General features: G+C 58.4%; 136 protein-coding genes, 2 tRNA genes and 1 pseudogene (2 of these 139 only partly in view). 55 read left to right on the forward strand and 84 right to left on the reverse strand.

Going from position 1 to position 107,187, the window contains the following annotated elements; genetic code table 11:
- The 4 genes from ACSMXM_RS05205 to ACSMXM_RS05220 form a co-directional block, all read right to left on the reverse strand.
- Positions 1–2,025: the 5' portion of a TonB-dependent siderophore receptor gene (locus ACSMXM_RS05205; RefSeq protein WP_460314567.1), read on the reverse strand. The gene continues 123 nt to the left of window position 1, outside the view; the window shows 2,025 of its 2,148 coding nt (coding positions 1–2,025); its start codon is at positions 2,023–2,025; its stop codon lies off the left edge, out of view.
- Between the two features lie 736 nt (positions 2,026–2,761).
- Positions 2,762–3,598: a Dph6-related ATP pyrophosphatase gene (locus ACSMXM_RS05210; protein ID WP_460314569.1), complete on the reverse strand. Its 837-nt coding sequence runs from the start codon at positions 3,596–3,598 to the stop codon at positions 2,762–2,764.
- Complete coding sequence (locus ACSMXM_RS05215) at positions 3,591–4,409, reverse strand: ABC transporter substrate-binding protein (protein WP_460314571.1); 819 nt, start codon at positions 4,407–4,409, stop codon at positions 3,591–3,593. Before ACSMXM_RS05215 ends, ACSMXM_RS05210 begins: the two co-directional genes overlap by 8 nt.
- Positions 4,375–4,716: a DUF6580 family putative transport protein gene (locus ACSMXM_RS05220; protein ID WP_460314573.1), complete on the reverse strand. Its 342-nt coding sequence runs from the start codon at positions 4,714–4,716 to the stop codon at positions 4,375–4,377. Before ACSMXM_RS05220 ends, ACSMXM_RS05215 begins: the two co-directional genes overlap by 35 nt.
- On the opposite strand from ACSMXM_RS05220, the gene ACSMXM_RS05225 reads away from it, so the two are divergent.
- The 3 genes and pseudogenes from ACSMXM_RS05225 (at position 4,702) to ACSMXM_RS05235 (ending at position 6,937) form a co-directional block, all read left to right on the forward strand.
- Positions 4,702–5,106: a hypothetical protein gene (locus ACSMXM_RS05225; protein WP_460314575.1), complete on the forward strand. Its 405-nt coding sequence runs from the start codon at positions 4,702–4,704 to the stop codon at positions 5,104–5,106. The genes ACSMXM_RS05220 and ACSMXM_RS05225 overlap by 15 nt on opposite strands.
- A 3-nt stretch (positions 5,107–5,109) precedes the next feature.
- Positions 5,110–5,739, forward strand: a complete 630-nt coding sequence (locus ACSMXM_RS05230) for a hypothetical protein (protein ID WP_460314577.1) — start codon at positions 5,110–5,112, stop codon at positions 5,737–5,739.
- Positions 5,740–6,114: 375 nt separating this feature from the next.
- Positions 6,115–6,937 (forward strand): annotated as a pseudogene (locus ACSMXM_RS05235) (IS5 family transposase).
- 182 nt (positions 6,938–7,119) lie between these two features.
- Here the strand turns inward: ACSMXM_RS05235 and ACSMXM_RS05240 are convergent.
- From ACSMXM_RS05240 to ACSMXM_RS05250, 3 genes are all read right to left on the reverse strand, one after another.
- Positions 7,120–7,995, reverse strand: coding sequence for a hypothetical protein (locus ACSMXM_RS05240; RefSeq protein ID WP_460314579.1), 876 nt, complete (start codon positions 7,993–7,995; stop codon positions 7,120–7,122).
- 375 nt (positions 7,996–8,370) lie between these two features.
- Positions 8,371–8,757: a RidA family protein gene (locus tag ACSMXM_RS05245; protein ID WP_460314581.1), complete on the reverse strand. Its 387-nt coding sequence runs from the start codon at positions 8,755–8,757 to the stop codon at positions 8,371–8,373.
- Positions 8,758–8,773: 16 nt separating this feature from the next.
- Positions 8,774–10,036 (reverse strand): D-amino acid dehydrogenase, encoded by a 1,263-nt coding sequence (locus ACSMXM_RS05250; protein WP_460314583.1) that lies wholly within the window; start codon positions 10,034–10,036, stop codon positions 8,774–8,776.
- Positions 10,037–11,396: 1,360 nt separating this feature from the next.
- Here ACSMXM_RS05250 and ACSMXM_RS05255 point away from each other — a divergent pair.
- The 3 genes from ACSMXM_RS05255 (at position 11,397) to ACSMXM_RS05265 (ending at position 14,005) form a co-directional block, all read left to right on the forward strand.
- Positions 11,397–12,995, forward strand: coding sequence for an FMN-binding glutamate synthase family protein (locus ACSMXM_RS05255; RefSeq protein WP_460314585.1), 1,599 nt, complete (start codon positions 11,397–11,399; stop codon positions 12,993–12,995).
- Positions 12,996–13,157: 162 nt separating this feature from the next.
- Positions 13,158–13,370: a hypervirulence associated TUDOR domain-containing protein gene (locus ACSMXM_RS05260; protein WP_460314586.1), complete on the forward strand. Its 213-nt coding sequence runs from the start codon at positions 13,158–13,160 to the stop codon at positions 13,368–13,370.
- Positions 13,370–14,005: a DUF488 domain-containing protein gene (locus ACSMXM_RS05265; protein ID WP_460314588.1), complete on the forward strand. Its 636-nt coding sequence runs from the start codon at positions 13,370–13,372 to the stop codon at positions 14,003–14,005. The genes ACSMXM_RS05260 and ACSMXM_RS05265 overlap by 1 nt, the downstream gene beginning before the upstream one ends.
- Positions 14,006–14,301: 296 nt before the next feature.
- Here ACSMXM_RS05265 and ACSMXM_RS05270 read toward each other — a convergent pair whose 3' ends face one another.
- The 4 genes from ACSMXM_RS05270 to ACSMXM_RS05285 all read right to left on the reverse strand — a co-directional run bounded on the left by ACSMXM_RS05270 (position 14,302) and on the right by ACSMXM_RS05285 (position 17,529).
- Positions 14,302–14,526 carry a hypothetical protein gene (locus ACSMXM_RS05270; RefSeq protein WP_460314590.1) on the reverse strand — a complete coding sequence of 75 codons (225 nt, stop codon included), beginning with the start codon at positions 14,524–14,526 and terminating at the stop codon, positions 14,302–14,304.
- 152 nt (positions 14,527–14,678) lie between these two features.
- On the reverse strand, positions 14,679–15,401 hold the full coding sequence (locus tag ACSMXM_RS05275) for a uroporphyrinogen-III synthase (protein WP_460314592.1): 723 nt from the start codon (positions 15,399–15,401) through the stop codon (positions 14,679–14,681).
- A complete protein-coding gene (locus tag ACSMXM_RS05280; RefSeq protein WP_460314594.1) occupies positions 15,398–16,363 on the reverse strand; it encodes a DMT family transporter in 966 nt (321 codons plus the stop codon). Before ACSMXM_RS05280 ends, ACSMXM_RS05275 begins: the two co-directional genes overlap by 4 nt.
- 47 nt (positions 16,364–16,410) lie before the next feature.
- The gene (locus tag ACSMXM_RS05285) at positions 16,411–17,529 is read right to left on the reverse strand and encodes a rod shape-determining protein (protein ID WP_460314595.1); all 1,119 of its coding nucleotides are present in this window, start codon (positions 17,527–17,529) and stop codon (positions 16,411–16,413) included.
- Positions 17,530–17,692: 163 nt separating this feature from the next.
- Here ACSMXM_RS05285 and rnk point away from each other — a divergent pair, with 163 nt between their 5' ends.
- The 3 genes from rnk to ACSMXM_RS05300 all read left to right on the forward strand — a co-directional run bounded on the left by rnk (position 17,693) and on the right by ACSMXM_RS05300 (position 20,144).
- The gene (rnk, locus tag ACSMXM_RS05290; protein ID WP_460314597.1) at positions 17,693–18,115 is read left to right on the forward strand and encodes a nucleoside diphosphate kinase regulator; all 423 of its coding nucleotides are present in this window, start codon (positions 17,693–17,695) and stop codon (positions 18,113–18,115) included.
- A 327-nt stretch (positions 18,116–18,442) separates the two neighbouring features.
- Positions 18,443–19,357 (forward strand): IS1595 family transposase, encoded by a 915-nt coding sequence (locus tag ACSMXM_RS05295; RefSeq protein ID WP_460314599.1) that lies wholly within the window; start codon positions 18,443–18,445, stop codon positions 19,355–19,357.
- Positions 19,358–19,547: 190 nt separating this feature from the next.
- Positions 19,548–20,144, forward strand: a complete 597-nt coding sequence (locus ACSMXM_RS05300) for a hypothetical protein (RefSeq protein WP_460314601.1) — start codon at positions 19,548–19,550, stop codon at positions 20,142–20,144.
- A 280-nt stretch (positions 20,145–20,424) separates the two neighbouring features.
- On the opposite strand, the gene ACSMXM_RS05305 is transcribed toward ACSMXM_RS05300, so the two are convergent.
- Positions 20,425–20,886: an Rrf2 family transcriptional regulator gene (locus ACSMXM_RS05305; protein ID WP_460314602.1), complete on the reverse strand. Its 462-nt coding sequence runs from the start codon at positions 20,884–20,886 to the stop codon at positions 20,425–20,427.
- A gap of 103 nt (positions 20,887–20,989) precedes the next feature.
- Here ACSMXM_RS05305 and hmpA point away from each other — a divergent pair, with 103 nt between their 5' ends.
- Genes hmpA through ACSMXM_RS05330 form a run of 5 tightly spaced genes read left to right on the forward strand, consistent with a single transcriptional unit; the run spans position 20,990 to position 23,923 of the window.
- Complete coding sequence (hmpA, locus tag ACSMXM_RS05310; RefSeq protein WP_460314604.1) at positions 20,990–22,198, forward strand: NO-inducible flavohemoprotein; 1,209 nt, start codon at positions 20,990–20,992, stop codon at positions 22,196–22,198.
- Positions 22,199–22,213: 15 nt separating this feature from the next.
- Entirely contained in the window at positions 22,214–22,615 is a 402-nt protein-coding gene (locus tag ACSMXM_RS05315; protein WP_460314606.1) for a group III truncated hemoglobin, read from the forward strand.
- 21 nt (positions 22,616–22,636) lie between these two features.
- Positions 22,637–23,350, forward strand: a complete 714-nt coding sequence (locus ACSMXM_RS05320; RefSeq protein WP_460316359.1) for an alternative oxidase — start codon at positions 22,637–22,639, stop codon at positions 23,348–23,350.
- Positions 23,343–23,642 (forward strand): DUF1971 domain-containing protein, encoded by a 300-nt coding sequence (locus tag ACSMXM_RS05325; RefSeq protein WP_460314608.1) that lies wholly within the window; start codon positions 23,343–23,345, stop codon positions 23,640–23,642. The genes ACSMXM_RS05320 and ACSMXM_RS05325 overlap by 8 nt, the downstream gene beginning before the upstream one ends.
- A complete protein-coding gene (locus ACSMXM_RS05330) occupies positions 23,639–23,923 on the forward strand; it encodes a hypothetical protein (protein ID WP_460314610.1) in 285 nt (94 codons plus the stop codon). Before ACSMXM_RS05325 ends, ACSMXM_RS05330 begins: the two co-directional genes overlap by 4 nt.
- Here the strand turns inward: ACSMXM_RS05330 and ACSMXM_RS05335 are convergent.
- Positions 23,920–24,048 (reverse strand): hypothetical protein, encoded by a 129-nt coding sequence (locus tag ACSMXM_RS05335; protein WP_460314612.1) that lies wholly within the window; start codon positions 24,046–24,048, stop codon positions 23,920–23,922. The two genes, ACSMXM_RS05330 and ACSMXM_RS05335, sit on opposite strands and share 4 nt — an antisense overlap.
- Positions 24,049–24,552: 504 nt before the next feature.
- Here ACSMXM_RS05335 and ACSMXM_RS05340 point away from each other — a divergent pair.
- The 3 genes from ACSMXM_RS05340 to ACSMXM_RS05350 all read left to right on the forward strand — a co-directional run bounded on the left by ACSMXM_RS05340 (position 24,553) and on the right by ACSMXM_RS05350 (position 25,923).
- Positions 24,553–25,041: a GIY-YIG nuclease family protein gene (locus ACSMXM_RS05340; RefSeq protein ID WP_460314614.1), complete on the forward strand. Its 489-nt coding sequence runs from the start codon at positions 24,553–24,555 to the stop codon at positions 25,039–25,041.
- Between the two features lie 477 nt (positions 25,042–25,518).
- A complete protein-coding gene (locus ACSMXM_RS05345) occupies positions 25,519–25,755 on the forward strand; it encodes a hypothetical protein (RefSeq protein ID WP_460314615.1) in 237 nt (78 codons plus the stop codon).
- A gap of 12 nt (positions 25,756–25,767) precedes the next feature.
- Positions 25,768–25,923: a hypothetical protein gene (locus ACSMXM_RS05350; RefSeq protein WP_460314616.1), complete on the forward strand. Its 156-nt coding sequence runs from the start codon at positions 25,768–25,770 to the stop codon at positions 25,921–25,923.
- A 592-nt stretch (positions 25,924–26,515) separates the two neighbouring features.
- On the opposite strand, the gene ACSMXM_RS05355 is transcribed toward ACSMXM_RS05350, so the two are convergent.
- From ACSMXM_RS05355 to ACSMXM_RS05615, 53 genes are all read right to left on the reverse strand, one after another.
- Positions 26,516–28,129 (reverse strand): hypothetical protein, encoded by a 1,614-nt coding sequence (locus ACSMXM_RS05355; protein WP_460314618.1) that lies wholly within the window; start codon positions 28,127–28,129, stop codon positions 26,516–26,518.
- Between the two features lie 10 nt (positions 28,130–28,139).
- On the reverse strand, positions 28,140–28,286 hold the full coding sequence (locus tag ACSMXM_RS05360) for a hypothetical protein (RefSeq protein WP_460314620.1): 147 nt from the start codon (positions 28,284–28,286) through the stop codon (positions 28,140–28,142).
- A 153-nt stretch (positions 28,287–28,439) separates the two neighbouring features.
- Entirely contained in the window at positions 28,440–28,796 is a 357-nt protein-coding gene (locus tag ACSMXM_RS05365) for a hypothetical protein (protein ID WP_460314622.1), read from the reverse strand.
- Positions 28,797–28,878: 82 nt separating this feature from the next.
- On the reverse strand, positions 28,879–29,136 hold the full coding sequence (locus ACSMXM_RS05370; RefSeq protein WP_460314623.1) for a hypothetical protein: 258 nt from the start codon (positions 29,134–29,136) through the stop codon (positions 28,879–28,881).
- Positions 29,133–29,825 carry a hypothetical protein gene (locus ACSMXM_RS05375; RefSeq protein ID WP_460314625.1) on the reverse strand — a complete coding sequence of 231 codons (693 nt, stop codon included), beginning with the start codon at positions 29,823–29,825 and terminating at the stop codon, positions 29,133–29,135. Before ACSMXM_RS05375 ends, ACSMXM_RS05370 begins: the two co-directional genes overlap by 4 nt.
- Before the next feature lie 85 nt (positions 29,826–29,910).
- Positions 29,911–30,333, reverse strand: coding sequence for a hypothetical protein (locus tag ACSMXM_RS05380; protein WP_460314627.1), 423 nt, complete (start codon positions 30,331–30,333; stop codon positions 29,911–29,913).
- A gap of 48 nt (positions 30,334–30,381) precedes the next feature.
- Positions 30,382–31,044, reverse strand: a complete 663-nt coding sequence (locus ACSMXM_RS05385) for a hypothetical protein (protein WP_460314629.1) — start codon at positions 31,042–31,044, stop codon at positions 30,382–30,384.
- Between the two features lie 8 nt (positions 31,045–31,052).
- Complete coding sequence (locus ACSMXM_RS05390; RefSeq protein ID WP_460314631.1) at positions 31,053–34,403, reverse strand: hypothetical protein; 3,351 nt, start codon at positions 34,401–34,403, stop codon at positions 31,053–31,055.
- The gene (locus tag ACSMXM_RS05395) at positions 34,400–35,167 is read right to left on the reverse strand and encodes a hypothetical protein (protein WP_460314633.1); all 768 of its coding nucleotides are present in this window, start codon (positions 35,165–35,167) and stop codon (positions 34,400–34,402) included. Before ACSMXM_RS05395 ends, ACSMXM_RS05390 begins: the two co-directional genes overlap by 4 nt.
- Positions 35,164–35,526: a hypothetical protein gene (locus ACSMXM_RS05400; protein ID WP_460314635.1), complete on the reverse strand. Its 363-nt coding sequence runs from the start codon at positions 35,524–35,526 to the stop codon at positions 35,164–35,166. Before ACSMXM_RS05400 ends, ACSMXM_RS05395 begins: the two co-directional genes overlap by 4 nt.
- Positions 35,516–38,554: a phage tail length tape measure family protein gene (locus ACSMXM_RS05405; RefSeq protein WP_460314637.1), complete on the reverse strand. Its 3,039-nt coding sequence runs from the start codon at positions 38,552–38,554 to the stop codon at positions 35,516–35,518. The genes ACSMXM_RS05400 and ACSMXM_RS05405 overlap by 11 nt, the downstream gene beginning before the upstream one ends.
- A gap of 133 nt (positions 38,555–38,687) precedes the next feature.
- Positions 38,688–39,026, reverse strand: a complete 339-nt coding sequence (locus tag ACSMXM_RS05410; protein ID WP_460314638.1) for a hypothetical protein — start codon at positions 39,024–39,026, stop codon at positions 38,688–38,690.
- A 71-nt stretch (positions 39,027–39,097) separates the two neighbouring features.
- Positions 39,098–39,238: a hypothetical protein gene (locus ACSMXM_RS05415; RefSeq protein WP_460314641.1), complete on the reverse strand. Its 141-nt coding sequence runs from the start codon at positions 39,236–39,238 to the stop codon at positions 39,098–39,100.
- The gene (locus ACSMXM_RS05420; RefSeq protein WP_460314643.1) at positions 39,235–39,660 is read right to left on the reverse strand and encodes a hypothetical protein; all 426 of its coding nucleotides are present in this window, start codon (positions 39,658–39,660) and stop codon (positions 39,235–39,237) included. Before ACSMXM_RS05420 ends, ACSMXM_RS05415 begins: the two co-directional genes overlap by 4 nt.
- A complete protein-coding gene (locus ACSMXM_RS05425) occupies positions 39,657–40,181 on the reverse strand; it encodes a hypothetical protein (RefSeq protein ID WP_460314645.1) in 525 nt (174 codons plus the stop codon). The genes ACSMXM_RS05420 and ACSMXM_RS05425 overlap by 4 nt, the downstream gene beginning before the upstream one ends.
- Positions 40,182–40,492: 311 nt before the next feature.
- Complete coding sequence (locus tag ACSMXM_RS05430) at positions 40,493–40,957, reverse strand: hypothetical protein (RefSeq protein WP_460314646.1); 465 nt, start codon at positions 40,955–40,957, stop codon at positions 40,493–40,495.
- 393 nt (positions 40,958–41,350) lie between these two features.
- Positions 41,351–41,656 (reverse strand): hypothetical protein, encoded by a 306-nt coding sequence (locus ACSMXM_RS05435; protein WP_460314648.1) that lies wholly within the window; start codon positions 41,654–41,656, stop codon positions 41,351–41,353.
- Positions 41,657–41,687: 31 nt separating this feature from the next.
- Positions 41,688–41,840, reverse strand: a complete 153-nt coding sequence (locus ACSMXM_RS05440; RefSeq protein ID WP_460314650.1) for a hypothetical protein — start codon at positions 41,838–41,840, stop codon at positions 41,688–41,690.
- A 107-nt stretch (positions 41,841–41,947) separates the two neighbouring features.
- Positions 41,948–42,427, reverse strand: coding sequence for a hypothetical protein (locus ACSMXM_RS05445; protein ID WP_460314651.1), 480 nt, complete (start codon positions 42,425–42,427; stop codon positions 41,948–41,950).
- Positions 42,428–42,437: 10 nt separating this feature from the next.
- On the reverse strand, positions 42,438–43,346 hold the full coding sequence (locus tag ACSMXM_RS05450) for a phage tail tube protein (RefSeq protein ID WP_460314652.1): 909 nt from the start codon (positions 43,344–43,346) through the stop codon (positions 42,438–42,440).
- 11 nt (positions 43,347–43,357) lie between these two features.
- Positions 43,358–43,750 (reverse strand): phage tail terminator-like protein, encoded by a 393-nt coding sequence (locus ACSMXM_RS05455; protein ID WP_460314654.1) that lies wholly within the window; start codon positions 43,748–43,750, stop codon positions 43,358–43,360.
- A complete protein-coding gene (locus tag ACSMXM_RS05460; protein WP_460314656.1) occupies positions 43,747–44,136 on the reverse strand; it encodes a hypothetical protein in 390 nt (129 codons plus the stop codon). Before ACSMXM_RS05460 ends, ACSMXM_RS05455 begins: the two co-directional genes overlap by 4 nt.
- The gene (locus ACSMXM_RS05465) at positions 44,136–44,498 is read right to left on the reverse strand and encodes a hypothetical protein (protein WP_460314658.1); all 363 of its coding nucleotides are present in this window, start codon (positions 44,496–44,498) and stop codon (positions 44,136–44,138) included. The genes ACSMXM_RS05460 and ACSMXM_RS05465 overlap by 1 nt, the downstream gene beginning before the upstream one ends.
- The gene (locus tag ACSMXM_RS05470) at positions 44,495–44,929 is read right to left on the reverse strand and encodes a DnaT-like ssDNA-binding protein (RefSeq protein ID WP_460314659.1); all 435 of its coding nucleotides are present in this window, start codon (positions 44,927–44,929) and stop codon (positions 44,495–44,497) included. The genes ACSMXM_RS05465 and ACSMXM_RS05470 overlap by 4 nt, the downstream gene beginning before the upstream one ends.
- A gap of 2 nt (positions 44,930–44,931) precedes the next feature.
- Entirely contained in the window at positions 44,932–45,159 is a 228-nt protein-coding gene (locus tag ACSMXM_RS05475; RefSeq protein WP_460314661.1) for a hypothetical protein, read from the reverse strand.
- 11 nt (positions 45,160–45,170) lie between these two features.
- Positions 45,171–45,533: a hypothetical protein gene (locus tag ACSMXM_RS05480; RefSeq protein WP_460314663.1), complete on the reverse strand. Its 363-nt coding sequence runs from the start codon at positions 45,531–45,533 to the stop codon at positions 45,171–45,173.
- A complete protein-coding gene (locus tag ACSMXM_RS05485) occupies positions 45,520–48,756 on the reverse strand; it encodes a BNR-4 repeat-containing protein (protein ID WP_460314664.1) in 3,237 nt (1,078 codons plus the stop codon). Before ACSMXM_RS05485 ends, ACSMXM_RS05480 begins: the two co-directional genes overlap by 14 nt.
- A 43-nt stretch (positions 48,757–48,799) precedes the next feature.
- Positions 48,800–49,162 (reverse strand): hypothetical protein, encoded by a 363-nt coding sequence (locus ACSMXM_RS05490; RefSeq protein ID WP_460314666.1) that lies wholly within the window; start codon positions 49,160–49,162, stop codon positions 48,800–48,802.
- Positions 49,143–49,337 (reverse strand): hypothetical protein, encoded by a 195-nt coding sequence (locus tag ACSMXM_RS05495; RefSeq protein ID WP_460314668.1) that lies wholly within the window; start codon positions 49,335–49,337, stop codon positions 49,143–49,145. Before ACSMXM_RS05495 ends, ACSMXM_RS05490 begins: the two co-directional genes overlap by 20 nt.
- On the reverse strand, positions 49,330–49,596 hold the full coding sequence (locus ACSMXM_RS05500) for a hypothetical protein (RefSeq protein WP_460314670.1): 267 nt from the start codon (positions 49,594–49,596) through the stop codon (positions 49,330–49,332). Before ACSMXM_RS05500 ends, ACSMXM_RS05495 begins: the two co-directional genes overlap by 8 nt.
- Before the next feature lie 50 nt (positions 49,597–49,646).
- Positions 49,647–50,789 carry a P22 phage major capsid protein family protein gene (locus ACSMXM_RS05505; RefSeq protein WP_460314672.1) on the reverse strand — a complete coding sequence of 381 codons (1,143 nt, stop codon included), beginning with the start codon at positions 50,787–50,789 and terminating at the stop codon, positions 49,647–49,649.
- Between the two features lie 114 nt (positions 50,790–50,903).
- Positions 50,904–51,704: a hypothetical protein gene (locus ACSMXM_RS05510; RefSeq protein ID WP_460314674.1), complete on the reverse strand. Its 801-nt coding sequence runs from the start codon at positions 51,702–51,704 to the stop codon at positions 50,904–50,906.
- A 460-nt stretch (positions 51,705–52,164) separates the two neighbouring features.
- Positions 52,165–52,404 (reverse strand): hypothetical protein, encoded by a 240-nt coding sequence (locus ACSMXM_RS05515; protein ID WP_460314676.1) that lies wholly within the window; start codon positions 52,402–52,404, stop codon positions 52,165–52,167.
- Positions 52,401–53,492 carry a phage minor head protein gene (locus tag ACSMXM_RS05520; protein ID WP_460314678.1) on the reverse strand — a complete coding sequence of 364 codons (1,092 nt, stop codon included), beginning with the start codon at positions 53,490–53,492 and terminating at the stop codon, positions 52,401–52,403. Before ACSMXM_RS05520 ends, ACSMXM_RS05515 begins: the two co-directional genes overlap by 4 nt.
- On the reverse strand, positions 53,492–53,692 hold the full coding sequence (locus tag ACSMXM_RS05525; RefSeq protein WP_460314680.1) for a hypothetical protein: 201 nt from the start codon (positions 53,690–53,692) through the stop codon (positions 53,492–53,494). Before ACSMXM_RS05525 ends, ACSMXM_RS05520 begins: the two co-directional genes overlap by 1 nt.
- Entirely contained in the window at positions 53,685–55,007 is a 1,323-nt protein-coding gene (locus tag ACSMXM_RS05530) for a DUF4055 domain-containing protein (protein WP_460314682.1), read from the reverse strand. Before ACSMXM_RS05530 ends, ACSMXM_RS05525 begins: the two co-directional genes overlap by 8 nt.
- A gap of 38 nt (positions 55,008–55,045) precedes the next feature.
- Positions 55,046–56,206: a DNA-packaging protein gene (locus ACSMXM_RS05535; RefSeq protein WP_460314684.1), complete on the reverse strand. Its 1,161-nt coding sequence runs from the start codon at positions 56,204–56,206 to the stop codon at positions 55,046–55,048.
- Positions 56,207–56,303: 97 nt separating this feature from the next.
- A complete protein-coding gene (locus ACSMXM_RS05540; RefSeq protein WP_460314685.1) occupies positions 56,304–56,636 on the reverse strand; it encodes a hypothetical protein in 333 nt (110 codons plus the stop codon).
- Between the two features lie 21 nt (positions 56,637–56,657).
- The gene (locus ACSMXM_RS05545) at positions 56,658–56,846 is read right to left on the reverse strand and encodes a hypothetical protein (RefSeq protein WP_460314687.1); all 189 of its coding nucleotides are present in this window, start codon (positions 56,844–56,846) and stop codon (positions 56,658–56,660) included.
- Positions 56,847–57,146: 300 nt separating this feature from the next.
- Positions 57,147–57,764: a hypothetical protein gene (locus ACSMXM_RS05550; RefSeq protein ID WP_460314689.1), complete on the reverse strand. Its 618-nt coding sequence runs from the start codon at positions 57,762–57,764 to the stop codon at positions 57,147–57,149.
- A gap of 20 nt (positions 57,765–57,784) precedes the next feature.
- On the reverse strand, positions 57,785–59,242 hold the full coding sequence (locus ACSMXM_RS05555) for an AAA family ATPase (RefSeq protein WP_460314691.1): 1,458 nt from the start codon (positions 59,240–59,242) through the stop codon (positions 57,785–57,787).
- Between the two features lie 153 nt (positions 59,243–59,395).
- A complete protein-coding gene (locus tag ACSMXM_RS05560; RefSeq protein WP_460314693.1) occupies positions 59,396–60,061 on the reverse strand; it encodes a hypothetical protein in 666 nt (221 codons plus the stop codon).
- Entirely contained in the window at positions 60,058–60,231 is a 174-nt protein-coding gene (locus ACSMXM_RS05565) for a hypothetical protein (RefSeq protein ID WP_460314695.1), read from the reverse strand. Before ACSMXM_RS05565 ends, ACSMXM_RS05560 begins: the two co-directional genes overlap by 4 nt.
- The gene (locus ACSMXM_RS05570) at positions 60,228–60,581 is read right to left on the reverse strand and encodes a RusA family crossover junction endodeoxyribonuclease (RefSeq protein ID WP_460314697.1); all 354 of its coding nucleotides are present in this window, start codon (positions 60,579–60,581) and stop codon (positions 60,228–60,230) included. Before ACSMXM_RS05570 ends, ACSMXM_RS05565 begins: the two co-directional genes overlap by 4 nt.
- Positions 60,578–60,754, reverse strand: a complete 177-nt coding sequence (locus ACSMXM_RS05575; protein WP_460314699.1) for a winged helix-turn-helix domain-containing protein — start codon at positions 60,752–60,754, stop codon at positions 60,578–60,580. Before ACSMXM_RS05575 ends, ACSMXM_RS05570 begins: the two co-directional genes overlap by 4 nt.
- A gap of 307 nt (positions 60,755–61,061) precedes the next feature.
- Positions 61,062–61,196, reverse strand: a complete 135-nt coding sequence (locus ACSMXM_RS05580; protein WP_460314701.1) for a hypothetical protein — start codon at positions 61,194–61,196, stop codon at positions 61,062–61,064.
- Positions 61,193–61,588 carry a hypothetical protein gene (locus ACSMXM_RS05585; protein WP_460314702.1) on the reverse strand — a complete coding sequence of 132 codons (396 nt, stop codon included), beginning with the start codon at positions 61,586–61,588 and terminating at the stop codon, positions 61,193–61,195. Before ACSMXM_RS05585 ends, ACSMXM_RS05580 begins: the two co-directional genes overlap by 4 nt.
- The gene (locus ACSMXM_RS05590) at positions 61,585–62,070 is read right to left on the reverse strand and encodes a hypothetical protein (RefSeq protein ID WP_460314704.1); all 486 of its coding nucleotides are present in this window, start codon (positions 62,068–62,070) and stop codon (positions 61,585–61,587) included. Before ACSMXM_RS05590 ends, ACSMXM_RS05585 begins: the two co-directional genes overlap by 4 nt.
- Positions 62,060–62,338 (reverse strand): hypothetical protein, encoded by a 279-nt coding sequence (locus ACSMXM_RS05595; protein WP_460314705.1) that lies wholly within the window; start codon positions 62,336–62,338, stop codon positions 62,060–62,062. Before ACSMXM_RS05595 ends, ACSMXM_RS05590 begins: the two co-directional genes overlap by 11 nt.
- Entirely contained in the window at positions 62,335–62,553 is a 219-nt protein-coding gene (locus tag ACSMXM_RS05600) for a hypothetical protein (RefSeq protein WP_460314707.1), read from the reverse strand. The genes ACSMXM_RS05595 and ACSMXM_RS05600 overlap by 4 nt, the downstream gene beginning before the upstream one ends.
- 32 nt (positions 62,554–62,585) lie before the next feature.
- Positions 62,586–62,798 carry a hypothetical protein gene (locus ACSMXM_RS05605; protein ID WP_460314709.1) on the reverse strand — a complete coding sequence of 71 codons (213 nt, stop codon included), beginning with the start codon at positions 62,796–62,798 and terminating at the stop codon, positions 62,586–62,588.
- On the reverse strand, positions 62,795–62,917 hold the full coding sequence (locus tag ACSMXM_RS05610; protein ID WP_460314711.1) for a hypothetical protein: 123 nt from the start codon (positions 62,915–62,917) through the stop codon (positions 62,795–62,797). Before ACSMXM_RS05610 ends, ACSMXM_RS05605 begins: the two co-directional genes overlap by 4 nt.
- Positions 62,914–63,141: a hypothetical protein gene (locus ACSMXM_RS05615; RefSeq protein WP_460314713.1), complete on the reverse strand. Its 228-nt coding sequence runs from the start codon at positions 63,139–63,141 to the stop codon at positions 62,914–62,916. Before ACSMXM_RS05615 ends, ACSMXM_RS05610 begins: the two co-directional genes overlap by 4 nt.
- 98 nt (positions 63,142–63,239) lie before the next feature.
- Between ACSMXM_RS05615 and ACSMXM_RS05620 the strand changes: the two genes are divergently transcribed.
- The 27 genes from ACSMXM_RS05620 (at position 63,240) to ACSMXM_RS05750 (ending at position 75,176) form a co-directional block, all read left to right on the forward strand.
- Positions 63,240–63,926: a S24 family peptidase gene (locus tag ACSMXM_RS05620; RefSeq protein ID WP_460314715.1), complete on the forward strand. Its 687-nt coding sequence runs from the start codon at positions 63,240–63,242 to the stop codon at positions 63,924–63,926.
- Between the two features lie 305 nt (positions 63,927–64,231).
- Positions 64,232–64,756 (forward strand): hypothetical protein, encoded by a 525-nt coding sequence (locus ACSMXM_RS05625; protein ID WP_460314716.1) that lies wholly within the window; start codon positions 64,232–64,234, stop codon positions 64,754–64,756.
- A 1-nt stretch (position 64,757) separates the two neighbouring features.
- Positions 64,758–65,156 (forward strand): HIRAN domain-containing protein, encoded by a 399-nt coding sequence (locus tag ACSMXM_RS05630; RefSeq protein WP_460314718.1) that lies wholly within the window; start codon positions 64,758–64,760, stop codon positions 65,154–65,156.
- 99 nt (positions 65,157–65,255) lie between these two features.
- A complete protein-coding gene (locus ACSMXM_RS05635) occupies positions 65,256–65,552 on the forward strand; it encodes a hypothetical protein (RefSeq protein ID WP_460314720.1) in 297 nt (98 codons plus the stop codon).
- Positions 65,549–65,788, forward strand: a complete 240-nt coding sequence (locus ACSMXM_RS05640; protein ID WP_460314722.1) for a hypothetical protein — start codon at positions 65,549–65,551, stop codon at positions 65,786–65,788. Before ACSMXM_RS05635 ends, ACSMXM_RS05640 begins: the two co-directional genes overlap by 4 nt.
- 8 nt (positions 65,789–65,796) lie before the next feature.
- The gene (locus ACSMXM_RS05645) at positions 65,797–66,198 is read left to right on the forward strand and encodes a hypothetical protein (RefSeq protein WP_460314724.1); all 402 of its coding nucleotides are present in this window, start codon (positions 65,797–65,799) and stop codon (positions 66,196–66,198) included.
- A complete protein-coding gene (locus ACSMXM_RS05650; protein ID WP_460314726.1) occupies positions 66,195–66,428 on the forward strand; it encodes a hypothetical protein in 234 nt (77 codons plus the stop codon). The genes ACSMXM_RS05645 and ACSMXM_RS05650 overlap by 4 nt, the downstream gene beginning before the upstream one ends.
- Complete coding sequence (locus ACSMXM_RS05655; protein ID WP_460314728.1) at positions 66,425–66,847, forward strand: hypothetical protein; 423 nt, start codon at positions 66,425–66,427, stop codon at positions 66,845–66,847. Before ACSMXM_RS05650 ends, ACSMXM_RS05655 begins: the two co-directional genes overlap by 4 nt.
- Before the next feature lie 112 nt (positions 66,848–66,959).
- The gene (locus ACSMXM_RS05660; RefSeq protein ID WP_460314729.1) at positions 66,960–67,085 is read left to right on the forward strand and encodes a hypothetical protein; all 126 of its coding nucleotides are present in this window, start codon (positions 66,960–66,962) and stop codon (positions 67,083–67,085) included.
- Positions 67,082–67,282 carry a hypothetical protein gene (locus ACSMXM_RS05665; RefSeq protein WP_460314731.1) on the forward strand — a complete coding sequence of 67 codons (201 nt, stop codon included), beginning with the start codon at positions 67,082–67,084 and terminating at the stop codon, positions 67,280–67,282. Before ACSMXM_RS05660 ends, ACSMXM_RS05665 begins: the two co-directional genes overlap by 4 nt.
- The gene (locus tag ACSMXM_RS05670; RefSeq protein WP_460314733.1) at positions 67,279–67,587 is read left to right on the forward strand and encodes a hypothetical protein; all 309 of its coding nucleotides are present in this window, start codon (positions 67,279–67,281) and stop codon (positions 67,585–67,587) included. The genes ACSMXM_RS05665 and ACSMXM_RS05670 overlap by 4 nt, the downstream gene beginning before the upstream one ends.
- Positions 67,584–68,321: a hypothetical protein gene (locus ACSMXM_RS05675; protein ID WP_460314735.1), complete on the forward strand. Its 738-nt coding sequence runs from the start codon at positions 67,584–67,586 to the stop codon at positions 68,319–68,321. Before ACSMXM_RS05670 ends, ACSMXM_RS05675 begins: the two co-directional genes overlap by 4 nt.
- Entirely contained in the window at positions 68,318–68,989 is a 672-nt protein-coding gene (locus tag ACSMXM_RS05680; RefSeq protein WP_460314737.1) for a hypothetical protein, read from the forward strand. The genes ACSMXM_RS05675 and ACSMXM_RS05680 overlap by 4 nt, the downstream gene beginning before the upstream one ends.
- A gap of 2 nt (positions 68,990–68,991) precedes the next feature.
- On the forward strand, positions 68,992–69,375 hold the full coding sequence (locus ACSMXM_RS05685) for a single-stranded DNA-binding protein (protein ID WP_460314739.1): 384 nt from the start codon (positions 68,992–68,994) through the stop codon (positions 69,373–69,375).
- Positions 69,376–69,416: 41 nt separating this feature from the next.
- On the forward strand, positions 69,417–69,710 hold the full coding sequence (locus ACSMXM_RS05690) for a DUF968 domain-containing protein (protein ID WP_460314740.1): 294 nt from the start codon (positions 69,417–69,419) through the stop codon (positions 69,708–69,710).
- The gene (locus tag ACSMXM_RS05695) at positions 69,710–70,129 is read left to right on the forward strand and encodes a hypothetical protein (RefSeq protein ID WP_460314742.1); all 420 of its coding nucleotides are present in this window, start codon (positions 69,710–69,712) and stop codon (positions 70,127–70,129) included. Before ACSMXM_RS05690 ends, ACSMXM_RS05695 begins: the two co-directional genes overlap by 1 nt.
- A gap of 156 nt (positions 70,130–70,285) precedes the next feature.
- Positions 70,286–70,498: a hypothetical protein gene (locus ACSMXM_RS05700; RefSeq protein ID WP_460314744.1), complete on the forward strand. Its 213-nt coding sequence runs from the start codon at positions 70,286–70,288 to the stop codon at positions 70,496–70,498.
- Positions 70,495–70,632: a hypothetical protein gene (locus ACSMXM_RS05705; protein WP_460314746.1), complete on the forward strand. Its 138-nt coding sequence runs from the start codon at positions 70,495–70,497 to the stop codon at positions 70,630–70,632. The genes ACSMXM_RS05700 and ACSMXM_RS05705 overlap by 4 nt, the downstream gene beginning before the upstream one ends.
- The gene (locus ACSMXM_RS05710; protein WP_460314748.1) at positions 70,626–71,042 is read left to right on the forward strand and encodes a hypothetical protein; all 417 of its coding nucleotides are present in this window, start codon (positions 70,626–70,628) and stop codon (positions 71,040–71,042) included. The genes ACSMXM_RS05705 and ACSMXM_RS05710 overlap by 7 nt, the downstream gene beginning before the upstream one ends.
- A gap of 154 nt (positions 71,043–71,196) precedes the next feature.
- Complete coding sequence (locus ACSMXM_RS05715; protein WP_460314750.1) at positions 71,197–71,700, forward strand: hypothetical protein; 504 nt, start codon at positions 71,197–71,199, stop codon at positions 71,698–71,700.
- Positions 71,690–72,001 (forward strand): hypothetical protein, encoded by a 312-nt coding sequence (locus ACSMXM_RS05720; protein ID WP_460314752.1) that lies wholly within the window; start codon positions 71,690–71,692, stop codon positions 71,999–72,001. Before ACSMXM_RS05715 ends, ACSMXM_RS05720 begins: the two co-directional genes overlap by 11 nt.
- Entirely contained in the window at positions 71,991–72,296 is a 306-nt protein-coding gene (locus ACSMXM_RS05725) for a hypothetical protein (protein WP_460314753.1), read from the forward strand. Before ACSMXM_RS05720 ends, ACSMXM_RS05725 begins: the two co-directional genes overlap by 11 nt.
- Before the next feature lie 106 nt (positions 72,297–72,402).
- Positions 72,403–72,801, forward strand: a complete 399-nt coding sequence (locus ACSMXM_RS05730; protein ID WP_460314754.1) for a hypothetical protein — start codon at positions 72,403–72,405, stop codon at positions 72,799–72,801.
- 116 nt (positions 72,802–72,917) lie between these two features.
- Positions 72,918–73,109: a hypothetical protein gene (locus ACSMXM_RS05735; RefSeq protein WP_460314756.1), complete on the forward strand. Its 192-nt coding sequence runs from the start codon at positions 72,918–72,920 to the stop codon at positions 73,107–73,109.
- Complete coding sequence (locus ACSMXM_RS05740; RefSeq protein WP_460314758.1) at positions 73,106–73,576, forward strand: hypothetical protein; 471 nt, start codon at positions 73,106–73,108, stop codon at positions 73,574–73,576. The genes ACSMXM_RS05735 and ACSMXM_RS05740 overlap by 4 nt, the downstream gene beginning before the upstream one ends.
- Before the next feature lie 215 nt (positions 73,577–73,791).
- Complete coding sequence (locus ACSMXM_RS05745) at positions 73,792–74,022, forward strand: hypothetical protein (protein WP_460314760.1); 231 nt, start codon at positions 73,792–73,794, stop codon at positions 74,020–74,022.
- A 191-nt stretch (positions 74,023–74,213) separates the two neighbouring features.
- Positions 74,214–75,176 carry a hypothetical protein gene (locus tag ACSMXM_RS05750; RefSeq protein WP_460314762.1) on the forward strand — a complete coding sequence of 321 codons (963 nt, stop codon included), beginning with the start codon at positions 74,214–74,216 and terminating at the stop codon, positions 75,174–75,176.
- 63 nt (positions 75,177–75,239) lie between these two features.
- Here ACSMXM_RS05750 and ACSMXM_RS05755 read toward each other — a convergent pair.
- Positions 75,240–75,315, reverse strand: a tRNA-Lys gene (locus ACSMXM_RS05755).
- A 62-nt stretch (positions 75,316–75,377) separates the two neighbouring features.
- Positions 75,378–75,851 carry a 2-amino-4-hydroxy-6-hydroxymethyldihydropteridine diphosphokinase gene (gene folK, locus ACSMXM_RS05760; RefSeq protein ID WP_460314764.1) on the reverse strand — a complete coding sequence of 158 codons (474 nt, stop codon included), beginning with the start codon at positions 75,849–75,851 and terminating at the stop codon, positions 75,378–75,380.
- 98 nt (positions 75,852–75,949) lie between these two features.
- On the opposite strand from folK, the gene ACSMXM_RS05765 reads away from it, so the two are divergent.
- The gene (locus ACSMXM_RS05765; RefSeq protein WP_460314766.1) at positions 75,950–76,603 is read left to right on the forward strand and encodes a uracil-DNA glycosylase; all 654 of its coding nucleotides are present in this window, start codon (positions 75,950–75,952) and stop codon (positions 76,601–76,603) included.
- Positions 76,604–76,621: 18 nt separating this feature from the next.
- On the opposite strand, the gene aguB is transcribed toward ACSMXM_RS05765, so the two are convergent.
- Genes aguB through ACSMXM_RS05785 form a run of 4 tightly spaced genes read right to left on the reverse strand, consistent with a single transcriptional unit; the run spans position 76,622 to position 80,198 of the window.
- Positions 76,622–77,479, reverse strand: a complete 858-nt coding sequence (aguB, locus tag ACSMXM_RS05770) for an N-carbamoylputrescine amidase (RefSeq protein ID WP_460314768.1) — start codon at positions 77,477–77,479, stop codon at positions 76,622–76,624.
- A gap of 7 nt (positions 77,480–77,486) precedes the next feature.
- The gene (locus ACSMXM_RS05775; protein WP_460314769.1) at positions 77,487–78,431 is read right to left on the reverse strand and encodes an agmatine deiminase family protein; all 945 of its coding nucleotides are present in this window, start codon (positions 78,429–78,431) and stop codon (positions 77,487–77,489) included.
- On the reverse strand, positions 78,428–79,126 hold the full coding sequence (locus ACSMXM_RS05780; protein WP_460314771.1) for an RlmE family RNA methyltransferase: 699 nt from the start codon (positions 79,124–79,126) through the stop codon (positions 78,428–78,430). Before ACSMXM_RS05780 ends, ACSMXM_RS05775 begins: the two co-directional genes overlap by 4 nt.
- Before the next feature lies 1 nt (position 79,127).
- On the reverse strand, positions 79,128–80,198 hold the full coding sequence (locus ACSMXM_RS05785) for a Ppx/GppA phosphatase family protein (protein ID WP_460314773.1): 1,071 nt from the start codon (positions 80,196–80,198) through the stop codon (positions 79,128–79,130).
- 165 nt (positions 80,199–80,363) lie between these two features.
- On the opposite strand from ACSMXM_RS05785, the gene ACSMXM_RS05790 reads away from it, so the two are divergent.
- The 3 genes from ACSMXM_RS05790 to ACSMXM_RS05800 all read left to right on the forward strand — a co-directional run bounded on the left by ACSMXM_RS05790 (position 80,364) and on the right by ACSMXM_RS05800 (position 85,335).
- A tRNA-Gln gene (locus tag ACSMXM_RS05790) sits at positions 80,364–80,437 on the forward strand.
- Between the two features lie 314 nt (positions 80,438–80,751).
- Positions 80,752–82,830: a S9 family peptidase gene (locus ACSMXM_RS05795; protein ID WP_460314775.1), complete on the forward strand. Its 2,079-nt coding sequence runs from the start codon at positions 80,752–80,754 to the stop codon at positions 82,828–82,830.
- Between the two features lie 339 nt (positions 82,831–83,169).
- Positions 83,170–85,335: an EAL domain-containing protein gene (locus ACSMXM_RS05800; protein ID WP_460314777.1), complete on the forward strand. Its 2,166-nt coding sequence runs from the start codon at positions 83,170–83,172 to the stop codon at positions 85,333–85,335.
- A gap of 30 nt (positions 85,336–85,365) precedes the next feature.
- On the opposite strand, the gene ACSMXM_RS05805 is transcribed toward ACSMXM_RS05800, so the two are convergent.
- The 3 genes from ACSMXM_RS05805 to ACSMXM_RS05815 are packed head-to-tail and all read right to left on the reverse strand — an operon-like array spanning position 85,366 to position 87,828.
- Positions 85,366–86,751 (reverse strand): ATP-binding protein, encoded by a 1,386-nt coding sequence (locus ACSMXM_RS05805; RefSeq protein ID WP_460314779.1) that lies wholly within the window; start codon positions 86,749–86,751, stop codon positions 85,366–85,368.
- A 45-nt stretch (positions 86,752–86,796) separates the two neighbouring features.
- A complete protein-coding gene (locus tag ACSMXM_RS05810; protein ID WP_460314781.1) occupies positions 86,797–87,471 on the reverse strand; it encodes a response regulator transcription factor in 675 nt (224 codons plus the stop codon).
- Between the two features lie 21 nt (positions 87,472–87,492).
- Complete coding sequence (locus ACSMXM_RS05815; RefSeq protein WP_460314783.1) at positions 87,493–87,828, reverse strand: PepSY domain-containing protein; 336 nt, start codon at positions 87,826–87,828, stop codon at positions 87,493–87,495.
- 44 nt (positions 87,829–87,872) lie between these two features.
- On the opposite strand from ACSMXM_RS05815, the gene ACSMXM_RS05820 reads away from it, so the two are divergent.
- On the forward strand, positions 87,873–89,645 hold the full coding sequence (locus tag ACSMXM_RS05820; RefSeq protein WP_460314785.1) for an ABC-F family ATP-binding cassette domain-containing protein: 1,773 nt from the start codon (positions 87,873–87,875) through the stop codon (positions 89,643–89,645).
- A 31-nt stretch (positions 89,646–89,676) separates the two neighbouring features.
- On the opposite strand, the gene ACSMXM_RS05825 is transcribed toward ACSMXM_RS05820, so the two are convergent.
- Complete coding sequence (locus tag ACSMXM_RS05825; RefSeq protein WP_460314787.1) at positions 89,677–90,921, reverse strand: cytochrome P450; 1,245 nt, start codon at positions 90,919–90,921, stop codon at positions 89,677–89,679.
- Positions 90,922–90,995: 74 nt separating this feature from the next.
- Here ACSMXM_RS05825 and ACSMXM_RS05830 point away from each other — a divergent pair, with 74 nt between their 5' ends.
- A complete protein-coding gene (locus tag ACSMXM_RS05830; protein ID WP_460314789.1) occupies positions 90,996–92,012 on the forward strand; it encodes a zinc transporter ZntB in 1,017 nt (338 codons plus the stop codon).
- A gap of 56 nt (positions 92,013–92,068) precedes the next feature.
- On the opposite strand, the gene ndk is transcribed toward ACSMXM_RS05830, so the two are convergent.
- The 3 genes from ndk to ACSMXM_RS05845 all read right to left on the reverse strand — a co-directional run bounded on the left by ndk (position 92,069) and on the right by ACSMXM_RS05845 (position 94,533).
- The gene (gene ndk, locus ACSMXM_RS05835) at positions 92,069–92,491 is read right to left on the reverse strand and encodes a nucleoside-diphosphate kinase (RefSeq protein ID WP_460314791.1); all 423 of its coding nucleotides are present in this window, start codon (positions 92,489–92,491) and stop codon (positions 92,069–92,071) included.
- A 93-nt stretch (positions 92,492–92,584) separates the two neighbouring features.
- Positions 92,585–93,031, reverse strand: a complete 447-nt coding sequence (locus ACSMXM_RS05840; RefSeq protein ID WP_460314793.1) for a DNA polymerase III subunit chi — start codon at positions 93,029–93,031, stop codon at positions 92,585–92,587.
- An 8-nt stretch (positions 93,032–93,039) separates the two neighbouring features.
- Positions 93,040–94,533, reverse strand: a complete 1,494-nt coding sequence (locus tag ACSMXM_RS05845) for a leucyl aminopeptidase (protein WP_460314794.1) — start codon at positions 94,531–94,533, stop codon at positions 93,040–93,042.
- Between the two features lie 159 nt (positions 94,534–94,692).
- On the opposite strand from ACSMXM_RS05845, the gene ACSMXM_RS05850 reads away from it, so the two are divergent.
- The 4 genes from ACSMXM_RS05850 to rsmA all read left to right on the forward strand — a co-directional run bounded on the left by ACSMXM_RS05850 (position 94,693) and on the right by rsmA (position 100,233).
- Entirely contained in the window at positions 94,693–96,888 is a 2,196-nt protein-coding gene (locus ACSMXM_RS05850) for an LPS-assembly protein LptD (RefSeq protein WP_460314796.1), read from the forward strand.
- Positions 96,889–97,012: 124 nt separating this feature from the next.
- Positions 97,013–98,386 (forward strand): peptidylprolyl isomerase, encoded by a 1,374-nt coding sequence (locus ACSMXM_RS05855; protein WP_460314798.1) that lies wholly within the window; start codon positions 97,013–97,015, stop codon positions 98,384–98,386.
- Between the two features lie 21 nt (positions 98,387–98,407).
- Entirely contained in the window at positions 98,408–99,412 is a 1,005-nt protein-coding gene (gene pdxA / locus ACSMXM_RS05860) for a 4-hydroxythreonine-4-phosphate dehydrogenase PdxA (RefSeq protein WP_460314799.1), read from the forward strand.
- Positions 99,403–100,233, forward strand: coding sequence for a 16S rRNA (adenine(1518)-N(6)/adenine(1519)-N(6))-dimethyltransferase RsmA (gene rsmA, locus ACSMXM_RS05865; protein WP_460314801.1), 831 nt, complete (start codon positions 99,403–99,405; stop codon positions 100,231–100,233). Before pdxA ends, rsmA begins: the two co-directional genes overlap by 10 nt.
- Before the next feature lie 48 nt (positions 100,234–100,281).
- Here the strand turns inward: rsmA and ACSMXM_RS05870 are convergent, their stop codons facing one another.
- The 5 genes from ACSMXM_RS05870 to clpX form a co-directional block, all read right to left on the reverse strand.
- Positions 100,282–100,791: a tetratricopeptide repeat protein gene (locus ACSMXM_RS05870; RefSeq protein WP_460314803.1), complete on the reverse strand. Its 510-nt coding sequence runs from the start codon at positions 100,789–100,791 to the stop codon at positions 100,282–100,284.
- Positions 100,792–100,819: 28 nt separating this feature from the next.
- Positions 100,820–101,923: an RsmB/NOP family class I SAM-dependent RNA methyltransferase gene (locus ACSMXM_RS05875; protein WP_460314805.1), complete on the reverse strand. Its 1,104-nt coding sequence runs from the start codon at positions 101,921–101,923 to the stop codon at positions 100,820–100,822.
- Positions 101,924–101,993: 70 nt separating this feature from the next.
- Entirely contained in the window at positions 101,994–103,469 is a 1,476-nt protein-coding gene (gene guaB, locus ACSMXM_RS05880; RefSeq protein WP_460314807.1) for an IMP dehydrogenase, read from the reverse strand.
- A gap of 64 nt (positions 103,470–103,533) precedes the next feature.
- On the reverse strand, positions 103,534–104,553 hold the full coding sequence (locus tag ACSMXM_RS05885; protein ID WP_460314808.1) for a M28 family peptidase: 1,020 nt from the start codon (positions 104,551–104,553) through the stop codon (positions 103,534–103,536).
- Between the two features lie 42 nt (positions 104,554–104,595).
- A complete protein-coding gene (gene clpX, locus ACSMXM_RS05890; protein WP_460314810.1) occupies positions 104,596–105,897 on the reverse strand; it encodes an ATP-dependent Clp protease ATP-binding subunit ClpX in 1,302 nt (433 codons plus the stop codon).
- 302 nt (positions 105,898–106,199) lie between these two features.
- On the opposite strand from clpX, the gene ACSMXM_RS05895 reads away from it, so the two are divergent.
- A protein-coding gene (locus ACSMXM_RS05895) for an SLC13 family permease (protein ID WP_460314812.1) crosses the window boundary here: on the forward strand, positions 106,200–107,187 show its 5' portion. The gene runs 770 nt beyond the window's last position; the window shows 988 of its 1,758 coding nt (coding positions 1–988); the start codon lies at positions 106,200–106,202; its stop codon lies beyond the right edge, outside the window.

The following is a 107,187-nucleotide window of genomic DNA, read 5'->3' on the forward strand; positions in this document are numbered from 1 at the left end:
GTCGACATTGGGGCTCAGCACATAACCCAACTGCCCATGCACCAGCACATAGTCGGATTGCCTGAAAACAACAGCTCCGACTTCGTTTGTGAAGGCGCTTGAATAGCGCGCGCCGCCACCGAGGCTAAGCCCGTTCTCGAATGTGTAGCGGGTCCAGAGATTAGCCGTGTGTTTCGGCCTGGTCGAACGGAACGGTCGATCGTCCTGTCCGGGCAGCGACGCACGTACGACCGCATCGGTATAGCTGTACCCGGCCGTCAGGTTCCAGCCATCCGCAACAAGCCCAGAAATTTCCGTTTCGAAGCCTGTGCTACGGGCTTCGCCAGCTGCGATGGAGAAGTTCGGATTGTCAGGATCAGAAATAGCACGGTTGCGATCCTCGATGCGGAAGCCCGCTGCGTGAGCGGTTAGCCGACCGTCGGCCAGCGAAAGGCGGACACCCCCTTCGAATTGCCGTCCCACACGCGGGTCCAGCAGGTTGCCCTGGAAATTCGATTGGGTCTGCGGCTGGAAGATGTCGGCATAGGATCCGTACAGGGACAGGGCGTTGGTAAGGTCAAATACGATCCCGCCATAGGGCGTCAGTTGACCCCGTTTTTCGCTGCCCGACAACAACGCTCCGCCTTCGGCAAACGCGAACTCGGTTTCGAACCAGCTTACCCGGCCTCCGCCGATCAGCGTTAGCCTGTCGACGGGCCTGATCGTCGCGCGCCCATAGACTCCGTATTGCTCCTGCGTGGAGACGAAGCCCCTCGCGATCGGGGCCTCTTGCCGCGGGAAATCATACTGCGGATCAAAAACGTTCTGGACTACCGGGGCACCGTTGCCGACGTTTTGTTCGAATGTGAAATCGCGGTAATTGGCTCCGACCAGAATGTCGTGCTCCAGGGAACCGATGGTTAAGGGTATTGTCGCGTAACCATCGACGCTTTCGTCAGTCTGTTCGTAATCCAGGCGGACCACATTGAGGTTCACGTTCCCCGTAGCCGGATCGATCGCGCCGACCGGCGTTGCGTAAAGAGCGTCCGTCGAGCGGTCGACCTTCCGCCCCGTGAGTTTGAAGCGCAGGCCGCTCTCACGATGGTGGTCGATCTCGGCAAACATATCGGTCGTATCCGTGATCCAGCTATTCCATGAGGCGCCGATGAAGCGAGAACGCGGCACGTCGGCTTGGTTACCGTCAGCAAAGGCGGGTAGGCCCGCGAACGGCACATAGTCGATGCTTTGATGGCTTGCGCCAACAGAAACGGTCGTATCCTCGATCGGATCGAACTCCACCGTCCCATAAACCATCGGGCGGCGGGACTGAACGAAGTCAAGAAACGATTCGCGATATTGGTAGCTGCCGAGAAGGCGGGCTCGCAATTTTCCATTGAGGGCCAAGCCGCTTGTCACATCTGCTTCGATCCTTGCATTTTGATAGGATCCCGCATTGATACCGAAGATCGTCTGCGGATCAGCGAGAGCACGCTTGCGGGCTAAGTTAACCGCCGCGGTCGGTTCGCCAGCGCCTTGAAACAGGCCAGCAGGCCCCCTTACGACCTCTACCCGATCATAGGCGAAGAGATCGGGCGCCGCTGCGAAATTACTCGAAAACGAAATCGGCACCCCGTCGAGTTGGATGTTGTCGAGATTGAAGCCACGAAAGAAGAGGTTGGAGCGGGCAGCGTCGATCTGCAGAATATTTGCTCCGGTGGTCTGCTCTATCGCATCCTCTAGTGTGTCGAGATTTCTGTCGTCGAGAAGCTGGCGCGTAATAACCGTGACCGATTGCGGAGTTTCGTCAAGCACCAGCCCACGCATTACACTGGCCTCTTCAGTCCCATAAATCCCGGTGTTTTCCGTCGTCGCGGGATCGCCTTCTCCGTTCGCGGCTCGCACGCGCACGGTGCCGAGATCAACCGATTCAATTGCTCTTTCCTTCCCGTCTTTACCCGGCGGTTCCTTCGGAACCTGAGCCACAGCCACGTGGCAGACGAAAGAAGCAGTGGAAAGAAGGGCGAGGAGCGAAGCAAGGTTTCTCATATTGAGAGTCGCTAATGCGAATTAAATGCATTTGCAACCTGCGTGGAATGCTTCAGTTCCGCTAATGGCGTGGGCGGCAGCGGGAGAGATCAGAACGAAGTCTCTACCTTTGATAATCACGCGGAATGTCCGCTTCTTGGGTCGCTTTCAAAGCGAGGGAGCGCTCGCCATCACGGTGCTCAGCGGCTCGATGGCGGCCGACTTACCTCTGTGCGGCTCCTACATAATAGTCAGGACAGCTGATATTCGCCGAACCCACTAGTTCGTCTGTTGTCGCCGACATTGCTGCCGTTCACGGGCCCAGGTGGGATCGTTAGTACCTGCCCGCTCGTTCATGAAGAATTCCGGCCCCCGTAATGCGCGAGGAGTGTGAATGAGTCGTACACCTATCTAAATGCGCGCGAAAACGGAGTTCGGGAAATCCGCCGCCCGGAGCACATGGGCAGCGTCGCGATCGACTGGCGTGCGCCGGCCGATGCGGGCGGGGGTGACACTGGTGGCGCGCTATGATGGCGAGACGGGCGACAATGCCTTTACCGATCCATCCTTTCTCCCCATACTCGTGCGGTTGGATGACTAAGTGCTCGTGAATCTGAATGCCGACGTGAGGCTGAACGATCAGGTCAATCTGTTTGGTCGGCTCGAAAATCTGGCAAATGGGGTTACGAGGACGTTTTCAGCTTCAAAACGCCCGGCCGTTCCGTCTTCATCGGTGCCCGCGCGCGGTTCTGACGGATTAGAGGCAGTCCGGTTTCGGCGGGGATGGCAACCACGTTATGCGTGTGTGGAATTCGCCATTCTCCCCGAACGGATCGACGCGAGCGGGCAACCGTGCCTGCAGCTTTGCATCGAACACGTCTCCAACAGCGATCTGCGACAGATCGGGGGCGACCGCGCTGACGATGCTGGTGGCGCCCGATGCATGCAGATCTGCCAGCAGCCTGTCGTAATCCGCATTCCATAGCGGGAAGACCAAATCTAAATCCGCCGTGCGCGAATGACCGGCGAATGCCTGTTCGCGCCATTCGCGAATATGCGCCAAATGAAGATCGCCGAAGCAAAGGCGTTGGCAATCGGGCACCAGATCGAGCGCGGCGATGATCTGCTCCACATAATCTGCACCCGGATGAAGCGGTACGCCGATCAGCGGCACATCGAGATGCGCGGCTTGTTCGACCGCCACGCAAATCGCAAATTCCTGATGCGCGATGGTTCGGCTGAGCGCATCGAAGGTGGTCAGCAGGACGATATCGGCATGGCCGGCCCTTTGCAGCGCGCGATAGGCAAGATAGCTGTCTTTCCCACCGCTCCAGAAAAGCAGAGTTACCGGAGCATCCGTGCGTTCCGGAGCATCCGTCAGCCATGCTGCTTGTTGTATCTTTCGGGCACGCGCCGCGAGTTTCACACCATCATGATCGAACGGGCAATGGCGGCAACCGGCACCGCAGCACCGTTCGCGCTGTAACAGGCCAAGGCGGGTAAACACCACGTAGCCGGTATCGGGATCAGTATAGGTGAAATCCCCGCGCGCGCAGGCGGCTTCATGCAAATTCCAATAGCTCGGCTCAGGCAAGTTCCGGGATCTCCGTCACCGCGTTTGACAGCATGGCCATGCTGGGCAGCAAGGCCGGACTGGGGCGGCTGAAATGCATATGCCCGTCGAGAAACAGAGCCGGGCAATCGAACGGGACTGTATCTGCTTTTGCCCGGCCTTCGTCCATGCCGCAGCATGCGATGATGACGATATCCGGCGCGGCCTTCACGATCCGATCCAATTCGACCCTGAAGGATGGTTCGCCGCTTTTGCCCAGAAGGCAGGTTATGCCCAAAGCCTCGATCATGTCCGGCACCCAGTGACCGGCGACGAACGGCGGATCGAGCCAGTCGAGAAACACCACGCGAAGTCTGCTCCCCGCGTGGCGGCCCCGATATTCGGCCAGCGTTGCATCCCATTTCTCGCGAAGTTGGGCAGAAGCGTGCTCGCGGCCAATGGCATTGCCAACCTGGTCGAAACACAGCGGCACATCGGCCAGCGTGTGGGGCGACAGATCGACCAGACGCGGACTGCTCGACAACGACAGCACAGCCTCCTGCACATCGCCAGCGGGTACTGCACATACGTCGCAAAGCGACTGGCTTACGACGACATCGGGCGCCAACCGTTCCAGCGTGGCGATATCCAGCTCGTACAAGGGCCGTGTCGCGGTGCAGACTTGGCGGTCGATCTCTGCCGCCGATGCCTTGGTATCGATCCAAGTACTGGTCAGCTTGGACAGATGATCCAATTCACCCGAGCAGCTATGACTTACCCCGACAAGATTGTCTGCCGCGCCGAACGCGACGACGATGTCAGTGGCACTGGGCAGTAGAGAAACGATCCGCATCGAATGCTCCCGTCAACGCAATCACGCCGAATGGGGCGCCACCATATACGGCATTGGCGAGTATGCCCTTCAGCAGAAACGGCAGGCCCGCCAAATAGCAGGCCATCCAGCCTTCCAAGGTGTTCGGAAAGAACCCCATGGCCATCGGCGTGAGGTTGGAGATCGGGAGAAAACGACGGCAACTCTCGTGAGGGCGCTCGAAGCGCGCTCGCCCAAAACCCTGTTCTCTTTCGCGGCTTTTCGGATCGCCAAATGGTTGGAGCGCGCCGTGTTCAGACCGATGGACGTTCTGGTGGACGGTCTCCATCTCATTGATCGATTGCCGTTCCTGATTGACCCGGCGAAGATCGACGTCGCAGATCCCGTCAGCTGGCACAGGGCCGCTTCGGACCCTACCGAGTTCCTCCGGTGGGACATTTTGGCCAAGTACCGCAACGAAAAGGTCTCGACTTATCTCGGTCGAACCGTCTTCGATTGGTATCGGCTCGCCGGGGATGACCAGATCGACGAACTTCAGGACGCTTACATCGTGGCGGACGCGGTCCGCTTCTTCCTCGCCGAAGACACATCTCGATTCGTCGCACGTGAAGCGGTTACCCGCTTTCGAGCCGACTTTCACAACTTTGGCGACCGGCGTGCCGTGGAGAAGCTCGGCGACATAACCTACGGTCCGATGCGTCGCGTGACGTTCGGCTGACGCATGTACGAAGAGCGCGAAGCGGTGCGGCTGATCCTCGACAGTCTCCAAACCGCAGGCTTAAGCTGGTATCGACATGCCAAGACGACCGAAGTGGCTATGTTCGAGCGCCGGATATCGGGAAATTTCGCCATCTTCGACGGCGGAGAGCATCACAACTTACCTCGGAAGCCCGTAGGCAGTCTGCCCACAAGGAAGATTCTCGTCATGCCACCGTCGGGAAGTGAAGAGGAAGAGATCCTCGGCCTGTGGCTCCGCTGGAATTTCGACGACACTCCATTCGCGTTCCGTCTATTCATAGGGCAGTGGGCTAAGGTGGAGGGCACCAAAACCTTCCTCGCCTTCCGCTACGAGGCTCCCGAAAAAGGGGACAAGAACGACTTCTATCACTGTCAGCCGTGTCGCAACTTTGGAGACAAGGAGCATGTCCCCAACGCAGCACTGGTGTCTGAGCACTTCCCAACGATTCCGATCAAAGCCTTCAATATTGTTGAGCTGACCGTATGCGCCTTGATGGCGTGCATGGGTCATAGTCACCTGAAGGACTTCAGCCGGAAGCTGATGAGAAATCCGGCCGCAGACAACGCGCGGCTTAAAGCTGCGTTTGCCAAAGTTCTGCCTCTACCCAGCTAGCAATAAATCTTTCTCGAACGTCCGCTTTTAGGTGCGCGCATCAATCCACCGAATGACGGGAATTAGGGCACGTTGCAGACCGACCGGTCTATGGGACAGCCGCCGGTCGGCAATTGGGCCGACTGCGGACTGTCTGCTTCCGGCGCCTGATCGCGATAAGCGGACCCCCAACTTGGCTAATCTGCCAAGTGCCGCTGCGAGCATGGCACAGGTATCCTTCCAACGCTCGAAGGGGATGACAGGCCAGTCGGCTTCGGTCATCGCGTGTCTCCATCGTCTGGAGTACAGGCCTCAGAGCCTGACCGAAAAAGAAGTTGGGTGATATCAGCATGATGTGATTCAAGCCGGTGTTGCAACACCTCGACGGAGGATCCCATGTGGACCGATACCACCCGCAAGCAGTTTGCCCGAAGCGAGCAGCGCTTGCCAAGCGATTTGACGGATGCGGAATGGGCGGTTCTGGAGCCGCTTCTGCCACCGCGCGCTCCTCGAGGCCGTCTACCGCGCTGGAGTTACCGGCAGATCATCGAAGCTCTTTTATATCTGCTTCGCGGCGGCCTTCCCTGGCGGATGCTGCCGCCCGTCCTATTCCCACCGATGACGACGGTGCAGCATTACTTCTATCGTTGCGTGACGCAGGACTGTGGTGGTCGATCAACCAAGCGCTGCTGATGCTGGCGCGAGAGCAGATGAACAAGGAGGCCAGCCCAAGCGCCGGTGTCATCGACAGCCAGAGCGTCAAGACCACCGAGAGCGGCGGTCCGAACGGTTATGACGCTGGCAAGAAGGTGAAGGGCAGAAACGACACATCATCACCGATACGCAGGGGCTGCTGGTCGGAGCTATCGTGCATCCTGCTGACGTCCAGGACCGCGATGGTGCACCTGATGTTCTGGCCGCTATCCGCCACAGCTTCCCATGGCTGCGGCATGTGTTCGCGGACGGCGGTTATGCCGGTGACAAGCTGAAGGCTGCACTCTCCAGCGCAGGAAAATGGACGATCCAGATCATCCGCAGGTCAGATCGTGTAAAAGGCTTTGAAGTGCTGCCGCGCCGCTGGGTCGTGGAGCGGACCTTCGCATGGCTGGGTCGCAACCGACGCCTCGCCAAAGACTTCGAACGGTCCATACAAAGCTCAACAGCCTGGCTCCTTCTCGCCTCCGTCCAGATGATCACTAGAAGAATCGCAAGCTGCTGACATCGTACCAAATAATTATGAGTCAGACTCTCAGGAACACAGCAATCAGCGGCTCGGCGAACTCATGCCATGGAACTACGCCCCCGCCGTGAGCTGAACACACCGCCCATTCGTGAACATTCTCAGACCGACTCTAAGAAACGCGTCGATGCGTTCGCCGAACATTCCGTCTGTAAGCCGCTCTAGTAACTCAGCGATATACCAATAGTCGCAAGGGGAACCACGGCAGCATTCTCTGCATCCCTCTTACCCAAGCTTCTCACGGTCTTGTCTCGAAAAAGCGCAAGCAACTCGGCGCGTATTTTTCCATTGGTGGATCCCAGAGCGAAAGGACGAGCGAAGGCGAGGCCCGCGCTGCCATAGACCGCGGTCCCGGTTCTGCTACCGTAGAAATCATCCCACCCGATACCAAACCGTACCGGTACGCTTAGAGTCGGTGAGGAATCACGTTCTGCAAGTTTGAAGTTAGGATCGATCGAGAACAGACTATATACGCCTTTACCTCCTCGAGTGTGGACGCTCAACACGACACTCGGCGCAAGCGAGCCGATGCCGTTCTTTGTTGCGTAGCCCACCGAGGCGGCTAGTTCGTGACTAGTCGGCGAAATACCGTTCGGGCTGGTCTTTATGAGGTAGGACAAAGCAGCATTTGTCGTGTTGTTTGGCTTGTAGAGAACTGCGAGGAGATTATTGCTTTCATACCATGCACGCGGCGAGGTTCGCTCTATCGCGACCGGCGAATGAAAGCCGTTGGCCGAGCTCGCTTCAATCCACAGATCGGGATTGCTGGCGGCATCCCGGTGCAGGGTCCACGCGAGCGTCGCGGAGCCATGCATTGGGAGTTGACCGACACTGGCGGCGTCGTCGTCAAAAGCGCCGCGGCTGAAGTCACCATTTGCCACGCTGACGTCGACGACCATGTGCAGATCGCCGTCACCCGTCGCAGCCTTACTGAGATGACCGTCGGAGTCGATCGTCGGAAAGTCCTTCGCGTTAAGTGGAGAGACCTCGGATATCGTCACCGAGAGGACGATTATAGCCATTTTCCATTTCACCATTTCCGCTTCCTAACATTTTCCTTCTTCGCTGGTCGTAAGCTGCCTCTCTCGATCAGTCGGGGTCCTTATGGCAGAGTGTTGCGCGTAGCTTGAGTTTGCCGCAAAGATCGGACACCTGATCGATGGTCACGGGATCAGCGCGGTTGCCACAGCCATTGGGAAGGCATGTTGAGGCATCGGCAATCTGTGGACCGCTCCACGGACTCGAAGTCCAAAACCGCTCTAAGCGCCCCGCTTACGAACAAAGCTCGACTTAGCTGATTCGATGACCCGAAAACCTGCACCAGCCAAGCTCAAGAAATGGGCTGCATTAAGATGTATCGTTCTAACTCGGCTGATTACTTGCGAACATGTTGATCAATGGCTGACGTTAGCTCATCGGGTCGCCACGTCAGCACTGGGTCGCCTAGGCTTTTCAGGAAGGGCCGCCGTAACAATTATTTCAACCTTATGTTGTGGGGTAGCAAGCCCAACCTCACCGGTGGCGCGGATCGGTGCGTTTACCCCCTCGATCCATTCCTCCCATACCGCGTTCATAGCCGCAAAGTCCGTCATGTCTGCGAGCCAAATAAATGCTTGGAGAAGGCGAGTGCGGTCCGTGCCCGCCTCACCGAGCAGACGATCGATTGACTTGAGGACCGCACGTGTTTGGGTAGCCGCGTCCTCGCCCGTTGCGTCAATTTGACCAGCCAAGTACACGATACCGGCATGGACGACGGCTTGGCTCATCCTTGCTCCACTTTCGATTCTTTTGATCATCATTTTATCTCCTGAACTGTCAATTTTGTCCGTAACGGTCTAAACTTAGACCAGCGGCGTCGATCGGTGAGCGTTCACCAGAGATGATGGCGGCTGTCACCGCTGCCGCCCCGCAAGCCATGGTCCATCCGAGAGTCCCGTGCCCCGTATTGAGAAAGAGATTGGACAACCGGGTTCGTCCGATGATGGGAGGTCCATCCGGGGTCATTGCCCGTAGACCGCTCCAGAAATTCGTGTCCTCTCCTTTGCGCACCGCTGCCGGAAAAAGATCATTCAGGCAGTGCAGAAGAGTCGCTTCACGACGCTTGGGCAGTGACCTGTCATACCCACAAATTTCCGCCATACCTCCAACCCTGATCCGCGCGCCCAAACGTGTAATGGCGATTTTGTACGTTTCGTCGAGCAGTGTTGAAATGGGTGCCCACTCGGAGGCAGCAATCGGGACTGTAATAGAGTAGCCTTTCACCGGGTACATTGGCAGACGTATCCCCAAAGACTTGGCCAGCACAGCCGAGTGACTTCCGAGAGCCATTAAATAGGCGTCGCCTCTGATGACGCCTTGGTCTGTTTGCGCTCCTGTGATCGCGCCGCCGCAGGTCTCCAATTGCCGAACCGAGGTAGAGAAGCGAAACTCAACGCCCCTGCTGGCAAGATGTTCGGTGAGACGCGTGGTGAATAGGTGACAGTCGCCTGTTTCGTCGTTCGGCAGGCGCAGCCCTCCTACAAAGCGTTCGCTTGAGGCGGCGAGTCCAGGTTCCGCCCTAGTACAACCTTCTTTATCAAGCAGTTCGAACGGCACATCATATGCGCGAAGAACGTCCATATCTTTGGCGCTCCAGTCCATTTGTTTTTGCGTACGGAAAAGCTGAAGTGTTCCCTGCAAGCGCTGATCATACTCGATGCTCAATTCTTTCCGGAGTAACATGAGTTCATCCCGGCTAAACATCGCTAGCCTCACCATGCGACTTTTGTTGATTGCGTATCGCGCCGTCGTGCAGTTCCTCAGCATGGATGCCAGCCAGCGGAGCATGAGCATGTCCACTGTCGGACGCAGGATCAGCGGCGGGTGCCGCATCAGCAGCCATCGGATTGCTTTTGTTGGCACGCCAGGGCCCGCCCAAGGCGATGAATAACCTGGAGAAATCTCTCCAGCGTTAGCGAAGCTCGTCTCGAGCGCCGCACCTGGCTGACGGTCCACTACGGTTACATCGTGACCTTTGCGACGCAAGTAATACGCAGTAGTGATTCCGACGACACCAGCGCCCAAGATGATTATCTTCATTGTGGCTCTCCGAGGATCTTGACCTCGGGTGCGCAGCCGCCAGCGTTGGAGCGCGCATGTCCCACAAAATGACTGATCAGCGGCTGACCGGAGGAATTGCTCTTACTCCAGAATAGCCATAAACAGAGCGGCACTCGCAGTACATATATGCCATTGACTCTTACTATTAAGCACTGTTGGGTTTCAGTTAAGAAAACGTCGAAACGTAATACGCTATCCGACATAAAAACTAGACGCGGGCGAAGTCGTTTTACAATTATGTAGCTAAACTCTTCTTCGAGATCGGCGTTTGAAGGTTTGAAGGGGCCCGCGCGGAACAGGACAATGCTATCTGCAGAACAGACCCAAATTCTGATGTCGAAGTCGCTGCGTCGGAGTCCAAGACTGTTTCGCCGGCGCTGGGTCGACGACCCAAGCTTCATGAGGTGAGATGACATTGCTAAACTCGAAGATAACCGGCGATACGATCCGGCACCTACCGCCGATCCGCCTGCATACGATCAAACTTTGAAGTGACCGCGCCTCCTAACCGAGCGCGTGATCGAGAACGCGCCCGGCTTAAAGGCCGAATTTAAGGGGATGATCCCTGTTCGAGATTATGTCCTCTGTCATCAGGAACAGCATAGCCCCGGTTCAGCAAGATGCAAGATTAGTCAAATCTCGCTTCGAATTCAGAAACATTCATCCATTCCGCTCTGTCGCGGTCATGAAAAATAGTGACGAAACCAACGTTCATTGGGAGATACAAAATTCAGGGACGAGAGATCGCTGTGCTGCATTTAGCAGAACTCTCACTCGCCGGTCGCGTAACCGATAGTGAAGATACAGCCCCGTCGATCTTCCTGCTCGTCGGACCGAAATAGACGGTCAAATATCTTATGAGCACGTGTATTTGACAACCCTCAGCCATATTCGCGCTGGGAATTGATGGGGCAGCCACCGAGATTTGTTTAGCCCAAGCACAGGCTCGGCAGAGCGCCACCGAGGCGCTGCTGCACGGGCATTTTCAAAGGACAACAATTCCTCATTTTTGCCGCTGGATCATCGAAACTGCTGAGTAACCGTTCTTCTGCAAACTCGGTGACGATACTGTAAAAACCAAACGATCGTACAGAAGGGCTTGAAATAAACATTCCGAACTCACATTGAAGGTTCGTGTTCGAGATGGTCACATTCCTTACAGTTTCGGTTCCGGCTGGAAGCAGTACCGCACGCCTGCGCCCCTAGATCGTTAACTCGATCTAGGTTTCTCGCCCTCGTTCGCGTCTTCTACTACCGAAAATTTCAGACAGAGAATCAAGCGAACGCTCCACTAAGTCAGAGGTAGCAGGAAGCTTGACACTGTTTCGGAGCCATTCCCATGTTGTTAAGTAGGTTCACCGCGCTCGGCGTTTCCTTAGCGAGCGCCTTCGTCGCGGCGTTTAATTTGCCTGATCCTTGGGCCATTTTGCTCTTTGCTGTATCTGCGTCCCTACTGCTGGTCGGTGTCGTCGACGTGCTTCAACGCCGGCATTCAGTCCGCCGCAACTATCCGATGATTGGACGGCTGCGATGGTCGTTCGAGAAGATCCGTCCCGAGATCCGGCAGTATCTGATCGAAGGCGACGACGATCAAACGCCGTTCTCTCGAGTTCAGCGTTCTCTCGTCTATGCCCGATCCAAGAACCAGATCAGCGACCGCGCCTTCGGAACGCTCACCGACGTGTATCGCAACGGCTACGAGTTCATCTCGCATTCGACAAAACCGAAAAAACTGGCCGCTCTCGGCAGCTTCCGCGTTTCGATTGGGGGAAATGATGCAAAATCACCTTACATGGCGTCGATCTTCAATATCTCGGCGCTGAGTTTCGGTTCGCTCAGCGCCAACGCCATTCGGGCCCTGAACAAAGGCGCCAAGTTGGGTGGGTTCGCGCACGATACCGGCGAAGGCGGGATAAGCCCCTATCACCGGGAGCATCTTGGCGATCTTATCTGGGAAATCGGGAGCGGGTATTTCGGTTGCCGCACATCAGACGGATATTTCGATTCGGTACGGTTCGCCGATCAGGCCGCAAGCCCGCAGGTTAAGATGATTGAGATCAAGCTGAGTCAAGGTGCAAAGCCTGGCCACGGCGGTATCCTGCCGGGTAACAAGGTCAGTGCGGAAATTGCAACAACCCGCGGAATCCCCGTTGGGGTTAATTGCATCTCGCCCGCTGAGCACAGCGCCTTTTCGACCCCGATCGAACTCATGGACTATATCGCGCAGCTTCGAGGATTGTCCAAAGGAAAGCCCATCGGTTTCAAGTTATGTGTGGGACACCCATGGGAATTCATGGGCATGGTCAAAGCAATGCGTGAAACCGGTATCTTCCCCGATTTCATCGTGGTTGACGGTGCCGAAGGCGGAACCGGGGCGGCCCCGGTCGAGTTCGCCGATAATCTCGGAATGCCGATGCGGGAAAGCCTACTGTTCGTGCACAATACCTTAGTCGGTGCCGGCGTGCGCGACCGAATCAAGATCGGTGCAGCCGGCAAGATCGTGAGCGCGTTCGACATCGCGGCCGTCCTGGCGCTCGGAGCCGACTGGACCAATGCGGGGCGAGGCTTTATGTTTGCACTGGGTTGCATCCAATCCTTGTCGTGCCACACCAATCGATGTCCCGTCGGTGTCGCCACACAGGATTCTTTACGCCAACGAGCCCTCGTCGTTCGGGACAAGGCCGAAAGAGTTCGGCGTTTCCATCACAACACACTTCACGCCTTGGCCGAAATGACAGCAGCCGCAGGACTTTCGCATCCATCGGAACTCGGTCCGAACCATTTGGTACGCCGTGTCTCGCTTACGGAAATACGTCTCTTCTCACAGCTTCACATGTTCCTGGAGGACGGAGAGCTGCTCTCCGGATCCCAAGAACGCGACTTTTATAGCGCAGCATGGAAATTGGCGCGCGCCGATCGGTTCGAATTGACTGCTTGAACTCCGCTCGATTCTGATCGGCCATTTAATCGGACTGTGGGTATGTCGCATGTCAGAGGGAAAATCACCAGTCGGGACCCATTCGGAGCCCGGATCATTCATCTAATCGCTAGGATGCAGAAGCGCGAGCTTCACAAATCGAGCCTGAAAGGAGGGAACATCATGGCCAAGTATTCGATCGGAGATCGCGTCAGCTGGAATTCGGAGGCCGGTCGGGTCAGCGGGCACATCTCAAAGATCCACGAGAAGGAATTCGAATTCAAAGGGAGGACACGTCATGCAACAAAGGACGAACCCCAATACGAAATCGAGAGCGACAAGACTAATTATCTTGCGGCACATAAAGAAAGCGCGCTGAGAAAACTGAAGGATTGATGACCACCTTCTACACCATCGGACATTCGAACCGTGAGCCACAGACGATCGTAATTATGCTGAAGGACGCCGGCGTGGGCTTCGTCGCGGATGTGCGGGCTTTTCCCCGGTCGCGTTCCAATCCGACCTTCAATGTAGATGTTTTTCCTGACTTTCTGAAGAATCAAGGGATCACGTATCGCCATTTCCCTCGGCTCGGGGGGCGAAGAAAGAAGCAGCCGGGAGTCGGCGATGCATTGAACGCGTTTTGGCGGGTGCAGAGCTTCCACAATTACGCCGATTATGCGCTTAGCCCGGAATTCCAATCAGCACTACGCGAGCTGGAAGATCTCGGAGCGGATCTGTCGGTTGCGCTCATGTGTTCCGAAGCTGTGTGGTGGCGCTGTCATCGGCGCTTGATTACCGACTATCTTCTGGCGCGAGGGCATAAGGTTGTTCATCTTATGGTTCCCGGTCGAGAACAGGACGCGGTTCTCAGCGAAGGTGCCGTTGTTCAACCGGACTGCGATATTCACTATCCCGACACGACAGGAACCGAGGAGAGTTCTGCTCAACCGCACCAACCAGCGTCCTTGTGCTTATGCGAAAAGCTGACTTATCGCGAAAACCCGGCACGGGCGCTCGACCAGAGTTAAAACACGCGCTCGAGCAGCTCGCCAGATGAAACGACTCCATAGAGATCCCGGTCTAAGGGCTTAACGGACTCGTCTGAGGGCGCTTTCCAATGCTGGACGCCGGGACGTTCACGCAAACCGCCCCTTCTGGTTTCCGTCGTCACAAACCGAAAACATATGATGCAACCATCGCGACCCACTTCATGCTGAAAAAGGGCCTCCTCCAGCGGTTCTTCCTAAGCGCCCTCCGTGTTGGGCACCAAAGCTGACTCCAACTGTGTATCCGGCAGGACAGCAATTTCGTCCATAATCATCGATTACGAGAGATCGGTATTGTTCCCGCGCCCTATGGGTTCGAGTCGTTCGATCGAAATTGTCACGTAGCAATCCAGATTGCTGTCGTCGACGTCGATGAGCAATTCGGTGGGATCGCCGTCGGTCTTTTTAGTTACCGATTCCATATCGCCTAGTTCGGTGTCGTCCGATTTAATGAGATCGGCCTCTAGAAGCTGGCATTCGGCCAGATCGAAAGCGATCCGCATGTCACCTGCTGCGGAGGCTCTCCTCAGCGGACTTCTCGATCCTGTCTTCTGCTCAATCTGCAACCTTTTCCTCAACGCTGTCACATGCGGACAGCATACTCGCAGATCCCAGCAGGCGAGAGACGGCGTCCATTCCGCAGGTATTGGGATATTCAAAGCGTTCGATGCCGGACCGCTTGCAGCATGGTGTTCTCATCAGGCCGGTCCGCCACGCTTATGCAAGCGCCTCGGAGTCCCGCGAATGGCGAGGCCGCGGTGCGCGAGATGCAAAAGATTGTTCCCGTGAAGTCGGCCGGAGAGCCATCCACGACTTGCCTTACGGTTCGACCGGCACGCGGAGAATGCACCAGTATGCCATCTATGCTCCCTAGCGGCGGTAGCGCGGCGGTGAGTTCCTTTACGGGAATAGCCTGCGTTTCGTAGACCACGATCCTCCTTGTTCGATAACCGGCGCTCTTCAGGTTACCGTCAAGATCGCCAGCAGGCTGTCGAGCGGAAAGATGGAAGATCGTCTGACCAACTGGAATTTCTTTGCGGACAAGATGCTCGAGATCGCGAACGTCACCGCTCGCCGATCGTACATTGCGGTAGCCGACAGAGATTGCCGCGCGTGCGGTGCGGTCCCCCACTGTGAGAACAGGAAGGTCGAGCAGTTCCGGCCTTGGCCGATGATGACGGATGCCGTGGGCAGAGGTGAATACCAGAACGTCCGGAATATCCATCGGCCAGGCCGCTCGCACTGCGCAGGACCCGAGTACCGGCACCGCCAGCGCGCACAATCCCATTTTATGTAGACGAGCGGAGGTATTGGCGTTGTCGGGCTCAGTTCGGGTCACCCAAAAAATCGGTTGCCAATTCGATACGGCGTCGCTCACCTGGCGCTTCCTCCCGGCGCTGAGCTACCTCGGACTCCCTGAGAGGCGGTTCCCACGGGGGGTTGCTGTCCCCGTCCTGCGAATAGAATTCCGCCTATGATCAGGAAGAGGCCGATGGCGTGGAAGGCGTAAAGCCGCTCATTCAGAAATAGGATAGCGAGACCAGCGCCGAGCACTGGCAGGATATTCATGTACATGCCCGTTCCAGCCGAACCGATAAGTTCGACTCCTCGGTTAAAGAACAGATAAGCCAGGACAGAAGGAAAGATACTTACGTAACCTATTGCCCAGAAACTATTCCATTGGGGGCTAATCAATTTAGCCGATTGAATCTCAATTGCATAGAAGGGTGCAATGAAGACGATGCCGATGACCAGCGTAACAGCGAAGAGGCTCAACGGGTGGATTGAGGGTCTGCGACGCAGCATGACGGCATAAATCGCCCACAGAAACACCGCAAAAGCGATGATCAGATCACCTGCATTGAAGCGGAGGTCGGCGAGAGCGCCGAGGTTCCCGCGCGCTATGATCGACAGGACACCAAATAAGGCGACGACTGCCCCGCCGATCTGCCGCCATGACGTCGTATCCCCCATCGCGAGCGAGCCCACCACCAGGATGAGCGCGGGCTGTCCGGACTGCAGCAGCATCGCATTAAGTGCGGTCGTTTCCTGAAGTCCAGTATAGAGCAGTGTATTAAAAGCGCCTATTCCAAGACATCCCAGGAGCGAGAGGATTTTCCAATTCCGCTGTATAAGACGCCAGTCGCGTTTCAGATACCGCCAGGCAAAAGGAAGAATGATAAGAAGGGCGAAATTCCAGCGCCAGAACGCCAGCGCCACGGGCGGGACAAGCTCGCGTGCTGCTCGCGCGATGATCGCATTACCGGCCCAGAACAACGCGGTGAAAGTTAGCAACACATAGGCGCGCGACCATATCGTACCCAGCACTCGCGCGACCACGTTTGTTCTCCTGCAGCTATGAGGTGATGGGTTTTATTAAGTCGCGCTCATTGTTCCATCACGCGCTCGAGCCCTCTCGCGACGCAACCCGCCGCATCATCGGCCACGGAAACTGAGATGCCGCACTCCCGCGCAATCGCATCGGCTAGGAAGTTCGCACAAATCCCGCCTCCGGTGGCTACGATCCGTTCATCGAGCAGATCTGCGGCGAGATCGGGGGACAATTCACCTAGCACAAAGCGGGTGGCCTCTGCGAACTTGGTGAAGTGTTCCTCGAAAACCTGATCGAATGTCGATGCCTGAAGGATCAGCGTTCCAGGAAGCCGCGTCCGCAGATCTCGACCCTTAATTTTCACCGTTTCAGCAGTTGGCGAGGAGCTCCGAGTCCGCAGAGATAGTTCTCTTTTGAGATTTTCCGCCGTCAGCCGACCGATCAGGAAGTGGAATTTCGTCTGTAGATATTCGCTTAAAGCCTCATCTAGACTTTGCCCGCCTAGGCGAACCGAACGACTTCGGCACTGACCGTTGATAGAGAAAACGGCAATTTCGGTCGTGCCTGCGCCGCATTCGACAATCATAGAGCCGCGAGCCTCGCCTACGGGCAGACCGGCGCCAATCGCCGCGGCAAAGGGTTCGCGGATCAAATCGATTGGACCCAGACCAGCATCGTCGGCGGCAGCGAGCAAGGCATTCGCCTCCGCCTTGGTTGCGTCGGCAGGAAGGCCGATCAAAGCACGCGGGCGAGAGCGACGAGCTTTGCCGTATATTGATGCAAGGCCGTGTGCCAGCAGCGCGCTGGTGGCTTCGATATCCTGCAGGACACCTCTTGCAAGTGGCCGGCGAACGTTGAAAGTTTTTGGAACTCGGTCGACCATAGCCAGAACCTCTTTTCCTGCTGCGATAAATCGGGAACGCCCATTCAGATCCTGAAAATAGCAGAGTGAGGGCTCGTCGAAGACAACCCCCGCGTGGGGGACTACGATGCGCATGTTGGCGGTTCCCAGGTCGATAGCCAGATCCGGCTTCTGCCGTCGCCCGAACGTGTGAAAATTGATCATTTCAGCCAGATAGTACTTCCGAACATGAAAGTCGCCGACATTTAAGGATAAGACCAAATCCGAAGATGCATTTGACGAGATGATAATTTGAGAGCACATAACGAACATGGTGCTCTCGCGTCTCCTGAAGCGTCACTTCGCCCATGCAGGCCAGCTGCCCGTAGGCGCGTGCGCCTCGTCTCGACCGCAATAGGCTGGTCCAGGCGAGGCTCTCGAACTTTCCTAGCCCCGGCCGTGCGATCGCAGCGCGACCTTTTTTGCGAGATTAATCATGTCGAATTTAGTCGACGGCGAAAAGCCGACAATCCACCTCATCGATAGCGAAGCCGATGCCTTGTCAGATTTGGCGATGGCCGCGGAAGCCCGGTCTCCTGAGGTAACGGCAAAACTTTTCGAAGAGATCGTTCGCGCTAGTATCTACGAGCGTGACGAGCTCCCCACTCATGTCGTGACCATGGGTTCTTACGTCGAATTTGTCGATGAAGGATCTGGTGCCAGCCGAACGGTCCAGCTGGTCTGGCCGGGCGAGGCTAACATGGAAAAAAACCGACTCTCTGTGATGACTTTAGTGGGAGCGGGACTAATTGGAATGCAGGAGGACACAGCTATCGAATGGCCGGACCGAGCCGGTCATGTCCGGCGGTTGAGGATTGCCAAAGTGAAGCAGCCTATTCGAGATAAGGAGGTCGCGTGAACATTGGTTGCGGGGCGCCCGACAAGCGCGCAAGTCTTGCCTGTATCCGCAGCGGCATTGTGTCGTGTCCCAATCCTGATGCGAGAGTGTAGAGCACGCGTGGCCCGTAGAACGCTGGTTAGCCGCGATCAGGATGAGAACTGATTGTCGCGACCTTTTGAAGGTCGGTCTAATTGACGCTGGCAAGAACTATGTATCTGTTTGATTTAACGCTGGCGTCAGCCTCGCGCGGCGCCATCGAACTTATTACCGCCTGCAGACGACTCTGGGCGAAGCATCGGCAATTATATACTTTACTTAGCAAGCCAGATTTGCTACATAATGCGTATGGACATCAACATCACCGACCCGATTTTTCACGACGCTGACAAAGCCGAAGCGCACATAGAAGCCTCGCGCTGGGGTGGTGAGCCGGTTTGCCCTCACTGCGGTTCAACACATGTCACGCGCATGGGCGGCAAGACCCAGGCGGGTATGTTCCTTTGCAACGATTGCCGCGACAAGTTCACCGTCCGAACTGGCACCGTCATGGAGCGCAGCCACCTTCCCCTAAACAAATGGCTTCTCGCTACACACCTTATGGCCGCCAGCAAGAAGGGCATGAGCGCGGCTCAGATGGGCCGTATGCTGGGAGTCACTTACAAGACTGCATGGTTTCTTTGCCACCGTATCCGCGAAGCCATGGACGGTGCTACCGGCAACGGCCCTCTTGGCGGGCCAAACACCGTTGTCGAAGCCGACGAAACCTATGTCGGCGGCAAGCAGAAGAACCGCTCTACGCGCCGCGTAAAGCCGAAGCAGCCTGTTGTCGCTCTAGTTGAGCGTGATGGCCGCGTCCGCAGCTTCCACGTTGCCAACGTCAATGCAAAAGACCTTCGTGGCCTAATCGTCACTAACGTGCACCGTGATAGCCATCTGATGACCGACGAAAGCATGGTTTATACCAAGGTAGGGCGTGAGTTTGCCGGTCACAGCGTCGTCAACCACAGTGCGAAAGAGTATGTCACCACCGGCGGCTTCAAGCACAGCAACACCGCTGAAAACTTCTTCTCCATCTTCAAGCGCGGTGTGATCGGCACCTACCACCATATGAGCGAAGCGCATCTAGGCCGCTACACTGCCGAGTTCGACTTTCGTTATAACACCCGCTCAATGAACGACGGGGAGCGCGCTGGCCTCGCTCTGAAAGGCATGGAAGGTAAGCGCCTGACTTATCGGCGGATTGATAAACTCGCCGCCTAAGACGGCTGCAATCGTCCCCGTTTTTGGAACGCGCCGCAATCGCTATTTTTTGTGAGACTCTTGACCCTTCCTCTTGCTAGCCTTGTGGGGTTTGTGAGGGGTGGAAAGCATATTTTTCAGCGCCGCTTCTCGACGGGCCACTGTCTCGGCTTCGGAATAGGTATCTTTCTTGTCTGTCATAGGTGGTTCCATGGCTGCTGAAATACTCAATTTCACAATTCAAAAAGGTGCAACAAGCACATCAACCGAGCCGCCATTTATTTTCTCTCCCGCGTCCGAGGCTCTTGCTACAGCGCTTGGCCTTATCACTTTGGAATGGGCGCACTTTGAACAGGTCCATGACGGTCTAATAAGCGCGTTGGTCGACTTCAATGGGAGCCATATTCCACGATGGGAGCGCAGAGCGTTCAACAAAAGACAGGAACTACTTAAAAATGAATGGCTTTCGTTTTGCGCAGGTCACGATGGGCTAAAACCTGAAATAAAGAATATAAACCAAGATATTGCGCCAGCAAAGTATTTTCGCGATTGCTTGTCGCATAAGCAACTCGTTGTAATACATTCCGAAAAAGGAAATTGCGTAAAGTTCCGAAACTTATCTGGGGTAAGACCCTACACAAAGTCTTACAGCTTTGACGATTTCGAAAAGTTCAGGGCTTGTCTAGCTAAAAACAAAGGCAGAATTAGTCGCTTGTACGATGGCGAATATCAGCTGCCATTCGCATGTGACGATATATCTCACGTACGGCAACTTGTGGGTAAGGGCAATCGCTACCCTCCCACGTAACTAATTCCCGTACCCCAACTTGCTCCATCTCTGGCGTGACTACAATTTCAGCGCCAGCCTGTCGTTTATCCGATTCGCACATTTGGCTTGCTCACTAAAGTATATAATTGCCGAAGCATCCTTGCTAAAACCAAAGGGAATGCGCCGAACATGACCTGCAATGCAACGATATCTCGCCGGGGGTGCATCCCCTTGCTATATCGGATGCGCCCGCGTTTCCTTTCTCAATAATCGTGTCTTTGAGCTAGCCATACACCCCTTTTGAAAATGTCTCTGCCCATTATTGGCTAGTTCGATCAGGAGACATTGCGCTAAACTGAAGAAGATCAGTCAGTTCAGCAGCGTTCTGGGTCAAATCCGCGATGGTATATTCGTCGAGAACCTGAAAGAACGCCTCCATTGCGTCATTTAACACATGTTTCAGGCGGCAGCTGGGTGAGATAACGCAAGTGTTGCGCGCACTATCAAAACATTCAACCAACGCCAGATTATCCTCGGTGTCGCGGATAATTCCACCGACATTGATGCGCGACGGAGGCCGCGCGAGCCGCAGACCGCCATTCCGGCCCCGCACGGTCTCGATGTGATCCTTGACGCCTAGTCTGTGAGCGACCTTCATCAAGTGGTTTTTGGAAATACCGTAAGAATCGGCGACCTCCTGAATAGTGACCAATCGGTCTGGACATAGCGCCAGCTGCATCAGAAGCCTTAGTGCATAATCGCTGTAAACGCTTAATTGCATGGACTTTTCCCAAAGAGGTATTTTATGGGTTGCTTTATCATGTGCGCAGTCATATTAAAAGATAGACGAAAAATGCATGTTAAACAATCGAAGAAAGTCGGCTATGAGTGAGGCGCTAAACAGAGATGTTATCGAGGTCATCAAGGCGACCATTCCGACGCTTGAAACTCACGGGCTTCAGATTACCGACGCCATGTATGGACGCCTTTTCAAGCATGAGCATATTCGCGCGCTGTTCAATCAGTCCCATCAGGGTGCGGGCGGAACACAGTCGCATGCATTGGCAGCGGCAATTCTGGCATATGCCCGCAACATAGAGAACCTGGACGCAATGGCAGCGGCGGTAGAACGCATTTCACAGAAACACGCCGGGCTGCAGATTGTACCCGAACATTATCCTTTCGTGGCGACCGCTTTACTTGGAGCCATAAAAGACGTTCTGGGCGACGCCGCGACGCCGGAGATCCTTAATGCCTGGGGGAAGGCCTACTGGTTTCTGGCAAACATCCTGATTACGCGTGAAGAAGAGATCTACGCCGAACATGCGTCCATGCCCGGAGGCTGGAAGGGATGGCGCGAGTTCGTCGTCGCGGACAGGATCCGGGAAAGCGATACCGTGATGTCATTCATCCTGAAGCCCCGCGATGGCAACGCCATCGCGGCGCACAAACCCGGTCAGTATCTTACGATCACGCTGTTGCCCGATGATGCAACGGCCATGAAACGCAATTATACGATTTCCAACGCGCCGAATGGCGAACATTATCGTCTGAGCGTGAAGAAGGAGCCCGAAGGGCTGGCATCCAGATGGCTTCATGAAAAGGCTATGCCAGGCACCGTCATCAAGGCAACGGTGCCTGCAGGCGAGTTCTATTTGAACAGCGATGCAGGTCGTCCCATTGTTTTGTTGAGCGGCGGTGTCGGCCTTACCCCTATGATCAGCATGCTGGAAACGATTGTGAACGACAAACTGGGTAATCCCGTGCATTTCGTCCATGGAACGCTGGACGGATCGACGCACGCGATGAAAGATCATGTGAGTACGTTGGTTCGAAAGCATGAAAACCTGGACGCTAGAATCTTCTATTCGGCTCCCAGAGCCGAAGACCGGCAGGGTACTGATTTCGATGCCGAAGGTCTCGTTTCCGGTGAATGGCTGCATCAGAACACCCCGATAAAGGATGCTGATTATTATCTCTGCGGCCCGACGCCCTTCTTGCGGGTTTTCATCAACGCGCTGAAGACGGCCGGGGTTGAATCGCAGCGCATTAATTTCGAATTTTTTGGCCCCCCGCAGAGCCTGGACGCATGAGGGGGGTCATGGATCATGGAGACCATTTCACCCCTGACCGAAGCGTCGCTCGCCCAACTCATTCCTGAATTTTATGAACGTGTACGGGGCGATCCCCTTATCGGACCAGTCTTTGAGTCCGCTATCGACGACTGGAAGCCGCACCTTGAAAAGCTAACCGCCTTCTGGTCGTCGGTCATGCTGACCAGCGGGCGGTACAAGGGAAATCCGGTTGCTGCCCATGCAAAGCACGCCCAGGCTTTGACCCCGGCGATGTTCGACCGTTGGCTCGCCATCTGGCGACAGACTACGAACGACCTGCTGCCGGAAGACGATGCGCTCGCGATGCAGGCGAAGGCGGACAGAATTGCTGAAAGCCTGAAGCTCTCCCTGTGGTTCCGCATTTCGGAAACCCCACATCCACCCAGGAGAACATAAATGGTCAACAAAACCCTTCAGATGCTCCCCGAAGCGGAAACACGGGAACGACGGGCCGAGCCTGCCACACACCGTCAGCCGTGCGGCGCATCGGATCGCTTCGCCTACGGCTTCACGAAATTGCTCCGATTTTGCGCCGACACCTTTTTCGCCAAGCGCTATGGCCATCGTGCCATCGTACTCGAGACGGTCGCGGCGGTCCCCGGAATGGTGGGAGCGACCGTCACACACCTCAGCTGCCTGCGCCACATGGTCAATGACGACGGCTGGATTCGAACGCTGATGGAGGAGGCGGAGAATGAGCGTATGCACCTGATGACGTTCGTTAAAATCGCACAGCCATCGATGTTCGAGCGTCTGGTCATCATGCTGGTCCAGTGGATCTTCTATGTCGGGTTTTTCCTGCTTTACCTAGTTTCGCGCCGCACGGCGCACCGTGTGGTAGGCTATTTCGAGGAGGAAGCTGTGCTCAGCTATACCCTCTACCTCAGAGAGATCGACGAGGGACGCGCGCCCAATGTCCCCGCCCCTGAAATCGCGCGGCACTACTGGCAGCTCTCGGACGACGCGACGCTTCGTGATGTCATCGAAAAGGTTCGTCAGGACGAAGCCCACCACCGCGATGTCAATCATGGTTTTGCTGACCTTCTGAACGGCGGTTCCTTTAATGCGGAGAATATCACGCCCTATCCCGCACATGCGGCAGAGCTTCATGAGGAGACCAGTCATGGATAGCAGCCAGCCCTACAGCACCTCGCCCATATTCGACGAGATTAGCCTGCCCACGGCACTACGGGAGGAACATCGCACGAAGGCCGGGGTATGGGGCATTATCCGCGCTCTGGAAGGAAGTCTGGAGCTTCACTTCGAAGATGGTACGCCCACCCGGATCGTCACGCCGGGTGAACCGGGAGCGATACTGCCCGATCAGCCGCATTGGGTTCAGCCTGGTCCTTCGATGAGGATGCAGGTGGATTTTTATAATCATGAGCCTGTTATCGGTTCCGAAGAAAGGCGCTTGTCATGACTACTCAGGAAAACAGATCCCGTCAACGCGCAGCGCGCGCCAGCTTCAAACGCCTGATGTTGTATGTGCTTGCCGCTGCCGTCGTAATGGAGATTGTTCTTCTTGTTTACCTGTCAATGACCGACTCTCTGACGCGCACAGCGGTCATTGCCGCCAGTATCGGCGTCATGGTGTCGGTCATTCTGGGGGCCGGATTGATGGCGCTTGCTTTTCTCAGTTCGAATAGCGGCATTGACGAAGCGGCGGGGCGGCAGGTCGATGGAAGTAGGAACACAGACTAGGCCGTGTTGATAAAAGAATCCAGCCATAGGAGCGTGACGGCAAGATTGAGGAAGCTCTCAAAGGAGAAGACGGTCTTGTCATAGCGGGTGGCGATACGCCGCTGTTGCTTGAGCTTGCCGAACATGCGCCTGACGCGGTTTCATTGCCGTCGCCAGCTCCGGAGAGTCCGGGCAAGATCACGATCAAGCTGCCGAGCGGGGTTAGACTGAGCGTCAATGTCTCGTACGATGCCCAAGCGCTCGGCCGCGTATTGTCGGTGCTGGTGCGATGATCGCTTTCCCGTCCGCGTCACGGACATGGCTCGCTTGCGGCGTGACCGATATGCGCAAGGGCATGTGCGGACTCGCGGTGATGGCGCAGGAAATTCTGAATGAGGTGTTGAATTGGATGGCTCCCAACACCTCAACGTCTAGATTGGTCTTCCGCTACTATGACAGAATAAGCGTGCAAATATGACAATGACAGGGTGTGCTAGCGGGCCGGGGCCGGCTGGTGAGTCCTGCTGGGTTCGAACCAGCGACCTACTGATTAAAAGGCCGTAGGTTTTGCCGTAAATTCAAACGTCATTCCGAAAGATTCTCGTTTTGTACGCTTCATACGCGTCAATGGGTTAGAAAGGAATGTCGGAATGAAACGATACACGGACACCGCCAAGCGATGCCTTGTCTACTTCATGCAGGGTGAGGACGGCGGACCCATAAAGATCGGTCGCGCTCGCAACCCTGCCAAACGGCTTAAGGCTGTCCAGCTTGGCCATCCCGCCCCATTGAAGATACTGGCGACACGCTACGGGGGTGCTGCTGAGGAACGGCGGCTGCATCGCAAATATGCTGAAAGCCGAATGGCGGGGGAGTGGTTCGCGCCGACAGACGCACTGCTGCGCGAGGTTCGGTTCACAAAAGATCGCGAAGTGCTGGAGCGGATTGTAGACCGGGCAGAATGGGCGCGGTCCGTCCCTATCGCTTGGTCCGACCTTGACAAGGTGGCAGCGCGCCTAAGCCGCCGCCTAGAGCGTCATCCTGATTTAGGGCGCCGTCTGCGCGATGCAGGCTACCGCTATTCCCCAAAGGGTGCAGCCCGTCTTTCCTCCCTCCCCCATCAGGGAGAGACGTCATGACCCGCCGTACAGACTTACTAGCCCTTGCTGATCGATGATCTACGTCCCCACCCAGACCCCCGCCAACACCTGTTCTATGTGCGGCAAGTACGGGGGTTATATACAGGGTGGGCTAGGTCACGCGTGTCAATGCTGGCAGAAGCATGAACGGCGGATCAAGGAGGTATGCAGGGAGCGGAGCGAGGGGCACCCGATGGGCGTATGCTTTGAGAGGTCGAGTGAGTACGTCAGACACGAATGGCCGTGCTCATCTTGTGCGGAGGTTATAGCATGAGGCGACCTAAACGAGAGATTGGAGATATAGACTGCCTTTTCCTGTTCCTAGCGGCGTTGGCTATCGTCCAAGGATTAAGTATAATCAGCCATGATCTTGCGGTTGCCGGTGGCGTCATAATTGGTGGCTTTGCCCTCGGTAGAGCGCTTTCATGACCACCCTACCCTGCCCCACCTGTAAGCGTGATATGAGCGGAGAGTGATATGACCGAGTTCAACATTTCAGTGCCGCCCGAGGCTTATGGGGCAACGGCCATGCTCTTGGTTGCAGGATTCCCTGATAGCTATAAGGATGCGAAGACACGATGTCTCGTAAAGGCCCATCTTGACGGTGCAGAGCCGCAATGGGGACCGATCCGGAAAGACGGGCTTTGGGATCACTGCGCATTCGTAGATGATGGAACATTCACGCTTCTGTACGTCATGGAAGCGCCCACCTGAGCGGAGACCGACTTGACCCCACTTGATAGAGCAGCACGGGCGCTAGCGAAAGCGCAGAGCGGTACGGACGACTGGGATGCGCTGGACGCTGAATTGCAGGACAAGCTGCGGGATGAAGCGCGAGCGGTGATTGAGGCGTTTCAAGAGGCGGGCGACAAGTCTGATTGACCTCACCGCCTCTGCCCGGCGTTCCGTAGGGCGGTAATTATAGATTTGAGGAGCAAGCCAGATGTACGAATCGGATAAACGACAGGCCGGTGCTGAAATTGAGATTACGTCTGCGATGATTGAGGCGGGGGTCCACGCTCTTTGCGAGTGGGAGGACAGTACCTGCCCCTACCCAGTAAAAGCCGTACATGCGATATATCTTCGGATGGAAAGGGCAAAACCCAAAAGTCATCGATAAGTGCGGCGACCAATCGCGACATGAGCGGCTCCTTGCCAGATCGTGCCCAGGTGAGCCTCTATTTTAGAAGTCACTAGGACACCTCATTGATCTACACCCACCGCCCCACACCCCTGCCCGGTTCTGATCCTGCCACTGACAGGGAAGTCATGTGGGAAGGGCAACGCATAGGCCGTGTATCTCTGGATGAGAATCTACCCGGTGGCCCTAAATGGCATTGGGCATGTCAGTTCATAGATCCGTTCACTGATCACCACGGATACGCTGACACGCTGGTAGAGGGGCTGGAGGCCATTAAATACCGGCATGAGAGGCAGGGGTGCCCGGGCGGGAAGCCGCCGCCAGCGAAGCGGATCACCCCTCCAGCGCTTTAATCAGCGCCTGCCCGTCGATCTTCACGGCGTTGAGCCGCGCCAGTTCCGCCATCATTTCATCGCGGGGCGGAAAGCCCTTGTCTCCCAGGATGACGCGCGGGCCAATCGACATTAGGTGCGTCTCATGCTGCATCTGCCTGTAGCCCACACCGCCGAAATATACGTCGGGCCAGAAAGTGCGATAGCGGCTGAAATACAGGAAGTCCTCAAACGACACCTTATCTTTCATCATGCCATAGTCGCGGATTTTGAGACCTGTCTGCCACACGATGGGAACACCATCCAAAAGGATGCCATGATAGCCGTCTGCCTCACAGGTGCCATCGGGATAGACAGTGTTTAGGCCCACAACCTGTTCGATCAGGCCAAAGCGGTCCTTCGCCATCGGGATCGTCCCCGGCGTCGTTTGGCCATGTGTCGTACCACGGTCGATATAATACCCATAGGAGGCGAGGCTCAGGTGTGTATCGGCAAGCGGGCCGGGATTATATTCGTCGAAGTTCAGCCGGAAGGATGAGCTATCGCCGTCAGGGTTGCGTCCTCCCCAACCACCTGGACCGTTCGGCGAATGCGGGATCGGCGACGACGGGCTGTAATTATGGGTGTTCGTCAGCCCCCACAGCTTGCCCCCCATGGTCGGGCGCCAGGACTTATCGAACCGCGCGAAATACGACAGGTAGAATGTGTCGCTTTCCTGATCGCCCAGATCAACCAGTGGCCCGGCCATTACCTTTTCCTCGCCCATAGGGACGATGCCGTGAACGATGCCAGTTTCCTGATCAAGCATGTGGAACTCGTCGAGCGTAATGATTTCCCCGGCTACCAGTTCGCGTATCGGCTCCGACGATATCGGAATGTCGGCAGCGATGGTGCGCGGCGTCGTGTCGGTCAGATGCACCGCCAGTGTGGTGGAGTTATACTGCTTTTCTGCCGACCAAACCGTAAGGGTTGCCGACTGGACCGGGCCGGGTTCGTATTCATCGAAAGCGATCATCGCGGCATAGGCGCGCATCGTCTCATTCTCGCCAAGAGACTTCGCGGTGCTGCTGTCGAAATAGCCGTCGCGGGTAGGCTTATACTCCATCCTCTCGCCATCAGGACGGATGACGGTCAGGACAGGCGGCAATGCACTCTCACGCGTCTGGAGGAAGCTGTTCGTTCCCGGCGCATCGAGGGCGAAGTCGGCGCGCTTGCCGGTGAGCAGTTCGGGGTCGAGTTCTATCGTGATGGCCCGCTGCTTGTCGATGTCCCTGAATTCTGCACTGCCCAGCTTTGCGCCGAAACGCGTGTCGCCCCATGGCAGGCGCAGGGATGCATCCCGGAAGTCGCGGGACAGGGTTTCGTTCCAGAAGCCTTCTGCCTCCATGACAGGCGTTGGAGCAGGTTCAGGGGCAGGGATTGGCAAAGGTTCTGGAAGCGGCTCAGGGGTGGGCGCCGCCTTGACCGCCGCGACGATGCGATTGCGGAGTTCATTGATCTGGTCCTGCCGATAGACCGCCTGCCTCCCACGTAGATCAACCTCCCGGAGATCAGCGGACTGCTCTAGAAGGTGATGATCGAGTTCGTCTAGAAGTGGTTGCAGGCGGTCCATCATGGCAAGCCTCCTATCGTGTTTCAGGTTCGCACTGAGACGCCGGCGCGTCAGGTGCGGTGCAGTCGACTTCGCCGGGGCCGGGGTTCACCTTGGTGACTTGCGGTTCATCACAGGCAGCAAGGGCCAGCAGGGCAACGGGGATGATAATACGGATCATTGTTTGCACTCCAGTTCAGGAAAGCTCTCGCAGGACCATGCCTGAAAAGCCGAGACGTGCGCTCTGAGACGGGTGATCGTGCCGTCCTGAGCGCCGATGAACCGGGCTACGTCCGCCGTGTCGGCTTCTGGACCCGGAACCATTGGGTGAGCCTCAGGGGGTGCCATGAGAGGCTGTGGGGGCGCTGCGACCAGCGTATCTGCTCCGCAGGCGCTCAAGAGTAGCATTGAGCACGGGATCAGCAGGCGTCGCGCCGAGGACTTGTTCAGCATTATTGATGACCTCCTGTAGGTCTGCGTCATTGGCAGCGGCTTCGGACATGCCGTTCATCAGCACGTCGAATGCAGCCATGTTGGCGGCGGCGGCGGTTTCAGCCGTTTCCACGCGGGTTTCGAGCGCGTCGTTCCTATCTTTCAGCGCGTCGATCCGCTGGCCCTGCACGAATATCCATGCGGCAACGGCAGCGATGGCGAAGTAGGGTAGCCAGCGGAGGGCGAGGGCGAAGGTCATCCTCCGTGGCCTTCTGTCAGCCAGCACTCGCTTTGAATGTCGCCGCCCCAGCCTTCGGGTGAGATTATGGTGTGTGTGCTCATCACTTCATACCCATCAGTTCGGTTTTGCGCTCACTGCCCTTGGATGAACCAAAGCGATTGCTGACCACGCTGCCGCCCCAGCCAAGGCACAGGCCAGTGCCGAGCAGAACAGCGTCACGGCTACCTTCCGGCACCTCAAAGAAGATCAGCAACGACAATAGGCCAAGGCCGCCGACCATCGCTGTCATTCCCACCGCCACGTCGAACCAGTCGAATGATGCAGGCTTGGGCTGAACACCCGGTCCGGTTTCGCTCATTTCCATTCTCCCGCTGCCAATGCGTCTTGAAAGTCGACCGCATATTCCGCGATCAATTGGTCTCGATCCGTGCCGTTGATGATCCGGCGCGCATCCTTGAATTCACGTTCGGTGGCGCGCGGTTGAGGCAGGTAATCCGCCAGTTTTTTGCGGCTGAACCACCCTTTCTCCATGCCGTCGATCAGGATGCGCACGGCGTTCTCTGGCACTAAAGCAAGGTCGGGTTCGGCCAACAGGTCCAGCCCCAGTAATTCGGAGGCACGCGCATAGTTCGACCGGCCCGTTATCTGGACGAAGCCCCTGCCGTGGAAACGCACCCCGTCACCCGGTTCGGTATTGCCCAGCGCCTTTGCGATTGCAGGCTTCTTTCCTTCCGGGTCGTACCGGTCGTGAAAATACTGGTCGGTGCCGAATTCATTGATAGGCTTCAACCGGCTCTCATGCCATGCTGTGGCGAGCGCATAGGCTACCCACGACATAGGCCAGTGAGAGGCGCTGGCGAGCAACGCATTGATGCTGTCCACCCGCACCTGATCCAGCGGCCCTGTGATCGTGCGGACCTCTTTGAAGAACGTCTCGGGACTGCGGAGTTTGTTCCCCGCGTCCTTGTTCATCTCAGCGAGTATCTGCTCAAGGATAGCGACCGTCTGCCGCCCATACTCCAAAGCCGTCTTAACACGCTCGATCACCGCCTCGTCTCCCATATCATTCCACAGAGCAGCAGGAGCGCCAGGACCAGCGCCTCGGCTGTGTTAAGGGGGCGGAATTCAGTCATCATTCCAGCCCATGGTACGCCTCAAGGCGCGTTATGCGGCGGTCGACAGCCATAAACTGGTTGGCTACGTCGCGGCGCTCGGCGGCGGCATCTTCCCGCGTGTATCGACTTTCGCTGGTCTGTTCGGTGGCGCGGGTCAGGTATTCTATCTGCACCTTCATCGCGGATTGGCTGGTGCTCATGCCCTGCACCGTGACCCCCATCCAGCCGAGCAGGGCTATAACAACGGCAGTGATAACAGTAGCGACGCCCTTTTCGGTCTGCGAAAGTTCCAAGGTACGCGGCTCCTTCACATAATCCTTACGCAGTCCATCCAGCTTCGCGGAGAACTCTGAGGAGATTTCCGCAACGGCACTCTTGGCCATCGCTTTGGCCATCATGTTAAGCTGTGCGAGGTCGCCCTCGTGCGGAGTGTTGGGCATAGCTATTCCCCCTGCCCTTCTGGCTCTTCGCCTATTACCGCCGTCCGATCAGACATTGCCCAGCACCTCGGCAGCGCGGCCTTCATCGATCAGGCCCACGGACTCGATGTATTGCACCCCCGCCACCGTCATCGGATCGCTGGGAGAAATGAATTCCGCCTGGTCGAGCGCGTCGTAAAAGTCCTGAACGACATCATCCTCGCTCGCGCGGATCAGCGCCCTTTCGGGCATCGTAAAACGCGAGCGGAATTGCAGTGCAGACCAACGGACAGGAAGGACCGGGGGCGGCGGCGCTTCCGGTTGAATATCCTCCAGGCCATTAAGAACCGCGCCTATGTCTGCGTCATTGTCCGCCTGCTTTTCCGCTTCCTCGATCTGGCTGTAGATCAGCCGTTCGACTTCCTTCTTCATATCGAAGTTCGGATTCTTGAAGTCGGTGAGGTCGAACGTGCGGGTGTGAGCCTCAAAGATCATCAGCCCGCCAGTCGCAGAGACTGCCACTTCCCCGGCCTCATCCAGAAGCGCAGCCGACACAGTAACCCCGCACCCGCGCGGCCTGACGACAGGATCGCCATTCACGGGCGCATTCGTGCTGATCGGCGTCGTCTTTATCCGCACCCGCCACAGACGCCCGCTTTCCGCAACACTGAACCCATAGTCCGTATCCTCTGCCGGCAGAGGAAGGTCGGTGCGTGTGATGGTGAGGGTCATGTCGAATCCTAGCTACTGGGCAGTGGGTAAGGGCCGGGATTGTAACCGCCGGAACCAACCGTACCGCCGCCACCGCCGCCGGTTGAGCCGCCACCCTCACCCGTCACAGACGGCGAATATCCGGCCGCAATTTCGATACGGTCGCGATAGAACAGGCCGGTCGGATCATTGACCAGCGCGACGTATGTCGGGGTAGCAATGCCACTCAGGTTTGGATCGACCACGTAGATTTGAAACGCTGTACTGTAGGGAACGGTCACCGAACCGGCACCGTAGTTAACCTCAACAGGCCCACTTGTGCCTGCCAATACGCGCTTGTGCGCGGGCACATTGACGGTGATATTCGTGCCGTTGTCGACGTAGTTTATTACAAGATTGCTGGCGTTCCGAGGCCCAAGCACAAACGCCGTATTATACATCGCAGGGTCAGTGATGCGCCCAGTTACTGGATCGATTCGGCTAACGACTGGCTGGTCAGCCGTCACGTCCGCACCCGGTGCAACGGGAGCAACATATCCTGCCGCGAAGGGGCCGTAGTTCACCATCAAGCGCTTGACGCGGACCTCCCCGCCCGCACCTCCAACATGCCGCCACAGAACATAATAGCGCTCTGCTCCCACTGGCACGCGTACCGCCTCGATCATCGCGCGCTGATAGCCGACACGCGTGGCGATCCGGCCCGGAACCGTGGACAGGATAGCGCCCGCCGCATTGAAGAAACGCAGTTCAGGCCGAACCAGCGCACCCGCTAACGTCTGCATCCGCATCGATACGGACATAAACTGCCCAACTTCGATCCCAGCATCAGCTAGAAAAGGCTTGTAAATGCTCTCCGGGAAGCTTTCGCCGACGACCTTGGCGGACACCGATGACACTTCCTCGTGTCCCAGAAAGCGGGTCGATACCAGATTGCCGGTGTTGGTAGCGGCGCCGCGTTTGGGAATTGCGTATCCAGCAGCAATCGGACCCCGATTGAACATCAGTTCCTTGGCTTCGATAACGCCGCTGCCGCTTCCCCGGCGAACAATGGCACCGACTGAAACCGCACCTGATGGAACGTAAATGTCTTCAACTGTGGCCCGCGTGAAAACCGTGCGATTCACATAAACCGGCTCGGTTACGTCAGGGGATATGTTCCCGCCGTTTCCATCCAGAAACCTTACGTCGAGACGGCATTGATCGCCACTCGTTACATTCCTGATTAAAGCCGAACAGGATATTCTATCCCCGACGGAGACTCCGACCAAATCGAGAGGGATACGCGCAATATCGTAACCAAGATCGGGGTTTGCCTCCCCAATAAAAACCTGCCCTGCGGTCGTCGACGTAAGATGTTGCGCCAGGTTAATACGGACTAGGTTTTCCGTCTGTGATGGTGTGCGGGTCGCATTATCCTCAACGTTTTCGGGAGAGGCCTTAATCCATAAGCTGCCGTTCCAGCGCTTCAGCGCTTTGGTCGTAGGCTGATACCAAAGGTCACCTAACCCCTCCGCAGTGGGGGCGCTTTCTGCTGAAAACGTGGTGACCTTTCCATCCGCCGTCGCCTGCGCCCCTGCCGCAGCCGTGATAGCTGTTCCGATTGAAGCGTCCTGCAAGGCAACCCAGCTTGTGCCATTGTGCCGGTATAGCCGGTTATCGCTGGACCTGATCCAAAGATTGCCGACAACCGCATTGCCGCCAGTCGGTGCCGTGGATTGATAGAATGTCTCGATCTTGCCGTCTGCGAGGGCTGCGGCGTTGGCAGCGTCTGTAAGGGCCTGAGAGATGTCAGCGAGTTGGGCAGCGGTTGCCCCAAAGGTGGCCACATCAACCCAAGCTGAGCCGTCCCAGCGCTTCATCAGCTTGGTGCTGGAATTATACCACAGATCACCGACCGCCTCTGCCGTGGGGGTCGATGTCGAATAGAAAGTCGTTACTTTTCCATCGGCGGTGGCCTGTGCGCCCGCTGCTGCGGTTAGAGCCGTGCCGATGCGCGTGTCCTGAGCAGCTACCCAGCTTGAGCCGTTGTAACGGTACTGCTTATTGGCATCGTTTGTGTCGAACCATATGTCGCCTATAGACGCGGTGCCGGGAGGGTTGTCTTGATAGAAAGACTGGATCTTGCCGTCGGCAACGGTCTGCGCGTCAGAAGCAGCGGCGGCAGCAGCAGCAGCGGCGCTGATTGCATCATCCGCCTTTGCATCAGCACTAGCTGCCAGAGCGGCGGCATTCGCGATTGCAACGGCCTGATCTCGGATTGCGGGGCTAATGTCACCTGACGAATGCACGTCGACCGTTGGCGAATATCCAACCGTGACCTTGTGGACCGGAGGCAGTGCAACCCCTTGCGACACATTACGGACCAAGGGTGCGGCTGACCGATCTATCTTTAGAGCGATAGGCGACTTGCCGGTAGCAAAGAGCCCCATCCTCCAAACGCCGTTCTCATCGGGGATCGCATATCCCCCAACCTCGGCCATGATCTTGCGATAGACTTCACCTGCGCTAACCCGATCCACTTGATACCAGCCGAAATCGTAGGGAAATGCACTGTCCAACGCAGCGGCGGATGTGGAATTTACCGTCTGGCCGAAGCTTTCGAGAATAGCCTTGACGATTGCACCAGCCCGCGCAGTCCCCGCGCTGGCATCAAACACGATCTTGCCCGTAGGCTCTGCCCCAAGCCGCACATATCCAGTAGCCGGAGATTCTGCCCACTCGCCAGGTTCAAGCTCCAGAGCGGCAAGCGCGCTATAGGTCGTCGGCTTCGTTGCGACCGATGCGCCAAGCGTGATGCCGTTCTCATAGGCGAGGGTGCTGCTGTTGATCGGGCCATCGTTAAGTTGCCAGATCCAGTTGACGGGATCGACCAGGACGCCTGGAACGGCAAACACCTTGCCCGCCATCCATGGACGCAATTGCCCAGCCATCGATGATGGGCCTTCCGCACCACCCGTCCCCGCGAACGTGCTGGCCAGCAACGGTTCCTCTAGCGCGCCCTCATTCCCGCGCAGGGGTATTTCGCCCTGAAGGACGCTACCGCGCACGAGCGGTCCGCTACGGCCCGTGAATACGCGTTCATAGTTCAGAATATCGTTACCGGCCCCGCGCCATATGCGAACGTCGGCGCCATCGAATGAGTAGCGAGACCAAATGTCTTGCTCGGACGTGAAACGCAGACCGATCGATCCGTAGTCAATCTGAATCGATGGCAGTCCCTCGCCATCGAGAAAGTTGATTTCCGTGCGCGGCGAAGAGACAAGGACGGGAAGATAGCGCTCATTGCTGATCAGCGTATTTTCGGCGTCAGCCGAACACAGGCGGATTGTCTCGACAGCTTGGGTTTCATCCAAAACGTCGATTGAGCAAATGAGCGTCATAGCCCGTTGCTCAATATCTGAATTTCATTCTGCCATCCGTCATGGATAGGGTGCGAATTCTCGTAGCTGCGGATACGGCCAAAGACGGCACTGTCCTGAAGCTTCGCAGGCTCATCGGGGAACGGCACGAACAGGACAGGGCGGCTTGCCTTCGCCCGCTGTAGGAAAGGCCACCATGTTTCATTCCAGAAGGCGTCCGTCAGCCAGGAGAAACTGACCCGCCATCCAGGCAGGGCAATCTTCTCGTCGACCTCTTCCCAAGCAGGGCCTTCCGCAATGATCGACTGATCCTGCAAAAGACGAGACACGCGGCTATCGAAACCGTGTGGGGCTTCTGTTTTCAGACCCGTGAGGACGCGGGCAGCCCTTATCGGGGAAAGGGCTTTCGTGAAGTCAAAGCGAACATAACGACCAGTGACCGGCGAAGGAGCCGTATGGACAAGCCGCGCATAATCTTGCGTCTTCTCCCCAGACCACGCAGGGATAGTGCCGCTGTCGTAAGAGGGTGCAGAAGTGGTTCCAGAGACAGAGGACCCAACCCGAACGCGCCACGTATCAGTTGCCGCAAGATTGCTGCCGAGCGCAGCAAAACAGTCCTTCGATATACTCGCGCCCAGATCGATGGTGATATAGGCCGTAGACGCAAAAACCTCATAGGCGAGGTTCGGCTTATCGTTCAGCACATCCGCCGCCAGCGAACCAGAGGAGGGCGTAGTGCTGGCCGCAATCGACGCGTTCAATGGCAAGCAGAAGAAGGGGTTCATCCGCGCACCTCAATCGTTGAAGATTTACCTTCGATGTCGATGGCGATGCCGGCAGGCAGGAAGGTGCCGGACTTGGCGTTGAACCGGTCGAATTCGCATGTGAACGTGGGCGGTGAGCCGTCCAGATCGGACAGCTTCAGCCCATAGGCCCCCGTCTCGACGGTGAATGCCTGCCCAAAGCTACCGAGGCGCGCCGCAATGCTGGACGCCAGGGAGGTGGCGCCAGTTAAAGACGCAATGTGCGTATCAACCAGAACTTCCCGCGCCTGCGGATATGTCGTCTTGACCGATGGGGTGGAGTTCACCTTCAATTGATACGGGACAAGCAGCGCACCTGCGCGCGTTGGGTCAACGGGCACTCAGGCCTCCATTCACGAATGAGAAGTTGAGGCCACCGTTCGCGGAGATGCGCGCCAGCTGCTCTTGGATCGCTTTCAGATTGTCGTTGGCGATGACGTTCTGCTGATAGACTTTCGCGGCGATTTCATTGTTCTCACGCTGCAACTGCTCCGGTGCACCGCTTTCGAACCGGCCACGTGCCGTGCCGAGCGCGCTTTCGGCGTCAGCAAGAAGCTCCTGCCGGATCGACTGGAACTCCCGCGTTGACGTGCCGTAAACATCGCGGGCCAAGCCGAAGCGCTCCTGCCCAGCTTCGGAAAATTGATCGCCGGTGATCTTGCCCGCCTTGAAGTCAACCTCAGCCTGATTGTACCGCTCCGTGGCGGCGTTCAGGCGGTCCATGGCAGTGACCCCCGAACCTTCGCCAGAAAGCTCCCGCTGATAGTCCAGAAGCGGCGCAAGGATCTGATCCATGACCGTCTTGCGTTCCTGCGCGTAAAGCTTTTCGACGTTCGCCAGTTCGGCAGTCGTGGCCCCAGCGTCGCGCATGGCTTCGCTCAGGTCCATGAACGTCTTGGCGAAGTCCTTGGCCTGCGTCCCGATGGTGTCGGTGCCCTCGGCCAGGCGCTTCAGAACTGTCTCGTATTTCGCTGCGGTATCTACCGCTTTGTCCAGATCGCCCGCCCCGCGAAGGATGCGCTGCGTGAAGGTAGAGACGCCCTTTAGCGCCCCATCGGCCAACGCGTCCTGAATAGCATAGGCAACCGCCGCCTCGGCATCTTCCCCGAACCCGCGCGCGCCGTTCTTGCCCTTTAGGCTGTCGCCACGGGTGTTGACGCGGATTTCATCGCCGCGCGTACCGATGGCGACCTGGAACCGGCCCAACTCGCCGCCCAGTACGTCAGCGAGGGATTTAAGCCCCTCCTGGACAGCGCCGCCGAGCGTGCTGGCCTGCTCGTAATTGCCCTTGTCCTTACCGCCCAGCGTGAGGCTGTCAGCGCCGGTAACAACTGCGCCTGCAGTGCGGTTCGATTTGAACAACCCGCCCAGCAGACCGCCCGCAACGGAGCCGATGATAGGCCCAACGCCGGGGATGAATGATCCAGCAGCGCCACCGATTTGCGCTCCTAGCTTGCTGGACTTAGCACCCAGCATACCAAGCACGTCATCGGTAACACCGCCGATAGCTGCGCCCGCGCCTGCTTTCCCGGCAAAGGCGCCAAGGCCCTTTCCGTCTGTGCCGAAGATGCTGCCTAGCTTATCAGTGAACCCGCTAAGTCCGAGGTCGTCGCCCAGATCCTTAAAGGCACCGCTGAACGCTTTCCCGAATGCGCTATCATTACCGCCAAGAAGTGTGCCCAACCCCCCAAGTTCACCGCGAACGCCATTGTAATCGCCGGACTTGATGCCTTGGAGTAGCCCCGCGAAGTCTTGAAGGATGCCCCCAAAGCTGCCCCCTAGAACCTTACCTATCGCGACTGCCGCAATTAGGCTTTCGTCCTTGAATGTCTCAGCCGCCTTTTTCCCGAATATCTCCGGCGCAGTTTGCGTGAGGATGCGCTCAACTTCTTCAGCCTGCCCCTCAGCCGCACCTTTGCGGTACGTCCGTGCTTGGGTGGCGGTAATATCGCCTCGCCCTTCAAGAGCCGCGATAAGTTCAAGCTCTTCCCGATAAGTGCGAGCAGCGGTTGTTAAAGGGTCGTATTGAGCCTCTAGCCGTTGGAGTGTGGTAGCCGCCTCTCGCTTTTCAAGCGTGACAATTTGCTCGATATCTTCGATCCAGCGTTCGCGAGCGCGAGCCGCCTTTTCCATCTCTCGTTCACGCGCTTTAGCGGCGCGTTCGGCTTCTCTGGCGGCTTTATTGCGCGCCGTGGTTTCCCGCTTTGCTGCGCCTTCTTCGTCGCGGGATGCTTCAATGGCAGCGTCGCGCTTGCGAATAATCGCTATCGTCTGCTGCTTTATCTGCTCTGCAGTAAGATCAGTACGTTCACCCAACGCATCCATTGCGCGCTCATATTCGCGGGTAGCGGCATATGCCGCGTCTGTTTCAGCGCGAGCATCGGAAACCGCGTTCTTGTACGTCCCCGCCGCTAAAGAGGCTCTTGACTGCTCAAGTTCAGCATCATTTGCGGCAATCTTTGCTCGTAGGCCTTCAACTCTCCCCTGCGCGCGGCCAACCATAACGCCGCTCGCAGCGCCACCGCCCGAACCATCCGATCCCGAAATATCCGCAGCCGTTTGTGCCAAGCGCAGGTTTGCTTCCGCCTGCTCAAGAATGGCCTTTGTTTGTTCGCGGGTAGCAATAGTCTTCCGTATCTGCTGCTCAATTTGCTCCACACCGATGCGGAGCATTTGGTCCTGCGTTTTGTTATGGCGGCCAGTAGCCTCATCTAGGTCTTCAATTGCTTCTTTGAGGTTCTTTGCTGTGCCGAACTGACGCTCGGTGGCTTTAGCCACTTCATTGGCAGCATCTTCCGCATCGTTTAGCGAATTAACCAAGATAGTTACGGCGGCGCCTGCCAGCGTCAGGGCGATGCCCCAAGGTCCCATCAGGAACTGGCCCACCTGCCCTAGCTTCCCGTTCATACCAGACAGCGCGAAACCCACTTGCCCGCTCTGCTGTGCAAAAATGGTCATGGGCGAAATGCCCATAGCGAAGCCCTGGGCAACGTCTTGCACCTGGAAGGTTAGCTGCTGCATCGCCATGCGTGACGTGCCTGACACGCCATTCGTAAATTGCAGAGCCTCGCTGAAATCATCCAACCGAGCGCGGGCACTGATCCCCGCCGCCGTCATTTCGCCCATCGAAATGCGTCCGGTGCGCCATAGCTTCTCAGCGTTGCCGAGTTCCTGATTGTACCGGCGCTGTGCCGCGCCCAGCGGATCAAGTTGATCCTTCAGGTTCATCGCGGCTTGATCTAGGTCAGTGAGTGATCCGGCAGCGCCCTTAGCGGTCCGCTGCATACCCTGATTGGCGGCGTTGACGCGGTTTGCGCCCTGTTCCGCCCCGGAAGGATCGACAACAATGCGGATTGTGCGAGTTGTCATCGGCACCTCCTTGACTCTGGGGGCACATGCCGAAAAACTGGCATGCAAAGGGGAATAGCTAAAATGGTAAAGAAGCAATCGACGCCGGACGTATCGACGCTCGCCAGTAAGGTGCTTTCAGGTCAGAAAAAGCCTACGGCTGCGGAGACGAAGAGGCTTGCAGCGTCTGTGCTGTCTCAAGATGAGAAGAAGGGGCAGAAGCCGAAGAAAAAGTAGGCTCTGCAAGGTCCACGATGCGCTTCACGCACCGCGTTGGGATCGTCATGAATCCCGAGGCTTGAAGGTTATCCTCATCGTTGATTGCGCCCATGTTCGGGGCCAGTACCTTGGCACCAGCGCCATCCTGAATAAGCCATCCAACGGACGAACATAGTATCGCCTCTCGTTCCTCGAAATTGGCAAGATGCGACCAGCCGGGAACAGGCTGCGCGCTGTCTTCCCATTCGATCAAGACGAGCCGACAATTGCTCATGTTGCCCCTCCAAAGAAAAAGGGCGGCTCCGAAGAACCGCCCTTGGGTAGTTTGAACTTGGTATTGATGGGCTAAAGGTTTTCCTCGGCCTGATCGGCAATGTGCCTCAGCGCTTCAATGATGGATTCCTCAGAAAGGCCATCGCGTTGTGCCTGCCGCCCTAGGGCCATAACCTCCTGCATAAAATCTTGCAGTTTCTCGTCTTCTTTCATGCCGCCTCCTCCGTCTTGCGCCTTTTCACATAGCCTTCGATTTCCTTGGCGTGGTCAACACACCCAGTGGCCATGTCGCGATATTCATGTGCCCGCGTCAGCAGTTCCTCATCACTCAATTGATCCACAGGAACAAGAACGTTCTCACGCCCCCGAGGAACACTGTACGCGATCTGGAGGTGTTCAAATCCCTCCATGGTGAACTGGCGGTCATTCCACCCTTCGGACGCAGCATATTTGCCAATGCAGCGCTTCATCGTTTCCTGCACCTTGGAGCGGGCACAAGCGCGCAGCCATTCCATGTCATTCTGACGCTGATTGAGGATTTCTGTGGTCAGAAACTGTGGATGGACGGTCGCGCCAGCCTTGATCTTCTCAGCGATAAAGCGGCGGATTTCTGTGTTTAGGTTTTCCATAATCAAATCCTCGTCACGATGGCGTCGTGGGTCTGATCAATCTCCGTGATCAGCAATCGCACTTCGTCCGCCTCATCCGGCTCAAGGCCCGGCAGAATGAGGCCAAGGTCCACCGATCCAATCTTTTTGGCATAGTCCCGAATATCACCGACAAAGTGCAGAGACCGATTGAACGCGCCGGGGTCGCGCCCCTTGAGGTCGATGATCGGTCGCGGCTTCCTGCCCATTTCCGCCAACGCCGTTTTGGACGGAGGGCTGTCGCTCTCCACCGCTGCCTCAAATTGAGGTTCTGGAATGCGTGCTGTGCGAACAGCGGTCACTTGTTGACGCTTTGATAGGCCTGCATTCTCCGCAGCAATTTGGCGTGATGGGGCAAAAGTATCGGCACCGACACTTTTGCTTTGGTCGCCTCCACGGCCGTCAAACTGCTCCAGCAATTCACCGCAACGCCGAAGCGCTCTCGCCTGGATCCGCTCTGCCGTCTTTTTCATCGTGTCGTCGCCCGCCTGCTTGGCATAGCTGGCCATCGCAGCGGCCTTGTCCGACCACTCCTTACATTCGTCGATAGTCTCGCATTCGGTAAGCGCCTTCCGCGCCGCCTCATACGTTCGAGGTAGTTGGGCTGCCTCTACCCTTGGTGCTAATTGTGTGGCCATGATGGCCTCCTTCTACGTCATGCGCCCACCGGCGCGTTCAGATTGAGCGGGGCGCGATGCCGATCCGTAGAAATCAGACGCGCACACCCGCTCGCCCGCGCCGGTCAGGGTCGCGGACTCTCGGGGGATGTCTCCCTTCCGAAACTTGAATTGTCAGTTGTTCAGTGCGGGCGTTACCGCCGTCAGGCAGCCTTGGCGCTTAGTCCCTGCCGGGCGCGAACGTCGCGAGCCAAGTATTTTACTACCTTGTCAGCCGCGCAGTCTTTTTCAGGCTCGTAGTCAGCCTCATCGATCACCCACGCTGCTAGTGCGTGTGCGGCTTTCAAGGCGCGAAACAGAATTTCCATGTCAGGCTCTTTGAAAGCGTTGAGACTCTCGAGAGCCAAAGAAAGATGGATGGAAAGGATCGCTGCATCCGCGTTACTCTGCGGCACCTCAGCTAAGAGAGCCTCATGGATGTGGGTCGCATCATCGTTGATACCGTCCCGCACTCTCTCCAACTTGGAGGATTCGAGAAGCATCCCTTTCTTATGGGCCTCCATGTGCGCGTTGTCTGTCTCTTCGGCGATCTTATCCAACCGCTCCCAGCGACCATGCATTGCGGCGATAGCGTTCGGGAAAACGCCTTCGATGATCTTAGCAGCCATTATGCAGCCCTCCGCAGTTCGGCGGCGGCGCTAGGCGCTGTCGGATAGTCGGGTTGATTGTCGTTTGCCGCGCGGAGCGGAAACTGTATGATATTGTCAGCCATGATCGATCCTTGCTTGATCGGTTTCGGTTAGGCCCGGCTTGATGTGTCACCATCTTGCCGGGCTGATTTAAGTGATATCAGTGATATTTGTTGCCGTCAACCGAAAAGTGATGTAGGCGATATCACATGAACCACGAACCCAACTCTGAGAGATTTATCTTTTCAGCGCCCCCGACGCTTCTAAAGGCTGTTGATGACTGGCGGTCAAAAGAGCCTGACGTCCCCTCGAAGGCAGAAGCCATTCGCCGACTCTTAAGGAAGGCTTTAGGACAGTGAGGATGGGGAAGAGTTAGTACGTGGTAATCTCGTCAATTTTACGAGCCGTCGTGCTAACCCCGTCCGTTACTTCGACCAACTCTGCGGTACTTGCATTGAATGAGCAATCTGCATCATTCCTGATTGCGGCGCCGTAGCTGTTTTCCGCATCGTAATCGACCGTGTACCGCTCGGGCGTCCACTTTGTGATCTCCACCCTCTTATAAGAAGATGGTGATTTTAAACGCTCTTTAATGGCGTCTTCACAAAGCCCCACCTTGGGGTCCATCATATCACAGCCAGTCAATGCCAGCACACCGAGAAGAAGAACATATTTCATCCCGGCACGATGCCCCACCTTGCCGACAAACTCAATCCTCCGGCTTTTCCCGCGCCAGTCCCAGCGTCACGCTGTCGATGGCTTCAATAGCCGCCGTGAAATCCTCCCGGTCCACCCCTTCAAAACCGCACTCATCCGCCATCTTTCCGATTACATGACTAGGAAGCTGGAGCGGTCCACCCATGAAGAAGGGACGGTCCCGCCCCATTCTATAGAACAATTCCAGATAGAACCGTTCTGTTGGATCTAGCTGCGGCTCGACTTCCAGTTCGGGAACTCGTTGCCCTTGGGCTACGCGGTCGCGGAGTTGTTCGAGGTCGCCCGGCGCGAACTGCTTTTCCCATTCGAGCCGGGCGCGGAGTTTCCCGCCGTCCGTTCCTGCTCTTGAACGCGGAAGTTAGAAACGCGGCTCGCTTCCGTTTCGATATGCTCAAACAACCACTTTTCCGCAGTGAAGTAAGCCATGGCGTTCTCTTGCGTGAAGGGAATAGCCTCGCCCGTCTCTGGGTTCTTCACCTCCCAGCCGACCAGTAGAGCGTCGATAAACGCCTCCACGTCTAGGCGGTGCGCCAGTTCGAAGTCGGGGTTGTCACCGATCAGGCGTAATTGTTCCTGGCGGCTAAGACGCTTCTTGGCTCGAACCTGCGCCGCCCGGTATTGGAGATTCGACGCTGACGACCGGATTTCGAACGTGCCGAAGTCCTGTTCGTCGAGGTCAACGACCTCCAGCTTGAACGTGTCATTCAGCTTACGGGATGGGAAAGCAGTCATGGATTATCCTTTAAAGCTTGGTGATTGACACATCCGTGTCGGCAGTGGCGTCGTACTGGCCACGGAAGCGGATGACGTTCATCAGAGCCGATCCGCCCTTTTCCTGCTGCGGCGATTCCGGCACACCGGCAGGAAGCGCGAACGTAAAGCCGTTGCCAGCGGAACCCACGGTTGCGGTTACGGCAACCGGCGTGTCCGAGGTCAGGAACTGTTGATAGGGGGTGAGATCGCCATGATAGGCGCGAAGTTCCATAGTAATGTCGCGAGCGCCATTAGCGCCCACACCATAAGCAGCAGGCGTCCCAAACTGTCCCTGCGTCTCGCGAGGCTGAGTGATCGAGAGGCTCATTCGATTGAATACCAAGCCCGGAACACCGCCGATGCTCACGGTCCCGGCATCTAGGCCAGTCAGCTTCTTCGATGTTGCTGCCGGGGTAGAGGTAAGGGACGTGGCGGACGCAGCCGTTGTCATCCCAACGCCTGCCCATCCGATAGTCAGCGTTGCGTTGCCGTTGAAATCCATCTGAAGTTGAAGGCTATTGCCGTAGCAGCCGAGGTAACGCTTAAACTGATCCGCTGCCAATTTCTCCTCAAAAGAGAATGGCTGATCAATCTTCCCACCCTTCAAAACAGAGGACGCCCACGCATTCGACAGGACGGATGACATTAGCAATTCAAGCGCAGCGTTTTGCGCCAGATGTAGGCCGAAATTCCCTTCCGTGCGGAAGTTGACACGCCGATACGCCTCTACGGAACGATTGGGCCGCGAAACCGGTGATGTAATCATATCCGAGGTGAACTGCGGAACGGTCGCAGTCGTATCGACAGGCAGTTTCAACAGTGCGCCAGTACCGGGCAGCGTTCCCGGCGTCGTTTCTTTGATGACGCTATATTCGATATCAGTGGGGGTGATGGTCATAGCTCGTCCTTTCAGAGCGTTCGCCAGGAGTGGTACGGAATTGAGACTGCGATGACGTGCCAATTTGGATCGTCTGGCACTGTGTTGATGTCAGCGCCGCCAGTCTGAACAGCGCCATCAGGGGACCGCCAGCGACGGAAGATTTCGGCTACATCGTCGGCGAGGGTATTGCCTTCCGTCATACCCCCATCGTCGGGCGTCATGATCTGCACCCAAACGCGGCCCTGACCCGTCAAATACCCATCAGGATCATAGTCGCCGGGCCGGACTGAGAACCGGACGTGAGTGTCACTTACAGCTACAGCGGGTGCGTTATCCCACAGGATCACCATTCCCGAGTGGCGGCTCTGCCATTCGGTGCGAAAGCGGCTCGTCAAAGCGGCCGCATCCTGTGCGATGGTCATTGGAAGACGCTAAGTTCCGCGTCGATTGCGGCTTCCACGAACCCCGCTGGCGCTTGGATGCTCCAGCCTGAGTTCAATTTTTCGGCATAGGGAACGTTGTTCGCCAGCCATATAGCTTGGAACGGCGGCGCGCCTTCTATCTTCGGGATTTCCTGCGACAGAACCTCGTTGCCGTTCTTATCCTTGCGCTCGATTGGATTGACGATCACCTGAGTAACGCTGGCTTGCCAGTTCCCGCGAAATAGTCCTTCCTTCACAGGGCTTTCGAACACGACGCGCCGCAAGATACCCAGTGTAACCCGTCTGCCAACCACGCCCACCAGCCGCCGCGTTTCCTCATTGTCCTCATCTAGGCCGTTGGTGAAATCGCTTAGGTCCATACCCATCACGCATCCCCCAACTGCATTTGATAAACGATGGCCTCACCATCGGGCGCAACCGGCGTCACGCCAACGACCGGGAATTCGTACGCACCGATCAGCAGCCGATCCCCGTCCTTCGGCTCGACAGCCGACGACACGATGGCACGGAACCGCTTTTCAATGGTCCCCGCATTGATCAGCGCCATCTCCACATTGCCGACTGGCGGCTGAAGGATGGCCTTGATCGCAACCGGCGTTTCCGTGGTCGTGGTTTCCTGCTCGACCTCATCGAAGGCGCGCGTGATGCGAACCAACGTAGCGTCGCCGCCATATTCCGATATCAGCCGCTGCGCAGTCTCCCGCGCACGGTCATAGGTGGCGTTCATGCCCTGACCAGCGTCACCGTTGAGAAGCCGCCCGTGAAGGCAACCCCACGCATCATCGCGTCAATGTGCGGGAATGATCGTTGTACGCCGTCAGCGTATTCCGTTTCTTCCTCAATAGCGCCTTCGACCCGCACCCGTTCACGCTTTATCAGACGCGCATCCTGCCTTGCGACAAGGGGTGTGGTCAGCGCTTCGGCGGCAAGGATTGCGGTTGCCTTTTGTACCGCAGCCGGAACAGCATCGAACGTTCGCCACGAATAGGTGAAGTCGAGATAGTCCGTCGCCTGACGCAGCTTTTCCTCTTTCGTGTTGGTGTTCGCTGCGCCCCATTCCGTGTTGCCGCGATCCGCATGGAACTCGTCAGCATCGGCCACGCTCATGTAGGTGTCGCCAAGCGCATCGAAGCCAAGCAAGGTGCGAACCGTGAGCATCGTTAAATCTCCAGCAGCCGCAGGCGATAGAAGCCGCCGCCAGGACGCTCTACGGCCTCAATGATGTAGGCAGGGCCGCTTTCGCCCTTCGTAACGACCTGCCCCGGCATGGGCCGTATTTCCGGCCGCAGGGACGCATAGGGCGCGTTGTCGAGCATTTGCCAGCCAGCCATGCCCGCGTAGGTGTCGCGAATGTAGAGGGCGGCGCGCTCGCCGTTTTCGACGCTCATATCGGCCTCCACTACCTTTGGATTATCCGTACTGCCCAAGTCCGCTCGTACCGACGCGGGGGCGAACTGTTGGTGGTAAATTTGCCCCGGATGCCGACGATCACCCCGTCGCCCGCAAAGCTTTCGTTCGCGTGTTCGGCATCGTCGACGCTCAGCCAAATCTTCAACGCCGTATCGCCATCGACCAAGGCAGGATCATATTCGTCTGCGCCTATCGTCAGACCGAGCGCGACGCCCTCCGGCTCATTGATCAGGGTGTAAGAGCTGATCACCTCGTCATCGCTCAGGAACCCCGGCCCGTCCAAGGTGAATTCTACCCGGTCGCCGGGGTCCATTTCGTAATCCCAGGTCGTCGGCGATTTAGGCAGCGGCACGGCGTGATCCTTCCGTAGTAGCAGCGCGTCGTGATGAGGGGGTAACAACTGGAATACCCACACCCGGCAGATAGGCGGCACCGGGAGCGCCGATCATGGCAAAGATGCCGTTCGCCCCCTGAATGCCCGCAACAGCCGCTATGGAGCCAACAGACGCCGTCATGACGATCTGGCCATTGGTCCCAACAGTATTTGCAGGGGCGTCGTCGACAACCGATCCGGCCACACCCTCCATTGCGATGAAGCCGTTAGCCCCAACCGTGAGCATGGACGTGGCCAGCAGCCCTGACACGCCCTCCATGGCTATCGAGCCATTCGCTCCTATCGTGTTGACGCCGCCGACGCTGACAGCACCAAATTGCCCCTCCATCGCGATTTCAGAATTGGCGCCGGAAAGTGCCGCGGTTGAATCTGCCGACCCTGCCAGCCCTTGCATGGCGAAGAATGCGTTTGCGCCGGGGAGCGTTGCTGTAGCAGCAGCGGCTCCCGCTACTCCCGTCATCGCGAAGGTAGCACTTGCCCCCACGGTGGCCGATGACGATGTTACCGCACCTGCATTGCCTTCCATGGCGATAAAGCTGTTGGTGCCGGGGATTTCAAAGGCAACCTCAGAAACATAATAAACATCGGTCGAGTAGTCTTCGAACGTCGTGTAAGTCCCGCGCAACCACATCATGGCGACAGTGCCGTCGTGATCCCTTGGGCTTACCGGGCGCAGGTTTTCCAGTCCAGTGCTGTTCGCGGTGATGTCGCGAACCTTCGTCCACGTACCGCCCGCGTCCTCGCTGAGCAGTTCGATCATGTCATAGACAGGATCTTCGACCGACGCGTAAATTCGGTTTACATCGTTCGCGTCGAAACAAATGCCACCCGCATAGAAGATTTCTGGGCTGTAGAGGCCCGTTCCCGCCGTTCTAACCTCGGATTCATCCCAGCTATCGACGCCATCCCAGCGCCAATGCATGTAGCGAATATCGGTGCCGTTGTTATTCGGATAGCGGGTGCCAAGGATGCGCGGCCCTACTTCGTCAAACCCAATATCCCATACCCATCGGCGAACCGTGGACCCGTTAGATACCAACGTGCATTCAGACGGAACCAGCGAACCCGCTACGCTGGACTTTATCAGCGTCCCGTCGGTCTCGTAATAATCGACATCGTGGGTGCCATCGGACACGTCCACATAGAAGTGGAAGACGGAAGATTGCCCCTGCACAGGATGGCGGTCTGTAATCGCCACGTCGATACGATCCGGCCCATTCTGCCGGATGATGAAATATTCCGTCGTCGACGTGCCCTGATCGAATACCGTCGTCGGCCCGGTCCAGTTTGCGGGCGTCGCAATATCCGCAACCGGGCAACTCCACATGACCAGACGGCCCGGACCACCCCCATTCCCCCGGCGATGGAACAGGTAAACCCGCCCGTTTGCGAGGAAGGGGTAGGCGTATGTGTGCGGCAGACTGGCCGACACAGGCAGAACCGCCTCAGTCGTCCAGTTCGCCGCGTTGCCGAAGTCCGACAGGTCGCTGCAAATCCGGTAACGGGTGCCAGTTGTGTCATTGTGCTTTGAATAGAAGAATACGGCGCTGTTCGATGACAGTTCCAGAATGCCCGCGTTGTTGTGGTCGTCCTGCTCCAGATTGGTCGACGAGAGATTGAACGTCGTCGTGACGCCCGCCACCATGCGATGCGCCTGGATCGTGCCAAACTCGGTGACTGTGCTGAATATCGTCGCGCCGCCCAGCGTAACCGCCTCGGGCTTGTTGAACCATGTCCATGTGCCGTCGGTAACGGCCTCGTCACCCTCATTTACAGGCTCAGGAGGCGGTTCAACTTCCTCAAGCGTCCGTGCGGTCAGATTGTTGGCAAAGCTCGTGGAGCGCGCCCTGATGCCGGGGAAACCCGCATCCGTGATCGAAGTATCTGTTACGCTGATGACTGGCGTAGGATTGCCGTCGATCAGAACGCTGATGGTTGTCCCTTCGGCCCGGATGAAAAACTCTTTCGCGCTGTCAAAGCTCGTATCGTACTGGCCAAGGATCGTGGTCGTTCCACCGACCCGCTTGTCGAGCAGGATTTCACCCGGTGCGACATCGCCCCGGAAATATGCCTGATACCAATTCTCCCCGCCCGCCGACATGCGAACGAACGCGCCAGGGTAGCCGGTGGAGGCAGTCTGCCCCATGACGCCGCCTACCTCGTAATCCGGCGAAGGCGGAGTGACGTTGTTCCGATAGATCGCGGTCGAAAGAGACGTGCCCTTGAGCGTTCCTGTTCCTGCGCCCACCTCTGCCGTGGCGGTAAAGCCCGACACTTTCACCCATGCGCCGCCTATCTCTGGCGGGTGCAGTTCAAGAGACGTTACCGTTGCTTCGCTGAAGCTGTCCAATAGGAAGGTGGACGTTCCCGACGATCCGTCCGTTGTGAAGGTCGTTCCCACCACCACATCGCTGTAATTCTCGCTGGCGCTGTCATAGCCGCGTGCAGACCACGGATAGGACGTTCCCGCCGTGAGGCCCGTGACCTCGTACGGAGAGGCACCGGTATAAAGCACCGTGTCGCCGTTGACCGTGATTTCGATCTGGTCGGCGGAACCGTTGAGCGTGAACGGCAACAGCGCAGACGTTTCACCAACGCTCGTCGCGGTGCCTAGCGTCGGCTCTTCCACATCCACAGGCTGATCGCCCGCGACAAGGGACGTGACGTAGCCATTTGCGCGCGACCGAACGCCCGCAAAGCCCGCTGCGGTGATTGTGCTATTGGTGACCGGGCCAATGATCGTCGTCCCGTCAAGCAAAACGGAAATCTGGTTGCCCATCATGCGCAGGACAAGTTCGCGCTCTGTGTTGAGCGTTCCCGATACCCGGCCCAGCTCTACAAAGCCCGGTGTCCGCGCCAGCACATAATCGCTGCCATCGTAATATGCCTGATAATGGCTTGTACCATCGCTGTTCAGGCGACCAAATACGCCGGGGTTAGGGCTGGACGACCCCGTCTTGCCGATGATGGCGCAAACATCGTAATCCGCAGACGGAGCAGCCGTTAGGTTGCGATATTGCGACGTGCTAGACGTACTGGACCCCGTAACCCGGCCACTTCCGCCGACAATCGGCATGGTCGCCGATCCGAAGCTTACATACCCCGACCCGGTCTCCGGCGTACGTGCCGCAAGATCGATCGTGGTCGCTTCGGTGAAGGTATCAGAGAGGAAGTTCGCCACTACGCTCTCCCCTTCTGTCCGTCAGCGGGGAAGGCCACGTTGCTTAGCTGAACGTAGGATCGCGGAACGTGATCGTGCTAGCCCCGTCGTTCACAGCACCGCCTGCACCAATGGTGACAGCGCCGCCCTCCGGCTCGACGTACAGAAGTTCATCGGCGTTGATGTATGCTCGCACAGTCGGATCGCCGGTCATCTCCGCAGTGGTGTCGGAACCCGATTGCTTAGTGATCTGACGACCGCCTCCAGCAGCATCGCTGGGCGCACTGAACGTCGGTGCGTATGATGCGAGACTATTGGCAATCGCAGCCGCACGGTCAGCGGGTTCGGCCACCAGAAGGTGAACCGCCGTTGCCGTTGCGATCTTGTCCAACGCAGCGTCGAGGACGCTATTTGCTACCATCGGCATCACCGTCTCCCTTTACGATTTCATAGGCGTCGCGCTGGTCGTCGGTGTAACCGTTCCAGTCTTTCGCCGGGATCGTGGCCGTGAAGCCCGTTTGCTTGCAGCGAACCGGCACGGGGTTCGAGGCTTGCGCCTTTTCCGCCCGTTCAGCGCGCTTTTCAGAGACAGGCTCAGTCATTGCGAGCCGCCTTCACCAGCGATTGCAGATCTTCCTTCGTGGCCTTCGGCGTGAATTTCACATCAAGGCGCGAGGCCTCCGAGCGAAGTTCCCCCATCGACATTTCATCGACCGGCACATCCGCCTGCGGCATCTTCTCGCCTTTGGGCGCATTGCCTTCACGCCAGCCATGGGCTGCCATGTCTTCAACCTGATCGGGATGGACTTCCGCCTCACGCGGATACCCTTCGAGCCGGAACATGTTGACCAGTTTGGTCATAACTATTCTCCGAAAAAGGAAAGGGCGGAGCCGAAACCCCGCCCTCAAAATTAGCCAATCAGCAGAGCGACATGCTCTGGTTTGACGACAGCCTGGCCCCATGCCATGCCGATCTCGTACTTCACCTGACGGTACTGACGGTATACGCGAACCTCGAAGGTGAGGCCCGACATCGGGTCGGTCAGCATCATGGCATCGTCGGCGCTGTCTCCACCTTCCGGCACAGCAGGCGCACGGGAAACCAGAACAACCGCGTTACGAGAGAATGCCGCATTTGGGGTGTAGCTGTTGCCGATGGTGATGGCTGCATTATCAGCAACCGCCTGCCGCAGGCCTGGGTCGCCTATACCGAACGAACCACCAGCCAGCGCCTGATTCACAACATACTTGTTCGTGTCGCTGGCAAAGGTGGTGATGTCACCCTGAAGAATGGTGCCGGTGCCCGTATCCACAGCGATAGTCTCACTGCCAACAGGGAGTGCGCCATTGACAAGGAAGCCGCTACCGGTGCCCTTGGTGTGCAGACGGATGCCTGCCGAATTGCGCAGGGCAAAACCCTGTACGCGATCCGTCATACCATCACGCAGCATGTCACTGGTGCCAGCCTCATTGACCTTGAACAAAACCGACTGCTTGCCGCGCAGGTTGGCAATTGCTGCCGAACCAAGTGCAAGCTGAAGGTCACTCAAAGGCGCGCCGTTCTCCTCGAGGATCTGACGAACCCCGGCGAAGTCGGACAGGTCCGCAGCAGTTCCAAAGGGTGCCGTTCCAGCCGTGCCGTAAGCCCGCGAAGCGCCGCCCTTAACCGTGGCGGCAAGGTCGATCTCCATCGCGTTGACCAGCTTACGCATACCATCGGCAAACTGATCCGAGAGGATCTGGTTATAGGTGCCGTTCGTACCGACAGCCTTCTGCTCTTCGCCATTCCAACGGATCGGAGCGACCTTCGACTTACTGATCGTGATGTCGGCATAGTCAACAGTCGTGTCACCGCTAGAGGCCGGATTTACGCCAGGGGTCACGTCCTCAAGTTCACCAGCCTCAGCGATGGGAACGCGGATTGTCTGGTTAAGGCCGGCGCGTTCGGCATTCGCATCGCGGTAAACAGCAGGAATGAGGCCGACCATCTCACGGCTGACCGTGTTCAGAGCCTCGTAAAGGGTGGGAATCAATCCCGTAAGCGTATTCGCCATTTTCTTTATTCCTCAATTTCTAGGGATGGGCGTTAAGTGCCCCTTGATTTGGTATTGGCGCCCATCCCGGACGCAGGTTCAGCCTCGTCAGCGTCCCGCCTTGAGGAATTCTGGTTAGTCGGTGATCGAGATACCCGACTTAATGACCTCGCCCCGGTCGCCCGGTTCAAGCTGGTCGAATTGTGCGCGCGTCATGGTTTTCGCGCCGCCGCTGGACTGCCGCGCATCGCTGCCCGACTTGCCTGCTGGCTTGAATGATGTTGCCCATTTGGGATCGGAGCGAAGCTGTTCCATCAGACCTTTTGGGTTCATCGGGTCGCCCTTCGCGTTGCCGATCATTGGATTACCTGATCCGTCGACAACCTCGACCGCAAAAGGATCGTCGGCGTTGCCGGTTTCCTTCAGGCGGAAGTGCGAACGCAGCTTCAACGCAAGGGCTTCAGGATTAATTGCATCTGCGGACGCTAGGGCCTCGTTGACGGCGCTTTCCATGGTACGGGTCTTGTAACCCGCTTCATACTTGGCTGCGCGCTCACGTTCGGCATTCAGCGCCTGCTCGTGCTGCTGCACCAATTGTTCTCTGGCAGCGTCGATTTTCTGCTGCGCGATCTTGTCCGCCTCTTTCGACGGATCGAGCTTTTCCAGATCAGCCAGCTTTTCCAGCTTCTTCTGGATGTCGCTTGCATCCATGTCCTTGAATGCCTCCACTGCCTTTTCCGCAGTTTCACGGGAGCGCCGCTCTTTCGATAGGGCGGTTTTCAGGCCGTCCACATTCTCAAGCGTGAAACCATCAGACGGCTCTACATCCAGTACGAACTTCCCGTCCGTTCCTTCGTCTGCGGTGCCTGGCCGATATGCGCTCCGAAGTGCTTCGGGTGCGTCCTCGACCTTTTCGATAACTGCTTTCAACGGCATTTGAGCAAATCCCTTGCTATTGTGGGCTTCCCGCCCGGACGTGCGAAATCCCGCCATGACCTTCCCGGCCTGACGCTTCCGCATTTTCGCTGTGTGGTGGGCCGATGGCCCGGTGGTTACTCAGCGGATGCCGAGTATTGTTGGCATTGGTGGAGGGATTCGAACCCTCGCGGCAAGGTTTTGGAGACCCGCCGGAACGCCTATTCGCACCAAACTATACGACCGGAGTTATACGGCCATGCAGTAGGCATCGGAGGCAGACGAACCGCTTGGTTCCGCCTGTCACTTTGCCTGATTTGGTATTGATCTTCGGAGCCATGACCGTCTGGGTGACTTCGCTTGTCGCCACCTTGTCGTGATGCTCACAAACGCGGCATACCCATTGGCTGTATTCAGCCTTCGGGCGCAGGCGACCGGGCCTAGGCTTGGTGTTGTTGACAACGAGCTTCACGCGCTCAGGTTAAAGCGAGACCGTCTCGCCGTCGATAATAAGTTCAACCATTACTGTGCTGGGCTTTCCCACCTCGCTTCGCACCGCCACGGACTTCTGCTTGCCAAACACGTTGCCGTCCCGGTCGACGAGACAGAAAGCTTTGCCTGCTCCGCCATCCAGCGGGACAATCATCAGTGCGGCGCGGCCTTCCTTTGGCCCGCTCCAATAGTGAGTTCTACCGTCCGGCGTCGTGAAAGTATGGCTCATAGCCCCGCCATTTCAAATGCCTCAGCGTCTTTTTTCTTCAACTGATCAAGCGTGTATACTCTGCCGCTCGCGTCCGTGAATTTGCCCAACTCCACGCCTCCATCCCGCCACAGCTTTGCGCGCTGAACGCCCAGCACTTCATCCTGGAACGCTTCCGGCTTTCCTTTCAGGAACGTGTCATAGGTCGTATCAGCCGGCACTTGCCCGTCCATCGACGCGCGCCAGTCCGGCTCAGGATCGTCAACGTCGAAACCAAGTTCACGCCAGCTTTTAAGTTCAGGGACCGTCGTGCTGCGGCAATTCATGTGACGGGGGGGCATCGGCCCTTTCCCCACCGGGTAAACCTTGTCCTGTTCAGACAGTGCCACGCATATAAGGGACGTTCGCCCATCCAATGTGGCGAGGAACCGCCACCCTTTCACGATGTCGTCGTTTTCTAGGTAGGTGTCATCCCTTGCGCGGGTCATCACATGGTTAGTGGCCGTGCGCGCCACAGCGACCGCAGAACGGCGCGATATATCCAAAATTCCGTCAGAGTAGCCGAGTGCCTTGGTGCCACGGATACGCCGCACCATTTGCTCGATGCTCTCACCCTCCACTAAACCGATGCGCAGCGCTTCACGAAGGCGGCGCGCACGGCCCTCCTCCATGCCTGCGATCCATTCCTTCAACAGGCCCCCTTGGAAAGGGCGCTTATTGACGATGGCGCGCAATGTTCCCGCTGTTGGCGTGTTCGGGCGGTACTTGAACGGCAGAACCTCAGCGAGCGCCTTAGCTTGAAACTCAGCTTCCCATGCTGCCAAGCCTAGTAGCTCATCACCCATCTGAGCAGCGACTTGCTTGTAGACGTTCTGGTTTATTACCCGAATTTCTTCGAGTATCTTCTCCAGGCGCTTCGTTGTCGCTGGCCCGGTGTCGAAACCACGTTCCTCGATCAGGGCGAGACGTGCCGCAATTTTCTCCACCAAGTCGGCGTCGGTCTTATCCAACAGGCTGACGATGCGGGCGCCCAAACCCGACCCGAACCGGCGCGCATAAACCGCATGCGAAACCTGTATGCTGTTCAGGCGCTCAGCAGCTTCGCCCATCAGTGCACCGTCGCGTCTTCGAAGTCGTCAATCTCGACGACTATCCAGCCCCCACCATCAATAGGGCCAGCCACAAATACCTCAGCGTCCTCGCGCTCGCATTCCTCGCCATCTATAAACCAGTTAGTGATCGGCACCATTTCGCCGCTATCCAGGATGGCGTGTTCATTGCTGAACGCCACCACAACAACATCAGGCACCTTGCGCCCCCAAAAGCGGCACGTCCTGCACTTCCTCACGTGCCCGCTCCACAGCCTCAGACGGGATGATGGCGTCAGACAGAAGCTTAGCCCGCTGTAGCTCACCCATGGCATCCTCAGCCGACAAATCACCAAGCTTACGAAGCTCAATCACCACTTCCTTGATCGCCTGTGCATTGGCGACCACGCCATAATCCCCGTTAAGGGTGACCGAGCCGCCCTGTACTTCACCGATCCATTCAGCCGTGTAGCCAAGAGCTACTTCCAGCGTGTCAGCGAAGCCCCGCGCAATCGCTTCCAACTCCGACTGGTCCTTGGACTCATCTATGGCGTTTTCCGTGGCCGTGATGTTTCCAGGACGACGGGTCAGCATCCGCACACCCTCGGACTCCATCTCCCGCTTCAATGTATCAAGATCGCGTTCGCCCGCCTCAATCGCGCTGCCATTGTGTTCGATGAACTTCGCGTCGGCGTCCTTCGAGTCCGAACTTATCATCGACAGCGGACCGATGGTCAGCGTGGTGCCGGCCTCAACCCCCTTCGTGAACAGAATGGCGAACCGGGACACCGTCAGAATATTGCGCTGGTCGCTTGCCGACTGCCAGTGGCACACATTGATATGCGCCAGATTGTCCAGTGGTGGCGTAGCGGTAAAATCACCCTTCCTTGGGCCTGCAAAGAACGGTGCCAACGTCACATAAGGCATCCCATACGGCCCTTCCGCATGGACTGCCCAGCTTTCACCGCTCTTGCGCCATATCTTCCATTCCGGGGGCGTGATTTCACGGATTTGCTCTATCCGCTTTTCTTCAAACCCATTCCATTCCGTCACTGTCTCACGAATACGGACATGGGCGAATTTCTTACGCCCGTCGATTGTCTCATAACGTGCGTCAATTAGTTGCTCGGCAGTAACTGGTACCCAGCGCGGACGACGGCGAAGATCGTCAGCTGCCGTCTCCGGTTGGTCGCCATCCATATCGACAAGAATATGCTCAGCGCCCTTCGCTAACCCCTCCCGGAACCGATCTCTTGCAAATACATCAAGATGCGTCCCCGCCTGGTCGATGTCCTCCGCGAGGTCGATCAGGCGCTGAGGGACATCCTCACCAAGCGCGATTGGCTTTGAGAAAGGCATGCCCACCATTGTTGTGACAGTCTGCTCAAACCCTCCGAACAATACGCTGGATGCCAAGCGGCGGTCGTATTGAGCGGGATCTTCTTCCTTGAATCGGGGCAGGTACGTTTCCCCCGCCGCGCGCATGGCGTCAGTTCCACCCATTAGGGCATCGATCCGCGCCCATTTGGGCTTCATAGCCGTGTATTCAGCCGCAGGCGTTGCTACATTTGCCATTAGAAAGACAGCTTGCCCGATTTAGCGGCACCCGGCGCGATCATCAGTTCAGTGAATGCCCAGACCAGTGCGTCAACACGGTCGGGCGAATATCCCATCGACTTCTTGTCAAAATCCTGCGTGAACATGGTCATCTGCGTCTCCAGTTCAGCAAATGAGCCAACGTGCGAAATGCGGCCCTGCTCGTATAGGGCGCTGATCGGTTCGGCTCTTGTCACCTTGCCGCGCGATGCATGCACCGCTTTGTATGAAAGCGTTCGGTCGACTTGGCGTAGGACCGTCTCAACCAACTCGCCGCCATTATTAACCTCGGCCACAACCCTGTCGGCATCCCAGTCGCGATATGCCTTTACCGCTGCCTTGGCCCACTGCTCAGGCGTATCACCCTTGGTTGAACGGTCATCTAGGACGTAACCTCGCCCGTCATCACCCACGCCAGCGACCACGATACCGCATTCGTCGGCGTCTTCACCTGATGAAACCGGCGGATCGACCGCCACCACAATCCTGCGCATCGGTGGATATGACAGCGGTTTGATGCGCGTCTTGTCGATCTGCGACAACTGCCAGAGCGCCCCCGGCATATCCTCCAGAAGCTCGCCGTCCAGTTCCTGCCTGCCGACGCGTGTTCCCTGATACTTCTCCAGCATCTTCTGGAGTGCCTTGTCGGCAAGGTTTGCGGCGTTCTCCATTGTGCCGCCGCGCGTGATCGCGTTGGATTGATCGTTGAGTAAATCCCGAACAATCTTCACCGGTCTCGGCGTCGTCGTAACCAGAACCCTAGGGTCATCCCCAAGGCGAAGCCCAAACACCAGGTTGGACCAAAGATCCTCTGCGTAATTGTATTTCGCCAACTCGTCGCACCACGCTGCGTGGTGCTGCGGGCCGCGTAGCTGATCCGGCTTGTCGGCGCTGTACGTCGTTGCCGTCGATCCGTTCGGCCATGTCAGCCGGCGTTTGGACGGTTCATAATCCGGTCGCGCCCATGGCGGGCTGACAGCGAGTATCCCGCTCTCGCCCTCAACCATCACGTCGCGGGCATCAGCAGCTGTCTCAGCTACCAACGCAATCCTGATCGGCTCACTGGCATCCTCAACGAGGCTGCGCACCCATTCCGACCCCATACGGGTTTTACCGAAGCCGCGACCGGCCAGCACCATCCACGCGAACCAGTCACCCTCAGGGGGAAGCTGCGATGGCCTGGCATGGAACGGCCAATGATACCGAAGCGCCGCCTTTGTTTCGACGCTGAGAGAATTAAGAGCCGCTGTCCTTTGCTGCTGCGGCAGCGAGGCGAGCAATTGTGCGGGTGAACTCATCTGCACGAGCGCTCACCTCCTCGGTCTGGATGGCGCCGCCGTCCTTTCCTGTATGCTCTGCATTGATCTGGACCGGCATCAGCTTTGCCCACAAAGGGAAGAACTGGTCAGGCTTTTCCTTGCCCCATGCGATCAAAGCAGGGACACCGCCAACGCCGTCGAACGCATCTTCAAGCGCGTTCTTCACTTCCACTGTCACGCGGTTTAGCTGGCCCTTCTTCCGGCCCCCTGTCTTGGGGATACCCTTGGGTCTGCCTACCTTGCCTGCCATTTCTAATAATTTCTATCTTGGCTACGCAGCTTCTGCCGCGTTCGCCTCTGCGTCGATCTGCGCTGCACGTTCATCGAACGCTGCAATCATAGCCTGGCGGACAATGTGCTTTGGTACGCCGCAGTAGCTTGCCTGATCAGCCAGCTTCGTTGCGAGGCTGGCGGCGGTGGTCAGGTTCTCCTGCTCCCGCTCTGCCTGTGTCTTGGACATAGCGTCCTCCATGTTCTCCCGGCACGCGCTCAGGGACCGACGCTGTTGTTCAGCTCAGTGAATTATGTCGCGAGGTGATAAGGGTGCCGGGATCGAGGCGTTGGCCCCGAAACTAAAAACGCCGGGGCGACCGGGTTACTCCCAATCCTAAACCCCGGCGCCAAGTGTGGATGCTGGCACGCTCCGGAACGTGTTTACCCAACAGGGCCACTAACCCCTGAATCAAAAAGAGCTACGCACCATGTTTAGGTCGCAGCTCTGAATTATGGGTTTCTGTATAGCTTTTTCCTCGCCATGCGTCTAGCCCTTATTTCGCTTTCCGCGCTGGGTAGCTTCAACGATGTGCTGCACTTGGATGTTGAGGCGGGCGGCACAGTCCCTGAATACCGTCTCTGCCTTCCTGCGCAGGCGTTCCGGCAGGGGATGTTCTGGAGGTGTTCCATAGCATGCGCGGGCCGCTGACGAGAGCTTCATACCTTCGATTGCCAGCAGGCCAAACAGACGGGAGTAATCTGGCGGGATCGCCGCGAACGCATACCGGACATTGGCGCGGGCTTCGGACACCCTAAGCATCCAGTTGTGCGGATCTCCACCACCTGAGACACTACGGTCCAAGGTGCACTTGCTTTCGCTGTGGGTGGCCATGGCCGCTTGTTCCCTCAGCCATTCGATTGCCGCGTATTCCGGACGGCTGATCTTGTCCTTGGCCAGAAGCCGCTCAGGAACGCCCGTGAGGCGCGAATGCACGTCATTGGCTACCTGCCCAGCAGAAACTCCGCGCTTCTCGCTGTACGCGTATTTCCTGGCCTGTTCCGGCGTAGGTCCGGCAGGGGCTTCCCTCTCCACCCTTTCCCGCTGGGCAATACGTGCCAGCTTGCCCATGGGCTGGTCTTTCCGGCGCTTTGCACGTCTTGCCATGTCAGGTTCCTTTGTTGCGCTCAGGCATCTTCATGGGAGAAATCATCGACACATTCCTCGTATCGATTATGGTGCCAGTCGAAGGTTAGAGTGACTTTGCCTGCCTTGCCTGGAAGGCCCATTTTCACCTTAGTGACGTGAATATCGACCTGATCGGTGTCGGGCTTTGGACGGTTCACGATGAAGCCGTAATCAGGCTTGTTCGCCCAGTGTGCGCTGCCGCTAATCGAGTAGAGGCCAGGAACAGGTAGCTTGCCACCCATCATGCTTGGCTTTGCGGGGTGCGCTATGACCCAGAAGGCGACGTTGTAATTTTTCGCGAACCGCTTCATTTTGCGGATCGCTTCGCCGGTATAGTCCGTTTCCGACTGATCCTTGTGGCGCTTGTGGTCTATCTCATTCCAAGGGTCTAGGATGACAACGCTGCAATTGTCGCGAAGAACAGCGGTGCGAGCCAGATCCAGAACATAATCCAGATCCATATCCTCGTCATCATCGCGTGGCATTTGCGAGATTATGCGGAGCCGGTCGCGAATGATTTGCTCTGCCTTGGAATGTCGCTCAGTCCATGAGGCAAACTCCGCGCATTCGACCATCGCCGCGATCAGCTTTCGCACGAGAATGGGCCGGATCATCGTTTCAAAAGAGCCTAACGCTACCGTCTCCCCTGATAGAAGGAGGCTGGCGATAATCTTAACCATCAAGCTGGTTTTACCGCTTGCCGCATAGCCAGCGCCGACGGTGAAGGTGCCGCGAACGACGGGAAGCATTTCGGTCAGTGCCGGAACGTTGTAGCTTATCCCATGCACAGGCGGCGGTTCGGGGAAGTCGTCAATCGTGTAGAGGCCTTTGACCGGGTACGGGCGGGCATCGGCGATTATCTGCCGGACTTCCTGGGCACCGTGCTTTTCCAAAACCTCATTGAGGTCTTTCGTACCCTCGGGATACTGGATCGACTTACAGCGGTCAGGTCCAAACCATCGCGCCAGATCCGCCGCCAGCGCTCTGCCGGGAGGGTCGCCATCAACCGCCAGTACGATGCTGCCCACCTTGTCCAGAAGCTCGCGGCTGCGCCACAGAAACTGGTATCGGCTTGCCGTCTCGTCCATCACGTCGGACGACTGCTTGCTCGGCGCGCCGTTCGGGACGGACAGGGTGTAAATCAGTCCCGACTGGATCGCTGCTATCGCGTCCCACTCGCCTTCGGTGATGATTATTTCCTGCTCCCCGGACTTCACTTTCTCGTCCAGCAGAACGTCGTGGTTCCACAGGATCAGGGGCGCTCCCCCGTCCATTCGGTGATCCTTCTGTGAGGTCAGCCGCCGCTTGTGGTTCACCGTGTTGCCGTACTCGACGTAGGGCAGACTGATCCAATTGCCGCCGTCGTCTCGAACCGTGGTCAGACCCAGCTTGGTCGCCAACTCGCTGTCCAGACCACGCGCTTCGATCCAGTCGATGTGTTTTCCGTGCAGAGTCATATCCGCCTTCCCAGTCGCAATGATGGCATTTCCAGAGTGTCGCCGTGCCGTCGGTCGAAACGGACAGGCTGCGGTCGCGTTTGTTCCGTCGTGTCGGTGAACAGCGAGGGCAAACATGCTTGCCCGGTCGCCGGGGCAAATCGTCGGGTAGGTTCAGCATGGCATCGAAACACCGCCACCTCCCTGATATTCGCTGACGGCTGGCGCTTGGCGCCGGGCTACCCAGCGCAACCTGCCGGAGATGAATTCAACGGCGTCAGCGGGCTTTTCGCGCTCAGCACGAATGATCGCCTCAAGCGTTTCTCCATTGCCGTGGTTCTTTCGCCATTTGCCGATGATCGAACGGGCTTCGCTTTCGGTTTTGCCTGTCGCTCTGATCAGTCGAGCTCCAAGGTCGAAAGCCACCTTGTCTAGATCAACTTCCGACGCGTCAGCGTTCGTAGAAGATTTATCTTCTACGCTATATGTATCTGTATCTGTATCTGGGGGCGTTTCTGAAACGTTTCGTTTCTTCCTGTGGCGCTTCACACGCTCGGTGGAAGTGTCTGATTTATATTGATGTTCGTTCCAGTCATGCGGAACGTAGCCACCGTCTAAGAGGTCGATAAGACCCCCTCTTATCAGTCGATCAAGACCCCCTTTAAGGTGGTCTAAGCGCATGCTTAGCAGTAGCTTAAGGTCATCATCGCCAGGCAGTTTGCCGTCATTTTCGCTGGCGATTGACAGCATGCGCACCCATAGGCGGAAGTCCTTATCCGACAGCTTCATGACTTTCGGATTGCGCATTGCGGCAGCTTGAAAGCGGAACCAGCGGCTCATGCAGCCTCCCTCAATTCGTATAGGTCGCACAGAAGGTTAAACTGCGCGTCGGTGAGTGCGCCATCGTTCAGCGCGATCAGAAGGCGCTCACGGCGCTCCTGTGGCGTTTCTGCGGCCAATGCGGCGCGAACGAGCGTGTTATAGGCTGCTTGGGCGGCGGGGATGCTCATGCCAGACGCACCTCCACCGCACCGCCATTCACCTTCGATCCAAGGCGAATGGTGATCGGCTCAAACAAGCTGTCGTCGATGCCCATGGCCGCAGCCATGGAATCTAACCCGTATTTTGTGGAGCTAAGCATGTTGTCTCTATCACGCTTCCGATTGTCTGGCGGGCGGAAGGTGATATCGAGCGCAATAGGCCCATCATCATGCACGGAGGGATTTGCAGCCTTAGTGGCGAGGTAGCAGTCGCTCTTGAATTTCGTGCGAATGTCGGTCGTCCAGCGGCGATCCTTGCGGCTGTTCGGCGACAGTTCGCGGGGAGGCCACGGCAGGAGGATGAAGCCCGACGCGCTCATGCGACAAAGCCGTTGCGTATCTGAACGCCCTTGCTGCGCAGCCGTGCAACCGAGTGGGAAACCAGAAACGGACTTATGCCAAGCCTATCGGATAGCTCCTGCACTCCAAGGCCAGGATTATTCCTGATCGTTGCCAGCAAGGCCTCGTCGCGCTTTGTGTTGAGTTCGCTCATGCGTACACCGCAATCCGACGTAGAAGCTCGCCAGTGGCCGCTACAGGGCATTGCGTAGGGTAAGATCCTCGGTGGCGTCCGGCAGTGCGTGTCGCGGGTTTTAGAACGGCGCCATTGTCGAGCTTATATGTGAACCCCTGACGGCTGCTGTGCGCTGTCAGACGACCTTGGCTCTCCAGGATGCATACCAGATCACGCGCTTTCCACGTGCTGACAGTCATCAGCCGTGCGATTGTTTCCATCGTGGGCGATGCGTCGCGGTTCCGTGCGCGGGACAGGAGGATGTCGTATAGCTGCTGTTCGAGGGTCACTTCTGCATCTCCGCAGCCATCTGCTCACGCTTGGCGCGGAACAGGGCTTTGTAAGCGCGGCTTGTCGCTTCACGGCGGTAGCGGCGCTGTTCTTCCTTTGGGTCGGGGGGCGGGCCTAGGTGGATGGTCATGACCGCACCGTCCGCGAGCTTCCATGAAAGCCCATCTGCTTAATCTGATTGCAGAGTTCGCAGCATTCGTCGGGGTTGACGCCGCGCTTGATTGCCCTTGACGAAAGCGCTTCGTAATCGCCGCAGGTACAGCGGACGAGCCATCTGGAATATGCGGCGTTAGGCGTTTTCTTCCCCAGAAAGCCGACGACCGTAAAGCGGCCAACCTTCTTCCCGGTCAGGTCAACAAACGACTCTGACTTTGGAAGCGCTTTGGTCTTAGGTGGCGCCTTCCAATGGTCGCGACACTCGCACTTAACCTCTTGCTTGAAATTCACCGACGACGCGGACGTGACGACCCCAGCGGTCCGGTTGATCGGCGACGACGTGGCGAGACGATCAAATACGCTCATGCCGCCCTCACATGCGGCTTGCGGGCCGCGTCCAGACGGGCAATCCAGCCATTCATCGTGGCCGATATGTCGCGGAGTTCATCCTCGCCAAAGCCGATGATCTCGTGCAGCGTGACGGTCTTGCCGCCGTCGCTGTCAGCCTTTTCTGCCTCGATCACCTTCGCCAGCAGCATCGCCTTCTTTGCGGCTACGGGGTCGCTGGAACACATGGCCCCGAGAGGCACGGAGCGTTTGCCGTAATCGGCCATGATCTCGTCGTGTGCCGTTTGGTCGAGTGCCAGCAGGTTGAACAGCTTGTCCGGGCTGGGGAGCGAACCCCCGGCGATGTTGCCGAGGTGACGGACGCTGACACCAAGAGCCTGCGCGACCTTCGCCTTGCCATGCACCCGCGTCATGCGGGACAGGCCCTGCATCATTACGGCATGGAACTGTTCTTCAGTGAGAGGTTCCGCTTTCGGAACGACAGTGGTTTCATTTGTCATCATGTATATCCTCATGGACAGGATCGCTCATCACCTTGCATCCTCTGCCGTCGGGCGGGGTTTCGGCTCCGCTCGTTACGGCGTGGACAAGCCAGTCAGGAGCATTGGGGAAGAGTGCGCGCTGTTCGCCACCGGCGGCAAACGCTTCCCCCGCCGGGGTGCCGCCGCGAGCATTGGCGCAGGTGCGAGGACCGGCTTTCATGCTGGCGACGGCGGGGAAATCTCTGAATGTGATGCCGGGTTCGCCAGCGAGAGGGTGTCTGTTCATGCGAGGACACCTTCACGATGAAGGGCCGCGACACCTTTAGGGGTTATACGGAACGCGGGGCCGTCCTCGCCAATGCCCGCAATGACGTGGCCGCGCTTTTGCAGGCTCAGAAAAACGAATGCAGCGGCAAACTTTTCGTCATCATCGACAAGCCCGACAGTGTGCGGTCCGTGTCGTTTCAGGAATTCGAGCGCCAGCAAGTCCATTTCGCTCAATGGCACGTCTGCTGGAAACCAATCGCTGCCGCTCATCCCACCCTCGCAAACAGATACGACTTCACGACATGAGTTTCGATTTCCATGGCGAGCGCGATCTGCACTTCGTTGTAGTTCTTGCAGAACAGCTTGGTGGCTATCTGCTTGTCAGTGAGGCCGCGCGCTCTCCCCGCATTGATCTGACGACGTGCATCGTCTGGCATGGGAGGGCTTTTGCCGGGGGTGCGGTCGAGAGACAGGGTCATCCCAGCTTCCCCGGCAACGGGCGGCGCAGACGCGTCGCATGATGAAGCTCGCGTTTCACTTCCTCGCGCGCGATCTCGCGCAGGCGTTCCTCTTGCTCCGGTGTGAAGGGGGCGGTCATGCTGCAATTCCTTCGGAGGCGGGGCTGTACTTCGCCATGAAGTCGCGGACCTTTTCCTCCGTCTCGGGCCACACACGGCGCGGTCGCGACCTCCCTTCCCCGCGCAGATCGCGCACAAAGTGAGGATCGTTCAGGACTTCTCGTCCGAACGTGACGGGGGACAGTTCGTGCGCCTGAAGAAATTCTTCGACAGCATCGATCAGTTTTGCCGGTTCTTCGCTCATGCGTAGGACAATAGGTGGGACACGTCCTACGGTCAAGCGAAATGCGTAGGACGTGTCCTAGTCTACCGCAGAATTCTGTTTTGTGGGATGCGGCCTACATGGCCGATGACGTCAGTCCCTTCCAAAAAGCCGTCCAAGATGCGATTGACGCCTCTGGGAAAACGCGCGACGCTTTGGACTCTGAGCTACGCGAGCGCTTCAATACGAGTGGCAAGCCGCTCTGGGACATTATCCGAGGAAAATCCAAGAAGCCGGCTGCTGATCGCCTTCGTGTTATTGAGGACGTTCTTAAAGTATCGCCGGGCACTCTCGAGCAGATCGTCTATCCTCGCGTACGTAGCAATCACGCGCCAACAATCAGCGCCGACGGCGAGGAAACCGTTGGCATCACAGCGCTCGACCTATCGCTTTCCATGGGGCCAGGAACCTTGATCGAGGAGTTCGTTGAGAGCGAGCCGGTGCAGTTCGACATATCCCTGTTGCGCTCAATCACGCGCTCGCCATTCGACCGACTGCGCTTAGTTCGCGGGATCGGGACGAGTATGGAGCCAACGTTCCGAGCAGAGGATCGCTTTCTCATCGACACGACCGTGCGCGAGATGACGCGGCTCGACGGCTACTACTGGATCACGATTGACGGCGCGCACGGGTTGAAGCGGCTTCGTCCGGCTGGCGAGGATCGGGTGCTTGTGATTTCGGAAAACCCCGATTTCGAGAACGACCGGTTGGACAAGCGAGCGGTGCGCATCGAGGGTCGGGCGATTTGGTTTGCGAGGGGCCTGTAGCTCGCTCAAGCATCGCTCGAGTTCGCTCGAGGATTGACGAATCACTTTTTGCGCATTACGGCTCTGCTCGGCCGTAATGCGTTGCCAACCCCGCTCGAGATGCGCTACAACAAATTTTGTATTTGGATCGCGCATCGAACGTGGAGAATGGTAATGGCTGCGCAGTATCAAGACCGCGCATTTAGCTTCAAGATAGTGAAGGCTCAACACTTCGAGCTCGTTGAGAGAGTGTGCGCAAACCCGCCCAAGGCCTCCCCTCAACTCAAGGAGCTTGTCGCCAAAGGTCGGCGTATTAAAGCTAATTAGTGCTAGCGGATAAGCAAGAATTTACAATTGAGCCTCTCGGGGAGCACCATCTCCGGGAGGCTTTTTGCTGTGGCCACGATGAGATCGACGCCTACGTTCGCACTCGAGCGCTTAAGGAGCATATCGACTACAAGGTTCGCGTGCAGGTTGCGTGCCCCTCGGAAACCCACGAGGTAAAGGGCTTCTACTCGCTGGCGATCGGGGCAATCGCTCCCAAATCTATCGCAGGTAAGATTAAACGGAAATTTGGCAGCCGCCCCATTCCAATGGTATACCTCGCCGGCGTTGGCACGTGTGAGGATGTTCAGAAAAACGGCATCGGCTCCACGCTGATGTTAGATGCTTTTGAAAAGACCATGCAAATTGCGGATGTGGCAGGGACTGCATGTATGGCACTCGACGCAGTTAACGAAGATCGTGCTAGATGGTACGAAAGTTTGCAATTCCAGCGATTTGGAATGACACCCGACGATAAAATAAGAATGTTCATTCCTATCGCCACCATTCGAGACGCTCTAGCGTAGATTGCCCCTCCCTGCCCTATCCCTCGCCGTCGTAGGCGCTGACTATCCCAACCAACGTGGCCCCACTCGGCGCTTCGAGATACAACTCTGCGTACCTGGCGAGTCAATCGAGCTGCGCCCCGAGCCAACCAATCGAGCCGATCCCCAAGCTGTCGCTGTGTTCACCAAGCGCGGCATCCAGATCGGCTACCTGACTGCCGAGCGAGCGCCATGGATCGGTAGCATGATCCGAAGCGGGCGCGAGATGGAAGCTATCTTCCAAGAGCCATTGAAGTGCGGCGCAGCGATCCGTGTTGCGTTCGATGGCGAATCGCCGACGCTACCTCGCGCTAGACCATCCTCCGATAACTTTATGGAAGAACAAGACTTTTGGCCTGATCCTACTTGGGATGAAAATTAAGTAGGACAATTCCCACAAATCTTGTTGACTTCGTAGGACACGTCCTACATAACATCTCCATCACACCCCAGCACAGGCTGGCATGATGGAGATGAGACAATGGCAGACGCCGCCGATACCCCGAAACCGTTCGCGAAGCTGTTCGACACACCGCACGGTCAGTTGCTCGTCACCCGCGATTACATCGACGAAAACGATGATGGCGAGGAAGAGGAAGCTGTCGTTTGCCGGGGTGCTACCCGCCATGGCATCCACGCCACCATAAAAATGGGCGGGTGGGCTGACGCCGCTCCCGCTGACGCTGCCTTCGCGAAGGTCGATCAGGACGGCGCGGAAGAACTCGCCGCCACCATGGCTAAGATGATCGACGGCTTCTCGGGTGGAGCCGCAGCATGAACCACGCATTCGACAACGGCCACGCATATAGCGAGCCATCCCGCTACACCCCCGCTGGCCATGCAGCATTGCAGGCAGAGGCATCACGCGACGAACAGCTTGACGCTCTCACGGAGACGATAGCGCTCCTGCGTAGTGCAGAGGTGGAAGCATCCGCACTGGTAAGCAATCACGTAGCGGAAGCTATTCAGAACGCACTTCATGAAGCGCATCAGGCGCGGGCGGTGCTGCTGTGAGCGGGCCGATGACGCCAGAAGCCGCCGCAGAGGCCGTGCGGGATATGCTTAAAAATGTGCCCACAAGCGCGTTCACGGGCATTTGCCGCAGCGCCGCTGACCAGATCTACGAGCGCATTCTCTACAGTGTACAGGATTACCTGCTCGACAACTGTGAACATAACATCCGGCAAGACATAGCTTATTCGCAAAGCGCTGTAGAGGCGGCTCGCAAGGAAGCTTATAAAGTCAGCCTTGTTAATCAGTCCCTCTGCCATGCGCTGCGCAATCTCGTCGGTAATGCAGGTGGGCTTAAGGTGTTTGAATCTGAAATCCGCGAGATTGCTGGGAACACCAACTGGCAGTGTTTGATGGATGCGATTGCACTTGCTGACGAGGCCACCGCCAAAGCTCTCGGTGAAACGTCATGAGCGCCGCCATTCTCCCCCTTATCTCCGCTCAGCACCGCATCATGGACACTGTGTGCGCGATAGAGACGGCTGACCGCATCATGAGCAGCACGACCATACTCGCTGAAAAGGCGCTGTGTGACGTGGAGGAAGCCCGCACCCGCGCTGTTGCTGAGCTTATCCATTCAATCGGTGTGATGACAGGCCTTTCGCCTGAGCAGATCGCCCGTGTCGCAGGAGTGCTGGCATGACCATTCAGTTCAACGCGAAGTTCATCCGTGAAGCCAGTGCGAAGCATCGGGGTGAGACAGTTGGCACCTTAGATTATGTAGTGCGGCGAACAATTGCGGAGACCCCAAAAACAACAAGAATTTCACACTCTGACCATGAAGTGCGATTAATTCTTGAAACATTAATTGAAGAAATAGACCGCCGCCTTCCCCCGCCAGCATCCGAACCCGGTGAGATTACGCCGGGGTGTGTGATCACCGTCGATCTTATAGGCAACACCGACCCAAAATTGGTGACACATGTTCGAGCTAACGGTGAAGTCTGCACGCTCGCCGTGGCGGACAGCGACTGCCTGCGCGTATTGCCATTTCACACAATGCACCCCGCCACCCCTGAACAAGTCGAAGAGCTTATCACTGCTCTTGGGATGGACGCATGACCCCCTTACAGCACAAGCTTGACCGCTTCTCTGATCGGTTGACTACCGGTGTGACGATAGCTGCCGTTGTCTGGTTGATTGTGGCGGGTGTTGCCACGGTGAGGCTGTTCTGATGCCCACCCGCGCCGAATACATCGCCCTGCTGCGCCCCGTCCTGGACACGATGTGCGCGCTCAAGCCCGGTGGCGATCAGACCATTCTCGACATTCAAACCATGCTCGAAAGGAGCCGGTCATGATGACCATGGCAGAGACAATGCCCGCTGGGGAGCGCGAGTGGCGCAACATCGCCGCTGACCGCCTGCTACGCATCAGCGATCTTACCGCATTCGGCAGCAGGGCCAACCGCCTGATGGTGCGCTATCAGGATGATCCTGATGTGCAGGCGCTGTTCGCACAATGGGAAGCGCTCTTTCCGATGAAGGTGGCGGCATGACCAAGTTCAGCAATCTCATGTTCGAACCGCACAACGGTTACGGCAAAACCGGCTTTGACGGCGAACCCAATCCGTTCGGCTACATTTCAACATCGACACCGCAGCCCGTCTTTGAGCTGATGCCGCCGCTAGTTTTCCCGGCGAAGGATTTGGAAGCGCTCGCCTACAAGATGGCGGCGGCACCTGATCTGTATGAGGCGGTAGAGGCGCTTCTCGTTAGCCATAGGGCTGGCACGGGCCAGTGCTGCGCTGCTGCCGACAAAGGCATTGCCGCCCTCGCCAAAGCTAGGGGAGAAACGGCATGACCGACGCTGCACGCATCGCCGCTATTGGTGACAATGGCCCGCCTGAACCAATCGACCTGACGTTCGAGACGTTCAAGACGGCAATCGACGATCAGCTACTGGAAGCGCAGAATTTTCTCGATGGCGCTGGCGTGAAGTCGGAGGCCGACGCGGAGGCTGTATCGAAGATCCTGGACGAGCTGCGCCGCCTGTCGTCCGACGCGGAGAAAGCGCGCAAAGCCGAGAAGGAACCACACCTCGCCGCAGGTCGCGCTGTCGACGACAAATGGAAGGCACTGAAAGAGCCGTCCACCATGGCCGTGAACGCCGCCAAGGCAGCACTAAAACCATGGCTGGACGCGAAGGAGGCCGAACAGCGCAAAGCCGCCGAAGATGCCCGCGCCGAGGCTGACAGGCTACAACGTGAGGCACAGGAAGCTTACCGCAAGGCTGATGCGGACAACCTCGCTGCACGGCAGGAAGCTGAACGCCAGCGCAAAGATGCTGAGCAGGCAGAGATAGCCGCCAATCGCGCAGAGAAGGCCAAGGCGCACGCTACAGGCGGTCAGAGGGCTGTTGGGCTGCGGACGGTCAAAGTCCTGCACGTCGATGACGAGCGGGCGCTGGCCAAGCACTACTGGCAGGCAAAGCACGACATCGTGACGGCGTTCTACCGCGACCTAGCGGAGAAGGACATGCGCGCAGGTGTTGCCGCCATCCCTGGATGCAGAATTAAACAGGAGCGCGTGCTGTGAACGACAATCTAGACGCCAACCTAGACCTCTGGAACCACGTACGAAAAGTGGATCCGAAGCACACGAAAGAAATCAGCGGCAAGGGCTATAAGGGCACCTCCACCAATTTCACCTATCTGGCGCAGCTTGCCACCGAGCAATTTGGTCCGTGCGGTATAGGCTGGGGCTGGGTCATCACCGGCGAGCGCATCGAGCGACTGACCGATACCATCCTCCTGCACATCGCCAACGTCACCGTCTGGTACGAATACGACGGCAAGCGCGGCGAAGTCCCCCACATCGGGCAGACGTTTCTGGTCAGCAAGAACGGACATGCTGACGAGGACGCCCCAAAGAAGTCGGTGACGGACGCGATCACGAAGGCGCTCGCCTGCATGGGTTTTGCGGCCGACATTCATATGGGCCGGTACGACGATAACAAATACGTCCAGGCCGTGAATGCCGAATTCCGCGAGAAAGAACGCGAAGCCTCTCCCAAGCCGGAACTATCCGACAGCGATCAGATGATGCTTCGCGGCATTGCCGATTGCCAGACCAAGGAAGCGCTCGACCGCTGGGCATTGAACCACGGCGAAGCATCGCAGTCGTCTGACAACGCTAAGATCATCCGGAAAGCATGGGCTGACCGGGCCAAGGAAATCACACCAGAGCAACAGAAAGCAGCATAGACATGCAGATCATCACCATTGCGGGCCGGATCGGCCGGGACGCAGAAACCAACAGTCCGAACGGCAAGCCCGTCTGCAACTTCTCTGTCGCCGTCGATCAGGGCTTTGGGAATAACAAGTCCACCAACTGGTTCCGTTGCGCCCTATGGGGTCAGCGCGGCGAGAAGCTGGCGCAGTATCTGACCAAGGGGTCGAGCGTGACCGTCGTCGGGACGCTCCGCATCGGGGAGTATCAAGGCAAGCCGCAGTACGATGTGGACGTGTCCGAGGTCGCTTTGCAGGGCGGGCGCTCCGAGGGCGGCAATCAGTCTGGTGGCCAGCCATATAACGATCAGCGCAACGATCCGCCGGCTGACGACAGCCTCAACGACGACGTGCCCTGGTAATGGCGCTTCCTGCCCGCATACGAGCCGACAAAGCGCCTAAGGTGCAGCGTCGTTGCCCCAGTCATACCAAATGGGTTGGTGGACATGCTTGCGTCGTTCCGGGCTGCAATGGCCGTCCTATCGAAGTGATGCACGTCCGCAAGGGCACCGATGGCGGAACCGGCCTGAAACCTAGCGATATCTGGACGATCAGCGGGTGTCAGTATCACCATTCGGAACAGCACCGCATTGGCGAGCCTGCTTTCGAAAAGAAATATGGCATCGACATGAAGGCGCTGGCCAGAGAGTTCGCCGCCAAAAGTCCGCATCGCGATAAGCTACGGAGGCTTGGCTAATGGCTGAACAACCCATGACATGGCGCCGCACGATGACGGGCTACGTCCCCGGCAATGCCGTTGCTGCCGAGGCGCATGCGAAAGGCAAACCCAACGAACTGGTCAAGATGAAGCTGACCCGCCCACGTAACCTTGCGCACCATCAGCTTTATTGGGTGATCCTCCAGCTTGTCGTCGACAACAGCGAGGATTTCGACACGACGAAGCAGTTGCACACTGCGGTCAAGGCGGCGCTTGGTTACGGCAAATGGCTGGAGATCGGATCGCGCCCGCTGTTCGTTGAGGAAAGCATCAGCTTCGCCTCAATGGGTCAGACGGAGTTTAAGGTTTACTTCGACCGGGCGCTCGACGCGATCAACAAATATTGGCTGCCGGTGGGCGTTGAGGCGCTGCTGGCGGAAGGGCGGGCTGCGGCATGACCGGGCAAGGAATTGAAGCGCGGAGCGCCGCGACTACGGGCGCGGCCCGCAGGGCGAAAGTCCGGTCGCGCAGCGATGCCCCCAACAAGCGGTGGGATAGTCCCACTGCCCCCTGCCTGACAATACCCAGGCAGGGACACCCATAGGAGAGAGATGATGGCCGAAGTCATTACGTTGAAGCGCTGGAATGCCGAAATCACTTACCGGCACGCCGCAAAGAACGAAACGCGTGTCACGTCTTTCGAGGAGTTATTTGAGCTTCACGACATCATTGAGCGAGGCCCAAGCTTTTACGCGATTGAGAACATCGTGATCCGGCCTAGCAATCGCTGCCCGCAGGAAACAGTGGACATGGAGGAAGTGGCATGACCGCTATCCGCAACAGCGACTATTTTCGCACGAACCATCGTCCAGGCGACGGCAGGGTAGAACGCCTCATCCGCCATACACTGGTAGTCGCCTCTGCCCTTGCGCTTATCCTGATTGGAGTGGTGACATGGTGACGGATGAACAGGTTGAAGTTCCAGCACACGACGACATAGATGGAATGAAGTGGGCAAAGGCTTTCTGCCACCGCTTCCCATCGGTCGAACTGGACGATGCGCTCGGCTGGTTCTGCAACGCCATCATGGCGGGGTACGACACGGCCAGAAACAAATACGAACCCGCAGCCGAACAGGTCAGTGGATGGTGCTTCGATATGGATGCAGCGCCGAAGAACAAGCGTGTCGATTTACTGGTGCGGGTTGGCAGCAACCTTCGCCGGGTAACTGACTGCAAATGGGACCGCCGCTATTCACGGTTTTCAACGATCAATTGCTATGGTGACGGAAGCAAGAGGCTATCGGCTACCATGCCGCCGGTCGCCTGGATGCCTCTCCCACCCCTCCCCACAGAGGGGCAATCGTCATGAGGAACAAATACCCCGGCACCTGCTACCGTTGTGGCGAGCGCGTTGAACCTGGCGATGGCCACTTTGAGCGGCACAAGGGCGGGTGGCGTACCCAACATGCCAACTGCGCGATAGCGCATCGTGGAACGGACCACACTGCTGAGGGAAAATCCCAATGACCACCGAAACACTAAAAGAGCAGCTAGACCGGCTGAGCACGGCGGCGACGCAAGAGGCTGCTGACCTTGAAAGCTATGTTGGGTCACTAGAGAAGCTAACACCTAAGCTTAACGCTTATTTCTATGTGCTGGCACACGCTTACCAGTCCGGCTCCCTCATCCCCCGCCCCGCAGCCACGCCAGACGTGGTTCTGATCTGGTCTGGCGAGCATCATGCCTATTGGCGTCCTAATAGCGCCGGATACTGCACCGATGGTCTAGGCGCGGGCCTTTATTCTCGGGCCGAAGCAGAGCGCATTGTGCGCGGGTGCGACGCTGAAAAAAAAGTGCAAATTCGCGAAATCCCCACGGACGCGCCGATCATCCGCGACCTACTCGCCAAGCTGGAGACTGCCCGCGACGATGCGATTGAAGCTGTCGCCATCAAGGTTGACGAACACGACCCACTTTTCTCGGACCGCGTGGTCCGCGCCCTCAAAGGAGCCTCCCATGACGCATGATCAGGAGGGCGTCGCGTCAGAACGTCCTAACTTTCAATATCTGTATGATGCGTTTAGCCCTGAAACGCTGACCCTCAATAGGGAGCCTGACGACACCTATCGGAAGAACAATTTCGATATTTGCCGAGCCTTAAACATGACCAATATGTCTGTCGTTCTTGGCAGAATGGTGGCGACCGGATGGCTCGATAAACGCGTGGCCGAACTTTTCCACATGCAGGCTAGCAGCCTACTAGCGCTGATACTTTCAGAGAATAATCGTGAGTTTGCTTCACGAAAGGGAGCCTCCCATGACGCATGATCCCCAAGCGCTGATTGGCCGGGCACGTCACATCGCAGCCGAGGAGCTTTGTCGCGAGAAATGGAAGCCTGGTGTCAAAGCGGGCATGTATGAGGACATCATGGCTGGGAATGCTGATGACGAACAGATTGTTCGCATCGCCCTCGCCGCCCTCCAGCCAGACCTAGCAGCCGAGAACGCCAGACTGCGTGAGGCGCTGAACGAAATTATTTATCTCGACCACCACAACATGGGACCAGAAGGGCGCGCCACAACGATAGCCCGTGCAGCCCTCTCCAATAGGGAGGGTAAGTAGATATGGCTGACCAAGTACGGGCGCGCCCTACGGGCCAAGCTCTCGCATGCCACACTCCTGCGGATTGTGGCCCTCCGGGCTTCGATCTTTCGCTTGGAGGTGCGTGATGACTGACAGCGATGATCTGGTGGAGCGTCTGCGCACTATCGACATTTATGACGACCACGATTGCTATATAAATGCATCATTATTCTACAAGGCTGCCGATGAGATTGCCCGACTGTGCGCAGAAAATTGGACGCTGAGGAATTCTCTTAAGCAAGCGAGGGATACTTTTATTGCCGGGGTAAATGTCCCGAACGCCGATGAGACCATATCAACTGTTCTTCGCAATCTTTGCGAGCATGCAGGATATGGCAACGTAATGGTCAGTGCTTCGGCGTTATGGCGAGAAGCACTAGGTGATCTTGCTGGCGGCGAGTTCATAAGCGGCCCCTGTCGAGTAACTGCTGAAGCGGCCATCGAGGCCATTGAGGCCGCTCTTACCACGAACGATGAGGTTTAGATGATCGACCGGAACAGAGATCGGGAAATCACACTCCGCTGCGACGAATGCGATGGCGATTTCGGCATCGACAGCGATGATTTTCAGCGGACGCTCAGCGCGGCGAAGGCTGAAGGATGGCGGGTAAAAAAGAGCGGTTCCGAGTGGGATCATATCTGCCCGGACTGCAAATGACCGACCCCACCTTCACCCGCTTTGCCCGCAAGGCAGGCATAACCCTGAAACGTGTACCAGGCTGGCCCAAGACAGGACCGCAGGCAGACAAGCTGCGGGAGATCGTCAAGCATGAAATGGGAGCGAGAGGATGACGGACGACCGCGATCCTCCGATTGAGGAACAAGGCTACACCATGGGTGTGAATGTCGTGGACATCGGGGATCTTCGTGTAGCCCGTGGGATGACCCGTAGGCCGCAGACCACCTGCCGTCACCGTAAGCTAGTGTATGATAATAGAGAGCGACGCATTTGGTGCAGCGACTGCGAAACAAACGTGGAGGCGTTCGATGCTTTTGAGCGCATCGCAGAGAATTTCGATAACGCCCACCGAAAGGCTGACCGGCTTCTAAAGGAGGCGCACGAAGCATCCAAGTTTGCCCTAATTTCACGCGCGGCCAAGACAATCGACAAAGAGTGGCGCAGCCGGAAAATGGTTCCGACCTGTCCTCATTGTAGCGCTGGGCTATGGCCGGAGGATGCTCTGCGGATGGGTTCTGTAAATAGGGAGTGGGACGCTGCGCGCCGCAAGAAAGCGCTCGCCCAAAAGGGGGTATCATGACCCAAACACCAGAACAAATAGCGGCGGGGCTAAGCGACATTCAACGCGACCTTCTGGCAGCCGAAGCGGGCTCGTGGGGGTCATGGTATTATGACGTTGCCAGATCTCTTGCCAGCATAGGGCTAATGCGAGCGGCTCAACCGGGTAATCTGGTGTACACCCCCACCGGCCTAGAAGTCCGCGCTTACCTCCTCACCCAAGCTCAGGAGGGGTAAGTGGGAGCCGTGCGCCATATACCTGATGCGCTGACGCTCAACCGCGAGGACGCGCTTGCGTTCACCGGTCTGGGTAACAGCGTGTTGGCGGCATTGGAGCGCAGCGGCTCAATCACCGGCAAGAAGATCGGCCACAAAGGCGAAATCCGCTACCCGCGCTGGCAGCTTGAAAGCGCCGTGCGGAAGATGTTCGAAACGACCGACGACAACGATTTGGCGAACGACCTGTGAGCGCTATCAAGATACTGCCCAAATACACGCGGCCTAAGAAGCTATCCGACGGCTCTGTGGCGTATTTCTGGGAGCGCCCGACATGGGCCAAGCCCCCTACCCTGCGGGCAGGCAGGAAATGCCCCGTCGAGAGTATCGCCCTAGGATCGGACCTCGCCACCGCTGTTGGGAAGGCGGACCGACAGAACGAATTGTTCGACGAATGGCGCTTGGCGGTCAATCTAGGGCCAGAGAGCGGCACTGTGACATGGTTGTTCAACTGGTATCGCAGCCTGGACCGTTTTCAAGAACTCAGTTTCAAGACGCGCCGGGATTACACGGCATACATGAAGAAGGTCGAGGAACTCACCCGCAATAGCGGAGGCACATTCGGCGATGCCAAGATTGAAAAAGTCGACGCCACCGTGGCCAACGTGATCCGCAAGCGCCTCGAAAAGACCGGGAAGCAACGATCAGCGACCTACGCTCTGCAAACCTGCCGGCGCGTCTGGGAGGAAGCCCTGCGGCACACCAAGAAAACCGGCGTCGATCATAACCCGTTTTCAAAGATGGACCTGAAATCGACTGCGGCAAAAGGCAATCGCGCCATTAGCCGCCAGCAATATGACCTGCTGCGCTCTACCGCCCACGCTGAGGGCCTGCCCGATCTTGCAGTCGGGTGCGCCCTGTCGTTCGAACTGGCGCAGCGCGTGTCCGATGCGTTCTCCCTGATCACCGGCGACGATGCCGAACGGGGGTTCTTTTGGGAAGATTACGAGCCGGGTGTTCAGATTGCCTTGCGCCAGAGCAAGACCGGCACCTTCGCCGTCTGGCCGCTGTCAGACAACGAAGGCCCACTCTACCCGGAACTGGAGACGGAACTCGCCAACGCGCCGCGTACGCACAAGCGGATCGTGCCGCCGCGCGATGAGAGTAAATTCGGAAAGCAGTTTCGCAGCATCCGCGACAAGGCCGGATTACCGAAGTGGGTAACGCCGACAAGCCTGCGACACGGCGGCGCGACCGAGGTAGGCGATGCCGGGACGGATGATATTCGCCCCATCACTCACCACAAAACGCTGCAACAGACTGCAACTTACAACAAGGCTGGTGTCAGGAAATCGCGAATCGCAGCGCGGAAGCGTCGGGATTTAATTGAGGGTGATTCGGAATAGTGTCGACATGGCGTGTCGGAATGAGTATAATGTACGATAAGGAAAAAGCGTTTAATTTCCGGCTGGTGAGTCCTGCTGGGTTCGAACCAGCGACCTACTGATTAAAAGTCAGTTGCTCTACCAACTGAGCTAAGGACCCACAGCCGGACCGGCGATGTAGAAGGCCATGCCGCTGCGGTCAACGCCTCCTTGGTCATTGTATCACAGGCGACGCGTCAGGCGGGCATGCATCTGCCGCACGGTCAGGCGCAATATGGGGTGCCGCCATGTGGGGGCAACCTGCAACATCGGGCCCAGGACGAAGAAACGAAGGGACATTTGGGGATGGGGAAGTTGCAGCCGCCCCGCACCCCGCACCTCCTGATCATAGGCGATCAGGTCCAGGTCGAGAACGCGGGCACCCCATCTGCGCTGCCGCTTCCTGCCGAAGCGGTCTTCCACCCGGTGCAGCGCATCCAGCAGCGCCTCTGGCGGCAGATCGGTCTCCACGCTGATCACCGCATTGGCGTAGCGCCGCGTCGATGGTCCCAGCGGCGGCGTCTGGATAATCCGGGAACGACGAACGGCGCGAATGCCCTCCTCCGCCAGCGCATTGATCGCCGCTTCGATGACGCGCACGGGGGGACCATAGCGACCGTGCGGACGATTCGAACCCAGGGCGATGATGATGGACATGCGCAGCGCCTTATATCACCTGCCGCCCCCGGCGAAGGCGTCAGTAGGTTTGTCGCCAGCGGGATGACCTCGGCCGACTTCGCGACTAGAGGGGGCGCATGCCCACCCTCGCCGATATTCCGCAGCCGCCGCTCGACTGCCCGCTCTGTCCGCGTCTCGTCGCCTTTCGCCACGAACAGCAGGAAAAGCATCCGGACTGGTTTAACGCTCCCGTGCCCGGCTGGGGCGATCCAGATGCCTGGCTGTGTTTCGCCGGACTGGCGCCGGGGCTGCGCGGCGCCAATGCCACAGGGCGCCCCTTCACCGGCGATTGGGCCGGTGACCTGCTCTACGACACGCTTGCCGATTTCGGCTGGACGGAGGGGACCTATGACGCCCGGGCCGATGACGGTTTTCGTCTGAAGGGCGCATATATTGCCAATGCCGTGCGCTGCGTGCCGCCGCAGAACAAACCGACACCCGAAGAGATCAAGACATGCCGCCGATTTTTCGACGCGCAGTTGAAGGCGCTAACCAATGTCCATGTTTTGATCGCACTGGGCCTGATTGCACATCAGCAGGTGATGAAGGTTTACGGCCTGACCCTCAACCACTTCAAATTCGGCCACGGTGCCCGGCATGAGTTGCCTGACGGCCGTGTCCTGATCGATAGTTATCATTGCAGTCGCTACAACACCAATACGGGCCGCCTGACGCCGGAAATGTTCGCCGACGTCTTCAGAATGGCGGAGCAGGAACGGGACGCGCGCTGATCCGCTGGCGCGCCGCGATCAGGCCTCGACCAGCTTGCCGTACAGGTCTGGCCGCCGATCACGAAAGAAACCCATGCTGGCGCGGTGCGCGCGGGCGGCTTCCAAATCGAATGTGGCGATGGCAAAGCCTGTTTCGGTGCGGTCCAGTTCCGACTGCTTCTCGCCATATTCATTGGCGACGAAGCTGCTGCCATAAAATGTCTGCGCCGCGGCCCCCTGCCCCTCCGTGCCGACGCGGTTCGCGGCGACGATGGGCATGGTATTGGACACGGCATGTCCCAGCATCGCCCGTTGCCACATGGCCGCGGTATCCAGCTCCGGCTCCTCGGGCTCCGACCCGATTGCGGTGGGATAAAGCAGGATTTCCGCTCCCATCAGCGCCATGATCCGCGCCGTTTCGGGAAACCACTGGTCCCAGCAAATGCCCACGCCGATCTTGCCAAAGGGGGAATCCCAAACGCGAAAGCCACCATTTCCCGGCCGGAAATAGAATTTTTCCTCATATCCGGGACCGTCCGGGATGTGGGACTTGCGGTAAATTCCCTGAACCTCGCCGCTGGCATCGATCATGGCGAGACTATTGTAGAACAGCGGCCCCTCAACCTCAAAGAAGCTGGTGGGGATGATGGTGCCTGTCTCCGCTGCAACGGCTCGCATCGCCTCAATCGCCGGATGCCCTGTCGCCGGGCGCGCGCGAGCAAAGTGCGCCTCTTTCTCTTCCCGACAGAAATAATGCCCCTGAAACAATTCAGGCGGCAGAACCAAGTCCGCTCCTTGGGAAGCGGCCTGCCGCACCAGGTCGGCAGTCGCGGCAATGTCCTGCTGCTCGTCATCGGTAAATGCCAGTTGCAGGGCGGCGACAGTAATCTGGGTCATAGACAGCTTATTCCGGCACTTGGTTCGTCATGCAGTGAAAGGCGCCGCCGCCGGCCAATATGGCCCGCGCAGACAGGCCAATAGCGCGCCGACCGGGAAACAGCTCAGCCAGCGCACTGACCGCCGCCTGGTCATTTTCGACGCCGAATTGCGGGACAACGACCAGCTCATTCGTCAGCACGAAATTGGCATAGCTGGCAGGGACGACATTTCCATGATCATCGAGAACCCGGCCGGGAGAGGGGATATGCGATACCTGCAACCCTGCCCCAGACAGGGCCATGGCCGCATCGGCATAGACGATCGCATTTGGGTCGCCGCCGCCATCGGGAAATGGAACGACGGCGTGACCCGGCGCGACGAAGCGCGCCAGATTGTCGACATGGCCGTCCGTATGGTCGTTCTGCAACCCGTTCCCCAGCCAGACGATGCGGGTCAGCCCAAGCGTATCGGCAAGCGCTGCCTCCAGATCGGCCTGCGACATGTCCGGGTTTCGGTTCGGGTTCAAAAGGCACTGCCGCGTGGTGATCGCGGTGCCGGCTCCATCATGGTCGATGGCGCCGCCCTCCAGCACGAAGTCATGCAAGACCGCCTCGGCATTAAGCTGCTGCGCGATGGCTTCGGCGACGATTTCATCGCCCTTCATGACATATTTGCCGCCCCAGCCATTGAAGCGGAAACAGTGCGCTTTCTGATCTGCAAAGACCGGTCCGGAATCCCTCAGCCAGATATCGCCATAGGAAAGCTCCACTGTATCGATGCCGTCGACGTCAGCAGTATCGTCAGGCCGCACGAACAGTGTAACAGGGGTTCCAGCCTGTACCACCGCACGAACAAATGCCAGCACCTCCTGCCGCGCCTCCTGCAGCGCATTCCCCCATTCCCGCACATCCCAGGGCAGTGCGGTGAACAGGCGCCCAATGTGTTCCCATTCAGGCTTTGGCGGCATCATGCGATTTCCTGTTCCTTGCCGCCCTTGAAGCCTTGGGCGACCACATACCATTCGGACGACCCCTTGCGGCTGGCGGGGGGTTTGACGTGCTTCACCGTCGTAAAATTACGCTTCAGGTCCGCGACCAACCCTGCGTCGGCACCACCGGCCAGCACCTTTGCGACGAATGCGCCGCCCGGCACGAGGTAGCGATAGGCGAAGTCGGCGGCAACTTCGACCAGCCCCATGGTACGAAGATGGTCCGTCTGACGATGCCCGATCGTGTTCGCGGCCATGTCCGACAGCACCAGATCCGGCATGCCATCCAGGTGCGCGACAATCGCCTCCGGCGCCTTGTCGTCCAGGAAATCCATGGTCAGCAGGTGCGCACCGTCTATCGGGTCCATATCTAGAAGATCGATCCCGACAATGCCCGCGCGCGGCCGCTGTTCACGGACAACCTGCACCCACCCACCCGGCGCGGCGCCGAGGTCAACAATCCGCGTCGCGTGCTTCAGAAGCCCGAATTTTTCGTCCAGTTCGATCAGCTTGAAGGCGGCGCGGCTGCGATATCCGTGTGCCTTGGCTGCCTTTACATAGGGATCGTCAAGCTGTCGCTGCAGCCATCGCGTCGACTGCGCCGAACGCCGGCGCGCCGTCTTTACCCGCGTCTTGCCCGTGCCGCCGCGGCCTATGCCCGATTTACCGGCCGTCATCTCAATGCCCATCCCGCATCATCAAAGTGCGCAATATACCCTCCCGAATGCCTCGGTCGGCAACACACAGCTTCTCGACAGGGAAGGCCTCCAATATCGCATCCAGAATGGCGCAGCCGGCGACGACCATGTCGGCGCGGTCACGGCCAATGCAGGGCTGCTCGCACCGCTCCTCATAGCTCATGCGGGACAGGCTGTCCGCAATAGCGCGCATCGCCTTGTTCTCGACCCACGCGCCGTCGACCCGCGACCTGTCATAATGCGACAGGCCCAGGTGCAGGCTGGTCAAGGTGGTGATGGTGCCAGAGGTGCCTAGAAGCTGAAGCTTTTCGAACCCATCGGGCGGCAGAAGGCGGTCCATGGCCTGCGATATATTGCCGGCAACCCGTGCGCGCATGCGATGATAGGAGGCAAGACGCGCCTCGACCGTGTCCTGCGGGCATTTTTCCGTCTCGGTCAGCGACACGACCCCCCACGGTACACTGTTCCAGCCAAGCTGTCTGACCGCGCGCCGTCCGTCCGTTTCAACGAGACTGATTTCCGTAGAACCGCCGCCAATGTCGAATACAAGCGCGTGGCTATATTCCGGCGACAGCAGGGCCTGACAGCCCAGAACGGCGAGGCGCGCCTCTTCCGCAGGGGTGATCACGTCGAGGGCGATGCCGGTAACCTCGTGCACGCGCGCGATAAATTCCGGACCATTTGTGGCGCGGCGGCATGCTTCCGTCGCTACATTTCGGGTGATCCACGTGTCGCGGCGGTCCAGCTTTTCGGCGCAGACCTTTAAAGCATCGAGCGCCTTTGCAATGGCTGCATCCGAAATTCTTCCCGTGTCGAGCAACCCCTCGCCCAGACGGACGATACGGGAAAATGCGTCGATGACGTAAAAGCCATCCGGGCTCGGCCGGGCGATAAGAAGGCGGCAATTATTCGTTCCCAGGTCCAGCGCACCATAGGTACGCCGCGCCTTTGGAACATGATCGTGCCTGGCCCTGCGACCGGCAGGTGCACGATTATTGTAGGAGGAGCGCCGGGCCGACTGTCGACTGGGTGCCGGGGCATGCGTCGCCATATGGAAACCTACCGATATTTTAATTCAGCCGCTCGCGCGAAAATCGGTGCACGTGCGGTAACTTGCCGTCGACAATAACGAAACCGGGTCAATCCGCAAGGGGCGGCCGGTTACAGCACGTTGACAGGATCGCCACGCCGCCTATATCGCGCGCCTTCACGGCATTGCCCCGTCGTCTAATGGTAAGACTGCGGACTCTGACTCCGTCAATTGAGGTTCGAATCCTCACGGGGCATCCAGCCGAGCGTCCTATGCTGCCGCATATCGTTGAAAATCCGTGCTTTCAGGCGATTATTCGGCAGGTAGTAAAGCCCCCTGCCCGGCATGGATATCGGCGAGCGATCAGGCGCCACCAGACAATGTCTTTCCTGCCGACCCCCCCAGCGTTGACAAAACTCCTTCAAGGTCGTCTACCTCTCTAATCAGGCTTAGATCGGCCCGAACGGGTCGGCCTTACTAGCCGCGCCCGGTTTGGGCATTAACTAGTTTATTAAGGCCGGGGGATTTTAACATGCGAATGCCCCCCAAACTGCCGAGCGAAAAGGGGACTAAAATGGCCGCAATTAAAACCGGTCTTGCGCTTGTGGGACTGCTCATGGTCTCGCCGCTTTCGGCGCAGGTCAGTGGCGAGGGGGACTTCCTTGATTTCCCCATGGCAACCGACATCAGCGCTGCGGACGCGCCGGCCCTTTCATGGCTGATGCGTCAGGGTAACGACAGCAGCTTGATGTTTGCGCGCGCGCCCGATTTCGAGGCAGTCAAACTCTTCAGTCAGTCCGATGTGGATGGGCAACCGATCACCAGTATCGCTACGGCGCCAAACGGTGAATATGTAGCGTTTCACACCGGGGTGCCGTTCAATGGAAGCGGCGAAGCCTTCAATCCTGCGGACCTGATAGAGGCGCCTTCGGCAACACTCTGGCTGATAGAGACGAAGGCCGGTGCAAAGCCGATCAAGATCGGCGTCGGCTTCAACCCTAAATTTTCGCCAGACGGTAAGCGGATGCTTTACCGCCAGGGAAATGACCTCTGGGCCGTCAATCTTGAAAACCCCTCGTCAGAGCCGACCGTTCTTGTTCCGGGTGGCGCGGGCTTCAATCAAGGACTGTGGTCGGATGACGGAAAGACGTTGTTTTTCGTACAGGATCGCGGCGGCTGGTCGTTCTTAGGGAAATACACACTTGGCGCCGACCGCGTGGAATGGCTGGTCACTGGGCCAAATCGCCTGAGTTCCCCCGTGCTTTCACCTGATGGCCAAACGATCGCCTATCTCCGCTGGCCTGCGCGCGAACACACGATTTCATATGACCTGACGGAAAATCAGGCCTTCGCCGTGGAAACTGTCGATCTGGAAACCGGGGAAGTCCGAACGCTGTATGAGCCGGACGGCAAGGCGGGCAGCCAGATGTCGGACGATCCGGAGGGACATCTCAGGTGGGCAGATGACCGCAATATCGTCGTCCGCTCGGAGGAAGACGGCTGGGCCCGGCTCTATGCGATCCCTCGGTCGGGCGGACCCGCTAGCGCGCTCACGCCGACAGACTGTGAAGTTGCCGAAAGCGAGATTGTCGCCTCCGACAGTCTCTTCGTCATACATAATTGCGAGAACATCGACACTCGCCAGCTGTCACGGATCACCGTCTCGACTGCGCAAGAGCGTGCAATTCCCGGCGACGACGTCGTCATGGGTTTGGCGCGCACCGTCGGAGACGGGGGCTACGTCGCCTTTACGGGAAGCGACGAGGAGAATGCGCCGCTGCTGCGAATCCTGAATTTGGGTTCAGGAAATCTTGAACTTGCCGAAGCTCCCGCCGATTATGGCTACGCGCACGACTTCGCCGCCCCGGCGCCCGAAGTGGTTCGGATCACTGCGAGTGACGGCGCCACCGTTCCGGCACAGCTATTTCGCCCCTCAACTGAGGGCCCACACCCCGCGTTGATCTACGTACATGGCGGACCGCCTCGGCAGATGTTTCCGGCTTTTCATTTCGGCAGTTATTACGCCGGTGATTTCGCCATGAACCGGCGTCTGGCCGAACTCGGCTATCTGGTCGTGAGCATCAACTATCGTTCCGGCGTGGGATATGGCCGCGAATTCCGGGAAGCGCCGGGACGCGCCTGGCGCGGCGCGTCGGAATATGCCGACGTGCTTGGCGCAGGCAGGTGGCTTGAACAGCACCAGGATGTCGATCCTGAAAGGATTGGCATTTGGGGTGGGTCATATGGCGGCCTGCTGACGGCCCAGGCTCTTGCCCGGGATTCGGATCTGTTCGCCGCGGGCGTTGCAGTGCACGGGGTTTACGATTGGAGCTGGCCTTCGCCAACGCCGGGCCACCAGAACCCGAGCAAACTGTTTGGCGTCGGCGAGGCCGACAGGCCCCTGGCGTTCCAGTCCTCGCCACTGGGTGCCATTGACGGCTGGACATCCCCCGTCCTGCTGGTCAGCGGTGATCGCGACATGAACGTCGACGTGCGAGAAACCATCGATCTGCACCAAAAGCTGAGCGATAAGGGTGTGGACGTTCGGACAGTCATCCTGCCGGGCGAGGCCCATGACCTGATCCAGCATTCAAGCTGGGAAAGATTGTGGCAGGAAAGCAGCCGATTCTTCGCTGCAAAGCTGAGAGAGTGATCCCCAAAAAGGGAATAATTCCAGAAGTTGTCGAAGCGTAACATTCTAGATTACTTGCCGGGCATGTGTCGCGGTGCCGCTGAACCTGATTTCGGATCGAACCTAAGCCTGCCATTCAGTCAGCCGTTCTGCCGTGCATGCGGTTGGCTAATGGCGGGCACAAGCGGGGCAGCGAAGCTCGTACCTTGAACCGCTACGGCCTGTCTTGAAAATCACCGACAGTACGAACCCCGCCCCCGGCCCATAAGCCTTGCAGCGCAAAAAAAGCCTTATGAGCAAGGCTTTTAAAACGCTCTTGAATATGCCTTAGTGCCAATTACTCGGGGGGAGGAAAAGGCAATGGGACAAATCACCACGGAGGATGAGTTTCGAGTTTCCTTCGAAATGGCGCCGTTCCCGGCAATGCATCTTGATTGCGATCTGACCGTATTGGCTTGCAACGCTGCCTATGAGCAGGTCGCCCACGTAAAGCGGGCGGCGATGGTTGGTCAGAGGATATTCGAACTTTTCCCCGGGTCGGACAATTTGCAGACAAAGACACTTCGGGACTCCTTTGATTGGGTGCGGACCACCCGAAAAGCTCATCACATTCCCCATATGCAGTATGCCACGACGGTTCCCGACCATCCCGGTCTTCAGGAACGTCACTGGACCGTGTCCAACGTTCCGCTCCTTCGAAGCGATGGTGCCCTGCTCGGCATTCTTCACTGTCCGGAAGATATTACCGAACTGACATATTTACGTCGCGCCAATCAGAGCATTCAGGACGCGATGCCGTATCCGAGGACGCGCGGCGACATCCAGCGTTGGACGCGTAGTGTGCAGAATATTCTAGTGAGCGAAAAAGAAAGGCTTCACCGACTTTTCCAGCAAGCCCCTGGCTTCATCTGCGTGTTAAGAGGGCCACAGCACGTCTTCGAACTGGCCAATGATGCATATTACCAGCTGGTCGGCCACCGAAGGGTCATTGGGCGACGGCTGGTCGATGTCATGCCGGAAATTGTCGAGCAAGGTTTCCTGGATAAGCTAGATAGTGCCTATTCATCAGGAGTGCCGTTCATCGGTCGCGCCATGCCAATCGAGCTGCAGCGTATGTCTGGCGGTGACCTGGAGCAAAGGCACATCGATCTGATCTACCAACCAACACATGATGCCAATAACAAGGTTAGTGGCATCTTCGTTCAGGGAAACGATGTCACCGAGGCGCATATTCTATCGCAGAAGGTGATCTACCAGGCTGCACACGACCCATTGACCGGGCTCTACAATCGGCGGGAATTTGCCCGTTTAACGCAACAAATAGACGAACCTGGGACCCACGCGCTCTTTTGCATGGATGTCGACCATCTGAAGATCGTGAACGACCGTTGCGGCCATGCTGCCGGCGACAAGCTTTTGATGGAGGTCTCAGAGACGCTGAAGTCGCATTGCAATAGCGGAGACGATCTCCTGGCTCGTCTGGGCGGCGATGAGTTCGCTCTGGTAAGGCGCAATTGCAGTTCGAAGGATGCGACTGTCCTGGCCACCCGCTTATGTGCGGCGATCCGAGATATTCGTTTTGTCTGGAGGGGGAAACGATACGGCGTCACGTTAAGTATCGGGGTGGCGAATTTCGAAGGACAGGATGGAATGTCGTTCGAATCTGCCTTGGGATTGGCGGATGCGGCCTGCTTCCTTGCGAAGGAAAAAGGAAGAAATCGTGTCCAGATCAGTTCCGCAAGCGATGAAGAAGTGCGTCAGCAGCAGCGGGACATGGACAATGTCACGCGTTTGAAAGAGGGAATGCGGGAAGATCGCGTCAGCCTATATGCCCAAAAAATGTTTGCACTACAGTCTGCCGAAGAAGAAGGTCCGGTGTTCTACGAGGTGTTGGCACGCTTGCGCGATCCAAGTGGCGAGATCATCATGCCTGCCGGATTTATCCCGGCGGCTGAACGCTACGGGTTAATTGAAGAACTTGATCGACATATCATCTGCAAGGCGTTTGCCTACCTTCAGGTGCAGCCACAAGAGCAGCGCCATAGCACATGCTATTTCATCAACATCTCGGCAATGACCCTGAGTACGCAGGGATTTCAAGATTTTGTCGAGGATTCATTGGCTGCGTATCCCTTGATCTCTCCATCCCAGATTTGCTTCGAAGTGACTGAAACTGCTGCCATTTATAATATCGAACGCACGGCCGAGGCGATGCAGAGGCTGGTAGATATCGGATTTAGGTTTGCCCTGGATGATTTTGGCAGCGGTATGGCATCGTTTTCATATTTGAGCCGCCTGCCCGTGCAGTTCGTGAAGATCGATGGTGAGTTCGTCAACGCCACTGTCGATCAGCCGGCGGGTAAGATTATCGTCGAGGCCGTAGCCAAGGTCGCGCGTTCGATGAATATGCGCACCATCGCCGAGTCGGTCGAACTGGATGAGCTGATCCCGCATCTCAGATCACTGGGTCTGGACTACGCTCAAGGCTTCGCTTTGCATTGTCCCCAGCCAATCGGAGAGTGCTAGCGTCCGTGCTCGCAACCCGTGGCAGTGCCGCTATCGCGCGGCGCGGGGCAGTATCAGGCGGGCACAAACGCCGCCCAGATCCTCGCTCTCTCCCAGTTCGACCATGCCATCGTAGATCTCCGCAACATCGCGCACGATGGCGAGGCCCAGACCCGTTCCGGGCTTATCTGTATCCAGGCGGGCGCCGCGCTGAAAGAGCGCGTCCCGCTTTTCCGGGGCGATGCCAGGTCCGTCGTCCTCAACCTCTATCACGATCATGTCAGCACCCGCCGTCGACAGGGTGACGAAAACGCGCCCGCCGCCATATTTTGCAGCATTGTCGATCAGATTACCCACCATTTCCTCCAGATCCTGCCGCTCCCCCAGGAAATCGAGATCGCGATCCCCGTCGAGGTCGATGGTCACCTGCCCCGGGTACATCCGCTCAACCGTACGCCGCAGCGCTTCCAGGCTCGGCCAGACGGGGCTTCTCATATTCAGAGCGCCGCGGCGCCCTAACGCTCGTGCACGGGCCAGATGATAATCGACATGGCGGCGCATGGACCCGGTCTGGCGCTGAACGACGGCGGCCAGCGGCGTGTCCTTTCCCATGCTCTCATTGACCAGAATGGCCATCGGCGTCTTCAATGCATGCGCAAGGTTGCCGGCATGGCGCCTGGCATCTTCCGCCTGTTCCTCCGCCTCCGACAATAGCTGGTTGATACCATGCATCAGCGGCGCAACTTCGGATACGAAGTCTGTCGCCACCCGCTGCGCAGATCCCGATCGCACTGCCGCGATTTCCGCCCGCACCCTGCGCAAGGGTTGCAATCCGTAAATCGCTTGCAGTGCGGACAGGATCAGCAGGCCAAGTCCAAGAACGCCGAGCGAGATCAAAACCGTGACCCTGACCCGCCTTAACTGCGCGTCCAGCTTCGTCCTGTCCTGGGCAATCTGGAAATGAAACAAGGTCGGCGACCCGGGCAGAGTCGCATCCCGCTCGACCACCCGCAGCATCTCACCGCCGAAAAAAATATCCTGGAATTGCATTCCCTTCTTGGCAGTGGAGGTGTCCACCGGCAGCGCCCCGTCCCACAGCGAGCGCGAGCGATACGGCTGCTGCCCTGCCCTCGAAATCTGCCAATAATAGCCAGAATAAACTTGCAGATATCGTTGATCCGACAGTGGCGGATCAAACCTGACTTCGCCCTGCTCCGACAGTTCGGCGCTGCCGATCATCGTGTCGAGGCTGCTTTCCAGTTGATCGTCGAAATTACTGGCGATGATGGAACGGACCGTGCGGTCCAGAATGAAGCCACCGGTCAGCAGCATCACGCCCACCCAGATCGCCGCGACGCCCAGCATTCGCCGTCCAAGGGAGTGGCGTCCGAAAGGCCGGGGCGCTCGCGTATCGGCAGGCAGCGTACGCTTCAGCATAGCGGCAATGGTCTTCCCGCCGTCATGCAGGGAGAGACACTGACGCTAGGCCGCCCGGCTGTCCGGGTCGTCCAGCGTATAGCCAAGCCCGCGGATCGTCTCGATCAGGTCCGCGCCGAGTTTCTTGCGGATGCGCGTGATGAATACCTCAATCGTATTGGAATCCCGATCGAAGTCCTGATCGTAAATATGTTCGATCAGCTCGGTTCGGCTGACCACCTTGCCCTTGTGGTGCATCAGATAGCTGAGCAGCTTATATTCCTGTGCCGTCAAGCGAACGGGCGAGCCCGCCTTCGTCACCCGGCCCGAACGGGTATCCAGCCGCACATCACCCGCCTCAAGCTCGGAAGACGCAAGCCCAGCCGAACGGCGGATGAGCGCCCGCAGCCGCGCAATCAACTCCTCCATCTTGAAGGGCTTGCCCAAATAATCGTCAGCACCGGAATCGAGCCCTGCCACCTTGTCCGACCAGCTGTCTCGCGCCGTGAGAACGAGGACAGGCATGTCCCGCTCCGCCTTCCGCCATTTATCCAGGATGGTTAGCCCGTCCATTTCGGGCAGGCCCAAGTCCAGAACCACCGCGTCATAGCTTTCCGTGTCGCCCAGGAAGTGGCCGTCCTCGCCATCGGTCGCGAGGTCGACGGCATAGCCGGCCCCCTCCAGCGTTTCCTTCAGCTGTTCACCGAGCGTAGGTTCATCCTCGACAATCAAGATGCGCATGCGCGCCGCCTCCTGCTATTTCTATTCGCGGGTGCGAAGGATATCGCCGTTACGCGCGTCCACGTCCACCTCGATCACCTGATTGCCGCGCATGAAGCGCATGCGATAACGTGCGGCGTCGGGATTGCAGTCGCAGCCGAGGAAGCGTCCGCCGACCCGTGCGCCCACCCGGTCGCGCAATTCGCCGAAGTTCATCAGGCGGCCTGCCTGTGCGCCTGCGCGCGCGGCATCCTGATCACTCACCTGTTCCATTGCCTGACCACCGAACGCGGCAAGGGAAACGCCAAAAGCGATTAAGATGGAAAGGACAGCCATGGTGGGAACGCGCGAATACCCTCGGATCAGATTTGATGCCATTGGCACTGTTGCACTGAACAGGTTCTGAACCTAGCGCAACCTTTATGGCAGCCCCAATCGTATCTCTTGAATCCGTCGGTCTGAATCAGGGGACCGAATGGCTATTTCGCGACCTTGATCTGTTTGTTGGCGAACGTGACCGGCTGGCACTGATAGGCCGAAACGGCGCGGGCAAGACCACGTTGTTTCGACTGATCGCCGGAGAAATCGAGGTCGATGAGGGTGAGCGAAAGCAGCGACCAGGGACGAAAACCGTCACCCTGCTGCAGGACCCCAATGTCAGCGCATTCGATACATTGCGCGATTTCGCGCTCCACGGGAAGAACGCCCCCGCCGCACATGAGGTGGAAGCCGTTGCCGACCAGCTGGGAATCGATCTGGATCGCCAGGCAGGAACGGCATCGGGCGGCGAGCGTCGGCGGGCAGCGCTCTCTCGCGCGCTGGCATCGGAACCCGACCTCCTCCTCCTCGACGAACCCACCAATCACCTGGATATTGCCGCCATCGAATGGCTGGAGGGATGGCTGGAGCGCTATTCCGGCGCCTTCGTCACGGTCAGCCATGACCGCGAATTCCTGAAGCGCCTGACCCGTTCATCGTTGTGGCTGGACCGTGGCAAGCTGAGGCGCGCCGATATCGGCTTTGGCGGCTTCGAGGCATGGACCGAGGAGGTCATCGAACAGGATGCCCGCGCGGCGGCCAAGCTCGACACGAAGCTGGCGCAGGAAGCGGCGTGGCTGGTGAAGGGCGTTACGGCGCGGCGCAAGCGTAATGTCGGCCGCCTGGAAAAGCTGTGGGATCTGCGCGCGCAGCGGGCCGAGATGCTGGGACAGGTCGGCAAGGCAAAGCTCGCGCTTGAATCCGACGATGCCAAGGCGAAGATCGTCATCGATGCGAAGGGGATTTCGAAAAGCTATGGCGGCCGGGAAATCATCAAGCCGCTGGACCTGAGGCTGCAACGCGGTGACCGCATCGGGCTGGTCGGACCCAATGGCGCTGGCAAGTCGACATTGCTGAAACTGCTGACCAAAGAGATCGAACCCGACACCGGCCGTGTGCGACATGCAAAGACGCTGACCGGCATCACCATCGATCAGCAGCGCAGCCTGTTGAAGCCGCGTGCGCGTGTACGCGACCTGCTGACCAACGGCACCGACTGGATCGATGTGCGGGGCGAACAACGGCATATCGTCGGATATCTGAAGGATTTCCTGTTCGACCGATCCTATATCGACGCGGAGATCGGCAGTTTGTCCGGCGGTGAGCAGTCCCGGCTGTTAATGGCGCGGGAATTCGCTCGTCCCTCCAACCTGCTGGTGCTGGACGAACCCACGAACGATCTGGATCTTGAAACGCTCGACCTGCTGCAGGAAGTCATCTCCGACTATGACGGCACGGTCCTCCTTGTCAGCCATGACCGGGACTTTCTCGACCGGACCGTGACCATGGTCGTTGGCCTCGACGGGTCCGGCGACGTTGACGTCGTTGCGGGCGGCTTCGCCGATTGGGAAGAGAAGCGCCGCGAACGCAAACGTCCAAAGGCAAAAACATCCTCTGCCGCCCCCGCCGCTCCGGTGAAGCGCGAAGAAAGGATGACGTTCAAGGACAAGCACGAGCTTGAGACCCTGCCGGATCGCATCGCCGGACTGGAAAAGGATATCCGCGTGCACGAGGCGGCACTGGCCGATCCGGCGCTGTACAAGGATGGCGCGGAGGCATCGCTGAAGCTGGGCAGTGCCCTCGAAAAGCTGCGTGCTGACCTTGCCGCAGCGGAGGATCGCTGGCTGGAGCTTAGCGAGATGGCGGAAAGCCTTTAAAATCAAACCTGAATAGTGGCTTTGCGGCGCTCTAACTCTGCGTCATCGTCACCATTTGCTTGTGATAACCATTGATGAACGGCGAGGCGACGCGTTCCGGCTCGCCTTCGCAAAGAAGGCGCATGTCGCGCTTCAGCATTTCCTCGATCAGGATCGTCAACTGCATCTCTGCCAGGCGCGCGCCGACGCATCGGTGGATGCCATAGCCGAAGGCAAGTTGGCGGCGGGCATTTTCGCGATCGGGCATCCAGCGGTCGCCATCCTCGAAAATATCTTCGTCCCGATTGGCGGAGACGTACCACATGACCACCTTGTCCCCTGCGCGAATTCGCTTTCCCCGCAAATCATAGTCCTCGACCGCTGTGCGCCGCATGTGCGCCAGTGGCGTCTGCCAGCGGATCAATTCCTGAACGGCGTTCTTGACCAGTCTTGACCCCTCCCCCTCGCCTTTCAGCTTGGCCCATTCCGCCGGAAACAGGGACATGATGCGGGCAATGCCGGTCATTGAATTGCGCGTGGTGTCATTCCCGCCAACGATCAGCAAAATAAGGTTTCCGATGAACATTCGCTCCGGCATGTGCGCCATGCTTTCGGAACGCTGCATCATCTTGATCAAATCGTCGCCGTCCTCCTGCGTCTTCTTCATCTCCCACAGGCCGGCGAAGAACATGCCCATCTCGTACATGACGTTCATGCGCTGTTTCGCGGATTCGGGGTCCAGCGCGGCGTTGACGTTGCCGGCCCAATCCGACCAGTAGGTCAATTTGCGGCGCTGTTCCCACGGAAAGTCGAACAGCAGAGCCAGCATCTGCGTCGTCAGTTCGATTGCCACACGGTCTACCCAGTCGAACGGCTCCCCCTGCGGCAGGGACTCGAGCAGCGTCGCTGTCCGCTGGCGAATATCGGGCTCCATCGCCGCCATTCCGGAGGGGGTGAACTTCGGCGAGACGGTACGCCGCTGCGGCGTATGTTCCGGTGGATCCATGGCAATAAACATGGGCATGCGATCCTCGTCCTGGATCTCCTCAGGCGCGTCGGCGATCGTGATGCCGCTATATTGCCAGGAGGATGAGAAGATCTTCGGTAGCGATTCGATCTCCTGAATATCCTTGTACTTCGTCGCCGACCAATAGGCGCCATAAGGGCTTTCCGGGGTATAATGCAGCGGATCGGCGGCGCGCATCGCCGTAAACAGGTCAGGCCAGCTACGACTGGTCCACAGTTCCGATTGCGATGGATCGAATAGCGGGCTGTCGCCCCGTGGCTGCGTTGCCATATTTGCTCTCTCCCAAGATGCGGCCAAGCATCACGCGATTTGCGCCACGCGGCAATCAGTATCATGGATAGGTGATGAGTGATTCTGTACCCGCTACGCTGCGCGCCGACGACGTTCCCGAAGAAGATGGCCTGCTGTTTGCCGTGCAGATGGACGGGGTTGGCGGTGGGAAGCTTTTGCACTGGGCCGACATTGCAAATTGGGACGCGACGCATGGTCCGCTGTGGATCCATGTCGACGCCGGCTCCCCGCGCGTGCACGAATGGCTGGAAAAGGAAAGCGGCCTTACCTCGATCACGATCGAGGCGCTGCTTGATCCATCCGCCCGGCCGCGGACCTTTCAGGGCAAATCAGGCTATGTGGTGATCCTGCGGGGGATCAATTTGAATGAGGGGGCGGAGCCCGAGGACATGGTTGCCATGCGCCTTTGGTGTGACGGCGACCGCGTTATCAGCCTGCGTCACGAATATTTGCGGACACCGCGCGTCGTGCTGGATGAACTGCTGGGGGAGGCGCTTGGACCCACCAGTGCGCCTGTGCTGTTCGAACATTTGATATCCAGGGTCATCGACTATGTCGGACTGGCAATCGATGAATATGAAGAACGCATGGAATCTATCGAAGGGCGGATCGACGATGGCGACATCGACGATTTGCGCGGAGAGGTTTCAGAGCTGCGTCAGGATCTGGTTTTCGTCCGGCGCTACATGGCGCCGCAGGTTAGCGCGATGCAACGCATGCTGGCCTATCCGCCAGGCTGGATGGCACAGAATGAGTGTCTGTTGATGCGCGAAAGCGCCGACCAGTTCGACCGCTATCTTGAGGATCTGGACCAGATACGAGAGCGCGCGCTGGTGGCAAAGGACGATCTGACCAATCGGCAGAACGAACGGATGAACCAGAACATGTATGTGCTGTCCATCGTGGCGGCGATTTTCCTGCCGCTGGGATTTCTGACCGGTCTGTTCGGGATCAATGTCGGCGGAATGCCAGGCGTCGCCGACAATGACGCCTTCTGGATCGTAACCGGCGCGATGGCTGCCATAATGCTGCTGGAATTATGGATATTCCGTAAGCTACGCTGGCTTTAAAACGTGACCCATTCCCCGGTGACGAGCCGGGGAATGGGGCCGCATCATCCTGTTATTCAGCCGACGATTTCGTCTTCGGTGAAGAACTGGTCGATTTCGAGCTTGGCATTTTCGGCACTGTCCGAACCATGCACGCTGTTCGCGTCGATCGACTCTGCGAACTCGGCGCGGATCGTGCCGGCCTCTGCATCGGCGGGGTTCGTGGCGCCCATGACTTCGCGGTTCTTGGCCACCGCGTTTTCGCCCTCAAGAACCTGAACGACGACAGGGCCGGAGGTCATGAAGCTGACGAGGTCGCCATAAAAAGGACGTTCCTTGTGAACTTCATAGAACTTCTCTGCCTGTGCCTGGGTCAGCTTGACACGGCGGCTTGCAACAACGCGCAGGCCGGCATCTTCCAGCTTCTTTGTTACGGCACCGGTCAGGTTGCGCCGCGTGGCGTCGGGCTTGATGATCGAAAAGGTACGTTCCTGCGCCATGGCGGGTCTCCGAAGGTTAAATATGATGGAATTTGACGCGCGGAATATGGTGCGCCGCACAAATTTGCAAGCATATCGGCGCCCCTGCCAACCCTAGGCGCGTTTTTGCCAGCCCCGCTCTTCCTGTGCCCAATATGTCGCCAAGACGTTATCGCGCGCCGACAGCGCCTTCCAATGCCTGCGCGCAGTCGCGACCGCTTCTTCGTCTCCGCCGTCGAACAGGTAGAGGACGCGCGAAAATTGCGCGTCCGAACCCGGCAGTCTTGCCCCCATTGCTATGGCGAGATCCGCACCATGGGCCGCGTCGAAGCTGTCGGCGATCAGTAGTGGCTGGTCCGCGTCATATTCGCCGCCCGCCCGACAGTGGGGCAGAAAGCTGCCGGGGTCGAAGGTCCACAAATGCTCGTCGACGGCCTCCGCCTGCGCGGGGTCGGGCGCGTTCACAAGAACGCGGTGCCCGGCCTCCAGCGCTTTCATCGCCAGCTTTGGCAGCACGGTCAGCGGCGCCGCCCGGGTGCAATGGTAAAAGCCGACGTCCATCAGTGGGATCAGCTTTCCAGAACGTCCCGGACATATTGATCGAGCAGGCGCACACCAAAGCCCGTGGCGCCCTTGTCGTGCAGGTTCATCGCCTTGCTGGCCCACACGGTGCCCGCCACATCCAGATGCGCCCATTTGACGCCATCCTGCACGAAGCGCTGCAGGAACTGAGCGGCAGTGATGGAGCCGGCATCCTTGCCGCCGACATTCTTCATGTCCGCGATCTGGCTGTCGATCTGCTTGTCGTACCGTTCGGCCAGCGGCATGCGCCACAATTTGTCGCCGCTTGTCGCCGATGCCTTTAGCAGATCGCCGGCCAGTCCATCGTCATTCGAATAGGCGGCGGCATGTTCATGGCCGAGCGCGATGATGACGGCGCCCGTCAGCGTGGCGAGGTCGACAACCACCTCCGGCTTGTAGGTTTCCTGCGCCCACCACAGGGCATCGCACAGTACGAGACGTCCTTCGGCGTCGGTGTTGATGACTTCGATCGTTTGACCGGACATGGAGGTTACGACATCGCCAGGCCGCTGCGCGCGACCGTCGGGCATGTTTTCAACAAGACCGCAAATGCCGATGACCCGCGCCTTTGCCTTGCGGCTGGCAAGAGCGACCATGGTACCGGCAACGGCGCCTGCCCCGCCCATGTCCCATTTCATGTCTTCCATGCCGGCGCCGGGCTTCAGACTGATGCCGCCGGAATCGAACGTCACGCCCTTGCCGACGAAGACATGGCTGGTCTTCTGGTCGCCCTCCGTGCCGTCCCATTCCATGACGAGCAATCGTGCGGGCTGTTCAGATCCCAATGAGACCCCCAGCAGGGCATTCATGCCCGCCTCCCGCATCTGGTCCTCGTCCAGCGCATCCACCTTCAGACCCGGAATATTAAGGGCCTTGATGCGTTCGACGAAGCTGATCGGGTAGACCACATTGGGCGGCTCGGACACGAGGTCCTTTGCAAAGGCGACGCCCTTTGCGACACCTTCCCACTCGACCCACATTTCGGCGGCGGCATCACCGGCGCCGACAATCTGCACGGTCTCCAGGCTGATCTGCTGCGTCTTGGCCTTTTTCGTGAAGTAATGATCGAAGGCATAGCCGCGCTGCGCCAGCCCAAGCGCCAGATGCGCCGCCGCCTCGTCGCGGTCCAGGCCGAGATCAGAGAGACCGCCCATGTCCACCACCACACGCGTTTCGCCAGAGCGCATCAACTGACCGGCCAGTGTTGCGCCGATCTTTTCCCACCGCGCCGCATCGCCGCTGCCAGCCTCGCCAGTTCCCAAAACGACGACTCGGCTCGCGTTCGTCCCTGCTCCATCCAGCAGCTCGAGCACGGTTCCCTCTCCGCCCGTGAAACGCCCGGCGCGCGCAGCCTTTCGCAGCGCGCCATTGGCAGCCTCGTCAACTGACTGGGCAGCCTGCGACAGCACAAGATCCTTGGCGGCAAAAATGGCAAGAGCCGCGCCTTCGCGCGGTGCATCGGAAACGAATTCGATCTGCATATGTAAATATTTGTCCTTCTGTGTACGTCGCATTCCTTACGCTGCCTGGCGCATGCCGCAACCGTCGTGCTTGCCGCACGACGGGGGCAGCCATATGAAGACGCGCCAGGCCTGCCGGAGTATCCCTACATTTCCGCGTTTCTAAAGATAAGTGCGCTTTTGCTTGCCAGCACTGCGGTGCCTGCGCTGGGGCAGGACGCGGTCGGCACGATCAAGCAATCCGTCGATACGGCGGCGGCAGGTGACGCCGAAGCAGAGCCGATCGATTTCGCCGCCGACCAACTAAGCTACGATCCCGAAACGCGCGTCGTCACAGCCGTTGGTGAAGTGGTGGTGGTTCGCGCTGGCTATCGGATGACGGCCAACCAGGTCACCTATGAACGCAACACCGGTCTGGTGAAGGCCAGCGGCGACGTCATCGTCATCGATCCCGGCGGCAATGAAATCTACGCCAATGAAGTAGAGCTTACCGACGCCTTGAAGGACGGCGCGATCGACGGCTTTCTGCTGGTGTTGCAAGACGGTGGCCGATTGGCTGCGGCGGACGGAACGCGCGTCGCCGGCATTTCGGAACTGAACCGGGCAATCTATTCCCCCTGCGACGTTGTCGACGCGCAGGGGTGCCCCAAAGAACCATTGTGGCAAATTCAGGCCAGCAGCGTCACCCACAACCCAGATACGCACAAAATCAAATATCACGATGCCCGTTTTGAATTTCTGGGTATTCCACTGCTCTGGCTGCCGACGCTCACCCATTCGGACAGCGGCGATGCGCGCGCCAGCGGCCTGCTGATACCTGATCTGAAGATTGACCGCTCGACCGGCGTATCCGTCACACAACCCTATTTTCTGGATCTGGCACCCAATCGCGACCTGACGCTGTCGCCGACCCTCTATACGGAAGTGAACCCCTCTCTCGGTCTCGAATATCGCCATCTGACGGCCGATGGCCCCATCAAGCTGGGCGGCCTCGTCACCGTTTCCGGCGTTGAGGAAACGCGCATCGGCGCGGCTGCGGCACGGCGGGAACAGGAGCTTCGATATTACCTGTTTGGCAACGGGCAATTGCAGCATGACGAGAAATGGAGTTCGACCTTCGGCCTGCGGGCAAGCAGCGACGACACATTCCTGCGTCGGTACGACGTAAGCCGCGACACGACGCTGCGGAATTTCTATCGGCTGCAGCGTCAGGAGCTGGACAGCCTGCTGAGCGTCGAGGGTTGGGTATTCCAGGGGCTTCGTGCCACCGACGATCAGGGGCTAATCCCGATTGCGCTGCCGGTCGTGGATTTCAACTGGGCGCCTGCCAGCACACTGGCCGGTGGCCGCCTTACCCTGGATGCCTCAAGCGCCGCCATCACCCGCGTCGACGGCATGGACACTTTTCGGCTCAGCGCCGGCGCAGACTGGAAGGCCAGTGGCTTCACCACCCTGGGTCAGCGCGTTACCGCGACGGCGCTGGTCCGCGCGGATGGATACAGGGTCGAGGACGCCGATCTGGCCGAGTTCGATATCTATCGGGGGGAAAGCGGCTGGCACGGGCGGATTATTCCTGCAGCGGCCGTGGACGTGGAATGGCCGTTTGCCGGCCCGGCGTTCGGCGGCACGCAGATTATCACCCCTCGTGTGCAGATCAGCGCGTCGCCGACGGGCCTGAATGACGACATCCCGAATGAAGACAGCCGCTCGGTAGATCTGGAATCGACAAACCTTTTCGACATCAGCCGCTTCCCTGGGCACGACCGGTGGGAGGGGGGCGCACGCGTGACTTATGGTGCGGAATGGCGCCTGAGACTGCCGCGCGTAGCGCTGGAGGCGGAACTAGGGCAAAGTTACCGCTTGGACGATCAGCCGTCCATTCTGCCCAGCGGAACCGGCCTGGACGACAATTTCTCAGACTATGTCGGGCGCAATACGTTGCGGATCGGCCGACGGTTCGACCTGACCCACCGTTACCGGGTGGACAAGGACGATTACGAAATTCGTCGCAACGAGGTCGACCTGACGCTGGGTGGTCGCCGCGATTATCTGAAGCTGGGCTATCTGAAGCTGAATCGCGACATTGGTATTGAGGATCTGGCAGATCGGGAGGAGGTCCGCGCCGGCGGACGGCTGCAGCTGGCCCGCTATTGGTCTGTTTTCGGATCGATGATCGTCGATTTGACGGACGAAGCCGAAGACCCGCTAAGTATTTCCGATGGTTTCGAACCTATCCGCCACCGGCTTGGCCTGACCTATGAGGATGAGTGTTTCGAGTTCAGCATCGCATGGAAACGCGATTATGTCTCCGACAGAGACTTCGAACGGGGGAGCAGTTTTACGTTTCGCGTATCCCTGAAGAATTTGGGTCGCTAAGCCCCGGTTCAGCCAGAGGGTGGCAGATTGCTGACATGAGGGCTCGCCCCATGCTATGGGCGCATCCTGCAAGAAATTATCAAAGTCCGCCGGCATGGCGTATATTCAGTCACGGAGTTCCTGAATGATCAAGAAGACGCTTCGCATGAGCGCTGGCGCGATTTTGGCCGTTGGCGCGGTCGGCATGACGCAAAGTCTCGCCCAGACCACGGCGCCGCAAATCTCCGCAGAAGACATTGAGAATGTGCCGATCCTGTCCAATTTGCGCGAAGTCGAGGATTTCACGGTTCTGGGCCGCGCGGTCGACCCAAATGTGCGGAAGGCCAGCGCCATCGTGAATGGCGACGTTGTCACCGACACCGACATCGACCAGCGCCTCAACCTTGTCCTCGCAGCAAATCCGACACCCGTCGAGGCAGACGAAAAAGACCGTCTGCGGATGCAGATCGCCCGAAACCTGATCGACGAGAAATTGCAGATCCAGGAAAGCGCGGAAAATGACGTCGTCATTTCAGAGCAGGAACTGGATCAGGCCTATTCCCGCGTAGCCGGAAACTTCAACCTGACGCCGGAACAGTTCCGCGAATATCTAGCGGAGCGCGAAACGAGCGAAATGGCGATCAAGCAACAGATCCATGCCGAATTGGCCTGGCAGCGCCTGTTGCGGCGCAAGGTCGAGCCCTTCGTTAACGTGGGCGACGACGAGGTCGAGAATATGATCGCCCGCATGGAAGCGGCCAAGGGTACTGACGAATATCGGATCGGTGAACTCGTTTTCTTCACCACGCCGGAAACCGCCGGGACCGCCATGGCGAACGCGACACGCATTGCGGAACAATTGCAGCAGGGAGCGTCATTCGCCGCCTACGCCCGGCAATATTCCGAAAGCTCCACCGCGACATTGGGGGGTGATTTGGGATGGGTGCAATCGGAACAGCTGAGCCCGGAACTGCAGCCCATCGTGTCACAACTTGGTCAGGGCCAGATTACCCGCCCGGTTCAGTTGCCGGGAAAAATCGTCATCCTTGCGATGATCGACAAACGGCAAATCCTGACCCCCGATGAGGATGATGAGATTCTCAGCCTGAAACAGATCAGCATCGACCTGCCAAGCGGCATCACGCAGGATGCGGCCCAGGCGCTTGTCGCACGCCTGCAGTCGGAGACCGAAAATATGGGCGGCTGCGGTGGTGCGGAAACGGTCGCTGCTTCGCTGGGCGGCGAAGTGATCAATAATGATCAGATACGTTTGGGTGATCTGCCACCGCAGCTGAAGCCGATCATGACGCAGCTGCAGATCGGGCAGTCCACCCCGCCTTTCGGTTCGCTGGAAGAGGGCCTGAAGGTCCTTACCATGTGCGGGCGGGAAGCTCCGGCGCAGGTGGCTGGGCCAAATTTCGACAATATGTTCGCACAGCTGGAGGAACAGCGCGTCAACATGATGGCACGCCGCTATCTGCGCGACCTCCGTCGCGACGCCATTATCGATTACCGCTGATGCGGCTTTGGGGGCCGACTCTTGATTGAACCCGTTGCAGTTGCACTTGGCGATCCAGCCGGAATCGGTGCGGAAATAACCGCCAAGGCCTATGCTGAACGTCAGGTCAGGGGCCTGCCGTGCTTCTTCGCCGTCGGAAGCCGTCGGGCGCTGGAAACGAGCTGGCATGGCCCGGTGGAAACCATCACGGCGCCATCGCAAGCGCGCGAGGTGTGTGACCACGCCCTGCCCCTGATCGAGGTCGAACACCGCGAGGAGATCATCCCTGGCGAGCCGACATTGGAGGGCGCCCGCTGCGCGCTGGACGCACTGGAATTCGCAACCGGACTGGTCCGCTCGGGCGCGGCCGGTGCATTGGTCACCGCGCCAATTTCAAAGGCTCAGCTGATCGCCATCGGTTTTACCCATCCGGGCCAGACCGAGTTTGTTGCAGAACGCTGCGGTGTCGCCAGCCAGAACGTCGCCATGATGCTGCTGGGACCGACGCTAAAGTGCGTGCCCGTAACCATGCACACCAGCATCGCCAGTGTGCCGGAGCTGCTGACGGTCGATCTGATCGTCGGACGCATCACCGCCACGGCGCGTGGCCTGATGAAGAATTTCGGCATCGAGCATCCGCGCATCGCGGTGGCCGGCCTCAACCCCCATGCGGGGGAGAGCGGCCTGATGGGCGTTGAAGAGGAAAATATCATCAGACCCGCGATGGAAATGCTCGCGCATAAGGATTTCACACTCGTGGGACCGCTTCCCGCCGATACGATGTTCCATCCAAGGGCACGCGCGAAATATGATGCGGCTGTCTGCATGTACCACGATCAGGCGCTGATCCCCGTAAAAACGCTGCACTTCGACGAAGGGGTCAATCTGACCCTCGGCCTTCCCATTGTGCGCACCAGCCCCGATCACGGCACGGCGTTCGACATTGCGGGCAAGAACCTTGCGCGTCCGGACGCGATGGTCGCGGCGTTACAGGTCGCCGCGGATTGTGCTGAGCGGCGGATGCGCGCGCGCGAAGAATGCCACTGAACCTGCCCCCATTGCGCGACGTCATCGCCGCGCATGGGCTGGCCGCGAAGAAATCCCTGGGTCAGAATTTCCTTCTCGATTCCAACCTGCTTGCAAAGATCGCACGCGTACCGGGCGACCTGGACGGAGCCGCCGTTTACGAGGTCGGGCCGGGACCCGGGGGCCTCACCCGAGCCCTGTTGGAGGCAGGCGCCGACGTGACTGCCGTCGAACGCGACGCACGCTGCTTGCCAGCGCTATCGGAGATTGCAGCCGCGGCGGAGGGGCGTCTGACTGTGATCGAGGGCGACGCGATGCAGGTCGACGAACCGCACTTGTTCCCTGGGCGCGCACATATCGTCGCCAATTTGCCGTACAATGTCGGAACTGCGCTGCTGGTGAACTGGCTGCAGGCCGATTGGCCACCCTGGTGGGCCAGCCTGACGCTGATGTTTCAGCGCGAGGTTGCAAATCGCATCGTCGCCGAGTCCGGCAACGCTGCATATGGGCGCTTATCTGTATTGGCCCAGTGGCGTAGCCGCGCGACAATCGCCATGAAGGTGCCCGCTCGCGCGTTCGTACCCGCACCAAAGGTAGAGAGCGCGGTCATCCACATCACACCGATCGACGCGCCGGCGGGTGTAGCGGTGGGCACATTGTCCCGGCTGACGGAGGCCGCGTTCGGACAGCGCCGCAAGATGTTGCGGACGAGCTTAAAAGGCCTGCCCGGCGCGATCGAGGCGATGGAGAAGGTCGGAATCGACGGCACACGACGCGCTGAAACGATCAGCGTCGCGGGCTTCGTCGACCTGGCGCGCGAACTGCAAAAATCGAATAATTGAAGCACACCAGAGGGCCACCCAACAGCGACGACCTCGTCTTTACCGTCGTCAGTTCGTGTCAGGCAAAGTCTCAGATTTGGAAACGCTTTCCGCACTTTCGACTGGCGGCGGCCCAGCACTGATTGCGCTCGCCAAGCGGGTAGCCTGCGTACATTCCCGCTCGCAAAGATCACGGATGCGCTCGAGATTCTTGCGCGCGCGCGCGGTGGCACCACGTTCCACCAGAGCCTCGCCCTGCTCTTCCAGAGCAGTTAGGTTCGATGGATCGATGGTCAGCCCTTCGCGATAGAATTTCACCGCACGACCCGGCAATCCCAGCGCGTCATGAGCACGAGCGAGACCAATATAGGCGCGGACATTTTTCGGATCGACGGCGAGGGCGGTTTCGAACTGGTCAATGGCCGCCTCGGCTTTTTGATCACCCAGCAATCCTTCGCCGGCAGTTGTGAACTTCATCGACTTTGCGGAAATGCGCGGCTCTGGCGTTTCACACAGGGCAACGGTCGAGACCCCTCCGACAGCGAGGGCGAGCGCACCGATAAAAACGGCCTTGTTCATGAACTTCTCCATCCTGCTGCGGATCCTATCATGCCATTTCAAAACGTGCGATGAAGAAACCGTCGGATCCGCCGATTTGCGGCATAAGCGTTACGCGCGAAACCTCCGAAAACCCCTCCGCAGGGAAACGGTCGGCCTGACGTGCGCCTTCTTCTGGTAACAAGGAACAGACCGCGTAGATAAGCGCACCGCCGGGCTTTACCAGAGACGCGCCCACCGAAATCAAATGGCGCTGCAGGCCGGTCAGACGTTCCAGCCGCTCCGGCGTCAGCCGCCACTTCGCCTCCGGATTACGCCGCCAGGTTCCAGTACCTGAACAGGGTGCGTCGATCAGCACGATGTCGGCGCGGGTTCCGTCGAATGCATCCCTTTCCTCGCCCGGGTTAAGCCGTACAGGGGTGATGATATTCGCGCCCGCGCGCTCGGCCCGCGCCGGCAATTCGCCCAGTCTGCGCCAATCCGTGTCGCTTGCCAGAATACTGCCCATGTTCTGCATTTCCGCAGCTAGTCCCAATGACTTGCCACCGGCGCCCGCACACAGGTCGATCACAGTCGCCCCGGCGCGCGCGGCGCAGGTCTGCACGATGTGCTGACTGCCACGATCCTGAATTTCGACCAGACCCTGCAGATATTCAGGACGACGAGCGATATCGTCAGGAGCGTTGGTCAGGGCGTTGGGTAGGTCGCGAACCGGGTCGCCAAGGTGCAGCAAATCGTCCCGCCGCGCCTTGAGGCTATTCACCCTGAGATCCAGCGGTGCGCGTTCAAGAAGCGCGGGATCGGCTCGGTCGCCCAGCCGTTTGAGGAGCCAGCCCGGCGCCAGCCCAGGCTCGGCACGCGGCTCGTCGGCGGACAGGGAAGCGGGGGCATGGCCTTCACCGCCAAAATGATCCTCAAGGTCGGACCTAGCACCCAGCACAGCCGCGCGACCGGAAATGGGCATTTCGCCCAATGAGCGAATGCAGTCATAGACCACGTCGCGCACCGCGCGGCGATCCTTCGATCCGGCATAGCGCCGCGTCTTGAAATAGCGAGCGATCAGCACGTCGGCCGCCGCGCCACCGCTTCGTGCCGATTCGATAACCTGATCCAGAATTTCTATGGCGGCCTGGGTGCGTGCAGCGGGCGTCATGCGGCCGCTCCTGCTATAAAAGCGCGCACGGAGACGCGATCGACAGGGGCACTAGCTGCCATGGAGCAGGTCAACGGGTGGGATAATTCGGCGCTTCGCGGGTGATGGCGACATCGTGCACATGGCTTTCGCGCAGGCCCGCCCCGGTGATCTTCACGAAGTTCGCCCGCTCCTGAAAATCCTGGATAGTGGCAGAGCCCGTATAGCCCATGGCCGCCTTCACGCCGCCAGCCAGCTGGTGCAGAATATCCTTGGCCGCGCCCTTATAGGGAACCTGCCCCTCGATCCCTTCGGGGACGAGCTTCATATGGTCCTTGATGTCTTGCTGGAAATATCGATCCGCAGAGCCCAGAGCCATGGCGCCGACACTGCCCATACCACGATAGCTTTTGTAGCTGCGTCCCTGGTAGAGAAAGGTCTCTCCGGGCGCTTCTTCAGTTCCCGCCAGCAGCGAACCCACCATTGCCGCCGCGGCGCCGCCCGCGATTGCCTTTGCCACATCGCCGGAGGTGCGGATGCCGCCGTCGGCGATGACCGGAACGCCGTGCTTCGCGGCAGCTTCGGCCGCGTCGATGATTGCGGTAAACTGCGGCACGCCGACACCCGCAACGATGCGAGTCGTGCAGATAGAGCCCGGACCGATGCCGACCTTGATGCAGTCGGCGCCCGCATCGATCAGCGCCTCGGCAGCCGCTCCTGTCGCGACATTACCTGCGATGATCTGCACATTGTTGCTGAGCCGCTTGATACGCGAAACAGCCTCGGCAACGCGAACGGAATGACCATGGGCGGTATCGACGACGATGACGTCGCATTCGGCATCGATCAGCGCCTCCGTCCGCTCGAAGCCTGCATCGCCGACCGTCGTGGCGGCAGCGACGCGAAGACGTCCCGCCGAATCCTTGGTGGCGGAGGGGAACGTAACCGCCTTCTCTATGTCCTTGACGGTAATCAGACCGACAAGGCGGAAGTCGTCGTCCACAACCAGCAGCTTCTCAATGCGGCGCTGGTGCAGCAGCCTGCGCGCTTCGTCATGGCTGACACCCAGCGGAACAGTGGCAAGGTTCTCCTTCGTCATCAGTTCGCTGATCGCCTGATCATGATTCTCGGCGAAGCGGACGTCACGATTGGTCAATATGCCGATCAGGCGACCGGGCAGCCCCCCGCGGGCTGGCTCCGTTATGGGGATCCCGCCGATCTTGTAGCGCGCCATGGTTTCCAGCGCCTCGCCCAGCGTCTGGTGCGGCTGCATGGTAACTGGATTGACGACCATGCCGCTCTCGAAGCGCTTCACAGCCCGCACAGCCGCCGCCTGCTCATCGATGGAGAGGTTGCGGTGCAACACGCCAAGGCCGCCCATCTGTGCCATGACGATGGCCATGTCCGCCTCAGTCACCGTATCCATTGCGGCAGAAAGAATCGGCATGTTGAGCGCGATATCGCGGGTCAGCTGCGTCGTCAGGTTGACCTCCGATGGCATGACCGATGATTCCATCGGCACAAGCAGTACGTCATCGAAGGTTAGGCCATCGCGAATCTTGACCAAGGGGGGCGCTCCTGCGGCAGGGAATCGGGGAGCGCCGCCTTATACGCCGGGATCGGTAGCCCCGCTAGGGCCGCTGATAGGGCGATGTCGGCTGCCACTTGGGCGCCTGATCCGCATTCGCGATCAATCGACCGAAGCGGTAGAGCAGACCGGCATCCGCCTGTGCGCCGGACCAGTCTATACCCGGCCCGGCCTCGTCGGACGCGCTGTGATAGCGTGCCGTCATGTAGGGCGTCGCTGCCAGGCCGCCATTCGCAGGCGCGAACAGACCCGTCAGCATGACGGCGGGCACTCCCGCCTCCGCAAAGGCGAAATGATCGGACCGGTCGTAAAAATCGTCTGCCTCCTGCGATCGAACGAGCCGCCTGCCCTCTGCTACAGCGGCAGCCTCTGCCATGGACCCCAGATCGGTCAGTCCCGCACCCAACAGCACGACGTTCCGTGTATACCCCCTCGCTGCAACGGTATCGAGGCCCAGGACGGCCCGAATGGATGACAAGGGGACCGGTGGATCCGTCGTAAAGGCATAGGCGCCCCATAGGCCGCCCTCTTCCGCTGCGCTGGCAAGGAAAATAATGGAGCGCTCGGCCGGCTGTTCGGCATATCGCCGCGCAAGCTCGATCAGAACGGCGACGCCGCTGGCATTGTCGACGGCGCTGTTGCAAATATTGTCGCTCTCGTCGGCGCGTTGGCACAGATCGTTGCCCATACCTTGCCCATCATGATGGGCTATATAGAGCACATATTCATCAGGGTGTAATACTCCGGGCACCATCGCCAGCACGTTGCGCGATGTGCCCCCGCCCTCCAGCTCTACTTTCTGGTCGGAGATGCCGCCGGGCAGCGGAACCGCCCCGGCCTCGGCGAACTGCCCTGCGATGTACCGTGTGGCGATCCGGTCGCCAACTGATCCCGCGAGGCGCCCCTCAAGACGGTCATCGGCCAGAAAATCGACATGCGCCGACAGCGCGGCACGCGAAACGCTGTAGGGCGCCGGGGCCACCCCTCCATCCGCTACGCACGCCGCCAGCGTCAGAAGACCGAACCCGATCACCGCCGCCGCGCGGGCCGGCATTTTCCTCATGTGGGAACCCATCGACCGAAAGCGCGAACGGCGGCGATTGCGCTACGCCGCGTCGTCCGCGACCTTCTTTTCCTTCTTGGCAAAAACGCGCACGGGATCCTTTGTGCCGGCAACGACGTCCTTGTCGATCCGTACCTCGTCGACGCCATCCATGGACGGCAGTTCGAACATGGTGTCGAGCAGGATGCCCTCCATGATCGACCGCAATCCTCGGGCGCCGGTCCGACGGGCAATCGCCTTTTTCGCAACCGCCGACAGAGCATCGGGCGTGAAGGAAAGCGTCACCTCCTCGATCTCGAACAGCTTCTGATACTGCTTGACCAAGGCATTTTTCGGTTCGGTTAGGATGGTTATCAGCGCATCTTCGTCCAGATCCTCAAGCGTGGCGAGAATTGGCAGACGACCGACGAACTCGGGGATCAGACCATGCTTCAGCAGATCTTCCGGCTCGATCTGGCGCAGCACCTCGCCCGTCCGGCGTTCATCAGGGGCGGCAACATGCGCGCCGAACCCTATGGATTTGCCCTGCAGACGGTCGGCAATGATCCGCTCCAGCCCGGCAAAGGCACCGCCGCATATGAACAGGATGTTCGTCGTATCCACCTGCAGGAATTCCTGCTGCGGATGCTTGCGACCGCCCTGCGGCGGAACGGAGGCCGTGGTGCCCTCCATGATCTTCAGCAGCGCCTGCTGAACGCCCTCGCCCGATACATCGCGCGTAATCGACGGATTGTCGGCCTTGCGGCTGACCTTGTCGATTTCGTCGATATAAACGATCCCGCGCTGCGCACGCTCGACATTGTAATCTGACGCCTGCAGCAGCTTCAGGATGATGTTCTCGACATCCTCACCGACATAGCCGGCCTCTGTCAGGGTGGTGGCGTCCGCCATCGTGAACGGCACGTCGAATGTCTTGGCCAGCGTCTGCGCCAGCAGCGTCTTGCCGCAGCCGGTGGGGCCGATCAGCAGGATGTTCGACTTGGCGAGCTCGATATCAGCGCCCTTGGCGCCATGCGCGAGCCGCTTGTAGTGATTGTGCACCGCGACGGAAAGGACACGCTTCGCGAAGTCCTGGCCAATAACATAATCATCCAACACATCGCAGATTTCGCGCGGTGTCGGAACACCGGACGAACTCTTGTCGCCCACACCCGTCTTCGTCTCCTCCCGGATGATATCGTTGCACAGCTCAACGCATTCATCGCAGATAAAAACGGTCGGGCCCGCAATCAGCTTGCGAACCTCGTGCTGCGACTTGCCGCAGAAGGAACAGTAGAGCGTATTCTTGGAATCGCCACCCGATCCGTCCCCGGCACCTGCATTCCCGCCCGTAAGCTTCGTCATGAAAATCCTTTCCGGGAGCGCGAAAACCGGCGCCCCTGCCCGCTGAAAGCGGTCGCCATCATAAACCTGTTTCTCATCCGAGCACGCTTGTCCACCCCAAACGGATACCAGTTTGACGCTTTTATCGCATTCAGGTCAACATTAGGTGAACCTCGCAGTCTCGCTGCGGATTATCTGGGGTCGACGCGCACTCATTCAAGCACAAAAGGTGTGGGGCAATATGTCCCGTCCTTCTATAGACGGGCACTAATGACCTGGGGACCGATCATCACCGAAAACTTTCTGCTGCGCGGATCAGTTCCATGTTCGACGGCCTGAACGAGATGATCTCGGCGTTGGACCCGGCGTGGGTAAGCGCCGGCGTCCTGCTGATTGCACTTGTTCTTTTCGTCACCGATCGGCTGCGCCACGATCTGGTGGCGCTAACCGCCCTGATCATGTGCGTTGGCGTCGGCATCGTGACCCCGCGGGATGCCCTGGCGGGCTTCGCCGATCCGGCCGTGATCACGGTGGCGGCCGTTCTCGTCATCGGCCGCGCGATTGAGCTGAGCGGCATTGCAAGCGCCGTAACGGGGCATCTTACGCGAAGCAGCGCACCATTCGAACTGCAATTGATGATCGTGATGATCATCGGCGCGGTGCTGTCCGCCTTCATGAACAATATCGCCGCCCTGGTAATCGCAATGCCCGTCGCGTCAAAACTGGCGATAGAGGCAAAGCGGTCACCGACGGCGGCGCTGATGCCGCTTGCGTTTGCCACCATTCTGGGCGGCATGACGACTCTGATCGGCACGCCACCCAACCTGATCCTCTCGTCGATCCGCCGCGATCATGTCGGCACCGGATTTGGATTCTTCGACATGAGCGGTGTCGGCGTGGCCGTCACAATTGTCGGCCTTCTCTATATGGCAGCCATCGGGTTCCGCCTTTTACCCACCCGGCGGGCTGTCGTACGCGGCGTCGATAACCCCTGGCGCGTCTATGAACTGATCGTGCCGGAACAGGCGGCTGGAACGGCAGGTCTGCGCGAAAGTCTGCGCCAGGCAGGAGCGCGCCTGTTAAAGGTCTATGAACCCGGAGAGCGGCGCTGGCGATCTGGGCAGGGCGCCAGCCTGGGCCGACGCATCATCGTGCTATCGCGCAAGAACCCATGGAATCTGGCAGAAGAAACTGGCTACACGGCGGTGCACCGGCGCGATGAGAGCCCGGATGCCGTCACTGTTCGTACCGCCGTTGCCCATGGCAGCTTTCTGATCGGTCGGGCCTATGATGCCGTGGCTGGCCGGACGG

The sequence above is a fragment of the Pacificimonas sp. ICDLI1SI03 genome (genome assembly GCF_054740865.1).

What these genes read in the sequence shown, in the direction of transcription:
- ACSMXM_RS05215 (WP_460314571.1), bottom strand. Translation starts at nt 4,409, where the DNA reads ATGCGGATCGTTTCTCTACTGCCCAGTGCCACTGACATCGTCGTCGCG.
- ACSMXM_RS05220 (WP_460314573.1), bottom strand. Translation starts at nt 4,716, where the DNA reads ATGGAGACCGTCCACCAGAACGTCCATCGGTCTGAACACGGCGCGCTC.
- ACSMXM_RS05230 (WP_460314577.1), top strand. Translation starts at nt 5,110, where the DNA reads ATGTACGAAGAGCGCGAAGCGGTGCGGCTGATCCTCGACAGTCTCCAA.
- ACSMXM_RS05240 (WP_460314579.1), bottom strand. Translation starts at nt 7,995, where the DNA reads ATGGTGAAATGGAAAATGGCTATAATCGTCCTCTCGGTGACGATATCC.
- ACSMXM_RS05245 (WP_460314581.1), bottom strand. Translation starts at nt 8,757, where the DNA reads ATGATGATCAAAAGAATCGAAAGTGGAGCAAGGATGAGCCAAGCCGTC.
- ACSMXM_RS05250 (WP_460314583.1), bottom strand. Translation starts at nt 10,036, where the DNA reads ATGAAGATAATCATCTTGGGCGCTGGTGTCGTCGGAATCACTACTGCG.
- ACSMXM_RS05255 (WP_460314585.1), top strand. Translation starts at nt 11,397, where the DNA reads ATGTTGTTAAGTAGGTTCACCGCGCTCGGCGTTTCCTTAGCGAGCGCC.
- ACSMXM_RS05260 (WP_460314586.1), top strand. Translation starts at nt 13,158, where the DNA reads ATGGCCAAGTATTCGATCGGAGATCGCGTCAGCTGGAATTCGGAGGCC.
- ACSMXM_RS05265 (WP_460314588.1), top strand. Translation starts at nt 13,370, where the DNA reads ATGACCACCTTCTACACCATCGGACATTCGAACCGTGAGCCACAGACG.
- ACSMXM_RS05270 (WP_460314590.1), bottom strand. Translation starts at nt 14,526, where the DNA reads ATGCGGATCGCTTTCGATCTGGCCGAATGCCAGCTTCTAGAGGCCGAT.
- ACSMXM_RS05285 (WP_460314595.1), bottom strand. Translation starts at nt 17,529, where the DNA reads ATGTTCGTTATGTGCTCTCAAATTATCATCTCGTCAAATGCATCTTCG.
- rnk (WP_460314597.1), top strand. Translation starts at nt 17,693, where the DNA reads ATGTCGAATTTAGTCGACGGCGAAAAGCCGACAATCCACCTCATCGAT.
- ACSMXM_RS05295 (WP_460314599.1), top strand. Translation starts at nt 18,443, where the DNA reads ATGGACATCAACATCACCGACCCGATTTTTCACGACGCTGACAAAGCC.
- ACSMXM_RS05300 (WP_460314601.1), top strand. Translation starts at nt 19,548, where the DNA reads ATGGCTGCTGAAATACTCAATTTCACAATTCAAAAAGGTGCAACAAGC.
- ACSMXM_RS05305 (WP_460314602.1), bottom strand. Translation starts at nt 20,886, where the DNA reads ATGCAATTAAGCGTTTACAGCGATTATGCACTAAGGCTTCTGATGCAG.
- hmpA (WP_460314604.1), top strand. Translation starts at nt 20,990, where the DNA reads ATGAGTGAGGCGCTAAACAGAGATGTTATCGAGGTCATCAAGGCGACC.
- ACSMXM_RS05315 (WP_460314606.1), top strand. Translation starts at nt 22,214, where the DNA reads ATGGAGACCATTTCACCCCTGACCGAAGCGTCGCTCGCCCAACTCATT.
- ACSMXM_RS05320 (WP_460316359.1), top strand. Translation starts at nt 22,637, where the DNA reads ATGCTCCCCGAAGCGGAAACACGGGAACGACGGGCCGAGCCTGCCACA.
- ACSMXM_RS05325 (WP_460314608.1), top strand. Translation starts at nt 23,343, where the DNA reads ATGGATAGCAGCCAGCCCTACAGCACCTCGCCCATATTCGACGAGATT.
- ACSMXM_RS05330 (WP_460314610.1), top strand. Translation starts at nt 23,639, where the DNA reads ATGACTACTCAGGAAAACAGATCCCGTCAACGCGCAGCGCGCGCCAGC.
- ACSMXM_RS05335 (WP_460314612.1), bottom strand. Translation starts at nt 24,048, where the DNA reads ATGTTCGGCAAGCTCAAGCAACAGCGGCGTATCGCCACCCGCTATGAC.
- ACSMXM_RS05340 (WP_460314614.1), top strand. Translation starts at nt 24,553, where the DNA reads ATGAAACGATACACGGACACCGCCAAGCGATGCCTTGTCTACTTCATG.
- ACSMXM_RS05345 (WP_460314615.1), top strand. Translation starts at nt 25,519, where the DNA reads ATGACCGAGTTCAACATTTCAGTGCCGCCCGAGGCTTATGGGGCAACG.
- ACSMXM_RS05355 (WP_460314618.1), bottom strand. Translation starts at nt 28,129, where the DNA reads ATGATGGACCGCCTGCAACCACTTCTAGACGAACTCGATCATCACCTT.
- ACSMXM_RS05360 (WP_460314620.1), bottom strand. Translation starts at nt 28,286, where the DNA reads ATGATCCGTATTATCATCCCCGTTGCCCTGCTGGCCCTTGCTGCCTGT.
- ACSMXM_RS05365 (WP_460314622.1), bottom strand. Translation starts at nt 28,796, where the DNA reads ATGACCTTCGCCCTCGCCCTCCGCTGGCTACCCTACTTCGCCATCGCT.
- ACSMXM_RS05370 (WP_460314623.1), bottom strand. Translation starts at nt 29,136, where the DNA reads ATGAGCGAAACCGGACCGGGTGTTCAGCCCAAGCCTGCATCATTCGAC.
- ACSMXM_RS05380 (WP_460314627.1), bottom strand. Translation starts at nt 30,333, where the DNA reads ATGCCCAACACTCCGCACGAGGGCGACCTCGCACAGCTTAACATGATG.
- ACSMXM_RS05385 (WP_460314629.1), bottom strand. Translation starts at nt 31,044, where the DNA reads ATGACCCTCACCATCACACGCACCGACCTTCCTCTGCCGGCAGAGGAT.
- ACSMXM_RS05390 (WP_460314631.1), bottom strand. Translation starts at nt 34,403, where the DNA reads ATGACGCTCATTTGCTCAATCGACGTTTTGGATGAAACCCAAGCTGTC.
- ACSMXM_RS05395 (WP_460314633.1), bottom strand. Translation starts at nt 35,167, where the DNA reads ATGAACCCCTTCTTCTGCTTGCCATTGAACGCGTCGATTGCGGCCAGC.
- ACSMXM_RS05405 (WP_460314637.1), bottom strand. Translation starts at nt 38,554, where the DNA reads ATGACAACTCGCACAATCCGCATTGTTGTCGATCCTTCCGGGGCGGAA.
- ACSMXM_RS05410 (WP_460314638.1), bottom strand. Translation starts at nt 39,026, where the DNA reads ATGAGCAATTGTCGGCTCGTCTTGATCGAATGGGAAGACAGCGCGCAG.
- ACSMXM_RS05415 (WP_460314641.1), bottom strand. Translation starts at nt 39,238, where the DNA reads ATGAAAGAAGACGAGAAACTGCAAGATTTTATGCAGGAGGTTATGGCC.
- ACSMXM_RS05425 (WP_460314645.1), bottom strand. Translation starts at nt 40,181, where the DNA reads ATGGCCAGCTATGCCAAGCAGGCGGGCGACGACACGATGAAAAAGACG.
- ACSMXM_RS05430 (WP_460314646.1), bottom strand. Translation starts at nt 40,957, where the DNA reads ATGGCTGCTAAGATCATCGAAGGCGTTTTCCCGAACGCTATCGCCGCA.
- ACSMXM_RS05435 (WP_460314648.1), bottom strand. Translation starts at nt 41,656, where the DNA reads ATGAAATATGTTCTTCTTCTCGGTGTGCTGGCATTGACTGGCTGTGAT.
- ACSMXM_RS05440 (WP_460314650.1), bottom strand. Translation starts at nt 41,840, where the DNA reads ATGGGTGGACCGCTCCAGCTTCCTAGTCATGTAATCGGAAAGATGGCG.
- ACSMXM_RS05445 (WP_460314651.1), bottom strand. Translation starts at nt 42,427, where the DNA reads ATGACTGCTTTCCCATCCCGTAAGCTGAATGACACGTTCAAGCTGGAG.
- ACSMXM_RS05450 (WP_460314652.1), bottom strand. Translation starts at nt 43,346, where the DNA reads ATGACCATCACCCCCACTGATATCGAATATAGCGTCATCAAAGAAACG.
- ACSMXM_RS05455 (WP_460314654.1), bottom strand. Translation starts at nt 43,750, where the DNA reads ATGACCATCGCACAGGATGCGGCCGCTTTGACGAGCCGCTTTCGCACC.
- ACSMXM_RS05460 (WP_460314656.1), bottom strand. Translation starts at nt 44,136, where the DNA reads ATGGGTATGGACCTAAGCGATTTCACCAACGGCCTAGATGAGGACAAT.
- ACSMXM_RS05465 (WP_460314658.1), bottom strand. Translation starts at nt 44,498, where the DNA reads ATGAACGCCACCTATGACCGTGCGCGGGAGACTGCGCAGCGGCTGATA.
- ACSMXM_RS05470 (WP_460314659.1), bottom strand. Translation starts at nt 44,929, where the DNA reads ATGCTCACGGTTCGCACCTTGCTTGGCTTCGATGCGCTTGGCGACACC.
- ACSMXM_RS05475 (WP_460314661.1), bottom strand. Translation starts at nt 45,159, where the DNA reads ATGAGCGTCGAAAACGGCGAGCGCGCCGCCCTCTACATTCGCGACACC.
- ACSMXM_RS05490 (WP_460314666.1), bottom strand. Translation starts at nt 49,162, where the DNA reads ATGCCGATGGTAGCAAATAGCGTCCTCGACGCTGCGTTGGACAAGATC.
- ACSMXM_RS05495 (WP_460314668.1), bottom strand. Translation starts at nt 49,337, where the DNA reads ATGACTGAGCCTGTCTCTGAAAAGCGCGCTGAACGGGCGGAAAAGGCG.
- ACSMXM_RS05500 (WP_460314670.1), bottom strand. Translation starts at nt 49,596, where the DNA reads ATGACCAAACTGGTCAACATGTTCCGGCTCGAAGGGTATCCGCGTGAG.
- ACSMXM_RS05505 (WP_460314672.1), bottom strand. Translation starts at nt 50,789, where the DNA reads ATGGCGAATACGCTTACGGGATTGATTCCCACCCTTTACGAGGCTCTG.
- ACSMXM_RS05510 (WP_460314674.1), bottom strand. Translation starts at nt 51,704, where the DNA reads ATGCCGTTGAAAGCAGTTATCGAAAAGGTCGAGGACGCACCCGAAGCA.
- ACSMXM_RS05515 (WP_460314676.1), bottom strand. Translation starts at nt 52,404, where the DNA reads ATGAGCCATACTTTCACGACGCCGGACGGTAGAACTCACTATTGGAGC.
- ACSMXM_RS05520 (WP_460314678.1), bottom strand. Translation starts at nt 53,492, where the DNA reads ATGGGCGAAGCTGCTGAGCGCCTGAACAGCATACAGGTTTCGCATGCG.
- ACSMXM_RS05530 (WP_460314682.1), bottom strand. Translation starts at nt 55,007, where the DNA reads ATGAAGCCCAAATGGGCGCGGATCGATGCCCTAATGGGTGGAACTGAC.
- ACSMXM_RS05535 (WP_460314684.1), bottom strand. Translation starts at nt 56,206, where the DNA reads ATGGTGCTGGCCGGTCGCGGCTTCGGTAAAACCCGTATGGGGTCGGAA.
- ACSMXM_RS05540 (WP_460314685.1), bottom strand. Translation starts at nt 56,636, where the DNA reads ATGGCAGGCAAGGTAGGCAGACCCAAGGGTATCCCCAAGACAGGGGGC.
- ACSMXM_RS05545 (WP_460314687.1), bottom strand. Translation starts at nt 56,846, where the DNA reads ATGTCCAAGACACAGGCAGAGCGGGAGCAGGAGAACCTGACCACCGCC.
- ACSMXM_RS05550 (WP_460314689.1), bottom strand. Translation starts at nt 57,764, where the DNA reads ATGGCAAGACGTGCAAAGCGCCGGAAAGACCAGCCCATGGGCAAGCTG.
- ACSMXM_RS05555 (WP_460314691.1), bottom strand. Translation starts at nt 59,242, where the DNA reads ATGACTCTGCACGGAAAACACATCGACTGGATCGAAGCGCGTGGTCTG.
- ACSMXM_RS05560 (WP_460314693.1), bottom strand. Translation starts at nt 60,061, where the DNA reads ATGAGCCGCTGGTTCCGCTTTCAAGCTGCCGCAATGCGCAATCCGAAA.
- ACSMXM_RS05565 (WP_460314695.1), bottom strand. Translation starts at nt 60,231, where the DNA reads ATGAGCATCCCCGCCGCCCAAGCAGCCTATAACACGCTCGTTCGCGCC.
- ACSMXM_RS05570 (WP_460314697.1), bottom strand. Translation starts at nt 60,581, where the DNA reads ATGAGCGCGTCGGGCTTCATCCTCCTGCCGTGGCCTCCCCGCGAACTG.
- ACSMXM_RS05575 (WP_460314699.1), bottom strand. Translation starts at nt 60,754, where the DNA reads ATGAGCGAACTCAACACAAAGCGCGACGAGGCCTTGCTGGCAACGATC.
- ACSMXM_RS05580 (WP_460314701.1), bottom strand. Translation starts at nt 61,196, where the DNA reads ATGACCATCCACCTAGGCCCGCCCCCCGACCCAAAGGAAGAACAGCGC.
- ACSMXM_RS05585 (WP_460314702.1), bottom strand. Translation starts at nt 61,588, where the DNA reads ATGAGCGTATTTGATCGTCTCGCCACGTCGTCGCCGATCAACCGGACC.
- ACSMXM_RS05590 (WP_460314704.1), bottom strand. Translation starts at nt 62,070, where the DNA reads ATGACAAATGAAACCACTGTCGTTCCGAAAGCGGAACCTCTCACTGAA.
- ACSMXM_RS05595 (WP_460314705.1), bottom strand. Translation starts at nt 62,338, where the DNA reads ATGAACAGACACCCTCTCGCTGGCGAACCCGGCATCACATTCAGAGAT.
- ACSMXM_RS05605 (WP_460314709.1), bottom strand. Translation starts at nt 62,798, where the DNA reads ATGACCCTGTCTCTCGACCGCACCCCCGGCAAAAGCCCTCCCATGCCA.
- ACSMXM_RS05610 (WP_460314711.1), bottom strand. Translation starts at nt 62,917, where the DNA reads ATGACCGCCCCCTTCACACCGGAGCAAGAGGAACGCCTGCGCGAGATC.
- ACSMXM_RS05615 (WP_460314713.1), bottom strand. Translation starts at nt 63,141, where the DNA reads ATGAGCGAAGAACCGGCAAAACTGATCGATGCTGTCGAAGAATTTCTT.
- ACSMXM_RS05620 (WP_460314715.1), top strand. Translation starts at nt 63,240, where the DNA reads ATGGCCGATGACGTCAGTCCCTTCCAAAAAGCCGTCCAAGATGCGATT.
- ACSMXM_RS05635 (WP_460314720.1), top strand. Translation starts at nt 65,256, where the DNA reads ATGGCAGACGCCGCCGATACCCCGAAACCGTTCGCGAAGCTGTTCGAC.
- ACSMXM_RS05640 (WP_460314722.1), top strand. Translation starts at nt 65,549, where the DNA reads ATGAACCACGCATTCGACAACGGCCACGCATATAGCGAGCCATCCCGC.
- ACSMXM_RS05645 (WP_460314724.1), top strand. Translation starts at nt 65,797, where the DNA reads ATGACGCCAGAAGCCGCCGCAGAGGCCGTGCGGGATATGCTTAAAAAT.
- ACSMXM_RS05650 (WP_460314726.1), top strand. Translation starts at nt 66,195, where the DNA reads ATGAGCGCCGCCATTCTCCCCCTTATCTCCGCTCAGCACCGCATCATG.
- ACSMXM_RS05655 (WP_460314728.1), top strand. Translation starts at nt 66,425, where the DNA reads ATGACCATTCAGTTCAACGCGAAGTTCATCCGTGAAGCCAGTGCGAAG.
- ACSMXM_RS05660 (WP_460314729.1), top strand. Translation starts at nt 66,960, where the DNA reads ATGCCCACCCGCGCCGAATACATCGCCCTGCTGCGCCCCGTCCTGGAC.
- ACSMXM_RS05665 (WP_460314731.1), top strand. Translation starts at nt 67,082, where the DNA reads ATGATGACCATGGCAGAGACAATGCCCGCTGGGGAGCGCGAGTGGCGC.
- ACSMXM_RS05670 (WP_460314733.1), top strand. Translation starts at nt 67,279, where the DNA reads ATGACCAAGTTCAGCAATCTCATGTTCGAACCGCACAACGGTTACGGC.
- ACSMXM_RS05675 (WP_460314735.1), top strand. Translation starts at nt 67,584, where the DNA reads ATGACCGACGCTGCACGCATCGCCGCTATTGGTGACAATGGCCCGCCT.
- ACSMXM_RS05685 (WP_460314739.1), top strand. Translation starts at nt 68,992, where the DNA reads ATGCAGATCATCACCATTGCGGGCCGGATCGGCCGGGACGCAGAAACC.
- ACSMXM_RS05695 (WP_460314742.1), top strand. Translation starts at nt 69,710, where the DNA reads ATGGCTGAACAACCCATGACATGGCGCCGCACGATGACGGGCTACGTC.
- ACSMXM_RS05700 (WP_460314744.1), top strand. Translation starts at nt 70,286, where the DNA reads ATGGCCGAAGTCATTACGTTGAAGCGCTGGAATGCCGAAATCACTTAC.
- ACSMXM_RS05705 (WP_460314746.1), top strand. Translation starts at nt 70,495, where the DNA reads ATGACCGCTATCCGCAACAGCGACTATTTTCGCACGAACCATCGTCCA.
- ACSMXM_RS05710 (WP_460314748.1), top strand. Translation starts at nt 70,626, where the DNA reads ATGGTGACGGATGAACAGGTTGAAGTTCCAGCACACGACGACATAGAT.
- ACSMXM_RS05715 (WP_460314750.1), top strand. Translation starts at nt 71,197, where the DNA reads ATGACCACCGAAACACTAAAAGAGCAGCTAGACCGGCTGAGCACGGCG.
- ACSMXM_RS05720 (WP_460314752.1), top strand. Translation starts at nt 71,690, where the DNA reads ATGACGCATGATCAGGAGGGCGTCGCGTCAGAACGTCCTAACTTTCAA.
- ACSMXM_RS05725 (WP_460314753.1), top strand. Translation starts at nt 71,991, where the DNA reads ATGACGCATGATCCCCAAGCGCTGATTGGCCGGGCACGTCACATCGCA.
- ACSMXM_RS05730 (WP_460314754.1), top strand. Translation starts at nt 72,403, where the DNA reads ATGACTGACAGCGATGATCTGGTGGAGCGTCTGCGCACTATCGACATT.
- ACSMXM_RS05735 (WP_460314756.1), top strand. Translation starts at nt 72,918, where the DNA reads ATGGCGGGTAAAAAAGAGCGGTTCCGAGTGGGATCATATCTGCCCGGA.
- ACSMXM_RS05740 (WP_460314758.1), top strand. Translation starts at nt 73,106, where the DNA reads ATGACGGACGACCGCGATCCTCCGATTGAGGAACAAGGCTACACCATG.
- folK (WP_460314764.1), bottom strand. Translation starts at nt 75,851, where the DNA reads ATGTCCATCATCATCGCCCTGGGTTCGAATCGTCCGCACGGTCGCTAT.
- ACSMXM_RS05765 (WP_460314766.1), top strand. Translation starts at nt 75,950, where the DNA reads ATGCCCACCCTCGCCGATATTCCGCAGCCGCCGCTCGACTGCCCGCTC.
- aguB (WP_460314768.1), bottom strand. Translation starts at nt 77,479, where the DNA reads ATGACCCAGATTACTGTCGCCGCCCTGCAACTGGCATTTACCGATGAC.
- ACSMXM_RS05775 (WP_460314769.1), bottom strand. Translation starts at nt 78,431, where the DNA reads ATGATGCCGCCAAAGCCTGAATGGGAACACATTGGGCGCCTGTTCACC.
- ACSMXM_RS05780 (WP_460314771.1), bottom strand. Translation starts at nt 79,126, where the DNA reads ATGACGGCCGGTAAATCGGGCATAGGCCGCGGCGGCACGGGCAAGACG.
- ACSMXM_RS05785 (WP_460314773.1), bottom strand. Translation starts at nt 80,198, where the DNA reads ATGGCGACGCATGCCCCGGCACCCAGTCGACAGTCGGCCCGGCGCTCC.
- ACSMXM_RS05795 (WP_460314775.1), top strand. Translation starts at nt 80,752, where the DNA reads ATGGCCGCAATTAAAACCGGTCTTGCGCTTGTGGGACTGCTCATGGTC.
- ACSMXM_RS05800 (WP_460314777.1), top strand. Translation starts at nt 83,170, where the DNA reads ATGGGACAAATCACCACGGAGGATGAGTTTCGAGTTTCCTTCGAAATG.
- ACSMXM_RS05805 (WP_460314779.1), bottom strand. Translation starts at nt 86,751, where the DNA reads ATGCTGAAGCGTACGCTGCCTGCCGATACGCGAGCGCCCCGGCCTTTC.
- ACSMXM_RS05810 (WP_460314781.1), bottom strand. Translation starts at nt 87,471, where the DNA reads ATGCGCATCTTGATTGTCGAGGATGAACCTACGCTCGGTGAACAGCTG.
- ACSMXM_RS05815 (WP_460314783.1), bottom strand. Translation starts at nt 87,828, where the DNA reads ATGGCATCAAATCTGATCCGAGGGTATTCGCGCGTTCCCACCATGGCT.
- ACSMXM_RS05820 (WP_460314785.1), top strand. Translation starts at nt 87,873, where the DNA reads ATGGCAGCCCCAATCGTATCTCTTGAATCCGTCGGTCTGAATCAGGGG.
- ACSMXM_RS05825 (WP_460314787.1), bottom strand. Translation starts at nt 90,921, where the DNA reads ATGGCAACGCAGCCACGGGGCGACAGCCCGCTATTCGATCCATCGCAA.
- ACSMXM_RS05830 (WP_460314789.1), top strand. Translation starts at nt 90,996, where the DNA reads ATGAGTGATTCTGTACCCGCTACGCTGCGCGCCGACGACGTTCCCGAA.
- ndk (WP_460314791.1), bottom strand. Translation starts at nt 92,491, where the DNA reads ATGGCGCAGGAACGTACCTTTTCGATCATCAAGCCCGACGCCACGCGG.
- ACSMXM_RS05840 (WP_460314793.1), bottom strand. Translation starts at nt 93,031, where the DNA reads ATGGACGTCGGCTTTTACCATTGCACCCGGGCGGCGCCGCTGACCGTG.
- ACSMXM_RS05845 (WP_460314794.1), bottom strand. Translation starts at nt 94,533, where the DNA reads ATGCAGATCGAATTCGTTTCCGATGCACCGCGCGAAGGCGCGGCTCTT.
- ACSMXM_RS05855 (WP_460314798.1), top strand. Translation starts at nt 97,013, where the DNA reads ATGATCAAGAAGACGCTTCGCATGAGCGCTGGCGCGATTTTGGCCGTT.
- rsmA (WP_460314801.1), top strand. Translation starts at nt 99,403, where the DNA reads ATGCCACTGAACCTGCCCCCATTGCGCGACGTCATCGCCGCGCATGGG.
- ACSMXM_RS05870 (WP_460314803.1), bottom strand. Translation starts at nt 100,791, where the DNA reads ATGAACAAGGCCGTTTTTATCGGTGCGCTCGCCCTCGCTGTCGGAGGG.
- ACSMXM_RS05875 (WP_460314805.1), bottom strand. Translation starts at nt 101,923, where the DNA reads ATGACGCCCGCTGCACGCACCCAGGCCGCCATAGAAATTCTGGATCAG.
- ACSMXM_RS05885 (WP_460314808.1), bottom strand. Translation starts at nt 104,553, where the DNA reads ATGAGGAAAATGCCGGCCCGCGCGGCGGCGGTGATCGGGTTCGGTCTT.
- clpX (WP_460314810.1), bottom strand. Translation starts at nt 105,897, where the DNA reads ATGACGAAGCTTACGGGCGGGAATGCAGGTGCCGGGGACGGATCGGGT.